Source organism: Chryseobacterium sp., assembly GCF_022869225.1.
Taxonomy (GTDB): domain Bacteria; phylum Bacteroidota; class Bacteroidia; order Flavobacteriales; family Weeksellaceae; genus Chryseobacterium.
The window spans coordinates 2,651,254-2,766,596 of record NZ_JALIHL010000001.1 but is presented as its reverse complement, the minus strand read 5'-3'; the positions used below and the strand labels follow the sequence as shown (position 1 = coordinate 2,766,596).

The window sequence follows — 115,343 nt, the reverse complement described above, 5'->3', positions numbered from 1 at the left end:
ATAATTTAAAGTTTAGAATAAATAATAGAAACCGATCATTTTTTAAGAATAAAATTTCGTTGTTTAAGCATTTAATTTTATTTTCATAATTTTAAAAACCTACTTAAAAACACAGCTGTTTTATCTTCCCAATGGTAAAACATTTCAAAAATTAGCCGGTCATAGTAAGAAATCACAGGTATACATCCCCATTTTCGATGACAGACCCCTTATAAAATTCTTATTTATATCAAAATTCCGCAGAATACCAGCTCCTATTTAACCGATGAGAAAATTGTAAATGAATCAAGTTCTTTCACCTGGTTCTGAGAAACCATTCGTTTTTAGAGAGATCGACAATCATCAAAAGCCCACGGAGTTTTTCAACCAAACCTCCGCCATAGAAACAAAGCGGAACAAAATAATCGAACTGACCCCCAGGAATCATCGACAGTGCCATGACCTATAGAACATCTGATAAAAAAAGTAAAAGAATTAAGATAAAAATGTATTCTCAGCTGTGAGACTTTACAAAAAGACAAAAACAAATAGCTGCCCGGCTGAGCAGCTATTTGCATTAAAGCTAAATAAATATTTTAAATTATTTCTTAATGAAATTATGGGTTGATGAAGTACCGTCAGCACCTTTCACTACCATCATATAAGTTCCGCTTGCTAATTGTGAAACATCGATCTTCTGATCCGGTTTATCTTGTGATTTAACCAACTTCCCTGAAGCATCATGTATTTTTACATTGGCAATTTTCCGGTCAGTTTTCAGATATAAGTAGTCACTTGTAGGGTTAGGATACAATTTCACCCCATTATCTGACAATTGATTCTCTGAAACAGCAAGAGTCACATCTTCCGTAACGGATATATTATCTATAAACAAGTAGCTAAAACCATTTGTATACTGGTTAAACCCAATATAATAAACGCCACTTACCGTCGGTGTAATGGTAAGATTGACAGATGTTGGCGTATTGTCTTTGGTCACGCCAGGATAATCCTGAATAAGATTGGTCATTGAAGTATTTACCGCAGAAGTCCCGTAAGCCACCTTAAAACTCTGAGCCCCTAACCAGGTGCTATAATCAAAGCTAAGCTTATAAGTTTTCCCAGCCTCCAGATTTAATGCTTTTGTATAAAACCATAAATCCGTTGCACTGCCACTTGCAGCCCCGCTTAATGTACGGGATGTAAACCCACCAAAGTTTGAAAAAAAGTACCAGGTACCCTGATTCACTTTTTGCCACGAAGTACACGGCGGAAAGGAAGCAGAAGCATTAAAATCTTCCAGATACGGAACATTTACAGGCGCACATAATGTTGTAAAAGAAGCAGAAGCAGAACTCCAATCTCCGGTACTTCCGCTGCAATTTGATCTTACCCATACATAGTATTGAGTGGAAGGAGTCAGCCCCGTAAGATTTGTTGTCGCACCAGTGATCCCCGTAACTGTTGGCGTGGAAGCAGCAGCAGGAGCAACATTTGAGGTACTCTGATACAGCTCATATGAAGATACGCCAGGAACCGCATCCCAGGAAACAGTAGCAGAATTAGACGCTACATTTGACGCAGACAAATTAACCGGCTCAGCACAACTGCTTGGAATCTTATAAGAAAAACCAAACACACACAATATCCCCGTACCCGAAGTTTTCTTTACAGAAACACTGGAAATATCTTTCGTCTGGCTAACATAAGGAATAACCAAGCCGATCTCATATAATCTTGGATCAACTGAATTATTCTCTATATCATCATTAGCCCTGTTCACCCTTCCTATCCCCTGTATCGCATAAGAAGACCCTCCGTACCAGTCACTTACCGAAGTTCCTGAAAAAGTCTGGGTCGTATTGTCTGCAAAAGTAACAACAACCTCAGCTACACAACTTCCCCCCCCCGATGTAGCAAGCATATAAAGCTTGGAAGCTTTAGGATTTGCGGAAAAGCTTACACTTCCCGCATCATTCGTATTCGCTAATCTCAAAGCATTATTCCCGCTATAAGACGCCAGCTGAAAAGGCAACCCGGAAGTGGCCACAGAATTGATCAACCCATTAGCAGGCAATCCTGACAGAGGAGCAACACCCGAACCATTGACAAAATCAGTAGACATAAATGCATATCCGCCTGTCGCAGCATCCACACTTTCTGTAGTACTTGTTGAAACAGCACCCGATCCATTGGCAATAAGATCCGAATTGTAACCACTGCTTACACTCAACGACTGATAAGTCTGAGCATTCATCTTAGCAAACAATAAGCTCACTAAACTCAAAAAAACTAAATGTAATTTTTTATTCATAACGTATTTTTTATGTCTAACAAATATAATTTTATTTTGATAAATAATAATAAATTAACCATATTTAACACATTAAAAATAAACTTTAAAGCTAAACATTATATTATATATAATTTAAAGTTTAGAATAAATAATAGAAACTGATCATTTTTTAAGAATAAAATTTCGTTGTTTAAGCATTTAATTTTATTTTCATAATTTTAAAAATCTACTTAAAAACAGACCTGTTTTATCGTTCCAGGGTAAAATATTTCAAAAATCAGCCGGTCATAGTAAGAAATAACAGGTCAAAAAATCCCGTTTTCGATAACTGACCCCTTATAAAATTCTTATATATGTCAAAATTCCGCAGAATATAGGATCCTGTTTTACAGACTTACTATTTTCAGATTAACATCTCCATGAACTCATTTTTCAAATCTAACCACCTCGTTCTTAGAAGCATTGATAATTATCAAAAGCCCGGAGAATTTTCAAACCAAGCCTTACAGAAATCCGACCCCTTTCTGACAGTGTATAAAGAAAGCAGCAGAACGCATTGCACCGCCATAAAACAGAGAACCCGAAAGCATTACCATCCTGAACAACTCTTTGTCAAACTTTAAAGAAAACTTCCGACGGGATATCATAAAATCATTGAAATATATTCCCTGTTGTAAAACGTTACAAAAAAAATAAAAACAAACAGCCGCCCGGTTGAGCAGCTATTTGCATTACAGCCAAATACATATTTTAAATTATTTCTTAATGAAATTATGGGCTGATGAAGTACCGTCAGCACTTTCCACCACCATCATATAAGTTCCGCTTGTTAATTGCGAAACATCTATCTTCTGATCTGCTTTCTCTAGTGATTTAACCAATTTACCTGAAGCATCAAGTATTTTTACATTGGCGATTTTCCGGTCAGACTTTACATACAAGTAGCCAGCTGTCGGATTGGGATACAATTTCAACCCATTACCTGGCAATTGATTCTCTGAAACAGCAAGTGCCGCATCTTCTGTAACAGATATATTATCCAGGTATAAATATCCCCATCGGCCGCTTGCAGCCGTATAAAGATTAAATCCAAAATAATAAACACCACTCACAGCAGGTGTAAAGGTAAAACCAGCAGGCGTTTTTGTCCCCACTGTCACATTAGGATAATCCTGAATAAGATTGGTCATTGAAGTATCTACTGCAGAAGTTCCATAAGCCACTTTAAAACTCTGGATTCCAAGATGGTTAGCATATTCAAAAGCAAGCTTATAAGTTTTGCCTGCCTGCAGATTTACTGCTTTTGTATAAAACCATAAATTCATATTTGCTGATGTACTTGAATACCCTGCTAATACACGAGTAGAAAACCCTGCCACATTTGAAGAAGACATCCAGAATCCTGAATTCACAGCCTGAGAAGAAGTACAATCCGGAAGAGCAGATGACGCTTCGAAATTTTCCAGATACGGAACATTTACAGGCGCACATTGCGCCTGAACATTTATCCCAGCAAACAATAAACCTACTAAACTCCAAAAAACCAAATGTAATTTTTTATTCATAACATATTTTTATATCTAACAAATATAATTTTATTTTGATAAATTATATTAATTTAACATTATTTAACACATTAAATACAAATAATAATACCAAAAATTATGTTATATACAATTAAAAATTTAGAATAAATAATAGAAACCATCTATTTTTTAAGAATAAAATTTCGTTGTTTACTCATTTAATCTTATTTCATCATTTTAAAGGTCTGCTTAGAAGCGTACGTATTTTATCTTTCCGTGATCAAATATTTCAAAAACCAGCCGGTCATAGTAAGAAATAACAGGTCAAAAAATCCCCGTTTTCGATAACAGACCCTTTATAAAATTCTTATTTATATCAAAATTCTGCAGAATACAGGATCCTATTTTACAGACTTACTATTTTCAGATTAACATCTCCATGGACTCATTTTTAAAATATAATTCCCTATTTTTGTGAAATGAGTCAAACATGGATTTATAAGCCCGAACCTGATGAGGAAATTGTGGATGGATTAAGTTCGTCACTTGGTTTTGGAACTTTCGAATCTAAACTCCTCGTTCTTAGAGGCATTGACAATTATCAAAAGGCCAGGGAGTTTTTCAAACCAAACCTTACAGACATCCACAATCCCTTTCTGATGGCGGATATGCAGAAAGCAGTAGAACGTATTGCGACTGCCATAGAAAACGGAGAAAAGATACTGGTGTACGGAGATTATGATGTAGACGGGACCACTGCCGTTGCCTTGATGTATCTGTACCTCAGCAAAATCGTTCAGAAAAAATATTTAGATTATTATATCCCCGACAGAAATTCTGAAGGGTACGGAATTTCCACGGAAGGAATTGATTTCGCAAAAGAAAACGGTTTTTCATTAATCATCGCCTTAGACTGCGGAATCAAAGCTTTGGACATGATTAATTATGCCCAGGATTTAGGGATTGATTTTATCATTTGCGATCACCATTTACCCGGCGAAGAAATTCCGAATGCGGTAGCTGTCTTAGACCCGAAAAGAAGCGATTGCCGCTATCCGTTCAAGGAGCTTTCCGGATGTGGAGTCGGCTTTAAGCTCTGCCAGGGGTTAAATACCATTTATAAACTTCCGGAAGCAGAATTATTTGAACTCACGGATCTTCTGGCCATTTCCATTGCCGCGGACATCGTTTCCATGACGGGAGAAAACCGGGTTCTGGCTAAAATGGGATTAAAGACGCTCCGAAAAACAAGAAATCTTGGACTAAGGCTGCTGATTCCTGAGGATAAACTTTCTCATTTTGAAATTTCAAATATTGTTTTTGAAATTGCTCCGAAAATTAATGCTGCCGGCAGAATCTCACATGGTAAAGCAGCTGTGGAACTTATGGTTTCCGATAACCTGAAGCATGCGAACCAGATCGTTAATGATATTATGAATCTTAACGATGAAAGGCGTGAGCTGGATATGAACTCTACCCTTTCCGCTCTGAACCAAATTATAGAATCCCAGCAGGAAACAAAATATACCACCATTGTTTATCATCCTGAATGGAATAAAGGGGTGATCGGCATTGTGGCCTCCAGGCTTATTGAAACGTATTACAAACCGACTTTAGTATTTACGGACGGCAACAACGGAGAAATGGTAGCTTCTGCAAGATCGGTTTCTGATTTTGACGTGCACGAAGCTCTTGATATGTGTTCTGAATATTTCCTGAAATTCGGGGGGCATCACGCCGCTGCCGGACTTTCCATGGAAAAAGATAAGTTTGATGCCTTTAAAGAAAAATTTGAAAGAATCGTTTCTGAAAAAATCCAGGAGCATCAGAAAGAACCTTCTATCACGATTGACTGCGAAATCAATATCGATGAAATCAACAGGGAATTTATCAACTTCCATAGAAAACTAGCTCCTTTTGGGCCTCACAATATGAAGCCTATTTTTACATTGACTGACCAGAAGCTTTCCGGCTATGTTAAAACGATGGGCAAGGATAACAACCATATTAAGTTTTATATCAAGCAGGAATCTACAGGACGCAATATTGAGTGTGTGGGCTTCAAGCTCGGTCCGTTTGCTGAAGATTTTAAAAATAAAAATTTTGACCTTGCATTTACTTTGGAGGAAAACCACTGGAAAGGCAATATCACGCACTACCTCAACATAAAGGATGTGAAGTTTAGGGATTAGATGACAGGTTGCAGGACTCAGGCTGAAGATAATGGAAATCAAAACGGATATGGCATATTATAATGAATGCCTTGCTGTAAAGATATTTAACAGGATGTATTCATGGATTAATCCTATTGTGCTCTCCTTATTGATCCCTGTAAAGTTCAATGATGTAAAACCTAAAAACAATTCTACTTCCTATTATTTAAAATTCATATGAAAAAAATCGGTTTATTCTTCGGATCTTTCAATCCCATCCATATCGGGCATCTTATTCTGGCCAATTATATTTTGGAGAATTCTGATATGGATGAATTGTGGTTTGTGGTGAGTCCTCAAAATCCCTTTAAGGATAAGAAGTCTTTACTGAATGATCACAACCGGCTTGATATGGTACAGCTCGCAGTAAAGAATTATCCGAATATGAGGGCTTCCAACGTTGAATTCTCTCTTCCGAAGCCCAGCTATACAATCGATACCCTGACTTATCTTCATGAAAAATACCCGGATTATTCATTCAGCCTTATTATGGGAGAAGACAACCTCAACAGTCTTCATAAATGGAAAAATTCTGATATCCTGATTAAAAACCATCATATCATTGTTTATCCAAGAGTATTTGAAGGTGAGAAAAAAGATTCAAAATATCCGGAGCATGAAAATATTTCTTTAATAAAAGCTCCAGTAATAGAGCTTTCCGCCACAGAAATCCGCAGTATGCTCAAAGAAGGCAAGAATGTAAGGCCTATGCTTCCCCCCGAAGTTTTTGAATATTTGGATGGAAGCAGTTTTTATAAGTAATTTTGCCCCCAGGAAATGAGAAGCTGAAAGCAAGAGAAGGACTCTTCACTTTTAACTCTTCACTTATCAGTAAAGACATGAACTTCATCGAAAAATTTTTCACGAAATATCCCCAGGACAAAGTCATTAAATGGTTTAAGCAGATCTGTGTAGCGGAAGCAATCACCTGTTTTCTATTGTATGGGGTTGCAATGATCTGGAAAAGATATGATGATGAAGGTCTGCTTCCCACCATTTTTATCATCATCATTGGTAACATCCATGGTTTGTTTTTTACCCTGTATCTTTTATTCTGCCTCCCGGTAAGAAAAATTTTCAAATGGGATGATGAAGATTTTGTTTTCGCCTTATTGGCTGCATTTTTCCCTTTTGCTACGATCTGGGTCGATAAATCATTAGCCAAAAAAGACCGTGAATAAAAAAAGAGGGACATTGGCTGTCCCCCTTTTCGATATTTATTACGGTTGTTTTATACCGGGTATGCTTTGGTAAGGTAATTTAGGCCCTAAATTAACACAACCAAATTTTTTCGAATATTTATAGACCGGGACACTGTTTACTGTAGATGATCCTACAGGCAGGTTCGCATTATTAACTATTGAGATCTCAACAGGCATCGTATAGCATCCTGTAAAACCATTTTGTACAAAATTTTCATAAGCAACACTTCCTCCCGCAGATTTTATTTTCAATTTAGCATTCACCACTGTTCCCGCCATTTTAAATTTAACCTGCCCTGTAAGCACTTCTTTATGGGGGTTACCTGGGGCAACAATAAATCTCGTACAGCAGACCGGTGTTGCGGTGATAGTTCCTGAAGACTGAGCCGGAGGTCCTTCCACAATAACAGTGAAACATCCTATTGAGCAAGTACTGCCTGATGATGGACATTTTACATTGATGCATATCGTATTGGTGCCCACAATCAGACTGGAAAAGGGAATTAACCGTGCTGAAGGATTTTGGCCACTGGCATGAGTATATGGATTTCCTCCTGTACTTACAATGCTTGGGCTTCCGTTTGTAAGGATCGTTATATGAGATTGCCAAGTACCGGTATTCAATGAATTGTATGGGTGGGGTGAAGCTTCAACTCTTAGAAATTTACCGGAGTTTGTGGTATTGTAAGGAATTGTCAAAGTACCACCTGGATTAATTGAAGGTCCGCTGGTATTCGGAAACTGTACAGAAGCCGTTGGTGAGCTTAAACAAACGCAGCTATTACTGGGTTTAGATTCCGGGGTTTCTAAATTTCCGGCATTTTTAATTCCTTTTTCATTTCTTCCTGAAGGGATGCTAAAGACCACTCCTATATTCAATCCAAAAGCATTAAAGTTATTTTCAGTTTCCCTGGATTCATATTTTCCGGCCTTCATCTGATCTATGCTGTAAAAGCCTTCACTATTCGGAGCCCCGGCAGGTTTGAAAGCTACCGATGTATTTTTTACACCGGGCCCGGCAATATAGCTTCCTTCAATAAAAAAGCCGACTTTCCCAGGGAAATAAGACAATCTAAGCTTAGGAACGATTCCCAATCCATCTGCTTTGGAACTTTCCTGCCGTGAAATTTCAAAACTCTGGCTCTGCCCGTTGATATTGGTGGTCTGTACTGTAGAAAACCGGGTTTCTTTTAAGCTGATATAAGCCAGATTCACAATGGGTGACAGGGTAAATTTATTAAAAGAAAAATTAGCCTGCGCTCCTGCTTCTCCGATAAAGCCATTTTGCCGGTTTCCATTTCCTGTTTCATTTCTAAGAACAGGCTGTGCAGTCTGCCCCGAAACATTATAAGCAAAGCTGCCAGGTTGATAGTCTTTTTTCATTCCGAAAAAACCAACCCCTCCGTTCACTCCCAGTGAGGCGTAATTTGTTTCCGTACTGTTCAATGTAAAAATGGGAACATACAGATTAATAGTTCCGTTGAATGCATTTCCTACATGGTTTTCATTCTTAAAATTATTCCCCGGAACTATGCCACCTCCACCCACAGAAATAAGGAGATTTCCACCGGGATTTTTTCCGCCTTTTACTATGATTCCACCGATCGGATTTCCCGGTCTTGCTTCTTGTGCACCTGCTGCTGCAAAAAATAATATTCCTAAAACAGCAGCCGCTTTTCTCATAAAAGTAAAATTCTTTTTCATATCAATTAGTTTAGAATTGTTTATCAAAATTCACTGAAAACAAAACATAAAAAAATCCCTAATTGTAGGGACGTTCAAAAAGTATAAATACAGGATATTCCAGGGTTTTACTCTTTCATATTTTTAAAATACCATGAGACGGCTTCTCCCAGTGAAGAAACATGAAGTTTGTTGTAAATATGCTTAATATGGGTATTTACGGTAGAATAACTGATCTCTAATTTATCAGCGATCATCTTATAGCTCAGTCCGCCGGATAGCAGTTTAAGAACCTCCTGTTCTTTTTGTGTCAGAAGCTTTTGTCCTGCTGTAGGCTGAAAATATTCCAACACACGTTTGGCAATTGCCGGATTCATAGATGCTCCGCCTTCATAGACTTCTTCGATCGCCTGAAGAATTCTTCTTGGATTGTCACTTTTCAGAATGTATCCGCTTGCTCCGCCTGAAATAGATCTGAAAATCTTCTCACTATCATCAAAAGCAGTCTGTACCAGCACTTTTATTTGTGGAAATCTGGATTTAATTATTTTCAAACCTTCAATACCGTCTACCCCAGGCATATTGATATCCATTAGTACAATATCGGGCTGATACTGCTGCATTTCTTCTTCCACCGACTCACAATTGGGAGCCTCACCGATGTATTCCATATTCTCGGAAAGTTCAATCAAAATCCGCAGGCTGTGTAAGCGTTCCGGGTTGTCATCATACGCAAATATTCTGATCATAATAAAGTTTGCTAAATCTGTTCAAAGTTATACTGTCAAATGATCTTCTTCAATCCCTAGATCTAGGGATAAGAATTCTGATCACTGTTCCGGCACTGGACCTCAGATCAAAAATACCATTCATTTCCGAGGTTCTTTTTTTCATGTTTCCTATTCCGTTGCCTTTTGTAACGGATTCATCAAAGCCTGTCCCGTTATCTTTTATTTCAAGAATGTGACTGCTTTCATCTTTCTTACATTCAATGGAAATCTCATCTGCCTTACTGTATTTCACGGCATTATTTAAGGCTTCTTTTACAATGAGGATAATATTTTTCTTACTGCTGAAATTTGTAATCTCATCATCAATGGTTTCATCAATGGTTATGGTATAATCAATATCTGTACTCCCTAAAATTTCGCTTGCTATATTTCTGATCCTTGTGGAAAGCGTCATCAGGGAGTCTTTATTTGGCTTTAAACTCCAGACAATATCACTCATGTTTTCGGAGAGTTTCCGGGACTGGTCTTCAATACTTTTAAGGACTTTTCGGGCATCATTTATTTTTTGTTTTCCGATCAGTTCTCCGGCAACGACAGAGTTGATCTGCAAGCTGCTTAATGTAGACCCGATATCGTCATGAAGGTCTGCTGTAATCTTATTTCTTTGGGATTCGAGGGCCATTTTTTCTTTAAATTCATTCTGCTGTCTGATAAATTTCCACCGGCTTATGGCTATGATCAGGCTTCCAAAAAATAAACCTCCGATAATGACCCAGAATAAAAATGTCTGATAAAAAACTTTGGCTACAGTTATTGTGATAGGCTTATTATAAAAAACCTCTCCGGTAAATTTATCTGCAATCCCGAATTCAATTTCATATTTTCCCGGGGCAAGGCTATTAAGATTAAGCGCAGCCTTTTTTGACAGTTTTTTCCAAACTTTATCCATATTTTTAATCCGGTACATCAGTTTTCTCTGCGAGCCATACTCCAGATCTTTTATAAGAGCCTTTATGGAAATATTATTTTCATTGTATCTGAGGTGAAGCTCTTTCAAAAAATTGATTCCTTTCCGTGAAACATACCGGTTGTTATTGATCAGAATTTCATCGAAATAAATTTCGGGATGGTAAAATGAATTCAGCTTTAAAGGCGGCTTGAAATAATTGAGCCCCTTCACTCCTCCAAAATACAGTGTTCCGTCTGAAGCTTTCAAAAACGTCCGGTTATTAAAATCCCAATATTGAATCCCGTCTTCTTTATCATAATTGGAGATCATGTGAGTTTTGGTATCAATGCTGGACAGCCCTCTTTGATGACTGCACCAGATTCTTCCAAAGTCATCCAACAGAAGCCCGTATATATACGTCCCGGCGAGATTGTTATTGCTGTCAAATATTTTTAAAATTTTAAAATTTTGATCCAAAAGATAGACTCCCTGATTGGTTCCTACCCAATACTGTTTATTTTTCACATCTTCCTGGAGATAGAAGCTCTGTATGTTCGGGAGAATTTTTCCGATGATCTTATATTTATTTTTTCCTTCAATTCTGGCTAATATCATGTCGCGGTTCAGATAGCTTACCGCTATTCTATTCTTACTCAGAATATTAATAAAAAAAGAGTTCTGACTTGGGAATACTCTTCAGTTTTTCAAATTTTTCGGCGGCTTTATTGAAAAAGTACAGCCCTGTAGAAAAAGAAAATAGAGAGGTAGAATCAGGGAAGCTCACCATACTCTGGTGTTTTCCCATCTGGATATTATCAAAATCATAGCTTTTTTTAAACTTCAGATGCTCATCAAAAACAGCAATTTTGGAGTGATTTCCACTCAGATTGTTTTCAACCATCCAGAGTTCTTTGGTATATGGATTTTTATAACTTTTGCTCCTGGAATTGGAATAATAGCTGGTTCTGTCTGAAGCAAATTTCTTTGTGGAAAAATCTTTCGGATTAAAGATCGTTACAGAGTTCACTAAAATCGTATGATCCGGCAGTTCTACTAGATCAGAAACGCCCCTCTGTTTGAAAGACATGATCAGCGAATCTCTTCCATCCAGTGTATTTTTGAGCATGGCTCCCCGAAAATCTAAAATAACTTCCCCCTGCCCGTCATCACAAAACCAAAGCCTCCCTATTTTGTCAAACTGCAGATTGTAAGCTCTCTCAAAATCTCTGGGAAAAACACTTCCGTTTTTAAATTGCATATCAAAGATGAAGAGGGAATTTCCACTCATTAAAACAATTTTATTATTCTTAACGGTAATGGATTCAATTCTTTTAAGGGAAGGCTGATGGTAATTTATTTTTTGGTAATCATCATTCAATACCAATATCCCGTTACCGACAGTTCCGAGGTAAAGAGCATCATTTTTTTGATCATAAGCACCAGACTGGATAACTACAGAAGGATTTATCTGAAGTTTTCTGAAAGGGAAAGCTGTTTTTTGAGACTCCAGATTATAGGTTATGATTTCTTTTGTTCCGATAAAGCATATATTCCGGTGCTTATCGAAAAATGGCATTCTAAAATAAAAGACATTTCCGTCGAGATCATATATATGTACTGACTTTAGGGATTCAACGGGAATCTGGGCTTCCTGCTTACTCTGTTTTGTCTTGACATCAAAGCTTGCCAATTGATAGGCTTCATTAAAGATCCATATTTTACCATCGGAAAAACCAATAGGGATTGCTGTTTTACTTTTGGAATATTTTTGATAAATATCTACTAAGGTAAATTCGTCCAACTGATAATCATAGATGTACAAACCTCTTGTACTCCCGATATACAAATGGTCTTTATCTTCTGCAAAACCGTATGCCTGCTGGAGGGTGGGACAGTTTTTAAAATAATATTTGAGATTATAAACTTTTACAGATGAACCGTCATATCTGTTGAGCGCATCATTACAGGTAAGCCACACAAACCCTCTGCGGTCTTCAAACCAAAAATAATTAGAGCCCTGCGAAAGCCCTTCATCCGGTGTTATTCTCGTAACAGAATAATTTCCAATATTTTGAGACCTCATCTTTACCCCACAACATAGAGTGATTGCAATGCAGATCTTTATCAGAAATTTCATGATCTGTGGTTTTAACTAAAGTTAGTCTTTTTTTAAAATAAATTCAGAAAGTTGTGTTTAAAATGTAACATTTAACTTCTTTTAATTGTCTTATCGTATAGAAAGCTTAAGTTGCTAAAATTTTAATTTAATTTTTATTAACTGTAAATCAATGCATTATAATTTATTACAATTATTTTTAAGTACTTTGTATTGCATGATACTAAATTTATTACATATCTTTGTAATGTTAAATAACAAACCATACAAGCTATTAATTAAAAAATAATAATCATGAAAACTCAAATTCTCATTGCAGCCCTATTTTTCAGCGGACTCATTAGTGCCCAGCAGAAAAAAGACAGTTTGAAGGTTAATACGATTGAGGCAGTCAATATCAAGAAACAAGTTTTCAAAAAACAAGGCGACCGGCTTGTTTACGATGTAGCGTCTTCTCCTATTGCCAAAGGAACCAATACGTTTAATCTTTTGAAACAAACCCCAATGGTTTCCAGTATAGATGGAAAAACGCTGAAGATCTTAGGAAAGTCTGATGCCGTCATCTATATCAATAACAAAAAAACAAATATGGATTCTGAGGCATTGATTGAAATGCTGAAGTCTACTCCATCCGAGGATATTCAAAAAATTGAGGTCATTACCGTTCCGGGAAGTGAATTCCAGGTTGAATCCAAAGAAGGTGTGATCAATATTGTAATGAAAAAAAGCAAAAACAACGGCTACAACGGTACGATGAAAATGCAGAATGAGCAGGCTTATTACAACAATCCTAATGCAGGAGCTTCTTTTAACTTCAGACAGGGCAAGTGGTCCGGAAATTCCAATTTCAGAATGGGAAGCTGGACAGAGAGACAAAAATATACGCTGTCTAACGGAGATCCTACTTTCAGAAATGATTCTTACGGATACAATGATGACCCCAACAAAAATTTCGGGGGAGGCTTCAATATCGATTATGAGATTAATAAAAAACACAGTCTTGGATTCTCATACAACATGAGATACAATAAAAGTTTTAATTCTGTACTGGATATTACCAACTGGCAAAACGGAGTATTAAATAACAGAACCGTCAATAACGAGGATGCACAGACCAGAAATCATTCTTTCAATTTGAATTATGAGATGAAAACAGATTCTCTGGGAAGTAAGCTTACGTCAAACGTTTCTTACCTATGGTTCAACAGGGATAAAGTAAGTTTTAATGAAAGTTTTCCTTTAACAAATGATACAATTAACAAATATTCTGCATTGCATCAGGCTGTACCACAAATTATTAACAATTACGCAGCCAATATCGATTATCTGAAAAAGACAGCTAAAGGAGCCACATGGTTAATGGGAATAAGCTATAACCACACCAATACGGATAACGATACCAGACAGGATAAGTTGAAAAACGGAGAATTTATCATAGATCCAAACCAGACCAATCACTTCATCTATAAAGAAAATATTCTTGGAATTTACTTGAATTATGAAAGAAAACTGACTGAGAAAATATCCGGGAAAATAGGCGCCCGCTACGAAATGACCAGGAGCAACGGAGATATCGTAGATAAAACAGGATTTGAAAGAAATTACAACAACCTCTTGCCTTATCTGAATTTAAATTATGCAATCAACTCAGATCATAATGTAAGCTATACTTTTTCCAGCAGAATCAGAAGACCAAGATTCTGGGAGCTGAATCCTTCAAGAACCTACTTCACCCCAACCAATTATACACAGAACAATCCGTTTATATTGGCTTCCAAATATTATAACCAGGAGCTCAACTATATGTACAAAAATGCATTCTATGCCAATCTTAGTTTTAATATGGTGGAAGATGCAGCAGCTTCAGATCTGATTCCTTTACAAGGAACTGTAACGGCGCCTAAAAAAGATTCTAAAGGAAACATCATCTATGACATCAAGGGAAATAAAATCATGGAAACAACAAGATTTCTCAGATATATCAGAACCAATTACGGTAAAAACAGAGAGATTGCTCTAACGCTGGGAATGAACAAATCATGGTTTAAAGATATATGGACTACCAATTATTCTGTGAACTTAGGATATGTCACTTATTCGGGCGGAGTATGGGAAGACCCTACTTCTATGCCGGCTCCGGGAGAAACGGAAGTTGTAGATCCTTATATCATTGATGTTAAAAACTACAATATGTCTGCAACCATCAATAACGTCATCAGACTATCTTCTAAAAAAGACTGGTTCCTGGGAGTTAATTACTTCTTTGCCAGCCAGACTGCAATGGAAGGAGGTATGATAGGAGCAAGACAGAGTTTTGATTTCAGTCTGAAAAAAATTATAGGGGACTGGACGGTTGTAGCGGAAGTAAGCGATCTGTTTAATCAAAGCTTTTACAGCATTAAAGGGGTACAGCCTAACGGGAAATATAATAATATAACCAATTTCAATTATCCAAGACTGATCAGCATAGGAGTTACCTATAATTTTGGAAATCAGAAACTGAAAAAAGCAAGGGAAATGAAATCAGCCAATGATGCTGTAAAATCAAGAACATAGCTTTTAAAAAAATTAATATCATTCATTCACACACCTACTAAAACATGAAACGCACTCTTTTATCAATTGCAATCCTGTTCGGAGCCTATGCTTTCGCCCAGGAAAAGAAACCCGATACGACAAAGACAAAAAATATTGAAGGCATAACCCTAACAAAACAGGTTTTCAAAAAACAGAGCGACCGTTTTGTATATGATGTTGCGGCTTCTCCTGTTGCTAAAGGAAATACGACTTTTGATCTTTTGAAACAGACCCCATTGCTGTCATCAACGGATGACAAAACGTTGAAAATTGCAGGAAAAAACAATGCTTTAATCTATATCAACGGACGAAAAACCAATATGGATGCTGAGTCTCTGGTTCAGTTCCTGAAAAACACTCCTGCTGAGAACATTCAGAAAATTGAAGTGATTACCGTTCCCGGAAGTGAATATCAGGTGGAATCTTCGGACGGGATCATCAATATCGTTTTAAAGAAAAAGATGAGTGACGGTCTCAACGGAAATATGAGATTCTCGAACACCCAAAATAAATATAATGCAAGCCAGACCAGTTTTTCTGCCAATTACAGAAAGGACAAGCTGGGAATCAGTGCCAATCTCAACGGTGGAGAGAACATCCAGGCCCAAACTTATACTTTAAGAAACGGAACTATTGATACCTCCAACGAATCTACAGGAGATATTGATGATCCCAACAAAAATATTGGCGGTTACCTGAATATTGACTATCAGCTGACTGAAAAAAGCAACCTCGCCCTTTCCTGGAACACCTGGGCCAATAAGAGCTATGACTCCAGAGTAAGCCTTTTTAATACCATCACAAGCGGAGGGAAAACAAAGTATACATGGTCAAAAAATAAAGAAGATGCAAGGTCATACAACAATTCTTTAAATTTAAACTATGAGTTAAAAACAGATTCTCTGGGCAGTAAGTTAAATGTAAACGCTGCTTATCTGAATTATAAAAGATTTCAGTTTACCGACAACCAAACCTATGCATCAAGCATCAATAGAGAATTAGGAAAGATGACCACCCAGGTATTTCAGGATCTCCCTCAACGTATTAATAATTTCTCCGGAATGGTGGATTATATCCAAAAATTCAAAAATGACCTGACTGTTTCTGTAGGAGGAAATTATAACAAAACCAAGACCGATAACGATTCTAAAAACGACACTTTTCTTTTTGATCCCGCAAGTTCAAAATCTGCTCCCAACCACTTTATCTATGATGAAAACATATATGGCTTTTATATCACCGCAGAAAAAAAGCTATCGGATAAGTTCTCAGGAAAAATAGGGGCCAGATATGAGATCACCAACAGCTTAGGAACTTCTGACAATGCCCCTACGGAAGATCTTAAAAGGATTAAAAGAAATTACAGCAACTTCCTTCCTTATGTAAGTTTTAACTATGCTATAAATGATAAAAATAATCTTTCGTATTCCTTTTCAAGCAGAATGAGAAGACCCAGCTTTTGGGAAATCAATCCGGTAAGAAATATTCTGACGGATGATAATTATACTCAAAACAATCCTTTTGTAAAGGCCTCTTCCACTTATAACCAGGAACTGACCTATATGTATAAAAATTCTTATTTCCTGATTCTGAGCCATTCCTATTTTAAGGATGCCATTACCCAGGTTCCTCTGCAGGGATACCCTGAATCTCCTGGAGGGAACCTTGGAAAAAATCCTGTATTGAGATACATCAGGACCAATTTTGGGGATAAGCAGGAAATGTCTGCCATGGTAGGAATCCAGAAATCATTCTTCAAACAATACTGGACCACTAACTTCAATATTGGGGTTCAGCATAACATCAACAACGGAAGCCTGGATACCGATCCTACAACCGGAGACCGTTTCAAAAATAAGAAGGGTGAATATATAGTATATACCAATACGACAAACTCTACCAGTTTATTGATCCAGACCAACAACACCATCCGCCTTGATAAAAAGAAAACCTGGTTCCTGGGCGTCAATTATTTCTTCGTAGACAAACAGCAGATTGAGCTGGGTACTTTGAAAAGTTTAATGAGCTTAGATCTCAGCATCAAGAAAACCTGGAATGAATGGACTTTTGCAGTCAACCTCAACGATGTCTTAAGAACTAATATCGTAAAGATTGAAGATTATCAGGACAATGGAAATTACAACTATATCCATCAGAATCAATATCCAAGAAGTTTGACGGTAAGTCTTACATATAACTTCGGAAACCAAAAAGTGAAAAAGGTAAGAGATATTGAAGGGGCTTCAGACTCTATTAAAAGCAGAACAAGATAAAAACTATCTTTCTTCATATTCAATTCAATTATTTTGTACAACAACCCGTTGGTTTATCAGCGGGTTTTTTATCTTTAACCGGTATGAGAAAAAGTTTAGTATTCATTTTTATAGCCCTTCCTTTATTCCTTCTGCCGGCGGGCTGCAAAGAGAAAAGAATCAATCTTGGCAACGGGATCAGTTTTGATAAGGAAGAAAACATTTCTTATGGAAATGATGCGGCGCAGATCATGGATCTTTATATTCCGCATGATCAACCCTCGGAAAAAAGAGATGTTTTTATGATCATACATGGCGGAGGCTGGCGCAGTGGCAACAAATCCCAGCTTACCTTCTTTACACTTTCGATGATGCAGAGATTTCCTGACCATATTTTCGCCAATATCAATTACAGATTAGCTTCTCAAACGCAGTTTGGGATCCCGAATCAGATGGATGATATTAAAAGCGCCGCCGCATTTCTGAAAAAGAAATTAAATTATACTCCCCAGCTTATTCTTTTGGGAAACAGTGCCGGCGGACATTTATCTATGCTTTATGCATACCACTTTGACTCTCTGAGAAGCGTAAAATCCGTCATTAATATTGTAGGCCCGGCAGATCTTACGGATCCGGGGTTTAAAACCTATGCGGATTACTAATTTGTAGAAAAATACCTGGCTGATCCAAAGATTCTGCCCTCCGGAACATCTGCAGATCATTTTGCAAGCCCGGTACACTGGATTAATACAAATACTCCTCCTACCCTGTCTTATTACGGGAAAACAGACCGTGTTATTCCTGTAACGCAAGGAAAAATATTAGATTCTATATTAAGTAAAAACAAGGTTATCCACGAATCTTATCCATTCAATGGCGGACATCTGAACTGGGATAAGCAGCCGCATAATGAATTTCTTATAGATAAAATTGAAGCTTTTCTTAAAAAACAGTCAAAAAACAGCACGTTCTGAGGATTCAAAACGTGCTATTTTTTGTGAAGGAAGTTTCACTGGAAAAAGAAAGCTATTAAGTTCCAAAAAACAAGCACTCCTCCCATTGTATTGGTTTTTTAAGTTATTTCATTACATTTATCATAACCGTCAGAAATTATAGGCCGATAGCAATTCCAGCCTCTTGATCTTACTTATTTATTCAGATTTTGCAACTACGGTTCTTTCTGAAACTCCATTGGCATTGAAAGCTTCAATCTGGAAATAATAGGCGTCTGCCCGGTCTGCCCCTGTAAAGAAATATTCATTCTTTCCATAGACCATAATGCTTCCGTACATTTTATCAGGGGATTTTCCCCAATAGATTACATAGCCGTCTGCTTCAGGATTCTGCTGCCACTTCATCCAGATGCTTCTTCTCTCCCCATATTTCTTAGGATCGGCCCTCAGAGGAACAAATCCTTCTACCTTTTTAGGTTTTTCTCCCGCTCCTCTTCCGAACACCCTGAAGCCGCTCAATGCAAACTTCCCCGTAGGCATTTTCAGATTTTCCATTTTAAGGAATCTTGCTGTTGCAGGTTTTTCGAGTTCAACATAATCATGGGGAACGTCTTTGGTATTTTTGCTTTTATCAACAATTACCTTCCACTTTTTCCCGTCATCGGATCCATAAATCTTATACTGATGCATTTTTCCTAAAGTCTTTCCCATGAACTCGGCATCCTGATCTGCATAATTGATCTGAATGGCATTGATGGTAGAAACCTCACCCAAATCCGTTTGAAACCACTCTCCGGAATTTCCGGTCTTGGCACTCCAGTAAGTCTTGATATCTTCATCTACAGCATTGTTGGGTTGATAACCTCCTAGAGTAGATGAGACCTGAACCGGTTTATTATAATTCAACAGCATCCATCCGGCAAAAAGACCTTTAGTAAAATCTTTCCCTTGTGCATACTGTGGAAGGTATGTCGGATAATCACCATAAGCCGTATTACAGTACATTACATCGTCTTTATCAAAACCTGCCGGCCAGATTCCAAGTCTTCTTTCAAAGTTATTTTTAGTGGAAATAAAGATGGTAGAAATGTGCCACCAGTTTTTATAATTGTCTTCAAAAGTGGCTCCATGGCCTGCTCCTCTTGCAAAACCTCCCGGTTTATAAGAAAATGGATTATGCTGCTGATATTCGAAGCCTTCCAAAGGATTTTTGCTCACGTATACTCCGTCCGAATATCCGCTGAATTCTGTAGCCGGAGCACCGTATTGCATATAATACTTTCCGTTGTGTTTTGTCATCCATGCCCCTTCAATAAAAGGCTGAAGAAAAACATTGTCATTATATTCCCCGAAGCGTTCCCATCCGTGGTCTTCCGGCTTTAATTTAACAATCGGTTTTACAAAACCTTCGGACTGAAGATTTTTAACTTTCACCTCTGTTCCCAGCAACGGCCATTCGTTACTTGAACCCCAGTACAGGTACAATTTATTTTTATCTTCGTCATAGTGGAATGCGGGATCCCATGCTCCTACTTTTAATGTATCCACCGCAATCTTCCAGTCGTCTTTGGTTGGATTTGTACTTTTCCAGATCGGAAAATCCTGTTCCCAGGTAGAGCCATAGACATACAAAGTGTCTTTCATGGCCCAGACTGCCGGAGCATTAAGGTCATGGGTGTATTTATTGTCTCTGAGAAATTTTCTCTTTACAAACTTCCAGTCCAGCATATCATCACTGTACCAATATCCTTCCTGGTTTGTAGAAAAAAGAAACAGTTTATTCTTAAAATTAACAATCACCGGATCTGCTGTAGCACGGTGTTTTCCCTGTTTTGAAAAAACTTCAAAAGGAGTATAGCCATAATCAATGTTAATAGGATTACAGAAAGTCTTCTGCTGTGCTCCTACAATAATTCCGAGAAAAATGGCTAATGACAGAAAGTATTGTCTCATTTTTAGATTTTAAAGATTACAGCAAAGTTAGCTAACTTTTTTGGGTTTTCTCCAAATAAAGCCATCCAGAAGATAATGAGTAAGCTGTGGCACAACCAATAAAGGAACCAGAAACTGAAACCATTTTTCTGAAAGAATCACATTCAGGGAAAAATGCTCATTCCAGACCAACGTTTCCCACAAAAATTCTTCCAAAAAGGCGAACCCTAAAATAACACCTATAAACAAAAATATTCCGGAAACCGATTTAAAAATTTGCATCCCATTCAACGTATTATTTTCCTTTTGCTGTATTTCCCGGATATAAATCAATGCGATATAGGGAATTCCATGAGAAACTACATTCAGAAACGTAAAAAGAAGGTCGTTATTAAAGTAGACAATCCCGAAATACCATGAAAGAAAAGTCCCGCCAATGAGCGCTGTCTTTGGAATATTGATTCCCTTTCTTTTAAAAGCATCTGAGAAGGTTTTTACGATCCAAGCAACCAATATCACAATATACACTGCCGTTATAAAACCTACATAATCAGGAAGCTTTTCAAACCAGCTAAATTCATTATTCACAAACCAGGTAAAGGCACGAGGTGTCTTAAACCAGTACAACATGGGATAGATGGTCGCAGAATAAACAGCTACCTCATCTATTTTCTTGCTCCAGTTATTCGGTTCAAACCGGGCATAAATTCTCATAAAGCCGTACTGCTGGCGTATAAAATGAAAAACAGCAACCAATGCCAATACCGACCAAAATGTCAGACTCCCGAATTGAAACAAGATAATACCCAAAATCCAGCTTACAGCAGGAATCCCAAGGTATAGCAGTTTATTTTTCTGTATTTCTCCTTTTACAAAATACGTCTTGAACAGGGTAGAATAGACGTGGGCTACATCTACAAATACAATCAGGAAAAGCCATGTGTAAAAAGAATAATGATTTTCCAGCCCCTGAATCTGTTGCTGAAAAAGAAAAATAATCAGCAGTACCAGGAAAGGCGGTGATAGAATAAACCACCAGTCTGTTTTTGCGTTATGTATCCAGGGCTGTTTCATAGATCAATTTTATATCATTTGTCCTGCAGTTCGTATTCCCTGATAAAAGCTTCTTCAAAAATAGATATCCCCGAAAGATCGGAATGGGCAAAGAAAATTTTTCCTTCTACAGATTCTTTCGCTGCTTGGGTTTCTTCCCCAAAGATTTGATTGGGAACCGGCGCTATCATCGCATGCCCTATTTTATGAAACTGCATTTCTAGGATGAAATCTTCTATCAAAGGATGCGCTTTCTTCAGATCCTCCAACACTAAAGTTTTAAGTTCAGAGTCTTTCATGGCGTACAACTTTTTCCTTGCTTTTCTACAGTCTGATGTTGAAAAACTCTTATAGTGGGTAATCACTTTTTCACCTATAATCTGGTTAAGATTCTGATGCTGATCAAAGATATAACCCAACCCTGAAGATCCATAGATCACATTATCCCAGGCCAGCTCTTCATCTCCCCCGAATTCATTCTTCAGGGTAATGGTTGTTAAAAGCCAGGGAACATAGTTAAATGATGATGCTTTTTCATCATTAAAAATCCTTTCATTCACAAACTGTGGCGATGCAAACAATACTTTATCGGCAATAATTTTTTTAGTTTTCTTTTGGGTATGATCAAAGCTCAGTACCTCAACTTTATCCTTGAGCTTTACATCAAAGACCAGATTTCCGGACATATGCTTTCCAGCAGTATATTTTGAGAAGTGTTGTGCCAGCCTGGCATTTCCTTCCGGCCATGTGAAGACCTGATCTTTATATTTTGTGCTCCAGTTATTCTTTCTTCCGGCAAAATAATGAATTCCCGCCCATGCCGAGACATAGTCTATTCCCAATCCAAAATCATCTCTGCATGAATAATCAAGAAGCCAGAGAAGCTCTTCCGAGCTGTAGTTATTTTCTTTGAGCCAGTCTTTGAAAATGAGTTTTTCAAGCTGTAAAACCTCATCTTCTCTGCTTGAATCATGTACCGGAATGGCAAACCAATATTTTCCGTGTGCATCTTTCTTCAGACGAAGCTCATCCATCACCTTAAAAAAGCGGTTGAGCTCCTGCTGTGTTTCTGCTGAAATACCTCTTTGAGGCACAATATCATTTTGCCAGGAGTTTTTATAAAATAGTCTTTCCTGCTGTGGAAAGGTCATTTGGTATTCATCCAAAATAGGTTCTCCGCTTTCTTCAGTTCCAAGGCAGATTCCACATTCTTTCAAAAAGTCTATAATTTCTACGTTCTCTTTATTCGGTAAAGGTAAATAATGAGCTCCCAATGGAAACTTTGAAAATGAATTCTGTCCGTTTGAAGAATTTCCCCCAGATGGTTTTCCATTTCCAGGAGAAGATAATCATGTTCATTATTCAAATTAAAAAACCGGCATGCAGAAAGTCCGGAAATTCCACCACCCACAATAAGATATTGGGTGTGGATAACTTCTGAAAACGGAGGAAAATCTTTTGCCCATAATCTATGCCCGAGCACATGGTTGGTCCCGGTGATCTTCAACAGCAGCGATTTTGCTTTCTTTCCGCAATACTGCAAAAAGGGAAGCATAAGGCTACCTAAAAATATAGTTTTAAGAAAATCTTTTCTACTGAACTTTTCCCCACTCTTCATCGAAATAACGGACTAATATCTGGTTATCCAGACGGTTAACTTCTACGTCTTTCACTTTCATATCTTTATTGAAATAAGACATTTGTGAAAAGTTGTAATCATAGTATTTTAAATTGGGAAGCATTCTGTAGATCCTGTTGTTGACGGGTTCAAATGAAGCCATAGAAAATCCCCATTCTCCAAAAGACGGAACATAGGTATGATATGCTACTGTAAAAGGAAAAATCTGATTGATCGTTTTTTCGATACACCAGAAAGATTTCGGAGCAAAGTATGGGGAGGTGGTCTGCACCACAATCTTGGTATCAAGAGTCGTCAGCTTCTCCAGTTCTTTATAAAACTGCAGGGAATATAGTTTTCCTAAGCTGTAGTTAGATGGATCCGGGAAATCTATGATAATGACATCAAACTTTTTTTTGTTCTCTTTTACCCAAATATAGGCGTCTTTATTGATAACCTCCACTTTTGGATTGGAAAAAGAACTTTGATTCAGCCTGCGCATCGTTTCATTGGTCTTAAAAAACTGAGTCATTTCCCCATCAAGATCCACAAGCGTAATTTTTTTAACATCATTGTATTTTAATACTTCTCTGGCTGCAAAACCGTCTCCACCTCCGAGAATCAGAACCTTATCAATATTTTTTGCCATAGACATCGCAGGATGTACCAAAGCTTCATGATAGCGGTATTCATCGGTGGATGAAAACTGTAAGTTGTTATTTAAATACAGGCGGAATTCGTGGGTATTTCTGGTCAGAACAATCCTTTGGTAAGGTGAACTTTTGGTATAGACTACATTTTCACCATATAATTTTTCTTCAGAATAAGACAAAATAGTATCAGAAAAAATAAAAAGTCCCACCAATACAATAAATGCTGAAATTGATTTTACTTTTAATGATAATGGTTTTGACAATTCCTTTTTAAGGTAATAGCATAGAAATATTGCAATAGAGATATTAATAAGCCCAAAAAACAAAGGTGTTTTTACAATTCCCAGCTGTGGAATTAAAACCAGCGGAAAAAGAATTGATGCCAGTAAAGCCCCAATATAATCGAATGCAAAGACATTGGAAACTAAATCTTTAAACTGCACTCTGTCTTTCAGAATGTTCATCAAAAGCGGAATTTCCACCCCAACGAGACACCCGGTGAAAAAGACAAAAAGGTAGAGAACGCTTTCAAAATGTGCCAGTGTATTAAACAAAGTAAAGAGTACAACAGAGCTGATTCCGCCTACGATTCCTACCAGGATCTCAATCTCAATGAATTTATCGATCAGATTTCCTTTGATGAATTTCGCAAAATAGGAACCTACTCCCATGGAAAACAGATACACCCCAATGATGAATGAAAACTGCTTTACAGAGTCTCCTAAAAGATAGCTCGCCAGGGCTCCGGCCACCAATTCATAAATCAATCCGCAGGTAGCAATGACGAATACTGAAAACAATAAAAGCAGCTCAAGAGGAATCCTCTTCTTATCCATGAATCGCGGCGCTTATAATCATTGAAATTCCGATGATAAATGCTCCGAAAACAATAGCCAGTGCTATGTTTTTGTTCTGAGCGATCTCATGCCATGTTTTTTCCGGAGTCAGCTTTTCAATAACGAAATAGCATACCAGCAGAATCGCGATTCCTAAAAATGAGTAAAGAACCGAGTTTAATATGGGTAATAGATTGATGTTGTCCATAGTTTTTATATTTTTATTTGTGATAGTATCTGTAGAATCCTACTCTGGAATGGCTTCTTGTGGTCCCGTCGCGGTATGTTTCCGTTTTGGCACAATCGCAGACCTGATTTCCCTGGTAAGTAAGGTATACAAACCACGCCAGGAAAAATCCTCCAATCAAACAGAGTATCCAGTTTTGTCTTATGTAATGTAAAGTATTGGTCATCATGAGGTGGAATAAGGGGTGTTTGAACTGTTCTTCCATTTACTGACATTAAAGAAATGTCTTCCTATCCACATAGCCACAAACAGAACAATCATTATGAATAACATAAATCCGAAATTCCAGAATGAAACGGGAAGCCAGATTGCTTTGATCTTAACATCGCTGTTTGCTGTGACAGCATCTGTTGTAAGTCTTAGTCCTTCAGCATTGATCAGGGAATCTATTTTTGATGTTCCAAAGGATGCCTTCACGAGTTTACCAAGTTCTGATGAATCTTTTTCCAGTGTTTTTCCGTCTATAAAAGTTGTAGATTGTGCTTTATAGATATCGGTAACGTCCAGAATCCCGGATTTATCCCTAGAGATCAGTACTTTTGAATCCGGTGACTGTAGACCGGAAAATGCAGGTAAAGTCCCTTCTTTTTCTGCCGAAATAAGAAAATGATATTTCCCGGAACTTACTCCGCAAAGATTAAATTCTTCGGACTGGTTTCCTTCCGACCAGCTTTCGCCGTCTTCATAACCGTGATATTGTTCGATATCTTTTGAGGTATAGACAACTTCGTTCGTATTCTCATTAACAAGACTCAGCTGAACATTGGCCCATGAATTATCAACTGCTGAAAAAGCATTGACTTTTAATGGTGCTGAACCTCCTGAGAGGGTAAAGCTTTTACTCACCAGTTCTTTATCTTTGACATCGGCAAAGTTGATCGACTGTTCAAAAACGGTTTCATTGGTTCTTGAGGTATAGACGTACAGCTGAAACAGGCATATCATCAATGCAGCCATACAAAAAATGTTTACAGCCTGTCTGATATCAAAATAATACGGCTGAACGATCCCTATTCCCGTGTAATGTGGCATATGAGCTATTTTAAAAGCTCTTTTTACATCATATCTTGAAATGTGAACGCCATAGAAATACTGGATTTTTTTACCCACTGTTTCCTGTGAGATCATATGGGTTCCGTTAACGTATTCTTTGTAGGTGGCAAGGCTAAAGTCCAAACGCTCATCAAAAAAACCGGCAGCGGCATAGATACTGCATGGAGAATTTTCGTACCAGCGGTAGTTTCGTCCGGCATAAGTCCTTACTGTTGAACTTTTACCTTTAAAATCATCGGGATGAATAGGAACCAGGAAAACCCAATGTCCGTCACTTTCACTCAGGAAAACATCATCTCCTTTGCTGTCTTTTAAATAGTACTCACGCCAGAAAATATTGGAGCCATATCTTTTGACAATAATTGCAACAACAGTATATTCCACACCTGCAATTTTTCCTTTTTGCCCGACATCTAAAACAACGTTTTCCGTCGGTACTTTCAAATGTTTGATTTGTTTGTTTCCGGCAACATCAATGAGATGAGAACAGGTTTGACAAACATATTCTTCAACAGGAAAAGTAAGGTCTAATTTATTTTCTGATTCGCATGCTGGGCAGACATAATGCATTTTTATCTGTAAATTTTGTGTTTTTGAATGGTATTAGCTTTAAAATACTGAACCACTTCATCTGCAATCTGCTCTACTTTTGTGGTATTGTCCTGGGTATAATTACAAAGAAAAACATCAAAAGTAAGCTGTTTAAATTCCGGCCACGTATGGATACAAAGGTGAGACTCCTTAAGGATCACTGCGGAAGTAAAACTTTCGTTTTCAAAAATATGATTCGTTACTCCTACAATTTCTACCTCTTTCGTTTTCAGAATTTCTTCTGTAAATGTCAGAAAACCTTTGCTGTCTAATAACAAATCTTCTGACTCTGTTTCCAAAGTCAGAAGAATATGTAAACCTTTACTTGATAATGGGTTCAATTAATTTTTTCGTAAATATATTATTTTTTTGGAAGAAAAACTTCAGCAAGCATACATCTTGCGCTTCCGCCTCCGTTTACTTCAATGGTATTGAGGTCTGAATAGATAATTTCGCAGTATTTTTCAATAGCCGCCACCTGTTCTGCCGCTAAAGACTGGTAAGCGGTTTGGCTCATGACCAAAAACTTTTCGCCGTCTTTATTCTGAACCTGAAGCATATTTCCTGCAAACTGCTGCATCTGTTCTTCGGAGATCTCAATAATTTCTTTACCTGAATTTTTAATAACCTCTATCACTTTCTCTCTTTCCAGCTCATCATCGATACAATCAAGGCAGATTACCACAAACTGATCTGCCACACACATCATCACATTGGTATGATAAATGGGAAGTCTTTCTGTACCTACCGTTTGGAATGAATGGAAAACCACCGGAGTGAAGCCATATTTTGCACAGAATTCCCTGAATAAGTTTTCATCCAGTCTTAAGGAAACTGAACCATAGGCAATCTTATGATCATGATCGAAAATCATACTTCCTGTTCCTTCCAGGAAATGCCCCTGAGTTTCAGGAAAAGACCAGTCATCAATTTCAGCAACTTCAAACCCTTGGTCTTTGATGCTTTCAATAATATCTTCTCTTCTTTCTACTCTTCTGTTGGAGGCGAACATCGGATATAAAACCACCTTCCCGTCTTTATGGAAACTCACCCAGTTATTCGGGAAAATAGAATCCGGAGTATGCGGTTCCAAGGTATCTTTTATCGCGATGACATTGATTCCTTTGCTTCTCAGTTTTCCGACAAAGGTATTGAACTCAGCCAAGGCTTTTGACTGGATATCAGAACCCGTCTGTTCTACCTGAAAGTAATTGTTTTTCGCTGTCTCAGCGTTGTAACCGAATGCAATCGGTTCTATCATTAGTACTGTATCTGTTGTTTGCATTTTTTATAAGTTTGAGGGTGTTAGTGTATAAGAGTTTGAGAGTCTGAACAGCGGTTTACAGATTATTCTCTTCTTTATTAACCGGAGAGAATGAGCACCACTTTTCAGACTGGCTCATCATATTAACTAACATCCCTATTATTTGGTTATATTGTTTGTGCAAATTTCATATTGCTCTTCATTCATATAATGGCAGGCAAAAGCAAACTGAAGCCATGTTTGGGTTTCTCTTGCTTCTCCCTCCGAATCTGTAAGCTTAGCGATGAAGGATTTTTCATATTTTCTTTTCCCCCAGGCCTCACTAATATTTGCCGTTACAGATCTTGATGATCTTCTTATTTGGTCTGTAAGAGAATAAAGTTCTTCTTTTGGAAAAAATTTTGAGAGTTCATAAATCAGCTGTGCTGTTTCAAATAATTTTTGAAAAACTTTTAAGTCCTGATGAAATTTAATCGTTGACATACACTATATATTTATTTAAAATTAAAAAAACATTCAACCGTACCAACACTGTAACTCTCAGACCCTAAAACTCCTCCACTCTCAAACCCTAAAACTCTCCCACTCCGTTATTCTCTCACAAGCGGCATTGTAGAGCATCTCAACAGTCCGCCCATTTTAGAGATTTCACGGTAAGGGATTTCTTCAACAGTCATTCCCCATTCATTTCTTAAATGGTTGTTCATTCTGGTGAATGCTTTATCTGAAACTACTACATCTGGAGAAATAGAGAAGATATTGGGGAACATTTCAAACATTTCCTCATCATTGATATGGAAACAGTTTTCTTCTCCGAAAATATCGATGATTAAACGGTAGTCGCTTTCATCTACAAAACCGTTTTTATAGATGATGCATTTGTCTTCTCCTACCGGGTTAAACGTACAGTCTAAATGGAGGATTCCCTCAAAGGGAACTTTATCATTTTTTTTCAGTTCGAGATCAATGATTCTTTTCTTCGGAAAATATTCTTTTAAAATCTCAATGGCATATTCATTGGTTCTCGCCGTTTTATAGTTTCTGTAATCTTCACTGAAGCAGGTTCCAATAAAAAGGAAATCGTTCCATACGATGACGTCTCCGCCCTCAATATGTGCTGTTTCCGGAAGATTAATAATTTTTCTCCAGGCGACTTTCTCAAAAACGCTTTTATATGCTTCCTGCTCATCTGCTCTGTCGGCGATGACATTGGAAATGATCATTTTATCATCAATTACAAAGGCTACATCTCTGGAAAATACCTGATTGTAATCTTTGATAATGCTCGGGCGCAGTACTTCAACATCGTACTTTTTTAAAACCGCTTCAAAAGCATTCATTTCATTGATGATATCCTCTTCTTTAGGATAAATATTGTGTTCGATTGAGTAATATGACTTGGCGTCATAACTTTCTTCTAATGTGGGAACTGGCCCCAGAGAATTAGGTTGGCCTAGAACTACTGACTTCAGCCTTCCCGTTTCATTTTTAATGTTTAGTCTCATAAAGATTTATGCAATACTACAAATATAAGTAAAGGACTCTATCTGTAAAACTTTTGGAATATTTTATGCATTAAATTTGGCTGTTCACCTATAGTATCTTTTATATAAATCTCATTTTACATTTTTATTTTTCCGTGTAGTGATAAGGAAAAGTTGTTTTTATTCAGAACAAACAATCTACAAACACCTATATTTCATCTACCTACGTACAAAAAAAACAACAATCATATAAAAATATTTTCATACATTAGTGATATAATTTTCGCGAAATTATAATTAAAACTTAACTATTAACATCAAAACAACGAAATCATGAACAAGAACAATCCAATGCTAAAAAATGCAAAAAAATTAGGAAGAGATCAACAGAAAACTGTATTAGGAGGAATAGGAATCTCAACCGGCAGAAGATGCTGTGAGTGGGACGAAGCAGGAGTATGCTATATCTGGACATGCGACAGATGCCAATGTCCATAATAAAAACGAAAGCCTGCTTTTTCAAGCAGGTTTTCTTATCTCGCTCTGTTTTCTTCTTCTGTTTTCTGGGTTTCTTTTACCTGATATTTTGAGCTTCCTAGCGTATAACTGAGTGAGAAAACCAACCGGCTGCTATCCCACCAATGGGTAAGACGATTATCCATAATCTGTTTGTGCCGGAATTCCAATTGTTGTTCGTATGAATCCAGGAGATTATTAAACCCGATTTTAGTGTTCAGTTTATTATCAAGCCATGACTTCTGAACTGATACATCTATGGTATATCTTGGCTTGATGATGTAAAGGCTGTTCCCCGTTTTTGACTCGTAATTGGCAAATAGATTCACCGTAAATCCTTTTGGAAGGGAAAATACCTGGTTCAGCCTCACTTCATAATTGTAGATATTCAAAGCAAAGACCTCATCCAGATAGGGTCTGAATTCATCATTATAGTATCCCGTGAACTGACTAGTGATATTCCACCATTTTGTAATTCTGATTGGAAAACTGGTTTCCAAAACAGCAAAATTCCGATACGGAAGATTCGTTCCCAGATATTCTAATACATTCGTTTCCGGGTTGTAAAGGGGATAGCGTGTCATAACGTCTTTTTCTTTTCCGACTGTAAAGCTTGTGATCCAGTTTTTATAGCGATAGGTTGCTTTGATCTGGCTCGTGAAGGAAGGAAGCAGATAAGGATTCCCAATCCAGTAATTTAACGGACTGAAATAAAACCGGAACGGATTAAGCTGTGAGAAAACAGGTCTCGTTATTTTCCTGCTGTAGGAAAGAGAAAGCTCACTGGACTTATTAAAAGTATAATTTACACTTAAAGACGGCAACCATTCCAGATCGTTTCTGGAAACAACGGAATCCATGGTAATTGCATTGGAAATACTGTTTGTATTTTCAAATCTTAATCCCGCATTGATCTGTAAGTTCCCCATTTTTTGCCTGTACGCCAGATAACCTGCCCAAATTTTTTCTTTATATGAAAATACATTACTTCTCGCAGGATCAAAGACAAACTGATTTCCGGCAGACAATGTATCATATCTGATATTATTATGGGTGTCTGAACTGCTGTATTTAATTCCTGCTTCAATATCTACCTCATTGATTTTCTGCGAAACATCTACCTGAGCAGTATAGATATTAATTGTATTCATCAAATCAGATTTCCAGTAAGACAGAAGAATAGCTGTAGCTTGATCTCTGTTGATAAAATCATCATTCTGTTTATTTTTAACTGAGAGATAGTTTCCTAAAAAACTGAGTTTAAATCCTTTGTTTTGAAAAGAATAATCGGTAGTGATTCCATAATTATCCTGCAAATAGTCTGTAGGGTTTTCATTGGCTGTGTTCAATACCGTTTGTGTTTCCCTTTTATCGGTCGTAAAAAGTGATCCGTTTCGTGTACGGTCATGGCTCCGGAAATTACCTCTCAGATTGATTACCAGTCTGTTTTTATCATTCAGTCTGAAATCAGCTCCCACCTGAATATTATACATCTTCCCGAAATCTTCCTGATCCGTATGGGTCCGCATGATATTAGTATTTGCCAACCGCTGCAGAGCCTGATAACGATAGGTTGAGATACCTTCATTATAACCTGTCTGAAGGTTGTATGTCACTTTTCCCGTATGGTAAGATATATTGAATGCATTTTCCCGGTAGTTGAATTTATTAATATACACATTACCATTATAGCTTGCCTTCCAGCCAAGACCGGTATTCTTTTTCAGCTTAATATCAATAATCCCTTTAAATTCTGCATCATATTTTGAAGACGGATTGGTATTCACTTCTAGAGACTCCACCATATCCGGGGATAAAGACCGCAAATAGGCCTGCAGTTCCTGATTACTCATGACAACAGGTTTTCCATCAATAAGAACAGCCGGAGCAATTCTTCCTCCAATAAAAATTCCGTCTTCCTGATCTACCGTAACGCCGGGTGTTTTTCTTAAAACATCAAGAAGATGCGTAGAGGTTTTAAAGTCTTTGTTTCCGGCAACAGACATTACCAGGTTTCCATCATTCAGTTTCATCTTGCGAGGTGCTGATTGAATAATGACTTCTGAAATATTCGTGGTGGAAGATTTTGCCTGAGTCAGAGAATCCGAAACTTTTCTTTTTACAATTTCCTGCCCTTTTCCTAAAAATGAGAGAAATAATAGGAATAGCAAAAGCCACAATTTGATTGTCATAGATTTTAAATTTTATGAAATCAAAAGTATCGGCTTGTCGTAAAAATACGGTTTTGAAATTGAAATTCCGCAGTACTGAATTATAAATTTGAACTCTGAAACCTAGGTTCAGTAAGGGTTTGAGACTGTTTATACAAAAGAGGGGTTGTATTTTTAATTTTCTTAAATGTTGAGAAGAAAGTTGATTTGGAATTAAATCCTACTTCATACCCAATCTCCTCAATTTTTAAATAAGACCCATTTTCTATTTTTTCACAGGCTTCATTGATCCTGTATTCATTGATGCAGGTAGCAAAACTTTTCCCCAAATTATCGTTCAGCAGCTGGGAGAGCTGGTGGGCTGACATATTCATTCTTGAAGACAGGTCACTCAATTTCAAATTCGGATTTTTATAGAGCTCTTCTGTATCCATCAATTTTTCTAATCTGGATACAAAATTGTCCGCCTGTTCTCCGGAAATTTTTTTATTGGAATATCTTCCAGTTTCTTTTACCGGAAGCTGTTGGTATTTTTTATTGAATAAAATCAAAAAGTTAGCATACAGCACGAACGAAAACACAAGGCTTCCTCCTGCGCAGTATATTTGTACCCAACCCGTCGAAATCAGCTGATAAGTCAGAAAGATAATCACATTGCTGATCAGAACCGGAAGCACAAATTTGTTTGGACTTTTATGCTCCTGTTTAATCAAAGTATAATACTGATAAACCGTAAGAAATATAAATACAGACCAAACCGTATAAATAAATGTTCCGAAATAATGATCCCAGGTGATAGGGAACACCAGATACAATAAACCAACAACCCCTAAAATAAGCGTTACTATCCCAAACCATTTCTGACAGTTCTTCCAATCAAACTGGTCCTGCTGGAAGGAAGATTTTACATAGTAATATAAAGCAGGTCCTGTGAAAAATAAGGCTGACAGCCCCAAATGCGGGATAATTCTTGGCAAGTCGGGGTAAAAGTAAATACATACCGAAATTCCTACTCTTGAGCTTAGCATCAGAAGAAGAAGCCCAAGGAAAAAATCAGGCAGGTATTTCAATTTTTTAACAAACAAAAGATAAATCCCAAGCAGAAGCCCGTTAAAAGCTCCCACTGCACTGAAGAAAAATAGTATCTGTTGTCCAAAAGTCATGATCCGTTATTTATTCCATCATCGATGATGTTCCGAAAAGTAAATTTAATGAATTATTGCATTCAATTTCAGGTACATCCCTACTTTTTCATATAAAATCACAAACCGATATTTCTTTTCCCTCAGCATATGTTTTTCCCCATTCACATAAGCTCTTTAAAATAGGAACTACCTCTTTTCCTTTATTGGTAAGAAGGTATTCTATTCCTGCGGGAACAGTACCGGGTATTTCTTTTTTAACAATAAGCCGGTGGGTTTCGAGTTCTTTCAGCTGTCTTCCCAATACCTGTTCAGAAATATTGGGCAATTCTTTTTTTAGCAGATGGAATCTGTTATTCCCTTCAGATATGGAATAAATAATCTGTGACTTCCATCGTCCGCTTATGATGCTCACTGCAGAATTCAGTTCACAGATTCCAAACAAAAACTGTTCGTTTACGGCATTGGTTGAATTTTCTTTTCTCATACTTGATGACTCACAATTTTGTTAGCTATTGTAATCTACAGACGGCTTGCAGAAATTTGCACTAAAATACAAAAATATGTACACAAAGAATATTTTACTGATGATGAGCATGATGATGGGTCTGTCGTTCTTCAATGCCCAGGAAAAATGGATCATGAAATCTGAATTTCTTGCCAAACCAGACACCGTTTTAGTATTTAAACCAAAAGTTTATAACGAAAAGGAGCAGTATCCATTGGTGTACCTATTCCATGGATATAGTGAAAATTATCGTCAATGGTCGCAGACAACAGATCTTCAGAAGCTGTCTGACCAATATAAGATGATCATTGTATGTCCGGACGGATTTGTGACCTGGTATATCAACAGCCCATATGATAAAGGTTCAAGAGCTGAGGACTTTTTTTTAAAGAACTTGTCCCCAAGGTCCATACCCGATTTAGCATTGATAAAAATAATATATTCATCAGTGGTTTAAGTATGGGAGGATACGGAGCAATAAGGTATTTCCTCCTTCATCAGGATTATTTCAATACAGCAGGCAGTACAAGCGGTGCGTTTTCTTTAGATTTTGATACCCTTAGCAAAGCTAGTGCAGCATTTTTCAAAAGCACTAGGATTATTGATGATTTATCCCAATCACTCGGCTCATCAAAAGAATGGAACCGGTATACTATTTCCTATCTTTTAAAAACGTATAATAAAGGAAGGCCTTTTCTAATAGATTGCGGTACTGAAGATATTCTCTTTCCGGCAACCCTTGCGATCAAAAATCAGGCTGACAGTTTAAAGATTCCTGTGACTTTTATTTCCCAACCGGGAAATCATAATACAGAGTATTGGAAAAGGTCTATTGAACATCACTTTATCTTTTTCAGAGACCATTTGAAATAAGTTAATTACCAGCTATTGAAAAGCTTTTTCTACATTTTGGCTAACGCTTAAACAAAGAAAAAGCAAGATCAATTCCATCTCTGTTGAATACAAAAAAATCCCAAAGCATGCTTTGGGATTTTAATATGATAAAAACAAAGATTATCTGTTTGAAATATCGATATAATTTCTTTGTTGAGCACCTTGGTAAACCTGTCTTGGTCTTCCGATCGGGTCTCCTTTCAATCTCATTTCTTTCCATTGAGAAATCCATCCCGGAAGTCTTCCCAATGCAAACATTACGGTAAACATTTCTGTAGGAATTCCTAACGCTCTGTAGATGATTCCTGAATAGAAGTCTACGTTTGGATATAGTTTTCTTTCTACGAAGTACTCGTCTTCAAGAGCTACTCTTTCTAACTGCATTGCAATGTCAAGAGCTTTATCCTGGATCCCTAATGCTTTAAGGATATCATCAGCAGCTTTCTTGATAATTTTCGCTCTTGGGTCGAAGTTTTTGTACACTCTGTGTCCGAATCCCATAAGACGGAAGTTATCAGCTTTATCTTTAGCTTTGGCAACATATTTAGATACATCACCCCCATCTTTTTCGATAAGCTCAAGCATTTCGATTACTGCCTGGTTAGCTCCACCGTGAAGCGGTCCCCAAAGTGCAGATACCCCGGCAGAGATAGAAGCGAAAAGACCTGTGTGTGCAGAACCTACCATTCTTACTGTAGAAGTAGAACAGTTTTGTTCGTGGTCAGCGTGAAGGATTAATAATTTATCTAAAGCATTTACAACTACCGGATCGATTTCGAAATCAGCATTGGGTAATCTGAATGCCATTTTGTAGAAGTTTTCTACGTAGTTTAGGTTGTTATCACCGTGGTTTAATGGTAAACCTTGGGTTTTTCTGTAAGTCCAAGCACAAAGGTGAGAGAACTTAGCGATCATCAGCTCAGCAGCGTGATCCATTTCTTCTTTAGAGTTTACGTTAACGGCTTTAGGGTTAAAAGCTGTCAATGCAGAAGTCATAGAAGAAAGAACTCCCATAGGGTGAGCAGAACGAGGAAAAACATCAATGATCTTTTTCATTTCGTCTGCGATGAAGTTATATTTTTTAATGTTGTTGTCGAATGAAGTAAACTGATCCTGAGTAGGTAATTCTCCATGTAATAAAAGATACATTACTTCAGTGAAGTTAGATTTTTCAGCAATCTGCTCGATTGGATAACCTCTGTAAAATAATTCTCCTTTATCTCCGTCTAAGTAAGTGATGTCGCTAATGGTAGCTCCTGTATTTTTGTAACCTAAATCCAGAGTGATCAAACCTGTCTGGTCTCTTAATTTTGAAATATCAATCCCTCTGTCTCCGATAGTACTATCCACGATTGGATATTCATATGAATTACCTGCGTAATTCAATATTACTTTGTTGTCTGACATTATTTATTTTTTTTTAAATATACTACTTTCCATAAAATACGGCAAACAAAAATTATCGCTTGCCGTTATTTATAAATTCAATTATCTTTTTATTTTAAATGCTTCTAATCCAGGGAAAATTGCGGTTTCACCAAGAGCTTCTTCTATTCTTAACAGCTGGTTGTATTTTGCCATTCTGTCTGATCTTGAAGCTGAACCTGTTTTGATCTGTCCGCAGTTCATCGCTACTGCTAGATCTGCGATGGTAGCATCTTCAGTTTCTCCTGATCTGTGAGACATTACTGAAGTGAATTTGTTATTCTGAGCCATTTGTACTGCTGCCATTGTTTCAGAAAGGGAACCGATCTGGTTTACTTTTACAAGGATGGAGTTGGCAATTCCTTCTTTTACTCCTCTTGATAATCTTTCTACGTTGGTTACAAATAAATCGTCACCTACCAGCTGTACTCTGTCACCGATTTTATCTGTTAACATTTTCCAACCTTCCCAGTCATTTTCCTGCATACCGTCTTCGATAGAGATGATTGGGTATTTAGCGGCCAATTCTGCCAGGTAAGAAACCTGCTCACTGCTTGAGAATTGAGCGGCATCCGGAGTTTGGAATTTTCTGTAATCATATACTCCATCCTTATAGAATTCTGAAGCAGCACAGTCTAATGCCAACATTACATCATCACCAGGCTTGTACCCTGCTTTTTCGATAGCCTGAAGTAAAGTATCCAACGCATCTTCAGTTCCTTTGAAAGTTGGAGCAAAACCTCCTTCATCACCTACTGCAGTAGATAAACCTCTTGAATGAAGAATAGATTTAAGGTTATGGAAAATTTCAGTTCCTTTTCTCAATGCGTGGGAGAAAGAATCTGCCTTTACCGGCATTACCATAAATTCCTGGAACGCAATAGGAGCATCAGAGTGAGATCCACCGTTGATTACATTCATCATAGGAACAGGAAGTGTATTGGCATTCACCCCACCTACATATTTATACAAAGGCATACCCAATTCAGCTGCAGCTGCTTTTGCTACGGCTAAAGAAACCCCAAGAATTGCATTAGCCCCAAGATTTCCTTTGTTGGCCGTTCCATCAAGATCAATCATGATCTGATCGATATAGTTTTGTTCGAAAACCGGCTGTCCAACTAAATTCTCTGCAATTACTTCTTTTACATTTTCAACAGCTTTCAGAACTCCTTTACCTAAATATTCTGAACCTCCGTCACGCAGTTCCACCGCTTCATGTTCTCCTGTAGATGCTCCTGAAGGAACAGCTGCACGGCCCATTGCACCGCTTTCTGTAAATACATCTACTTCAATGGTAGGATTACCTCTGGAATCTAAAATCTGTCTTGCTTCTATGTAAGAAATTGCACTCATTTTTTATTTTTTTAGTTTAGACAAATTTAATCAAAATTTAACTTTTAAGGGTATTTCAGGGTGATCTTTTTGAAATAATTCCACGTTAAATTTTAGTTAATTCAAAGAATGATAATATGGAAAATAAAAAAGAAGAAGGAGATCTTTCGTTTTATTTCGGATGGCATGAAATCTTATTAAAAATCTTCTTTGAATGATTTCAAAAAATGCTTTCTTCACTAAGATTAATTTCATAAAATAGTACAGTCAAAACCTATTGAAGGGTTTGTCTTCTACAAAATACTTTTCTTTCAAAATGCAGCTGAATTATTAAGCTTTTTAAATTTTAAATTTTGTTATCAATACTATCAAAATAAAAAATAACGAAAAAGGGTAATTGATTTGAAATTCCAAATGTTTCAATTTTGTTGTGTTATGATTTTTGTGTAATCATAATCAGGGAAGCCGAAAACTGCAGTTTGAAAGAGTAGGTAAAAAAAAACTAAAATTATGTCAAACATTTCTAGGAAGTACATTGATGACCATAAAAAGTCTGTACACACAGCTGATTCATTTGGAAGGGCCTTAATTGAACAAATCCTCAGTGAGTCTATTCAAAAAATCGGTACTGAAGAGGCCCAATCTGTTAACGTTGATGTAAAGTTTAAAATTGAAGCATTTGAACCTGCAACCTGCCTTAGAGTATGTGCTAACATTAACGGTGTTGAAGTTTGTTATCACGTAAATATGTAATAACAAACTAATAGAGCTGAATTGCCTTTAATTCAGCTCTATCTTATATTTTGATTGTTGAGACAAACAATTTCAGATAACCAAAGTTAAGTTGTAAACAAAAAACAGCATTATGATAAGTACATGCTGTTTTTTAAAGTGTTATTTTAAAGACCAGGTAAGTTCCTGAATTTTCAGATAAGATACTGCACTCACCTGCAAACTCGTTCATTCGTCTTTTCATATTTCGGAGCCCATTTCCTTCCGGTTTTCCTTCGGGAATCCCGGTCCCATTATCTGAAATCTTCATAATGAAAACATTTTTATGTTGAGAGAATGAAAGTTTTAGGAGATCTGCGTTGCTGTGTTTGTAAGCATTATTGACTGCTTCTTTTAAGCATAGAAACAGGTTTCTTCTCTGTTCTGTAGAAATAGAGGTGTCTGCTATGCTATCAATATTTTCAGACCATAAGCTTATTCTGGTTTTCTTCAAAAAATTATCGGTATACCGTATGGCATACTCTATAAAACTTCCCAATGTATCATTGCCTGAGTTCAGGCTCCAAAGCATTTCCCGCATGGAAATATTCATTTCTTCTGACGTTTTCAGCAGTTCATCGATATCGCTCTGCAGGTCATCATTTCCGGCTTTCTGTTTTAGGAATTCTGCCTGAAGTTTCAACGCGGAAATTCCCGCTCCAAGATCATCATGCATATCGTGAGAAATACGTTCCCTTTCCTGCTCTAGTGATTTTTGTTTTTCGAGTTCTTTCTGGAGAAGCTGGTTTTGATATTCTGCATCTTTGAGCTGCTGTTGCTGAATAAAGAAAAGCTGTTTTTTATTATACAAAATGACAATTAAAACAATAAATACAACAAATGTTATTAACAGAATTACAGCAATAATATAGGTTAATCTAATTGTATCCGGTAATTGTTTCATAACGTTTTTTTAAGTTGCACTTTTTCAAATTTCATTAAGGCGATATAAAACATTCCATACATGACAATATTTACACCATACTGCATCATCTTTAAAATGTATAGAAAAGCAGGATCATTATCTTGAAGAAAAAACATGGGAATAGATCTGAAAAGAAAAAAAATACTCCAAAAAAGCAGCCCACAGGACACCCAGAAATGGGGATCATCAATAATTTTTAAATCATCAAAATTTTTAAGTCTCATGTAGAACCAGACAAGGGCATTGATAATAAAATAGAAACAAACTAAGATCCCAAGCTCATTTTCATAGTTTTCTCCGTAAAATTTTATAAACAATACAATATATGCAAGTATAGCAATAACTACATATAAAGAAACTGTTTTTAATTTCCCTGGTAAGATTTTAGCGTAATACCTGTAGAAAAATAGAATTATGAAAATACTGTAATAATTAAACAGGGAAGCAAAATTATATTCTCCTATATAAATCTTATAATGTCCATAAAGCTCCAGGCAGAGAGAAACCAATAAGAACACTGCAAAAAAGTTTTGGCTGGAAAGACCTTTCTTTCCAGCTAAAACTATAGACTTTACCGTATCGATAAAGAGTACTGCAATATATAATATCTGAATAAACATTTTTATGGATATAGTGACCCCATATCAAAATATTTATCTGAACTCATTGCTTGTTTAATTCCATTGACATTTTTTGTCAGATAAAACTCTCCCACTATGGTTAACTGTTTTTCTCTGCTACTATAGGCAAGCTTATATTTATCCTCATCTAATTCAAGTTCGGGATGCTTATCTATATAATACTTAATAGAGTTTATTCCTATAATTTCCGCTAACTTAAATTTAATACTATCATATTTATTGTTATGACAAAACTTGTTGATATTGTCCCGTACATCACCCCAGGAATAAAAGATAGAACTTGTATTTCCTTTACCTTTCCGTGAATAGTAACTTTTTAAAGAACTATAAATTTCACTGTTGTTACCACTAAAATACTTTATTAACCTTTCATATTCATCATCTTTTATTGTGGAGGTATTGATATCAAAATCCTTAGATAGATTAAAGACTACATATTTATTGTTGCTCCCTACGGGATCTCCATCCGTATCTACAGGAACGGCTATCATATAGAGAAAATTCCTATAATGAGGCGGAACGTTTATTAATCCATAGTTTTTATCAAGTTCTACAAAATATAACTTTAATCCAACACTTTCATCAGGCTTATGATCATACAGAATTTGAAAAGTCGACACAGGTATATCATATGTATCCAAATATTTCTTTTCGCCTGTAGATTTCCCTAATTTCATTAAAGTTCCTCTTTCTGCGTGATAGATAAATTCTCCTGCTAGATAATTATCCAATTGATCTGCAGTAAAAATTTTTGGCCCAGCTTTCTTGTGGAGCTTTATAATACCTGTCAGTTTATTTCCTTTAGCTTCCGCAGAATACTTTATTGTATCTGCTACTTTTGCTGAAAAAGTAGTATTCCCGTCATCTGTTGTTTTATCTTTTTCCTTTTTACATCCTGTTATAAAAATGATAATTGATAAAAAAATTAAAAAATTAAATCCTTTCATATCTTAGTTTTTAAATTGGTTAAGTTTATTGATGGCTTCAACTTTGTTGTTGACATGTAATTTTCGGTAGATATTACCCACGTGTTTTTTGACTGTATCAATACTTATAAATTTTTGATCGGCAATTTCTTTGTATAAAAGTCCTTGTGAAAGAAGTTCGAGAATTTCTTTTTCACGCTCTGTAAGTTCATCAAACCCTTTAATTTCAGGAAGTTTTTTCTCAAAGTGCTGTAAGACCCTTCGTGCGATGGAAAAACTCATGGGAGCGCCACCGTTGTATACATCCCGGATGGAAGAAAGAATTTTATCCATACTTTCTCCTTTCACAAGATATCCCATGGCTCCGGCTTTTAAAGAGTTGAAGATCTTTTCATCATCCTCAAAACTGGTGCACATGATAAACTGTGTATCGGGCATATTTTTCCGTAATTTTTCTATGATTTCAATGCCAAGCATATCCGGAAGCTGGATATCCATCATCACAACGTCCGGAGAAATATCAACAAGGTTATTCATAGCCTCATTTCCGTCAAAGAACTGTGCCACTACCTTCATATCATTCTGGTAATTGATCACTTTCTTCAACGCATTGTTGTAGTTCTTCTCATCTTCTACTATGGCTATGGAAATGCTCATGTTCTTTTTTGTTTGAAACAAATTTCAGCAGAAAATAAACCAGAATCAATTACACTTTTGTGTAAATTTTAAAATCTGAGTTCACAAATGGTTTAGTCTTTATCTGTATTAAATTTAATCAATTTTTCATTCCAAAACCTTAAAAAACAAAAACAATTCACAATAAAATCTAATTAATATTCAATTAACATCAATTCTATTATCAGAAAGGATAGGATCACTTGATAAGCTCATCCAGAATCGGGTGATCAATACTGTTTACAGAGGTAGTCTTCTCAAAAAGCTGTTCGAAAATCTGAATCCTGTTTTTTCCTTTCTTCAGCCAGACACCCGGTACATATAAGGTTTGTTGGGGACCAACTTTACTCCAATACCTTCCCAGATTTTTTCCATTAATAAAAACGATTCCTTTTCCAAATTTTCGCATATCCAGAAAAGTATCTCCCGTTTCACTAAGACTAAACTCAGCTTCCAGAATCACCGGAGAATGATCGGTTATATTTTTCGATTGATAGACAGATTTTGGAAAGACATCAAAAGGCAGTGGAAGCATCTCCCAGTTCCCGGAAATATCAGCTCCGTTGATGGTTACGGGACTGATAATGCCTTTTAAATTATGAACAATATTGGCTCCGTAATTGATCCTCCCCATATTTTCCACCAAAACCTCCAATCGGTCTCCTCTTTTGAGGCTAAGATTAAGATCATATTTCTTGTTCATTCTATTCAGCTCTCCCTTCCATATGCCATTGATATAAACATTGGCATAATCTCTCAGTCCTTTTATTTCGAGTTTCCCTTTCAGATCTTGATCAAATTTTCTTCGGTATACTACATATCCGTGTCCGATATTCAGATCTTCAAAGGAAAGAGGCTGATCATTAATTATCGGTTTCTGATGATCCGTTATATCAAACAGACTCCTTATTTTTGAAAATTTAATTTCAGGAATTATGATCACTTTAGCAGGTTTTGGAACTTCAGCAAGAGGCTCTTTGCTGATCTTTTGAAAGACTTCTCTTAAAGCATTATATTTTGGAGTCGCCCATCCAGCTTCATTAATCGGAGCATCATAATCATAACTCGTGAGATCAGGTTGAATGTCATGGTCTTTATCATAGTTGGCCCCGCTGGTAAATCCAAAGTTGGTTCCCCCATGAATCATATAATAATTAAAGGAGATGCCATTCTTTATATATACTTCGGTCTGCTTTACAACGTCTTCTGTAGAAACTCTCACAAATGGTTCTGCCCAATGATCCAGCCATCCCGGATAATATTCCGCCACCATATAGGGGCCTAGCCCGTTATGATATTCATTGACACTTTTCTTTAATACATCAATATCTCCTTCACCATTAGCCGTCGGTAAAGCTCCATCAATAGCTCCTCCTTTAAAAAGAGAACTTCCGTCTGAAGTAAACAGCGGAACAGAAATTCCGGCTTTCAAAAGCATATCCTTTATTTTATGGCTGTATTTTCGGTGTTCTTCCAGGGGAATTTCATTTCTTTGAGCAACATAAGAGCCAAATTCGTTTTCTGCCTGAACCAAAATGACAGGGCCTCCATTGGTGATCTGTAAGGGAACAATTTGTTTAGCCAGTTGGTTGATATATTTTTCACATGCATCCAAAAAAGCTTTATTATTTCTCCTTATTTCTAAATTTTTATTCTTCTGCAGCCACCATGGATATCCTCCAAATTCCCATTCAGCACAAACATAAGGCCCGGGGCGAATAATGACATATAATCCTACTTCCTGTGCTGTTTTTATAAACTTCCGTAAATCTTTCTCTCCTGAAAAGTTCCATTGACTTGGGGATTCTTCATGGTAATTCCAAAAAACATAGGTAGTGACCGTATTCAGTCCCATTGCTTTCATCATTTGCAGCCGGTGTTTCCAATAGGCAGGTGGAACTCTTGGATAATGCATCTCTCCGGAATGGATCGTAAAAGGTTTTCCATCCAATAAAAAGTGACCCTCTTTAATTTCAAAATTTGCTTTTTGCGAAAATGCCCAATTAGCTGAAAACATAAAAAGGATTAACAATAAATATCTACTCATTTTTTTCATATTGCAAGGCATGATTTTTGTAAATGTAAGGATAAAAATCATGTTTAATACTAAACTTAAACAATCATGAAAAAAAGTCTCATAGTACTAAATACTGTACTCCTATTAACAGCAATGAGTTGTAAAAAATCAACTGAAAGTGGAAATAAAAGTATTATCAAAACAGATAGTTCAGAAACTTTAGTTACAGATACCAACGGAAAAATTGATTCTGTAACCCAAAATTCGTCAACAGTAGATGTCAACGGCAAGAAAATTGAAAAGACGGATTTTGTTTATAAAGCGACAGACGGAACATTGGTAAAAGTAATTTTTAAGAATGATCCTAAGGAAAGTACTGTAGCGATTACCAGCAATAAAAAAACCTTTACTCTTCCAAAATCTGAGACTAAAGGTGATGAAACGATCTATAAGAAAGATGATATGACAGCAAGGGTAAAAGGAGACAGCCTTCATCTTGAACAGGGAAACAATATTATTGAACTGAAAAGAACAAAGATCTAAATACACAGTAATGTCCTTCAATATTGAGGGACATTTTATTTGAGGGACATTAAGTCTTTTTCAGCAGATCATTTTTGTCTGCTTTAATTATTTTCAAACCTGTAAGCACAATAAAAAAACCATCCGGAATCCGGATGGTTTTTTATCTGTATCTGAATGAATATTATTCTTCAGTTTTTTCTTCAGTAGTATCAGCTTTAGCTTCTTCTACTTTCTCTTCTACTGCAGGCGCTTCAGCAACTACCGCTTCAGCTTTTTTTGCAGTTGTAGATCTTCTGCTTCTTCTTGTAGCTTTTTTCTCTTCAGCATTAGGGTTGTAAAGCTCGTTGAAATCTACTAATTCGATAAGAGCAGTATCAGCAGCATCACCTGGTCTGAATCCTGTCTTGATGATTCTTGTATAACCACCGTTTCTTTCAGCGATTTTAGGAGCTACAGTTCTGAATAATTCAGCAACCGCAAATTTATTTTGAAGGTAAGAGAATACTACTCTTCTGTTGTGTGTAGTATCTTCTTTTGCTTTTGTTAATAGAGGCTCAACATATACTCTTAAAGCTTTAGCTTTAGCTACAGTAGTGTTGATTCTTTTATGCTCAATTAGAGAACAAGCCATATTAGAAAGTAAAGCACTTCTGTGAGAAGCTGTTCTTCCTAAGTGATTGAATTTTTTACCGTGTCTCATTATTAATTATTTATCAGCGTCTAACTTATATTTTGCAACGTCGAAACCGAAGTTAAGACCTTTTGAATGCACTAATTCTTCTAGTTCTGTCAAAGATTTTTTACCAAAATTTCTGAATTTCATCAAATCAGACTTACTGTAAGAAACCAGCTCTCCAAGAGTTTCTACTTCAGCTGCTTTTAGACAGTTTAGGGCTCTTACAGAAAGATCCATATCTGCTAATTTAGACTTAAGAAGTTGTCTTGTATGAAGAGTTTCTTCATCGTATTGGATAGATGCTTTTACAGCTTCAGTCTCCAAAGTGATTCTCTCATCAGAGAATAGCATGAAGTGATAAATTAATATCTTCGAAGCTTCAGTTAAAGCATTCTGAGGGCTGATAGACCCGTCAGTTTCTATATCTAATACAAGTTTTTCGTAGTCTGTTTTTTGCTCTACACGATAATTTTCAATGCTGTATTGTACTTTCTTGATTGGCGTAAAAATAGAATCAATAGCAATAGTACCTACCGGTGCATTGTTTGACTTATTTTGTTCTGAAGGAACATAGCCTCTACCTTTTTCAATATTGAAAGTAATTTCGAAAGTTACATCACTGTTTAGGTTGCAGATCACTAAATCTGGGTTTAGAACCTCAAATCCATTGATAGACTTTCCTAAATCACCAGCAGTAATAACCGTTTGACCTGAAACTTTAGCAACTACCTGCTCGTTAGACTGGTTTTCTGCTACAGCTTTTAATCTCACCTGCTTAAGGTTAAGAATAATTTCGGTAACGTCTTCGATTACTCCTGGAATAGTTGAAAATTCGTGCTCTACACCTTCTATTTTGATAGATGAAATAGCGTATCCTTCCAGAGAAGAAAGCAACACTCTTCTCAAAGCATTACCGATTGTAAGCCCGAAACCTGGTTCTAAAGGTCTGAATTCAAATTGACCTTTAAATTCATCAGAGTTAAGTAAAATTACTTTATCGGGTTTTATGAATTGTAAAATTGCCATATTATTGGGTTGAGCAAAAATTTGATTAAAAAATTATTTAGAGTAAAGTTCGACGATAAGCTGTTCCTTAATGTCCTCCGGAATCTGGATTCTTTCAGGAGCAGAAACGAAAGTACCTTCTTTCTTCTCATCGTTGAATTGTAACCACTCATAGTTTGACTTAGAAGCCAATGCATTGGTAACAACTTCAAGAGACTTAGACTTTTCTCTTACAGCGATTACATCACCAGCTTTAACCAAGTAAGAAGGGATATTAAGAATTTCTCCGTTCACAGTGATGTGTCTGTGAGAAACCAATTGTCTAGCACCAGATCTGGTTTTAGCAAAACCTAGTCTGTATACTACGTTATCCAATCTTGATTCACAAAGTTGTAATAGAACTTCACCTGTTACACCTTTACTTCTGTGTGCTTTATCAAATAAGTTAGCAAACTGTCTTTCTAAGATACCGTAAGTATATTTAGCTTTTTGTTTTTCTGCCAACTGAACTGCGTATTCTGATTTTTTAGCACCTCTTCTTTTGTTAGGACCGTGTTGTCCTGGCGGTTGGTTCTTTCTTTTTTCGAAGTTTTTATCATCTCCGTAGATTGCAGCACCAAACTTTCTAGCAATCTTAGTTTTAGGTCCAATATATCTTGCCATAATGGGTAAATTCTAAAAATTAAACTCTTCTTCTTTTTGGTGGTCTACATCCATTGTGTGGCATTGGAGTCACATCAATGATTTCGCTAACTTCAATTCCTGAATTGTGGATTGATCTGATGGCAGATTCTCTACCTGCACCAGGACCTTTCACAAACACCTTCACTCTTCTTAATCCAGCTTCGTGAGCTACAGCAGAGCAATTTTCAGCTGCCATTTGAGCAGCGAAAGGAGTGTTCTTTTTAGAACCTCTGAATCCCATTTTACCGGCAGATGCCCAAGAAATTACTTCTCCGTTTTTATTTGTTAAAGAAATAATAATATTATTGAAAGACGCTTGGATGTGAGCTTCACCAATTGCCTCTACTTTTACTTTTCTTTTTTTAACTACTTTAGTTTGTTTTGCCATAATTCCTAACGATTATTTACTAGCTTTTTTCTTGTTAGCAACAGTTTTTCTCTTTCCTTTACGTGTTCTAGAGTTGTTTTTCGTTCTCTGGCCTCTTAAAGGTAATCCTAGTCTGTGACGTATTCCTCGTTGGCATCCTATGTCCATCAATCTCTTGATGTTCAATTGCACTTCAGATCTCAATTCTCCTTCTACTTTTACGTTTTCAGAGATATATGTTCTGATTGCAGCCAATTCATCGTCATTCCATTCGTTGACTTTCTTGTCTTCGCTGATACCGGCAGCTTTAAGGATTTCAGAAGAAGTACTTCTTCCTACTCCATAGATGTAAGTTAAACCGATAACACCTCTTTTGTTTTTTGGTAAATCAATACCTGCAATTCTCGCCATAATTTAATGTTAACCTTGTCTTTGTTTAAATTTTGGGTTCTTCTTGTTGATTACGAAAAGCACGCCCTTTCTGCGTACAATCTTGCAATCAGCACTTCTTTTTTTAATTGATGCTCTTACTTTCATTTTGATAGTATTTATTTTTTAACAAATGCCAAATGGAATGCGTGTTCCATTTGGCTATTGTTTAATATCTAAATGTGATTCTCCCTTTTGTCAAATCATAGGGAGACATTTCTAGTTTTACCTTATCACCAGGTAAAAGTTTAATATAATGCATTCTCATTTTGCCGGAGATATGAGCAATAAGGATATGCCCATTTTCCAGCTCTACACGGAACATGGCGTTCGAAAGTGCTTCCACGATCACGCCATCTTGTTCAATATGTTTTTGTTTTGCCATAAATTAATATCCAGTCGTTCTTGATAATTTAGACTGCATTAAGCCATCATAGTGATGGTTCAGCAGATACGTATTAATCTGTTGAACAGTATCTAAAATTACTCCCACCATAATTAATAGTGATGTTCCCCCGAAAAACAGGGCAAATGCATCTGTCTGAACAAAGCTTCCATGCACAATTGCTGGAAGGACTGCAAAGATAGATAAAAAAATTGCACCTGGCAAGGTAATTTTTGATAAAATATCATCTAAATAATCAGCGGTCTCTTTCCCGGGTCTTACTTTTGGTACTAAACCTCCATTTCTCTTCAAATCATCAGCCATCTGGTTCACCGGAATTGTAATCGCAGTATAGAAAAATGAGAAGATAATAATCAATAGCGCGAACAATACATTGTACTGCCAGCTAAAAACATTCTTGAAACCTGCAAGAAAAGTGTTAGACTCATCGAATTTTGTTAATAATCCTGGTACGAACATCAATGCCTGAGCAAAGATAATCGGCATTACACCAGCAGCATTCACTTTCAATGGAATCCATTGTCTTGCTCCCTGCATAAGATTTCTGTTTACACCTCCTCTTGCTTGAGCTCTGCTTACATACTGAATTGGAATTTTTCTAACAGCTACAGATAGTATCACTGCTAAAAGAACAACCAACATCCAGAACAATACTTCAATAAGGATCATGATAGATCCCATTCCTCCTTTTCCATTCTGCACGGCCATTTCCTGTACGAATGCTTCAGGTAATCTTGAAAGAATCCCCACCATAATAAGGATGGAAATACCATTTCCGATTCCTTTGTCGGTAATTTTTTCACCTAACCACATTGCGAATACTGAACCGGCAACCAGGATAACAATACTTGGTAACCAGAACATGATAGAATTGGGCTCTACATAGTATGCAGACTGGAACTGAGCATACGGTAAGAATAATTGAGTAATAGAAGTTAAGTAAGAAGGTGCCTGTACCAGACAAACTCCGATCGTTAACCATCTTGTAATTTGGTTCAATGTATTTCTACCTGACTCTCCATCTTTCTGAAGCTTCTGAAGATAAGGAATAGCCATTCCCATCAACTGAACAATAATAGAAGCAGAAATATAAGGCATAATTCCCAACGCCATTACGGAAGCGTGGCTGAAAGCTCCCCCCGTAAACGACGAAAGCAAGCCAAGGAGACCTGCTCCTTGCTTGTTACCGCCTTGATTTTTATAATGCTCTAAGAGATCTCCCACTTCTGCAAGGTTAATTGCGGGAAGTGAAATATAAGATGCGAATCTATACACAAGGATAATACCTAACGTAAAGAGAATTTTATCTCTTAATTCCTTTAGGCTCCATATATTTTTAAGTGTTTGTATAAATTCTTTCATTAGTAAGTATTATAAGGTAATTGCTTTTCCACCTGCCTTAGCAATAAGCTCTTCAGCAGATTTAGTGAATTTGTCAGCAGAGATTGAAACCGCAGATTTCAATTCTCCTCTACCCATAATTTTCACTAATTCGTTTTTAGAAACTATCCCGTTTGCTACTAAAACTTCTTTCGTGATCTCTCCAGTGATGGATTTGTTCTCGATTAAAGTTTGGATCGTATCAAGGTTAACTCCTCTAAACTCTTTTCTGTTTACGTTTTTGAATCCGAATTTAGGTAATCTTCTTTGTAAAGGCATCTGTCCACCTTCGAAACCGATTTTCTGAGAATAACCAGCTCTCGCTTTCTGACCTTTGTGTCCTTTTGTTGAAGTACCTCCTTTTCCACTACCCTGACCTCTACCAATTCTTTTTGAATTGAAAGTAGATCCTGCAGCAGGCTTTATGTTATTTAAATTCATTTTAATTTCTCTTTTTAAAAATTATTTTTGAACTTCAAGTAAATGACTAACTGCCGCTATCATTCCTAAGATAGAAGGAGTAGCTTCATGTTCTACAACTTGGTGAAGTTTTTTTAATCCTAATGCTTCAAGCGTTCTCTTTTGGGTTTTTGTTCTACCAATAGCGCTTCTTACTTGCTTTACTTTAATTGTTGCCATTGTTTTAATATTAACCGTTAAACACTTTACTTAGAGAAACTCCTCTCATTCTAGCGATCTCTTCAGGTCTTCTGATATCCAATAACGCTTTGAAAGTAGCTTTCACCACGTTGTGAGGGTTAGAAGATCCTTTAGATTTTGAAAGGATATCGTGAATACCAGCAGATTCCAATACCGCTCTTACCGCACCACCGGCGATCAGTCCTGTACCGTGAGAAGCAGGTCTTAAGAAGATATCTGCACCACCGTATCTAGCAGTCGTTTGGTGAGGAATAGTATGGTTCATTACTGGAACTTTAACAAGGTTTTTCTTAGCGTCTTCAACTGCCTTAGCAATTGCAGAAGCAACCTCTTTAGATTTTCCTAAACCAAAACCGATAACACCTTCTTCATTACCTACTACAACAATAGCAGAAAATCCGAAAGCTCTACCTCCTTTAGTTACTTTTGTTACTCTGTTAACAGCTACGAGACGATCTTTTAATTCTAATCCTCCCGGTTTTACTCTTTCTATATTATCTAGTCCTAACATATTTTCCGAAATTTAATGATTAGAATTTAAGTCCACCTTCTCTCGCTCCATCAGCTAGAGCTTTTACTCTACCGTGGTATACGAAACCGTTTCTGTCAAATACAATACTTTCGATTCCTGCAGCAACCGCTTTAGCAGCGATAGCTTTACCAACAGCAGCAGAAATTTCAGTCTTAGTACCTTTAGCGTCTACCCCTTTCTCTCTAGAAGAAGCTGATGCTAAAGTTTTACCATTTTTATCGTCGATTAACTGAGCGTAAATTTCCTTATTACTTTTATATACAGATAATCTTGGCAATTCAGAAGAACCAGAGATTTTCCCTCTTACTCTTCTTTTGATTCTTATTCTTTTTTCTAATTTACTTAATGCCATAATACTTATAATTTATTAAGCAGATTTACCAGCTTTACGTCTAACAATTTCTCCTACGAATCTTACACCTTTTCCTTTGTATGGCTCAGGCTTTCTGAAAGAACGGATCTTTGCAGTAACCATTCCTAGAAGTTGCTTGTCATGAGACGCTAAAGTAATAATTGGGTTTTTACCTTTTTCAGTCAATGTATCAACTTTTACTTCACTTGGAAGTTCTAATACGATACCGTGAGAGAATCCTAAAGCCAACTCAAGTTTTTGACCTGTGTGAGAAGCTCTGTATCCTACCCCTACTAGTTCTAGTTTCTTTTCGAAACCTTCTGATACACCAACGATCATGTTAGCGATCAACGCTCTGTATAAACCGTGAAGCGCTTTGTGTTGCTTAGAATCAGATGGTCTGTTTACATTAAGCTCACCATCTTTTTGTTCTAAAGTAATTCCTGCCGTAAGCTCCTGAGAAAGTTCTCCTTTTGCTCCTTTTACAGTTACGACACCGTTGTTTTCAGTGACTGTAACTCCAGCTGGAATTGTTATAATTGCTTTACCAATTCTTGACATTTTCCTCTGATTAAAAATTAATAAACATAGCAGATTACTTCACCGCCTACTTTCTCTTCTCTAGCTTTCTTGTCAGTCATTACTCCTTTAGAAGTAGAGATGATAGAAATACCCAAACCGTTTAGTACTCTTGGAAGTTCAGTTGAACCTTTGTACTGTCTCAAACCTGGTCTAGAAGCTCTTTGAATAGACTTGATAGCAGGTTTGTTGGTTTGCTTATCGTACTTTAAAGCGATTTTGATCACTCCTTGAACAGCGTTATCTTCAAACTTGAAGTTTAAGATATACCCTTGATCAAATAGGATCTTAGTAATCTCCTTTTTGATTTTCGATGCAGGAATTTCCACCACTTTGTGGCCTGCGCTTTGTGCGTTCCTTACTCTTGTTAGGAAATCTGAAATTGGATCTGTTACCATTTTTCTTTTATAAATTATTGGTTAAAGACAATCAGTATTGAAAAGACTTGAAGAGGAAAATATCAGACTTCAGAAAACTTCGGTCTGATATTGTTGTTCTTTAGTATCCTGACAACTTAATTGTCCCGATTTTAATTAGTAATTATTACCAACTAGCTTTTCTTACTCCTGGGATAAGACCGTTGTTTGCCATTTCTCTGAAAGTTACTCTGGAAATTCCGAACGTTCTCATATATCCTCTTGGTCTACCTGTTAATTTACATCTGTTGTGTAATCTTACAGGCGAAGCATTTTTAGGTAATTTCTGAAGTCCTTCATAATCACCAGCTTCTTTTAAAGCTTTTCTTTTGTCAGCGTATTTAGCAACTAGTGCTTCTCTTTTGCGCTCACGCGCTTTCATTGATTCTTTAGCCATTTCTTAGTTCTTTTTAAATGGTAAACCGAAGTGAGTTAGTAATGCTTTAGCTTCTTTATCTGTCTTCGCAGTAGTAACGAAAGTGATGTCCATCCCTTGGATTTTTTTCACTTTGTCGATTACGATTTCAGGGAAGATAATCTGCTCAGTAATACCTAAGTTGTAGTTACCTCTACCATCGAAACCATCTGCTTTGATACCAGAGAAATCTCTGATACGTGGTAAAGCAGAAGAAGTAAGTCTGTCTAAGAACTCATACATTCTGTGAGCTCTCAAAGTTACTTTGGCACCTACAGGCATTCCTTTTCTTAGTTTGAAGGCAGCTTCATCTTTCTTAGAGATTGTTCCTACTGCTTTCTGTCCTGTGATGTTTGTTAACTCTTCTACAGCATAATCAATGATTTTCTTATCTGCAGTAGCGTCACCTAAACCTTGTGATACAACGATTTTTTCCAATCTAGGTACTTGCATGATTGACTTGTACCCAAATTCTTCCATCATTGCAGGAACAATTTGCTCTTTGTATGCTTTTTTGGGTCTTGCTATAAATTCCATGTGTTAATTCAAATTATAAAGTTTCACCCGTTTTTTTATTGATTCTTACTTTCTTATCTCCTTCGATTTTGTAACCGATTTTGATAGCTTTTCCGTCTTTTCCAACTAAAGCTACGTTTGAGATATGAATAGAAGCTTCCTTTTCAGTAATTCCTCCTTGAGGATTTGCAGCTGAAGGCTTAACGTGTTTTTTAACGATGTTAAGTCCTGCAACGATTACTCTAGGGTCTTTTCCTTCTTTCTTGATCACTTCAATAACTTCACCAGTCTTCCCTTTAATTTCTTTCTTTCCGGTAGTAATGATTACGTTATCTCCTCTTTTTATTTTTAACTTTGACATTTCTTTAAAAATTTTAAAAATTAAAGTACTTCAGGAGCTAATGAAATGATTTTCATATATTCTTTGTCTCTCAACTCACGAGCAACTGGTCCGAAAACACGAGTTCCTCTCATTTCTCCCGCTGCGTTTAGTAATACACAAGCATTGTCGTCGAATTTGATGTATGAACCATCTTTTCTTCTTACTGCTTTTTTAGTTCTTACTACTACAGCTTTAGATACCTGACCTTTTTTAGCGTTTCCTGATGGTGTAGAATCTTTGATAGTAACAACGATTTTATCACCAACTGAAGCATATCTTCTTCTGGTTCCTCCCAGAACTCTGATAACCAATACTTCTTTAGCACCTGTGTTATCAGCAACTTTTAATCTTGATTCTGTTTGTAACATTATTACTTAGCTTTTTCAATGATTCTTACTAATCTCCATCTTTTGTTCTTGCTCAAAGGTCTCGTTTCTTGGATCAAAACTGTGTCCCCTTCTGTGCATTCGTTGTTCTCGTCGTGTGCAGTATATTTTTTCGTTTTCAAAACGAATTTACCGTACATCGGGTGCTTTACTCTTGTAGTTTCACTAACAACAATAGTTTTTTCCATTTTATTGCTGGAAACCACTCCGATTCTTTCTTTTCTTAAATTTCTATCCATTGTAAAATGAAATTATTGTTTGTTAGTTAACTCAGTGTTTAGTCTTGCGATTGTTCTTCTCAAATCTTTGATTTGAATCGGGTTTTCAATTGGGCTGATTGCATGAGCCAATTTCAATTTAGAATATTGAGCTTTTGCTTCAGTTAATTGAGCTTGAATATCACCCGCGCTTAAATTTTTAATATCAGCATTTTTCATTGTATTCAAAGATTATAGAGGTTTAACAAAATCGTTAGCAACGATGAATTTAGTAACTACTGGTAATTTTTGTGCAGCAAGTCTTAAAGCTTCCTTAGCGATTTCGTAAGGTACTCCTCCGATTTCGAACATAATTTTACCTGGTTTTACTACAGCTACCCAATATTCAACAGCACCTTTACCTTTACCCATCCTTACTTCGGCTGGTTTCTTAGTAATTGGCTTATCTGGGAAGATTTTGATCCATAGCTGACCTTCTCTCTTCATATATCTTGTTGCAGCGATACGTGCCGCTTCAATTTGTCTAGCAGTGATCCAAGCTCCTTCCGTAGCTTTAATCCCGAAAGTTCCGTAAGCAAGTTGACTCCCTCTTTGGGCATTCCCCTTCATCTTCATCTTATGAACTCTACGGAATTTGGTTCTTTTTGGTTGTAACATAATTTCTAAATTTTAGATTTTAGATTTTAGATTTTAGATTTTTTTTATTTTAAAAAAGTAACGGTAATTTAAAATTCAAAATGTCTAATCTAAAATTTTTAATTATTATTGTTATTATTGTTGTTTTTTCTAGGTCTTCTGTTGTCTCTGTCTCCTCCTCTGTTTCCTCTGTCTGACTGACCTCCTTTTTTCTGTTGTCCTACTAGTGGAGAAAGTTCTCTTTTACCGTAAACTTCACCCTTCATAATCCAAACCTTTACTCCTAGTCTACCGTAAGTAGTATGAGCTTCAGCCCAGTGATAATCGATATCAGCTCTGAAAGTAGACAAAGGAATTCTTCCGTCTTTGAAAGATTCGCTTCTTGCCATTTCAGCACCGTTCAATCTTCCTGAGATCTGAACCTTAATACCTTCAGCACCCATTCTCATAGTACTTGCCATTGCCATTTTAACAGCTCTTCTGTAAGAAATTCTGTTTTCAATTTGCTTAGAAATACTATCAGCTACCAATACTGCATCTAATTCAGGTCTTTTGATTTCGAAGATGTTGATCTGAATATCCTTACCCGTCAATTTTTTCAACTCTTCTTTTAATTTATCAACTTCCTGACCTCCTTTACCGATGATAAGTCCCGGTCTAGCAGTAGTAATTGTAACTGTTACTAATTTTAGTGTTCTTTCAATATAAATTTTTGAAATACCACCTTTAGATAATCTAGCCTCAAGGTATCTTCTGATTTTGTAGTCTTCAGCGATTCTGTCTCCATAATCGTTTCCACCAAACCAGTTAGAATCCCATCCTCTGATGATACCTAATCTATTACCAATTGGATTTGTCTTCTGTCCCATACCTTGATTAATTTTCTTTATTACCTAAGATTAATGTAACGTGGTTAGATCTTTTTCTGATTCTGTACCCTCTACCTTGTGGAGCTGGTCTTAGTCTCTTCAATTGTCTTGCACTATCCACGAATATTTCTTTAACGATAAGGTTAGCTTCTTCAATATCCGCACCTTCGTTTTTCACTTGCCAGTTGGCAATAGCAGAAAGAAGTAATTTTTCTAATTTGTTAGAAGCTTCTTTCTTAGAATATTTAAGGATATAAAGAGCTTTATCTACCTGCTCTCCTCTAATGATATCAGCAACTAATCTCATTTTTCTTGGAGAAGACGGGCAATTATTTAATGAAGCTTTTACAACGTCTTTGTTAGCTTCTTTTCTTGCGATTGAACTATCTTGTTTTCTTGATCCCATGATTATCTGCTTCCTTTGTTTTTGTTACCACCATGACCTCTGAAAGATCTTGTTGGAGAAAATTCGCCTAACTTGTGACCAACCATGTTTTCTGTAACATATACAGGGATAAAAGATTTCCCGTTGTGTACAGCAATAGTTTGTCCTACGAAGTCCGGAGAGATCATCGATGCTCTAGACCAAGTTTTGATAACTGTCTTCTTACCAGACTCTATATTTGCCTGAACCTTCTTATCTAAAGTATGATGAATGAACGGTCCTTTCTTAAGTGATCTTGCCATAATTATTTTCTTTTAGATACGATGTAACGGTTAGACACTTTGTTTTTCTTTCTAGTTTTGTAACCTTTAGCCGGTTTACCGTTTCTAGATCTTGGGTGACCTCCTGAAGAACGTCCTTCACCACCACCCATTGGGTGATCTACCGGGTTCATTACAACCGCTCTTGTTCTTGGTCTTCTACCTAACCATCTGCTTCTACCAGCTTTACCTGATACAGTTAATTGGTGATCTGAGTTGGAAACAGAACCAATCATTGCCATACATTCAGTAAGGATCATTCTTGATTCTCCTGAAGGCAACTTGATGATTGCATATTTACCATCTCTAGAAGTTAATTGAGCTGAAGAACCAGCACTTCTTGCTAAAATAGCACCTTGTCCAGGCTTCATTTCAACACAAGAGATTACAGTACCCAATGGAATATTTTTCAATTTCATTGCGTTCCCTACGTTTGGTTCAACGCTTTCTCCTGAAACTACTTTCTGATCAACTTTGATACCGTTTGGAGCGATGATGTATCTCTTCTCTCCGTCAGCATACTCTAATAAAGCGATAAATGCAGTTCTGTTTGGATCGTATTCTACAGATTTTACAGTGGCTTCAACGTTTGCTTTGTTTCTTTTGAAGTCAATAATTCTGTATTTCTTTTTGTGTCCACCTCCGGTGTAACGCATGGTCATTTTACCTGTTTGGTTACGTCCACCTGACTTTTTAATACCAACGGTTAGAGATTTCTCTGGTTTGTTGGTAGTAATTTCCTCAAAATTGTTTACAATTCTGAATCTCTGTCCCGGGGTGATAGGTTTTAATTTTCTAACAGACATTACTATTATTTATAATTAATAATTAATTTACAGCAAAAATATCGATAACCTCGCCTTCAGCAAGTTTGATTACCGCCTTTTTCAATTTATTTGTCTTTCCTACTTGAAGACCTTTTTTAGTGTACTTTGAAGAAACCTTCGGAGCATAAATCATTGTGTTAACGTCTGCTACTTTTACACCGTAAGCTGCTTCAACAGCTTTTTTAATCTGGATTTTATTCGCCTTAGGATCAACTAAGAAAGAATAAGAACCTCTTAAATCTGTAAGGTAATTAGCCTTTTCTGAGATAACTGGTTTAATAATAATAGACATGACTTATTTCTTTAAATTTTCCTGGAATTTTTCAACTGCACCTTCGAAGAAAATGATCTCACCTGCGTTTACTAAATCGTAAGAACTGATTTCGTTGAAGTTCATTACTTTAGTTTTAGGTAAGTTTCTTGAAGATAAATACACATTCTTGTTAGCTTCAGGAAGAACGAATAAAGACTTCTTACCGTTAAGTTCCAATGCATTCAATACACTGATAAAATCTTTAGTCTTAGGAGCGTTTAAGCTCATATCTTCTAAAACTTTGATGCTGTTGTCTCTCATTTTCTGAGATAAAACAGATTTTTTTGCTAATCTCTTAAGAGCTTTGTTCAATTTGAATCTGTAGTCTCTTGGTTTTGGTCCGAATACTCTACCTCCACCTCTGAATACTGGAGATTTGATATCCCCGTATCTCGCAGATCCTGATCCTTTTTGCTTCTTAAGCTTTTTAGTAGAAGCTGTAATTTCGCTTCTTTCTTTTGCTTTATGAGTACCTTGTCTCTGAGCAGCAAGATACTGTTTAACTTCTAAGTAAACCGCGTGCTGATTTGGCTCAATTCCGAATACTGTTTCGTCTAGAGTTACTTTTCTTCCGGTCTCTTTTCCTGATGTATTTAATACTACTAGTTCCATTTTCTGATAATTACATAAGAATTTTTAGCTCCCGGAACAGCACCTTTTACTACTAAAAGATTTTGTTCTTGATCAACTTTTAACACTTGAAGGTTTTGAACAGTTACCTGCTTACCTCCCATTCTTCCAGCCATTCTCATCCCTTTGAATACTCTTGAAGGGTCTGAACCAGCACCGATAGAACCTGGAGCTCTAAGTCTGTTGTGCTGACCATGAGTTGCCTGCATTACACCTCCAAATCCGTGTCTTTTAACAACACCCTGGAAGCCTTTACCTTTTGAAGTTCCTGTTACGTCAACAAATTCACCTTCAGCGAATAAATCAACTTTTACTTCTTCTCCTACTTTTACTTCATCAACGAACTCTCTGTAGAATTCAACTAATTTAGCTTTAGGAGCAGAACCAGCCTTTTTAAAATGACCAGCTAACGCTTTACCAACGTTCTTCTCACTCTTGTCATCGAAACCTAATTGAACAGCTTTATAACCGTCTTTTTCTAAGGTTCTGACCTGTAAAACCGAGCATGGACCAGCTTGGATAACTGTACAAGGAATGTTTTTTCCTTCTTCGTTAAACAAAGATGTCATACCGATTTTTTTACCAATAATACCTGACATTGTTTATATTATAATAAAATTTATCCTTTATTTATCACCATTTTTCGGAGGTCTACAGTAATTTCTACTTTTGATATAGGCATACTACGCCCCTAAAATGAGTGTGCAAATTTATGAATAATTTTATAACTGACAAATATTTTAAGTAAAATATTTTGATTTTTAGAAAGTTAAAAGCCCTCGAAGGTTTTCGAAGGCTAAAAATCGATTTCATAAAAGTCATTTTATTTCCACCGGTTCATACCGGATATGCTGTGACTTTATACTAGACTACTTTATTTTTATAAATCAACAGACTATTTTAAATTTCTTACCCTTAAAATTATGTCACAATAACATTCACCCCCATTTCCTCAAGCCATACTTTTCCCTCATTAGAAATACCGGCATCTGTAATCAGATAATCAATCTTATCCAATGAAGCAATTTTACCGAAACCTTTCTTATTTAATTTTGAAGAATCAGCAAGAATCACGGTCTGATCTGCACATTCAATCATAATCTGGTTAAGATGAGCCTCCGCCGCATTGGAGGTACTGATTCCGAATTCCGGATCAATCCCGTCTACGCCCAGAAAAAGCTTATTGCAGGAAAACTGCTTTAAAATTCCCTCTGAAATAGACCCTACGATAGAAGTAGAGCTTTTACGCACCTCTCCTCCCAACTGAATGATATTAATATTAGGATTATTACAAAGCTCTATAGCCACCCTTAGCGAAGAAGTCAGAACGGTAAGCGGACCAAAGCTCATCAACATCCTGGCAAGGTAATGCATGGTTGTCCCGGAAGCCAGGATAATGCTGTCGTTCTCCTGAATCAAAGCGAGTGCTGCTTTTGCAATCGCCTGTTTCGCTTCCACATTGATGTTTTCTTTCTCTCCTACATTCTTCTCATAAGCATATCGCATCTGCTTACTTGCTCCCCATGATTTCTGTAAAGAAGCCCTAAACTTTCGAGATAGTTCAGATCCTTTCGGATCGTAACCGAAGACACATTCAGTCTTTCGCACAGATCCTGTACAAGAACATGACCTTCTTCATCCAGCTCTTTTAATATCTCATCATGTCTTGGTATCAACTTTTCCATACTATTCGTTTCATCAAAAATACCATTTTTTTCTACATCCTAAAATTTCATTTATTTTCTTTTTGCTTTCATATTAAATTTATATATTTGAAAACGAAACATAAACGAAACATTTATGAAACGAAACGAAGAACTCAATAAGATAACCAGTGTAAAGGAATGGGACTTTATCGTCATAGGAGGAGGAGCCAGTGGATTAGGTTCAGCATTAGATGCAGTAAGCAGAGGATTCAAAACTTTATTGCTTGAATCTCATGATTTTGCAAAAGCAACGTCCAGCAGAAGTACAAAACTCGTACATGGTGGCGTAAGATATCTTGCACAGGGAGATATCGGCCTGGTAAAAGAAGCCTTAAAGGAAAGAGGTTTATTAGCAAAAAATGCAGCGCATATCGTAAAAAATCAATCTTTCATTATTCCCAATTACACATGGTGGGGCGGGATTTATTATAAAATAGGATTATCCATTTACGACTTCCTTGCCGGAAAACTAAGTTTGGGAAAAACGAGATATATCGGCAAATCAAAAACCATAGAAAAACTGCCAACGATTGAGCAAAACCACCTGATGAGCGGAGTTGTTTATCAGGATGGCCAATTTGATGATGCCAGACTTGCGGTGAACCTTACCCAGACTATCATTGAAAAAGGGGGAACGGCTGTCAATTACGTAAAAGTCATTAATCTTTTAAAAGACAGTTCCGATAAAATAACCGGTGTAGTAGCGGAAGATCAGTTTTCTAAACAGCAATATCAGATTCATGGTAAAGTTGTGATCAATGCTACAGGGGTCTTTACGAATGATATTCTTACTATGAACAACCCTAAGCATGGCAAGCTGGTGGTTCCCAGCCAGGGTATTCATTTGGTGTTAGATAAATCTTTCCTGAGAAGTGATGACGCCATTATGATTCCTAAGACTTCGGACGGAAGGGTTCTGTTTGTTGTCCCTTGGCATGACAGGGCTCTGGTAGGAACTACAGATACTCTTTTAAAGGAAGAAAGTTTTGAACCCCGTGCTTTAGAGGAAGAGATCAGCTTTGTTTTAAATACGGCAAGGCAATATTTATCTAAAAAACCAACCCGTGAGAATGTAAAATCGGTTTTCGCAGGACTTCGCCCTCTTGCCGCTCCTAAGGACGGAAGCAAAAGCACAAAAGAAGTTTCACGAAGCCATAAAGTCATAGCTTCTGAAACCGGGCTAATTTCCATTATCGGAGGGAAATGGACTACCTACCGTAAAATGGCAGAAGACACCATAGACAAAGCAATGCAGGTTCACAGATTAGGAAATAGCCTGTCCAAAACAGAGCATATGTCTATTCACGGCAATGTGAACCCTGAACAGGTAGACAGAAGCAACCACCTTTATGTTTACGGATCGGATATTCCAACCATAAAAGCATTACAGGAAAGCAATCCGAGATATTTACAAAAAATTCACCCGGATCATGCTTTTACCGTTGCAGAAATTGTATGGGCCGTAAGAAATGAAATGGCAGAAACGATTGAAGATATTTTAGCCCGAAGAGTCCGCTTACTGTTTCTGGATGCCAGAGCAGCCATAGACAGCGCTCATGCCGTAGCAAGAATCATTGCTGAGGAAAAAGGATATTCTGAAGAATGGGCACAGCAGCAGGAAAATGAATTTATAGATTTAGCAAAAGGATATTTATTAACGCCTTATTCACCTAAAGTAATCAACCTTAATTAGTACTTTTTATGAATGAAAAATTAATTCTCGCTTTAGATCAGGGGACAACGTCCTCCAGAGCGATTCTATTCAACCATAGTGGAGAAATAAAATATGTATCTCAGAAAGATTTCGAACAAATATTCCCAACTCCGGGTTGGGTAGAACATGACCCGAACGAAATCTGGTCCTCACAAATCTCTGTAGCTGCAGAAATCATTGCCAAAGCAGGGATCTCCGGGCTTGAAGTGGCCGCCATCGGAATCACCAACCAGCGTGAAACAACCGTGGTCTGGGATAAAGAGACCGGCGAGCCTATCTATAACGCTATCGTCTGGCAGGACCGCAGAACATCCAAATATTGTGATGAGCTTAAAGAACAAGGTCATGCCGAAATCATTAAAGAAAAAACAGGACTTGTACTCGATGCCTACTTTTCCGCCACCAAGCTGAAATGGATTCTTGACCATGTAGAGGGAGCAAGAGAAAAGGCGGAAGCCGGAAAGCTTTGCTTCGGAACGGTTGACACATGGCTTGTATGGAAGCTTACCCGCGGTAAAATGTTTATCACCGATGTTTCCAATGCCAGCAGAACAATGCTTCTGAATATCCATACGCTGGAATGGGATCAGGATCTTTTGGAATTGTTCAATATTCCTAAATCGGTTCTTCCTGAAGTAAAACAGAGCAGTGAAGTATACGGAGAAACAGCAACGACGCTGTTTTCCACCAAAATTCCTATCGCAGGAATTGCAGGAGATCAGCAGGCAGCGTTATTCGGCCAGATGTGTATCAAGCCGGGAATGGTAAAAAATACGTATGGAACAGGATGCTTCTTATTAATGAATACAGGAAAAGAAGCCGTTTCATCTAAAAACAATCTCCTTACCACCGTAGCATGGAAGATCAATGGTGAGGTCAACTATGCGCTGGAAGGAAGTGTTTTCGTAGGAGGAGCAGCCATCCAATGGCTGAGGGACGGGCTTAAACTCATTCATTCCTCTGATGAAGTAAACAACCTGGCAGCCTCTGTTCAGGATAATGGCGGAGTTTATTTTGTTCCTGCCCTTACCGGCCTGGGAGCTCCTTATTGGGATCAGTACGCAAGAGGAACGGTAGTAGGCATCACCCGGGGAACAACTGACGGCCATATTGCCAGAGCTACCCTAGAAGGAATTGCATTTCAGGTATATGATATTGTAAAATCTATGGAGGCAGATTCAGGAAGAGCAAGTCTTGAACTCAGAGTAGACGGAGGAGCCTCAGCCAGCAATCTGCTAATGCAGATCCAGTCTGACTTATTCGGATTTAAAATTACAAGACCCCAAACGCTGGAAACAACCGCACTTGGAGCGGCTTACCTTGCAGGCCTTGCGGTCGGATACTGGAAAGATCTTAATGAAATACAGGCACAATGGATTGTGGATAAAGATTTCCACCCTCAATTGGAACAAGAGCATGCAGATAAAATGATCCATTCCTGGAGAAGAGCTGTATCACGCGCACAAAACTGGATCGAAGACTAACTCCCCGACCTTAAAAAAACTCATATGACCCCATTTATCGCAGAATTAATAGGAACAATGCTTCTTATACTATTGGGCAACGGTGTTGTAGCCAATGTTGTCCTGAAGGGAACTAAAGGAAATAACTCCGGCTGGATCGTGATTACGACAGCCTGGGCATTAGCTGTTTTTGTGGGTGTCACTGTCGCAGGCCCTGTCAGTGGCGCTCATTTGAATCCGGCTGTTACCATCGGCCTCGCTGCTGCCGGAAAGTTTTCCTGGGATCTTGTCCCGGCTTACATTACCGCTCAAATGATCGGAGGAATGCTGGGCGCCTTCCTGGTGTGGCTGTTTCATAAAGATCATTTTGCAGTAACGGAAGATGAAGCAGGAATGCTTGCCTGTTTCAGTACGGGACCTGCCATCAGAAAAACCTCGTCCAACCTGATCAGTGAGATTATCGGAACTTTTGTACTTGTTTTTGTCATTTTTCATTTTTCAGATCCAAGTATTTCGATCACTGCAGATCCAACAGCCAAAGTAGGGTTAGGATCCGTAGGTGCGCTTCCTGTGACATTCCTTGTTTGGGCAATAGGATTATCCCTGGGGGGAACAACTGGATATGCCATCAACCCCGCAAGAGACCTCGCGCCAAGAATCATGCATGCCATTCTGCCGGTAAAAGGCAGCAGCGACTGGGGCTATGCCTGGATTCCTGTAGCAGGGCCTGTTCTCGGAGGGATAATTGCCGCTGTTGTATATGGACTTTTAAACTGAAAGAGTAAATGATGAAAATGGTAAAAGCTCTTCTACTGCTGCTTCTGGGAGCAGGAAGATTATTTTCTCAGGAAAATACGGAGTCCAGGGAAAGCAGATTAGATTTCACAGCCAATATTCAAAATAACCACTTGTGGAGAGGTTTGATCATTACCGATAAACCTGTTGTGATGGGAAACCTTTCTTATGCTCTGGATGCGGAAAAGAAATGGAAAGTAGGAATTTGGGGAGCATCAGCTTTAGCAGATGATAAAGACAACACGCATTATAAGGAAATCAACTACTATGTTCAATACTCGGACGGGCGTCTTTATATCGGATTGTGGGATCTCTATAATTCCAGAAACATTAATACGGCGGTGGCTGCTGATGATATCTTCAGTTATTCCCAAAGAAGGACGGCTCATATTATAGATTTACGAACCCATTATACTTTCGGCTTCTCCTTCCCTGTTACTATAGAAGCGGATATTCTGCTGTACGGCGGTGCTAACGCCGGTGAAGTCGTTCTGGAACCGGATGGAAGTTATAAAAAGAATAAATATTCTACATACATCCAGGCAAGCTATCCCGTGATCAGCGGACAAAAAATAAGTCTGGATGCTTTTGTAGGTGCAGGATTTGCTCTTCATGACAAAACCTTCCTGTATGGAAACGGCAAGAACAGTTTTGACCTAGTCAATGTAGGAGCGAGAGCAGGAAAGGTGGTTAAAATCACGGAACACTATAGCCTTCCTGTTTCCATGATGGCCATGTGGAATCCTTCTAATAAGTATGCAAGGATTCAGCTTGCTGCAACTGTTTTTTAAACCGGATATCTACCACAATACTATAAAATCACTCATTTGGGGTCATTTTTTTGTTATGGATGACAATGACCAGCCCGTCAAATTAAACCACCCCGTCAAATCAAAGATTTGACACCCCTCCAGTGGAGGGGAATGGCTATACGAATGTTATGTATGGGATTAATAACAGTCTTGTATCCAATCACCGGGATTTCACGGTTTATCTTTTAAGTAAATATTTTTACTTTTGAAGAAAAAAAACTATGAAAAAGATTTTCAGTTTAGTGATCTTGTGCATCAGTATTTTTAGTCTGGCACAGGTAAAGACTCCTTTTATTGGACATAGAAGTTTCGATATTATGAAAGGATATAGTGGTACCGGTACTCCTCATTATTATGTGGAGGTGAAAAAAAACGGAGATATTCTTTTTGGATATGTCCAGGTGAATCAGGCCAGCGGAAAGGAGACCACGGAAGAAATAAACGCAGGGAAATACGCCTCCAATAAGGTCATGAAAGTACACTTCAAAAAATTCAATGAAACTTTCTTTGTGAAATTTGACAAAAATAAAATCTTCCTAACCGACGAAAAGGGAAATATTCAGAACCTTGAGGGCTGCTGTTCTTCCAGTGAAAGTATTGATAAAGAGACCTGCACTTGCGAAAGTGAATTTTTTAAGTAGTACAATAATATATTGGAAAAGCCACTCCATTTGGGGTGGTTTTCTTGTTGTCAGACACCACCCCGTCAAATTATAAATTTGCCACCCCTCCGGAGGAGGGGAATCGTTATACAATCTACTGCAGATGAACAAATCATAGTACATAAATACAATATTCTTTTGCTTCTTACCTTTAATTGCCAATCACCGGGATTTTACGGTTTATATTCTGCCAAAATATCTTTAATTTTGAAGGGTGATTTACATCAATGAAACATTTAAAAATTTTATTTCTATTTCTGCTCTTTCTTATTGTATCATGCAACGGGAAAGAGAATCATCCTTATACTTTCTATTACTGGAAAACCAAACTGAAGCTTGACAATGAAGAAAAGAAGGCATTGGACAAAGCAACGGTTCCTTATTTGTACACCAGATTCTTTGATGTAGATAAAGTAAACGGAAAATTTCAGCCGGTAGCAGTGATTACCAAAGACCAGAGTTTTCAGACAGGCAAACAGATTGTTCCTATAGTTTTCATTACTAACCAGACATTGTTGGGCATTTCTGCAGAAGAGATTAAATTTCTGGCGGAAAGCATTCATCATTTAATTCAAAAGAAATCCGGGGAATATCAATTAAAAATCACGGATGAAATTCAGATCGACTGTGACTGGACAGCGGGCACAAGGGATGATTATTTTAAATTTTTAAAAGAACTCAAAAAGGTTTCTGCTAAAAAGATTAGCTGTACCCTGCGTCTTCATCAGGTGAAGGATAAAAAACAGACCGGAGTTCCTCCTGTTGAAAAAGTATACCTGATGTGTTACTCCACTTCTTCACCTTTGGAAAAATCTGACAAGAACTCCATTCTGGATACAGAGGTGTTGAAAAGCTACCTTTCAAAGATAGAGGACTATCCTATTCAAAAGATTGAAGTCGCACTGCCCATCTATTCATGGGGAATTGTTACCAATCACCTGAAGAAACATAAACTGATCAATGCATTGTCCAAAAAGGACTTGGAAAACCCCAGCTTTAAAAAGATTTCAGACAATGAAGCTGAGATCTTGAAAGATGGCTTCTACTTTGGAAGCTACTTAAATAAAGGCTTCAAAATAAAAGTTGAGGAGATCTCCAATGAACAGCTGCAAGACGTCATTGGCTTTCTTGAGAAAAAAATACCTCATTTTAATATTATCTATTATCAATTAGATAGTAAATTTGTGTTAAACCGAAAACTATAATCACTTCACTTATTAAGGCAAACTATTCGTTGCCGGTAAGATCTTAACTATTAATATTATAAAAAACACCATCCGACATATGAAAAAGTATATTCTTTCGCTCGCAGTCGTATCCCTTTTCTATACGAAATCTGATGCCTGCGCCTGGTCTGACCCCGACTATGAGTACTTCAACCTTTTCACTCAAAGTATCATAAAGGATAAATCTTATCTTCCTTTTCTGCATAGCTACTCTACCAGGTTCTATTCTGATTATAAACAGACCATGCTCCCGGATGACAACCTGGAGACCTGGAAAAAGTATTTTAATAACCAGCTTAACCATGCAGAAGCTTATGACCTTGTATATAAGGTAAGCATGAATGACCTCAATACACTCAAAAACGGTACGCCTGCCCACCCTCTTTTACAGAAACTTGGAACCGCATTCTATCAAAAGTACCGTGAGGGAATCGATTATTTAATTGAGGCAAAGTATCTGGAGCCCTATATGAGCATCAATTATATAGAAAGCGAAAATTCATTCTATTATGACCGGAATTCAAACCGGAAAAATGCTACCGCTCTGGATTATAATAAGACCATTGCTGCTCTGCATTCATTATACAACGCTGCCAGAAACCCTGAAATCAAACAGCGTTACGGATATCAGCTGGTACGTCTCAATCATTATACAAGAAATTACGATGCCGCATTACAGGCATTTAAGACCTATATAGAGCCTATCAGATTAAAAGGGACCGTTTATTTCATGGCCCTTGATCAAATGGCAGGGGCCCAAAGAGGATTGGATATGAAAAGTGATGCCAACTGGAACTTCTTCCAGGTATTCATGAACAGTAAAGACCGCAAGGAATCTGCTTTTGTTTCCATGAAACTTTCAGATACAGCCTCTTTCAGCAACATTATGAAAAGAGCCAATACGAATGAAGAAAAGAATATGGCTTATTTCCTTTTAGGCTATGAGGATTTTAATAATCCGATTCCGGTCATGGAAAAAATGTATGACATCAATCCTGACTCAGAGATTTTGAAAGTCATGGCAGTGAGAAGTATCAACGAACTGGAAAGAAGTTACCTTCCCATCTATTATTATACTGATGCCGCAGCAGGAAAAGGATCCGTTCAAAGAGGAAATACAGAGACAAAGGATCCTAAAGCAGTCCAAACGGATAAAGCCAATGCTGAAGTAAAGGAAGAAAAACTTTCTTTCTGGCAAAAGATTGTAAGATTTTTCAAAAACCTTTTCGGAGGATCTAAAGCTGAAAAAACCGGTAATGCTGCCAAAGCTGACCAAAGCGATGATGAACTTTTCAGCAATCCTGACAGAATTCCTTTTTACACGAGAACCGGCTACTGGTATGATGAAAAAACACAGGACTATTTAGATGACCTGGAAAAGTTCACAGAGAAAACAAAAGAAAAATCCAAGGATGAATACTGGCAGATTGCAGATGCTTATTTAAAGTTTTTGAAAAAAGACTACAAGGCAAGTTCTGAAATCCTGAATGATATCAAAACCACCAACCCCGAGTATCTGGAAGAGATCAAAAGAATGAAAGTCCTGAACGATATTGTATCCCAGCCTAAAATTGATGCGGCATACGAAGATCATTTAATGAAAGACTATCCTGAATATTTCGTAGAGAAAAAGGTTGAAAAAGACACGGCTAATACCAATGATTATGATTATTACGGTGATACCCCTTCTACTTCTGACTTCCTTAGGGATGTTCTTGCCAACCGTTATTTCCTTCAGGGAGAAGACGGAAAATCATTCCTGATGAACAACAAGCTGTCTGACCTTCAGTACAATCCTAACTCAAGCCTTGTAAAAAGCGTAGAAGATTTTTACAGAAAGCCTAACAAAACTCAGTTTGAGCAGCAGATCATTGCCAAGAATCTTGATAGTGTAGGAAACATTGATGCTTTTTTCAATACAATTTACGGAGACAGAGCCATGAGACAGGCCGATTTTGAAAAAGCCAAATCTTATTATAAAAAAGCACAGAGCTTTGCCGGTATTCCAAGGCTGAATTATGACTGGTCTGAAAAAGAGGGTCAGAAAATCACTACGAAACAGTATGCTTCTTCCGAATACAATGGTTTTAACAATATTTCCAGTCTTGTTTTCGGCCATAATGTTTGGGAAAGCTTCGAAAGCCCGGATACTGAAAGTATGAAGGCTGAAAATTATTCGGATTTCCCATTCATCAAAAACAATATGAATAAACTGGAGCTGACTGACATTTTGATCCAGCTTAAAAAGATCGGAAGCGGAACCGGTGAGAAAGCAGCCCAAGCCAATCAGCTTATTGGAAACCTGCTCTACAATACTTCTATTTTAGGATATTACCGCCAGCTGTTTGTAATGGATGTGGATAACAGCAACGGAGGAAAGTATAACTTCTGGAATACGGACCGCAAAAATCCTTATACGTATTATTATAAAAACTTCCTGGATACTTCCTATATTGAGCCGGACAATTTTGACCTGGCGATCAACTATTATCAACAAGCCCTTAAGCTTTCAAACAACAAGGAAGAAAAGGCCAGAATCCTTTTCCAAATGGCCAGTGCCGAACAAGGTAAATATTACCAATATGAAGCGAAAAGCCAGGTTGACTATGACTATTCCGATGCTAAATGGTCTGAAAAACAAGATGCTCATCAGAAAGAGCTGGACCATACGAAAAATCAAAAGTACAGAACTTATTTCGCACTATTGAAAACCCAGTATTCGGATACTGAAACAGCAAAGAATCTTATGGGAAGCTGTACCTATTTCAATTATTTTATGAGATAACAATCTCTTCAATGCATAAAAAAACCTCTGAGTCTTCAGAGGTTTTTTATTTTGTACCGTGCTTGGAATTATTTTTTCACAAACTTGGTTTTAATGTTTTCTCCATTATTACTGATTGTGATGAAGTACACTCCTTTCATCAGGCCTCTCACATCAATTTTACCATCACCGATTATTCCTTTTGAGATCAACTGTCCCGGAGCATTAAAGATTTCATAGGCTGATTTTGCAGCAATATGCGTCACATTCAATACATCGTCCACAGGATTTGGATAGATCTGAACAGATTTCAGATTTTCGGCTTCAGATACGGCTAATACGCCTGCCACTACGATATTTTTCACTGCATAGAATACATTTCCAATTGCGGAGACTCTCAGGTGAATATTTTTACCGGCCAACGAGGCAGGAATGTAAACACTTGCTGTTCCGCTGTTAGGAACTGATGCCGCCAGGACATGCCAGGCTGCTCCGTTATCATATGTATAATCGATCTTCACGTCCGATACGTTGTATGGGGGCGCTGTGGTTCCTGAGACCGTCCATGTAATTTCTGAAGTTGTATTTGGGGTAAGAGACGCTGTATCTACGGTAAATGCGGCAGCAGATCCCACAATAATAGTCTGATCAGCATAAGCAGTCTGGGCTTGCCCGGGCCTGTTATCCCTTACGGTTACCCGGAAATTGGTAGTTCTTGCGACAGTACTTGCCGCTTCAAAATCTTCAGCATTCTTTACAGCTCCTCCTAAGACCGTAGAAAGTTTAGGGAAGTATCTTGTAGGACTTGTTGCTGGAGCCCAGGATCTGAAATTGGCTCCCGAAGTTGTATTCCCGATATTGGATTTTGTTATCCCGCTGTAGATACTGCTTGGATTGACCTGTTCCCATGAATATGTCAGCACATCTCCATCCGGATCGGTGGCATTGGCAGTAAGCACAAATGCTGTACTTTTCGGAATGGTATATGTCGTAGGCATCGCCGTTACCACAGGAGGATTATTGGTAATGGCAGTAATGGTTCCGCAATTGGCTCTTGCACCTGTCAGAAGGTTAGCCTGTACCTGATCAATACTCACTGAATGGAAAAACAGATCGGAATGTTTCTGTACATCCGTCGATGCTCCGGTAATCCCGGCATACCCCATTATCGTGGATCCTGAGCCCGGTTCTACTTTTGTACCGGATCCTGCATCATCGTTATAGCTGTAGGTATGGGTATTTCCCAGCTGATGCCCCATCTCATGAGCTACAAAATCAATATCAAAACTATCTCCGCTTGGAGGCAGCTGGGCAGTACTGCTGCTGTTCCAGGTACCCCCGGCATAGTAATCTACTCCCGGCGAGGTAATTCCTGAGCCTTTATAGCTGAAGTTGGCACCGCCGCCTACACTCAGGCTATTATTACAAACACAGCCTATACAGCCTGCATTTCCTCCGCCTCCACTTGCTCCGAACAAGTGGCCGATATCAAAATCCGCATCAGTAACGCCATACATTCCTCCGTGCAGGGTATTCATTAATTGAGTGTTCCAGGCTGATGGCGGAAAATAAAGATTCATCACTTTACTATAAGGGTCATTATCCGGATCTGCAAATATGATCTGTGTATTATTAATCATATTGACATGAACATTGAACTCCTGTTCAAACACCCCGTTCACTCTGGTTAAGGTGGCGTTGATTTGGGCCATGGCTCCCGGAAGTCCTCCAAAAAACCGGGTGTATTCTCCCGTGGTTGATAGTGCTAATCTTAATGTCTGAAATTTCTGATGGCTGCTTTTTCTGGTAAATGCTGTTTGATCAGAATAATTTTGAAGTTCTTTCATCTGGCCTACCGCCTCCTTTCCTTCGTTGGTGCTGCACACGAAGGCGTGTCCGCTTCTGTTCGTTTTTCCATGTACCGAATAAAAGGGTTTATCGCCGGCTGCAGATTCAATAAATTCGTATTTCCCTTCACTTCCAATGACCATGGACTGGAAATCATCAGGAGCCACACTGAATCTGATATATTTGGAAGGATCATCAATACCTACTCCTACATAAGATCCCAGCTGATATTGCTCTGCCAGCGCTTCATCCATTACAGGAAAACTATGTATGGCAAATCTTTCAACCCTTCCTTCCAGGGTAGGAATCCTGATCGTAATTGCAGAACCTTCGCCCAGTTTTGAAGTTCTCATGAGCTGGGCTCTTATCTGATCAATATCGAGCTTATAATAAACCGAATGTTCTCTTTTCCCGGCGATGTCTTTTTTAGGGACGCTCTTACTCCATTGTGCGCTTAGTAGTACCGGTAAAAAAGCCAATGGTAAACATAATAATTTCATTTTCATATCGTATATTTTGTACAACAAGGTCACTCCTATTGAAGAGATCCATAAAAATGTAACCCCGTTATTCTTTTTTCTGTTCCTGTTTTTGCAGCCATTCTTCATGCTTTCTTTTGAAGAACTCATGTTTGTAATCCTGATTCCTCTGAGCGGCATCAATAGAATGGGAAGTATGGATATCCGCATCTTTTTTAGCAAACTGAGCCAGATTTTCATAATAGCAGTGAATCTGATCGAGTTCTTTTTCCGTAAGCTCTTCAATATCAACAATCCTGTTACTCGCTTTCTCATGAGCGGCAATAAGCTCATTCAGTTTTATCTGAATGGCTTTTGAATCCTTATTCTGAGCTTTCTGAATAAGAAATACCATTAAGAAAGTAATGATTGTTGTTCCTGTATTGATCACAAGCTGCCATGTTTCTGAATAATGAAAAAAAGGTCCTGTTACAGCCCAAATCACTACAAGCAACATCGCTCCGACAAAAGCAACCGGACTTCCGGTAAATTTTACGGCCTCATTTGAAAATTTTTCAAAAAAATTATTATTATGTCCCATATTAAAGTTCTTTTATATTAATTAAATGTATAAAATTAACCTGAATCGGGGGTAAGAAAATCAACATTACGAGAAGCAAAGACTGAAAAGAAATAGGGCTTCCAGCTTTTACTTGGTAAAAAAAACATTAAGACAGGTATGCTGTCTTAATGTTCCTTAATTCAATTCAATTGGATATGAATGACTCTCTGTATGTTATAATTCTTTAAATTCCTCTGAAAAACGTTTTTCTAACTCTTGCTTTTCTTCAAAAATCATACTCTTTCCGAACTTCACCGGTTTAGCCGTATGCCAGTAATACATACTATTCCAAGGAGAGGTATTCCCCCACAGGTACATATTCTTAGGATTAGTATAGTTTCTTTCCAATGTTTCTCTGGCTGCTTTCAGCTCTTCTTCTGATAGATTGTCTTCAGAACATGAAGCAATACCCGCTCCTGCAACAAGTGATAAGAATATTATTTTTATATTTTTCATAATATCGTTTTTCAGATTAGAACTTGTAGTTTAACTGTACCGCAAAGTTTCGGGGCTGGATCTGATCAATATATCCTCCTCTGAAATAAGAGTTGTACCCTACTGCATTAAAGATATTATTGAAGAAAACCCTTAGTCCGATACCATTTTGGAAAGAATATCCTGCCTGAGCATCTACGGTAGTATAGTCCGGCATATTGAATGGTTTTTCACCAGGCTGTGTCCCGTTAACATGTCCATTGTCCAATACCACTTCCTGTTTGTAATCATCTACAGGTCTTTGCCCTACATAATAGATTCCTGCCCCGATATCAAACCCATTAAGAGCCCCGCTGTTAAATTTATAGTTAAGCCATGCATTCGCTGAATGTTTAGGAGTATTGATAGGCGCTGAACCGTCAACAAACGAAGGGCTGTCTTTATATTGAGCGTCTACGTAGGCCCAGCCCGTCATCACCTGAAGGTTGGGAAGAATCTTTCCTATTAATTCAACTTCCATCCCTTTTCTTTTCAATTCCCCGGCTAAAGCGTATACTCCAAGCCCCTGTCCGTTATTTTCGAGAACTTCATAGGATAAGTTATCAGTATTGATCGTAAAGAAAGTTACATTAAACCTGAGTCGTTCATTCAGCCAGTCAGATTTGATTCCGGCTTCCCATTGTTTAGTGGTAGAAGCTCCTACAGTACCTCCTCCAGCTAAAGGATTGTTTGCACTTCTTAAAGAAGTCGTACTTGTATAGGAACCAAAAATATTCATATTTTCAATAGGGGATACCATAACTCCTAATGAAGGATTCCATGCATAGTCCGTATTTTTATCTGAACCGTTCAATCTGCTGTAACGAATTCCTAAGTGAGCTTTAAGGTATTTATTGAATGTAATGACATCCTGTGCCATCAATCCGATAGTTGGATTTACCGCATTCACAGGCTGATTTTTACTCATGGTAAAATTATGTCTGTCAACAGTAGACGGAAGCATATTATTGATTTCTTCCAGCACATTGATGCGGTCTACTTTTTTGGCATCATAAGAGGTAGTCGTAACATTGGATTCTTTCCAGTCAAATCCTACCTGGAACGTATGCTTCATAAAGCCTGTCATCACATCTGTTCCTATAAAATCGAACTGAAATACTTTATTTAAATCTTCTCTGTCTGATCTTGTAAGGGTTCTGTCGCGGTATTCATTCGGATTTTTACGGTCAACCGGAGCCAGGGCAGCACCTATGGTTTCAGACTGGAAAGATGAGCTCATAAAAGCAGCTCTTACTTTCAAATTCTTGGTAAGCTTTCTTGTTGCCGTAGTTGAAAAATTGAAGGTTTCAGTCTTGGCATTGTCTGTTGAGAATCCAAGAAACTTTCTACCCGGCATTCTATAGATGGCTTCAGTATCTCCTTTTGCAAGATTGACTGTTCCCCGGTCCGGCGTAGTATTATTATTCATATAATCCATTTCAACTACGATTTCCGTTTTATCATCCGGACGAATTGCGATGGATGGATTTACATAAATACGGTCTGTATTGATAAATCTTCTAAAACTGTTGCTGTTTTGGTAGGCGGCATTGAATCTCACGGCAATCTTACCCTGTGAATCCAGTACTCTCTGGAAATCTACCGTGGGTCTGTAAAAATCCCAGCTTCCGTATCTGAAACCTACATGAGTCTGATTAATGAACTTAGGCACCTTAGTCACCACATTGATCACTCCCCCTGCAGATCCTAATCCATCACCGATCCCCTGTGTAACAGCAGCAGATCCTTTAATCACCTGAATACTTTCTATACCCTGCATATCAGTTAGCATAGCTGCTGTACGGAAATCTGAGTCCATCTGAACTCCATTCTTCAAAACAGGAACACCTCTGTATCCTCTGATAGACATACTTTCTCTGGTACCTCCATAACTTCCAAATTGAGTAACTCCAGGAACATTTTTAGCGACATCCGTTACCGTTAAACCTCCCAAATCTTCAATTACTTTATAAGAAATTACTGAAATACTCTGGATCTGGTCTCTGGTTTTCAAAGGCAGTCTTGTAATTGCTTCAAGACCTTCCTGCGGTTTCTTTCTTTCACCGAATAATTCTACTTCATCAATCTCTTTTGACTTTTTAATAGAATCGTTTACTTTTTGTGCGTTGACAAAAACCCCGCCTAGAACAAGCAGAGAACAGGATAGTACTTTATTCATCTGATAATTTTTTGCAAATTTATTGTTTTTATTAATTCTAAATAAACAAAATAAGCTGACATATGTCACCCTGGAAAGACTAACCAATATCAAATCATCAACAACTGCAGACCTGGCAGTAAAATACTCCATCAGATCTATCCTATGATTAATGGGAATAGCCCCGGGATGTTTTATGGCTATCAAAAGTCAAATTAAAAAAAAGCCATTCCGCTGATCTTCAACTTACTTTCTAAGGTGCCTGTTTAGGCTGCACCGCTCAACTATTTCCATAAAAAAATCCGTCCCTAAAAAGGAACGGATTCTATAATCATTGCAAAGTATGCAGTTATCACACTTTAATTTCAACGTCTACACCGCTTGGTAACTCTAACTTCATTAGAGCATCAACCGTTTTAGAAGAAGAAGAGTAGATATCCATCAGTCTCTTGTGAGCTGAAAGTTGGAATTGCTCTCTTGCTTTCTTGTTTACGTGCGGAGATCTCAACACTGTGAAGATTCTCTTATTCGTTGGCAATGGAATGGGTCCGTTTACAACAGCACCAGTAGCCTTTACCGTTTTTACGATTTTCTCAGCAGACTTGTCTACCAAGTTGTAATCGTAAGATTTTAGTTTTATTCTGATTCTTTGTGACATTTCTTTAATTTAAAAATTAACCTTTTGCTTTAGCTATGATTTCTTCAGCAACGTTTTGTGGAGTAGCTTGGTACTTCTCTAATTCCATAGAAGAAGTAGCTCTTCCTGATGAAAGTGTTCTTAGAGTAGTTACATATCCAAACATTTCAGAAAGTGGAACAGAACCTTTGATTACAACAGCTCCGTTTTTCTCTTCCTGACCACTGATTGTACCTCTTCTCTTGTTAAGGTCACCAATGATGTTACCCATATATTCTTCCGGAGTTACAACTTCCAGTTTCATAATAGGCTCCATAATTACCGGCTTAGCAGCACGTCCCGCTTCTTTAAATCCTAATTTAGCAGCCATTTCAAAGGAAAGAGCATCAGAATCCACCGCGTGGAAAGATCCGTCTTTAAGAACAACTTTAATACCTTCAACTTCGAAACCAGCCAAAGGACCGTTCTTCATTGCAGCTTTAAAGCCTTTTTCAATAGCAGGAACAAATTCTCTTGGAACGTTACCACCTTTGATCTCATTGATGAATTCTAAACCAATTTTACCTTCGTCTGCAGGTCCTAATTCAAATACAATATCAGCAAATTTACCTTTACCTCCAGATTGCTTTTTGTAAACTTCTCTGTGGCTGGCAACTTTTGTTAAGTTTTCTTTGTACTCTACCTGAGGTTGTCCTTGGTTTACTTCAACTTTGAATTCTCTCTTCATACGGTCTACAATGATATCCAAGTGAAGCTCACCCATACCAGAGATAATCGTTTGTCCAGAAGCTTCGTCAGTTCTAACCGTAAACGTTGGATCTTCTTCAGCCAATTTAGCTAATGCATTACCCATTTTATCCTGGTCAGCTTTAGTTTTAGGCTCAACAGCGATACCAATTACCGGATCAGGGAAAACCATCGATTCTAGAACGATTGGGTTTTTCTCGTCACACATTGTATCACCAGTTTTGATAGATTTGAATCCTACCGCTGCACCAATATCACCTGCTTCAATATATTCTACAGGATTTTGCTTGTTAGCGTGCATCTGATAGATTCTAGAGATTCTTTCCTTATCTCCTGAACGGGTGTTCAAGATGTAAGAACCCGCATCTAATCTTCCAGAGTATGCTCTGAAGAATGCTAATCTTCCAACGAACGGGTCAGTAGCAATCTTGAATGCTAAAGCCGAGAAAGGCTCGTTTACGTCTGGTTTTCTTGTAATTTCAGCGTCTGTTCTTGGGTCAGTACCTTTGATATCATCTTTATCCAATGGAGAAGGCAGGTATTTACATACTGCATCCAACATAAACTGTACTCCTTTATTCTTGAATGAAGAACCACAAGTCATTGGGATAATAGATAAATCGATAGTAGCTTTTCTAAGAGCTTCGTTGATTTCGTCTTCAGAGATTGAATCCGGATCTTCGAAGAACTTCTCCATCAAAGTATCATCGTAGTCAGCAACTGCTTCTACTAATTTCTCTCTATATTCAAGAACCTCATCTTTCATGTCATCAGGAATTGGCACTACTTCGAAAGTAGCTCCCTGTCCTGCTTCATCCCAGATAATCGCTCTGTTTTTAATTAAGTCAACAACACCTTTGAAATCTTCTTCAGCACCGATTGGTAAAACGATTGGAACCGCGTTAGATCCTAACATCTCTTTAACCTGGTTTACCACGTTAAGGAAGTCAGCACCTTGTCTGTCCATTTTGTTTACGAATCCCATTCTCGCAACTTTGTAGTTGTCAGCAAGTCTCCAGTTTGTTTCAGACTGAGGCTCTACTCCATCTACTGCAGAGAATAAGAATACCAATCCATCCAATACTCTTAAAGATCTGTTTACTTCTACAGTGAAGTCAACGTGTCCCGGTGTATCGATGATGTTGAAGTGATAAGGTTTAGTTTCAGGTAAAGCTTTTCCTTGATCCGTTGGAAAGTTCCAAGAACAAGTAGTTGCAGCAGAAGTAATAGTAATACCTCTTTCTGCTTCCTGCTCCATCCAGTCCATTGTAGAAGCTCCATCGTGAACTTCTCCAATTTTGTGGTTTACCCCTGTATAGAATAAAATCCTTTCTGTAGTAGTAGTTTTACCAGCATCAATGTGAGCGGCAATACCAATATTTCTTGTGAATTTAAGATCTCTTCCCATTTCAGATTAGAATTTGAAGTGTGAGAAAGCCTTGTTAGCTTCCGCCATTTTGTGAGTATCCGTTTTCTTTTTGAAAGCAGCACCTTCTTCTCTTGAAGCCGCTACAACTTCATTAGCTAATTTCAAAGCCATAGACTTATCATTTCTAGCTTTAGAATATTTGATTAACCATTTCATTGCCATAGAAATTTTTCTATCAGCTCTGATTGGCATAGGGATTTGGAAGTTAGCTCCACCTACTCTTCTAGAACGTACTTCTACGTGAGGCATTACATTAGTAAGTGCATCTTTCCAGATTTCAAGTGCAGTTTTTTCGTTATCTCCTTTTTTAGTTTCTACGATATCTAATGCATCATAGAAAATTTTGAATGCGATAGACTTTTTACCGTCTAGCATTAGGTTATTAACAAATCTAGTTACCAATTGATCATTAAATTTCGGATCTGGTAACAACGGTCTTTTTTTCGCTTTTGTCTTTCTCATTGTTTCTGTACCTTATTTAATGATTATTTTTTCTTTCCTTTTGCTGGTGCAGCAGCTGCCTGACCTGGTTTTGGTCTCTTAGCTCCATACTTAGATCTTCTCTGTGTTCTTCCATTTACACCTGCAGTGTCTAATGCACCTCTTACGATGTGGTAACGTACTCCCGGTAGGTCTTTCACCCTTCCGCCTCTTACCAATACTATCGAGTGCTCTTGAAGATTATGTCCTTCGCCCGGGATGTAGGCGTTAACTTCTTTACCGTTAGAAAGTCTTACCCTTGCCACTTTTCTAAGTGCAGAGTTAGGTTTCTTAGGTGTAGTAGTATATACTCTCGTACATACACCACGTCTTTGTGGACAAGAATCAAGGGCAGCCGATTTGCTCTTCTTGGCAAGCGTGGCTCTTCCTTTTCTTACTAATTGTTGAATAGTAGGCATTTAATTGCTTTTTATTTTAGGGTGCAAAAATAATAATATTTTTTTAATTGACAAGCAGTTATGTATTTTATTTGTATCAAAAAAAATAAAATATGGTTTCAAAGGGCCCTTATTCTTTTTCCTCTCCTCTATTACAACATGGACTCTTAAAAGAGCTGTACTTATGCTCACAGGATCAATTTCCTTGTCATTTTCCTGGCTTTGGATGCAAAGCTAAAAAACAAGCCCGCAGGATTTATTAACAAATTGTTATTTATTCTTTAAAAATATAAAACAGGGCGCTCCATCTACTCTATTATTTTGACTTTAATATTTTGGGTCCATTTAAAAGCTTTTATATTTTGCTTTAGGGATTGATGAATTTCAGGATTGATTGAATAAATGAACAAATGTTTTTCACCTAACACCACATTTTTCCCTCCTATTTCCAGATAAGCCACTTTTTTCCAGTTTTTCGGAGTATGCCCATCCAGCCATTCTTCATAAGCTATAGCCAGCTGATAGTTGTTTTTAGCGGTATACTGTGTCAGAAATTCTTCAAATTCTTGATCAGGCTTTTTATCCTTTAATCTAAAATACACCATCTCTTTAGATCCCAATCCCATAAAATCCAGCAAATGGATATCTGTAAAATAACAGATCGCTCCAATATCATTAGCCACTACGTTAGATGTATTATAGTATTTCTTTAAAAATCTGGCAGACTGTATCTGCTGTTCATATATATTGGCACTGCCGTTTGTAATCACCATATGTGCATATCCGCATTTATAGATCAGCAGTAATAGATTTGCGATGACCAGTAAGCCTGTTATTTTTTCTGTTTTGAAAGCCTGTAATGGTTGGGTGACAAAAAGTTTTAACCTTGGAATAAGAATCATTGCAAAAGCGACTAAAAGATAAGCTTCGTATCTGAATACCCCTTTTATTTCACCGAAAAGACAATGCAGGACAAGGGTAAAGCACCAGGTTATTATCAGAAAGTTATTCCTCATAACCTTTTGAAAGTTTAATTTCTTTCTGTAATCCTTGTAGATTAAAATGATACTGATCAGCAGAGGAAACAAGCCTATTTTATAGAAGCTGATATTGATGATCAGTTTTTTTAATACAATGTTAATTACCTGTGCAGGCACATTTCCCGAGAAATCCAGAAGAGTTCCTTTTATAACCACTGAGTTTGGAAAAAAGTATCCACTTTTAGGATAATTGAAAATCCCGAAAAGAAGGATCGGAACAAAACCAAACAAAAGGACAAGAATAGAACGTTTAAACTGTCCTGTCAAAGTAAAAACAAAAGCAAGAGATACAAAATAAAACATGCTTTCAAACCTGATCAGCCCTAATAACATCAGACTACTGTAAAATGCATAAGAAAAAAGTCTGTCCTTGAAATTACTGCTCCGCCATTTTTGAAAACAATATATAGTAACGGCAACCATCAGCACCTGTAAGACATGCTCCATCCCGGTTACAATCTGTACATGGATTACAGCAAAGAAAAGGGTAAACAGGCTGGCGAGAACTATATGTTTATTCTGATTAAAAAACAGCAGATAGTATTTATTGAGGAATACCATAAGCACTCCTGCAGAAACGATATTAAAAATCAAGGGTAACAGAGTATGATTTCCAAAAACAGAGATCAGAACACTTAAAATAAAGGTAAACACCGGAGATGAAGAGGAAGATGAAAAAGCATAAGGAGTCATTCCCCATACTCCATGAACCGCAAAATTTTTAGCCATTGCCAAATGAATATAAGCATCATCCAATAGATAGGTAAAATAATTCCCGGTGGTGGACAGCATGATCAGGATATAGATAAAACATATCCCGAAAAATACCGATGCTGTGATCAAAAAATTTTTCATCTTATGCAATATTAATACTTCCAAACTATTTTAAAAAATTTTCTTATAGTTATCATCTATTAACAATCAGGGTAATTCGGCACAATATTTTCTAACTTTGCAACACATCCAAAATGATAACTGCCATTAACAAAATCTTCTGGCCAACAAGCACAGTAAAGATGGCAAATAACACACGACCTTAGAAAAATAAATATAAACATATGAAAAACGCTAGTATTATAGGCCTTAAAGAGGCCGACTGCAAAAAAATAGCAGACAAACTGAATGTACTTTTAGCCAACTATTCTGTATTTTATCAGAACACCAGAGGCTCTCACTGGAACATCAAAGGAGATCAGTTTTTCACCCTTCACCCGAAGTTTGAAGAATTGTACAACAGCCTTGTTTTAAAAATTGATGAGATTGCAGAAAGAATCCTGACGCTGGGAGCTACTCCTGCGCACAATTACTCTGATTATTTAAAGGTAGCAACGATTAAAGAAAGCAAAGAAGTAACTGACGGCACTAAAAGTGTTGAACAAATCCTAAGTTCGTTAAAAGTGGTCATTGATCTTCAGAGAGAACTTTTAGAGATTACCGATGCTGCAGGTGACGAAGGTACAAACTCCCAAATGAGCGATTATATCACAGAACAGGAAAAAGAAGTTTGGATGTATAACTCTTATCTTGGAAAATAACTCAATAAAAGCATTGAAATATTTCAAAAAAATCGCCTTACATTTAGGCGATTTTTATTTTTATTTCCTATATTTGCGTTAAAATTACACATATTATGAGTGACGTAAGATTGAACTCTATTCTGGATAATGATTTTTATAAAATAACCATGCAGAATGCAGTGGTGAAACTATTCCCCAGTTCTATTGTAAAATATGAATTTATCAACAGGGGAAAACACCACTTTCCGGAAGGCTTTGACGTTGCATTGAGAGAAGCGGTCAATAAGATGGCAGAGCTCAAACTTACCAAAGACGAAAAAAAGTTCATGGCAAGAACCTGCCCCTATATCGACCTTCCGTATCTGGATTTTTTAGAAGGCTATCATTATGATCCGTCTGAAGTAAAGATTCATCAGGAGGGAGGAGATCTTTCTGTCATTGTTGAAGGTCTTTGGTACAGAACAATTCTTTGGGAAGTTCCTTTATTGTCATTGATCAGTGAGCTTCATTACGAGATGAACCATATGGAACGGGATTCCAACGAAGTCGTCATGAGAAAAACCATTGAGAAGGCAGATTCATTGGGCAGGCTTGGGGTCACCTTTGCAGAGTTCGGAACAAGAAGAAGGCATTCTTATAAAGTACAGAATCTGGTGATGGAAGCTTTAACCCAGAAAAAGGATTCCACCTTTATAGGAAGTTCAAATGTTCATTTTGCCATGAAATATGGGGTAAAACCAATCGGGACACATGCTCACGAATGGTTTATGTTCCACGCTGCAGAGTATGGCTTCAAAATGGCCAATGAATTGGCGCTGGAACATTGGGTGGATGTATACAGAGGTGACCTGGGAGTGGCTCTTTCCGATACGTATACCACGGATGTCTTCTTCCAGCAGTTTGATAAGAAATTCGCCAAGCTTTTTGACGGTGTCCGTCATGACAGCGGTGACGCTCTAGAATTTGCGGATAAAACAATTGCCCATTATCAAAAGAATGGCATCAATCCTATGTTCAAATACATTATTTTCTCTGATGCCCTGAATCTTGAAAAAGTAGAAGAAATCACCAATTACTGCAGAGGAAAAATAGGAATTTCTTTTGGGATAGGAACCAATCTTACGAACGATGTAGGATTGAAGCCAATGAATATCGTTATGAAACTGATCGGTGTACAGGCACCTAATAAAGAATGGATTCCTACAGTAAAACTTTCTGATGAACATGGCAAATATACCGGTGATCCTAAAATGATCGAGCTTGCGAAAGAATTTTTAAGAATTAAAGATTAGTAACCTCATCAGAACAATTAGATATAACCTCGTATCCATCGAGGTTTTTTTTGTATCATATCATCATTTGAAATTCAGTTTTCAGAAATCTATAAGGTTTTATTATATTTATCAAAATAAAACAAGATGAAATCAAGAATATTATTAACCGCATGTCTCCTCATATCAGCACTGTCCTTTGCTCAGGAAAAGAAAGCAGAAAAACCTAAATATAATCAGGAGTTGGCAACTTCTTTAGGAGCAGATCAATATGGCATGAAACCTTATACGATTGTCATGCTGACAACCGGTTTTGTTAAGATTGAAGACAAAGCCAAAATGGGCGAACTTATGAAAGGGCATATGGGAAATATTCAAAAGCTGGCTGATGAGGGTAAAATTATTGTAGCAGGTCCTTTTCTGGAGAAAAATAAAGAAAACTACCGCGGTATGTTTATTTTCAATACAAAATCCAAAGAAGAAGCTGAGCAATGGGTAAAGACTGATCCTGCGGTTCAGGCCGGTATTTTCAGTTATGAAATTTTTCCATGGTACGGATCGGCGGCTTTACCTTTGTATTTAAAACATCATAAGGAGATTTCTAAAGAAAATCCCTGATAAGAATATTTTCGGAATTTTTTTAAAATAATATTCAGACAAATCACTATATAACGATATAGTGATTTGTTTTTTTAGTATATTAGACATTCATTTTCAACACCATACAATTAAAACTTATAAAAATTTAATTCCATGAAAAAAATGAACGTATCAAAACTTTCGAGAACAGAACTGAAAGATGTATTCGGCGGGTATTTATATCCGGCAGAATGTCCCGGAGGATGCCATGGTGAAGCTATGATCAGATGTCCTGACGGCACCACCACAATGACTAATTTTATATGCATGGGGGGAAGCTGCCAACCGGCAGCAATGTGCAAACCATTGGTTCTTGAACCTTTTCCAGATCCGATTATAATCACCCCATAACCTGATCAACAACAAATAAAGTGAGCTTCCGGCTCACTTTTTCATTGTTAAAAAAGATCATTCTATTCGTTTTCAAAGCAATACACTGGTGATCACAGCTTTTTATTATCTTTAAATAAACAAAAACGGCTATGAAAACCATTGAAGAAGTGCTGACGAAGCTGGATAAGATCATTATCTGGTGTAAAGAAAATCAAAGTCCTGCCGGATATTTTGCCTGTACCTACCGCATTATGACCGCACAGGTTCTGAAAGGAATCCAGCAGAAGACATTTGAAGACAATCCAAGAATGATACAGCTTGATATTGCTTTTGCACAAAGATATCTTGAAGCATGGGAAAATTATCATCAGGGAATAAAATGCTCCAATTCATGGTATATTGCTTTTGAAGCCTCTAAAATTAAGGATCTTCTCATTCTGCAACATATTTTTCTGGGGATGAACGCACATATCAATTTAGATCTGGGCATCTCAGCCGCTTCGGTAATGCCGTACCGGAAAATAAATCCACTCAAAAAAGATTTTGAAAATATTAATCAGGTAATTGCCTCCATCAATCAGAAGGTTCAGGATTCTTTAAGTAAAATATGCTATCCGGTCGATATCCTTGACCGGCTTTCCAACGGAAAAGACAATGCCATATTGGATTTTGCCATTTCCAAAGCAAGGGATACTTCCTGGGCTACTGCCGTGATCGCATCCAGCACCCCTAATTTCTTAAGGGATTCCGTAATTACTATTGTAGATTATGCCGCCGCAAAAGTTGCTTCACAAATTCTAAATCCAAAGATCAACAGCTCTGATCTTATGAAGAATCTTAAGAAATGCGAAAGTAATGATGTGGTAAAAAATATTGAAATACTGGAAGCGACAAAGAATACCTGATCTACGATCAGCATATAAAAAGGCCGGGATCTTCCTCACGGATCCCGGCCCACTTAATGAACAAAAATGAAGAAACTATAAGGTTTCTTTATGCTTTTTACGATAGGCATAATAAAATACAATCGGCAGTATGGTAAAGGAAAGCAGCATACAGATGATCAATCCTCCTACAATCATAATCGCCAGCGGCTTTTGAATTTCAGATCCCATTCCGTTGGACATCGCTGCAGGGAACAGTCCCATAGATCCCATTAAGGCAATCATCACCACCGGGCGGATCCTGCTCTGTACTCCATTGGCGATCGCTTCTTTAAGAGACATTCTGTTCTGCAGGTTTTCTTTCATCACTCCAATCAGAACGATACCATCAATCGTGGCAACGCCAAAAAGAATAATAAATCCTATTCCTGCTGAGATCCCAAAAATGGTTCCTGTAAACCAAAGGGATAAAAATCCTCCAATAAATGCAAATGCCAGTGTAATGGAAGAGATCAGAGTATCTTTTATATTTCCGAAATTAAAATACAACAGCATCAGAATAAGAACTAATGAAATCGGAACGACCATTGCCAGCTGCTTTGCTGCCCTTTCTTTACTTTCAAACTCTCCTGCCCAGGTCATTTTATGGTTTTTGGGAAGCTGTACTTCTTTTTCCACCTTTGCCTTCGCTTCTTTAATTGTACTTCCCAGATCACGACCTTCAATATTAAATCCTACTCCAATATATCTGCTGTTTCCTTCACGGTAGATAAAGGAAGGGCCTGTATGATAATCAATCGTAGCAATTTCTTTCAACGGCACCTTTTTATTATCCTGGGTCGGAATCAGAATATTTCCCATTTTTTCCGGGGTATCACGGTATTGCTTTTCAAATCTCAGCATTACATCAAACATTCTTTCTTCTTCATAGAACTTGGTGGCAGCCTGCCCTCCAATCGTCATCTCGATAACAGCCTGTGCATCTGCCGTGGAAACACCATATTTAGCCATTTTAGAGTCATGAAGCTGTATTCTGAGTTCCGGAAGTCCAATATTCTTAAAGACATTCACATCGGAAATTCCCGGAACGGTCCGGATGGAATTGGCCACTGTATTGGCATAATTTTCAAGCTCAAATAACTCATTCCCAAAAATCTTGATCACCAGAGGCGCCTTCACTCCGGCCACATATTCTTCTACATTATCCTGTATCGGCTGGCTGAATCCAAAATTGATACCCGGATATTTTTCAAGGGAAACCCTCATCTCTTCGAGAAGTTCTTCTTTGGAGATCTTTTTCTTCCATTCATTTTCCGGCTTCAGCTGGATATTAAATTCAATATTAAAAAAACCGGTGGGATCAGTACCGTCATTCGGCCGGCCGGTCTGGGTCATCACGAATTTTACCTCATCATACTTCATTAAAATCTCCTTCATCTCTTCGGTCAGCCGTACCGACTCGTCCAGATTGACACTATTGGGAAGCGTTGCCCGTACATAGATTGCTCCTTCATTCAGTTTAGGCAGAAATTCGGAACCGTGATTGGAGAATCTCCAGCCGCACACCGCCAGCAAAGCAATAAACCCTATGATAAATCCTTTTTTATGACGGTCACTGAATTCGTAAATCCTGTACATATTTACCCTAAAGAATCTTGAAATAAAATTTTCTTTCTCTTGTATATTTTTTGTCAGTAAAAGTTTACACATCGCGGGAACATACGTTAAGCTCAGAAGCAATGACCCTAACAATGCATATCCTAATGTAAATGCCAAAGGTGAGAACATTTTCCCTTCCACCTTCTGGAAAGAGAAGATTGGCATTAAAGCCACGATAAGAATCAGCAGGGCAAAGAAAATATAGCCTGCAACGCTCCCTGCGCTTCTCTTAATGATTCCCAATTTGGAAATCCTGTTGAACCTTCGGAGTCCTATTTTCTTAGCCTTATGTTCGAGGGCGACAAATACGTGTTCTACAATGACGAGCGTTCCTTCCAGCAGCAATCCGAAATCCAGTGCTCCCATAGAAATCAGGTTGGCCGGAAGCCCCTGAATCTTCAACATGATAATGGCAAAAAGGAAAGCTAAAGGAATCACCGAAGCTACAATAAACGTTGTCCTCCAGTTGTACAGGAATATAAATACAATAATGGAAACCAGAATTACTCCTTCAATCAGGTTTTTAGATACGGTATAAACGGTTGTATTCACCAGTTCAGTACGGTCAATGATCGGTACAATCTGAATGTCTCCGGGAAGCTCTCCTCCATTCAGCTGTTCTATCCTGTCTTTCAGCCTGGCGATCACCTCACTTGGATTTTCACCGCGGAGCATGATAACAATCCCTTCTACGACATCATTTTCCTTGTTGTACCCTACCTGCCCCAGTCTTGGTTTTGCAGAAACCTTAACTTCGGCCACATGTTTTACCAAAATAGGTGTGGAACCTTTTACCTCAATCTGAATATTTTCAATATCCTCTTTTTTTTCCAAAAGACCGATCCCCCGCACGACATAAGCCTGATCTCCTTTTGCAACGACATCTCCTCCTACATTAATATTACTCTTCGAAACAGCTTCATACACATCCAGGGGGGAAAGGTCGTAATTGTGTAATTCCGTAGGATTAATTTTGATCTCATATGTTTTTTCCTCGCCTCCAAAACTAACGACATCTGCCACTCCGGGCACGGCAAGTAATTCCCGTTCAATCACCCAGTCCTGAACTGATGTAACTTCTTTGATCGGCAGTTTACTTTTGATAATGTACCGGTAAATTTCACCTGTAGCTCCGGAAGGAGGTTCAATACTGTATTCTGCACCATTGGGAAGATTTACATTACCTAATTTGTTGGAAGCATACTGCTGGGCATAAAAATCATTGACATGATCATCAAAAATCACCGTAACTACAGAAAGCCCGAATAAAGAAATAGATCGTACCGATGTTTTATTCGGAATTGCATTCATTTCTTTGGAAATCGGAAGCGTTACAAATTTCTCTATTTCCTCCGCACTTCGTCCGGGCCATTGGGTAATTACTCTTACTCTGGTATTGGTTACATCAGGAAATGCTTCAATTGGTGTATGGATATACGAATAGATCCCTCCCGCCAGCAAAAGAAAAGTTCCCAAGAGAACGATCAGCGAGTTTTTTAAAGAAAAGGAAACTATATTCTGTACAAATTTTCGCATTAGTTCGTAGACTTATTTAGTTGGTTTTTCAGGTTCTCATAGATCAGCAGCCCGTTGGAAGCAATAATGTTTTCTCCGGGCTTCAGGTTTCCTTCTACATAAATATATTGACTGTTGGACGCAATTTCCGTCACCGGTCTGATCTCCAGCTCACAATCTTTTTTATATACCACCACATAGCTTTGATTGTTGTCAAAGATCATAGCCTTTGCCGGGATGGCCAATGCGCTTTTATTTTGTGAATTAACAGGCAAAACAACATCTGCAGACATTCCGGGTCTTAGCTTCATTCCATGATTATCCATGATAATCTTAGCTTTCAGGACTCTCTCATTCTCATTGAAAACCTGTGAAATCGTATTGATCTTTCCCGCAAAGCTATCATCCGGATAAGCCAATGTCTTTACCACCACCGGCTGATCTGCATACACATGTCTCATATTGGTAGCATATACGTTGGCCATTACCCAAACCTTATCCAGATTGGAAATGGTAAAAAGCTGGTCTCCTCCTGCTGTAACCGGCATTCCTTTGGAAATATTCTTTGAGATAACATATCCGTCTGCAGGCGCTTTTATCTGAATCGTATTTCCTCCTGCCGAATACAGCTGCATATTTTTTTGGGTCTTAGCAATATTAGACTGCAGAATCGCTACTTCGGACCTGGCCTCCTGTAAATCTTTCTGGGAAGCAATATCATCTTTATACATCGCTTCTACGGAGGCCAGTTTTCTTTTGGCTACCGCCAGCTGTGCCTGCAGGGTCCGGGTATCATCCTGCATTTCGTTTACAGCCGTACTCTTGATGCTTGCCAGGACCTGTCCCTTTTTCACATAATCTCCCAGTGAGAAATAGGTGTCCGTCACCACCCCATCCACAAGACTTACAAAAGGAACGGTTTTATCAGAGTTGCTTTCCACTTCTCCGGTAAGGGTAATGCTCTCTTCTATAGGCCGCATTTCTGCTTTTACAAGCTTAATATCTTTTTTAAGTTCTTTACTGATGCAATAGTTTTTCTCACCTTCACGGTCCTGCTTTTGATCTTTACAGCCTGTAAAAGCGACCAGCGCAGACAGATAAACCACTGCAATGTATCGGGTAGTATTCATTTTCATAGGTAAAATATTATAAATCCTGTCCTACAACATACTGCAGGTTTTCGTAGTATTGATTAAGTTCTTTTTTAGTATCCAGGATGATCATTTTATTGCCGATATAAGTATCCAAAAAGTCCATATATTCCAGCATGCTGATGTTTCTCAGCCGGAAGTTTTTTTCATGGCTTACCAATAAATTATCCAAAGTAGACTCATAGGTATCATCAATTTCTTCAGAAACCTGCCGGGTCCGTATATAATTTCTAAAAACAGAAGCCACTTCATTTTCAGACTTCAGCCTATTCTTGCGGGTTTCATTTTTCATCTTTTGAATTTCGAGCTGGGCTTCCTGAATATTGCCTTTATTACGGTCGAAAATCGGGAGGTCGAAAGAGACTCCTACTCCTATGAAGTTCTTCATAATATTTCCGCCACGGTCATATCCTATGGAAACAGCAAGATCCGGAGTTTTCATAGCATTTTGTATCTCCAGATTTTTCTCAGCATGCTTCTCCTTATTTTTGGACCTCAGAATATCCGGGCGGTTTTCTTTTGCCTTTTCCATCCACTGTGTTAGTTCCAGCTCTGAAACCTGCTTTTCCGGAAGGGTAAACGAATCGGTGATAACGAGATAAGACTGGGACGGGATCATCAGCAAACCTTTCAGCTCCAATTGCTGGTCTTCAATTTCCTGTTGCAATGAAATCAGTTTTTTCTTGAATTCTATTTCCTGCGCTTTTAAACGGATATACTCCGCTTTACTGATATTTCCCAGGCTTAATTGGTTGTGATAAGATTTTGTCAGTTTCTCGATGGAAGAAATCTGATTTTCATATATTTTCTGCTGCTCCTGATTGTACAGGATTTCTGTCATGGTATTTCTTACCGTTTTCTTGAGCTCCCGCAAGACTTCCTGCAGTTCATACTTTTCACCTTCCACTTCTATTTTCTGAAGCTCAATATTCTTTCTTCTTTTACCTGCCGTCTGAATTACCTGTTCTATTTCAGCAGAGATCTGGGTATTTTTCCCCCAATTTCCAATAAGAGCAGGCTGTTCTTCAATATCATAAGTCCGCCACAGATTGACTTCACTGATACTCAATTTGGGATTAGGCCAGTATTTTGCCTGAACAGCACGCGCTTCTGCCTGGGAGATTTCCAGTTTCTGAGCTATTAAATCCAGGTTTTTAGCTAAAAAAACTGCTTCAGCTTCCTTTCTGGTCATTTTCAAAGTATCCGAAATCTGCGCTGAAAAGAAACTAAAGCAATGAATATAAAATAGTGTAAAAATAATCTTCTTCAAAGGTCTCATATTTAAGACCACAAAGCTATTTCTCTAATATTAGACGCAATTTCGAATGAAATTAAAATTCGGTTAGTCCAACATTAGAGTTTGATTAGAATGATTTTATTCTGGGGAATTCCCTTTGAATAGGTATGTTTTGGCTAAAGCCAAAAGATTTTAAATGTATTTTGTAAGCGGGTTAAAACCCGTTTCTATTGAATTCTTTAAGTTCTCACATATTTTGCGGATGACGCAGATTTTTTTAATATGAATATGTTTTTATAAGATTTAAAATTAATCTAAGATCATAAATCTGCTCAATCAGCAAATCTGCGAGGGAAAAAATCAGGAATGAACCGGAAATTCAAGAAGAACACTTGTCCCGACATTCATCACAGAATCAATCTTCATTACAATATGATGATGATCAAAAATACTTTTCGATAATGATAAGCCGATGCCGCTTCCTTTAATATGATCCACATTTTTACCCCGGTAGAAGGTCTCGGTAATTTTGATAAGATCATCCGCCGGAATTCCTTTACCTTGATCTTTCACCTCGATATTCAGATGACCATCATTCTCAGATAGTGTAATGGCAATGGGATAGGCATCAGAGTATTTTATGGCATTTTCCACAATATTATACAAAGCCAGGTACAGCAGCGTCTCATTCCCGGGCATTTCTAATAACACAGGATTTACCACCTGAAGCTGTATGGTAATGGATGACTGTTTTTCTCTGGCCTGAGGTTCCAGCTTCTCATAAATTTTCCATATCAGCTCATCTACCCTCACCTGCTTATGGGAAGCTTCAAGCTTAGTCATTCCTGACATCAGTAAAAGGTTATTGAGAATATTTTCTATCTCAAACACATTATCTAAAGACTCCTTAGCTACTTTTTTATATTCTTCAGGAGTCCTATCCTTTTGCGCAAATACCTCCAGGTTTCCAGAAATAGCAGCCAGCGGGGTTTTAAACTCATGAGAGACATAATTGATAAAATTCTGCTGAAGCAGCATGCTTTCTGAGATTCTCCCTAACAGCTTATTATAAGATTTAATCAGCTCTTCAATCTCATCATGGGTATTGGTCGTCGTAATTGCCGTAGAAATATTGTTATAATCAACGGTATTAATACGTTCTACCACATTCGAGATAGGCTTATAAACAATTTTTGAAAGGTATCTGCTCAGAAAATAAATAGCCAGCAGTCCAAGTACAAGCACAGACAGCATAATCACAGATAATCTGATCATCTGGGAGCGAAATGAATCATTGGATGATTTTACAAAAACCACAAAATCTCCCTGGTTATCGGGATAAAAAATACCGTAATAAAAACTGTTGTCCGACATAAACTGAACGCCCTTATTGGTTCTGGCAGCCTGCAGGTGGCGCAGTTTGATATTCGTATCATTCAGATTATGTCCAAAAGTAACTTCATTATTTTGATTGTAAACAGCGACCCTGTTATTCTGGATAAGGTGATTATACTCTTTCTTGATCTGGGCATGTCTGTCTTTTGGAAGTTCATCTTTTTCGAGGTAATAAATAGCTGAAATAAGCGCTGTATTTCTCAGCTTCTCAAAATAAAAGATCCTGGTACTGTCATAATAGGCAAAAAATATCACCACAAATGTGACAATAGAAACAATGCCGAAGGAAAGGCTTGAAATAAGAGTAAACCTGTTTCTGAGCGTCATTTTCAGTCTTTAATTAAATATCCTGTTCCTTTTACGGTATGAATAATTTTCTGATCCGTTTCATCAATCTTATTACGTACATAAGAGATGTAAACATCCACAACATTCGTAGCATTATCAAAATCAATTCCCCACACATGGTGCAGAATCTGGGTTCTGCTCAGGACTTTATTCTTATGTTCCATCAGGAAGGTAAAAAGTTTATATTCTGTAGGAGAGAATCCAATTTCGTGATCATTCTGCGTCACCTTGTGAAGGTCTGTATCAATTATGATATTACCGCAGGACAGCCGTTGATTTTCTTTTTGGTAGCTCAGTCTGGTACGCCTTGTAAGGGCTTTGATTCTTGAGATAAGCTCATCAAAATGGAACGGTTTAGATAAATAATCATCTGCCCCCAGGTCCAGCATTTTAATTTTGTCATCAGGACTGTTGAGTGCACTCAGCACCAGAATCGGCGTATAATTCCCTTTAAATCTTATGAGTTGGGTAAGCTGCATCCCATCCAGCCCGGGAAGCATAATATCCATTAATATGATATCAAAATCATAGGTATTGAGAAACTCTCGTGCTTTTTCCCCCGAATCGGCAAGGGTTATATTGTAACCGGCTTCAGAAAGTCCTTTTAGCAGGAAGTTACTAATTCTCTGATCATCTTCTACCAACAAAATATTCATGTGCGTCTGAAATTTCCCATAAATATAGGTATTATAATTCAGAAAGGAAGCTGGAAGAAGGATGAGAAGAGTAATGGAATTCTACAGAACAAGTGTAAACCGTTTTATTTATCTTTTAAAAACATTGAAACAAATTTTAAGAAAGCAACCGGTTGTTATCCGTTCAAGAGTAACTTCCAACTTCGTTCTTCCAGCTTCCAGCCTTTTTTCATAATTTTGAAAAATGGAGATGATATATTTACTTATTGGATTTATTACCGGCGGGCTATTGGGTGCTGCCATTCTATATTTTGCACTGAAATCATCAATGGTCTCAAGAAGCGCTTATGATGAATTAAATAATTTACATATTAAAAGCAACTCAGACTTTACTAATGCAAACCTGAAAATACAGGAGCTGAACCTGGAAAACAGTAAAGAAAAAGAACAGAATCTTCTCCATCAGGATCTCTTGAATGATCTGAAAAATGAATTCGCAAAAATCTCTGCTGAATATTCCTCGCTGAACAGCCAGTTCCAGGAATTGAAACAGCTTAATTTTAAACAGACCTGTTCTATAGAAAACCTGGTGGCTGAGAAACAGGAAGTTTTTTCTAAAAATGCCGAGCTTGCCGCAAAAAATGAAAGCCTTCAGAAATTATTGGATACCCAAAAAGATGAGATCACAAAAATTCAGGAAGAATCGAAATTGCAGTTTGAGAACCTGGCGAATAAGATCCTGGAGGAAAAAACTGAGAAGTTTACGGAACAGAATCAGCTTAACCTAAGAAATATTTTAAACCCTCTCCAGGAAAAGATAAACAATTTCGAGAAAAAGGTAGAAAATACCCATAAAGAAAGTATAGACTATCATGCTGCGCTTAGAGAACAGATCATTGGACTGAAAGATCTGAACCTCCAAATGAGTAAGGAGACCTTAAACTTAACGAAAGCTTTAAAAGGGGACAGTAAAATGCAGGGAAACTGGGGAGAGCTGATTCTGGAAAGGGTTTTAGAAAAATCAGGTCTTGAAAAAGGCAGAGAGTATGAAGTTCAGAAAAGTCATATGACGTCGGAGGGGAACCGTGTACAGCCGGATGTCATTATCAATCTTCCTGACGGCAAGAAAATGATCATCGACTCAAAAGTTTCCCTGGTAGCCTACGAGAGATTTGTCAATGAAGAAAATGAAGAGCAAAAATCTTTATATCTAAGAGAGCATATCACTTCCTTAAAAAGGCATGTTGAGCAATTGAGCAGTAAAAGCTATCATGATCTTTATCAAATGGAAAGCCCGGATTTTGTTTTATTGTTTATCCCTATTGAACCGGCTTTCGCCATTGCATTGAATGATGACAGCTCGTTATATAATAAGGCTTTTGAAAAAAATATAGTCATTGTCACCCCATCCACATTATTGGCGACCTTAAGAACGATCGACAGTATGTGGACCAATCAGAAACAACAGGAAAATGCAATAGAAATAGCAAGGCAGGCAGGTGCGTTATATGATAAATTTGAGGGATTTGTAAACAATCTTCAGAGAATAGGCAGAAAGCTCGATGAAGCCCGGTCCGAATATGACGGAGCCATGAACAAACTTACTGAAGGAAGAGGAAATCTGGTAACAGCTGCTCAAAAATTAAAAATTATGGGAGCCAAAGCCACAAAATCATTACCTGAAAATTTGATTACAAAAGCGAAATTTAATGACGAAAATCAGGGTTTGGAAATAGAACATCTCCAACAATTTTTTGACAGTCCTGAATCTGAAGATTCATCATTATGAAAAAATCATACATCATCATCCTTATCGTAAGTTTAATTCTTTTTATTGCTTCACTCCTTGTTCCAGCAGTGTATGCAGGGACCAAGGCTCTATATGGATCGGCATGTTTTCTTTTTGGAGGGATAGAAACGGAAGGTGGTGGTAAAGCCCGGCTTGCCAATTTTCTGCTTTTTATTGCTATAGGCCTCACTGTATGTTTTTTATTCATCACAGAAGTCACAGCGAATGAAGCCGGCTACAACTACCCGGCAGAACCGTACGGACCCGCCGATATACTTTGGATCGTGAGTTGCTTTTCACTTTTTACAGGGAATGTAATTCTTTTACGATCTGAGAATGTAAAAAAGGAAAATTACAGTCATTAACCACATCCTTTACAAACAGTAATATGATTTCTTTTGCATCATATCCTTACCCAAAATCCGAATCTGTAAAAGAGATTTTGATATCTTCAGTGGGTGCAGGGATTTTGGTCTATTTGTTTCTTATTATTTTTCAGCCTTTCGGTACCGGCAACTTTCATCATCCGTACAAATATGCTCTTTTATTTCCTTACACTATTATTTTTGGAGTTGCTTTTTTTGTTTCAAACCTTACTGCCAACCAGTTCAACAACTGGAATATAGGGGCTGAATTGCTGAAAATAGCAGGCATCCTATTTCTGAGCTCTGTTTTTTCATATTTCTATAATTCATTGTGCATTAGCCATGTCACCCTTAGTTTTGGTAATTATTTTTATATGCTCCTTTATTCTTTTGCTATAGGCATTCCCATTTCTGCTATTTATGTTCTATCCCGCTATATTTATTTAAAAAGAGTACATGAGCAAACGGCAAAAGACCTCTCACAACAATTATCCCAAAAGCCAACAGATACTTCTCATAAGTCCCTTCGGATTTCAACCGGCAATGCTGAGTTGGTTATAGATGAATCCGACTTTATCTGTGCCCAATCTATGGAAAACTATTGTACCATTTATTTCTCAGAAAATAAAAGCACAAAAAAAAATAATGATCAGAATCAGTTTATCCAATCTTTTAAATCAGATAGAAACTACAATGATCAAAAAATGCCATCGTTCTTATATTGCTCATTTGGGAAAAGTTAAAAATATCAAAGGAAATGCTCAGGGATATAAACTTATTCTCCCTGAAATCGAGTTTGAAATCCCCGTTTCCAGAAGCTTTATTTCTTCAATTATCCCACAATTAAAAATGGCTAAAAAATAAAGCTTGCTATTCGTCACATTTCTTTGCTGATCATCATTTTTATTTGGGATGAAAAATTTAATACAACATTTTTGCTCAAAATAATCAGCATGAACAAAAATATCCGTTTTTTTTCAATTTTTATCCTGGGATTCTCTGTCTATTACCTCTTTGATTTATACTGCTTTAAGAGTATACAGAATTTCTCAAAAAATATATTTCAAAGTAAAGCAATAGCACATGTTACAGCCTATTCCTTAACACTGCTTCCATTGCTCATCACTTTAAAGGTTTTATTGCCTGAGAAGAATATTACAGATTTACTCTCCCTGGACAAACCTATTATAAAGGGGTTTACCTTATCCTTTACAGGCACACTGCCTATGATATTGGGATATTCGTTGCATTTTAACCTGCTTTCCAAAGTAGACTTTGAATCCTTATTCATCAATACCATTTCGTCCGCATTTTTTGAAGAAATCATATTCAGAGCTTTTCTGATCGGGATTTTATTCAGATTCAGCAGACTGGGATTTCTTTCATCAGTACTTTTCGGCTCTTTATTATTTGCGCAGGTTCACTTGTATCAAAGTCAGAACACAACAGAGCTATTTGAGATTTTTGCCATCACATTGGCAGGTTCTATTTTTTTTGCATGGGTTTATTTTGAAAATGAATTTAATCTTTGGACTGCCATATTCCTTCATTTCTTCATGAATTTATATTGGGAGCTTTTTACGGTATCTGGCAATGTCTCCGGAAACTTATATGGTAATTTATATAAAATCATTTCCATCATCCAAATTATGCTCATTACGGTCTATTGCAAAAGAAGAAAAAACATACCCTATCAGATCTCCCGGAAGAGCCTTTTTATAAAAACCAAACAAGTTCAATCATAAATTTTGCATAATTTTGCAGCATGTTGATAGAAAGTTTTCAAAACGATAAAATAAAAAATGTCACTAAGCTCCTTACTGACAACAGATTTCGTAAAAAATCTAAAGTATTTGTAGTAGAAGGACAGCAGGAAAATGAGAGAGCTGTACAATATCATTTTGAGCCTTTGGAATATTTTATTTGTGAAAATATCTTTAAAGGAAAAATCCCTGGTGGCAAAGTCCATTATGTAAGTGAAAAAGTATATGAAAAAATAGCTTACAGAGGGAGCTCGGAAGGTATTATCGGCATTTATCAGGCGAAGGAAACTCCTTTATCATCATTCATTCCAAAAGAAAACTCAACTGTTATCATTGTGGAAGGGGTAGAAAAACCTGGAAATCTGGGCGCTATTTTAAGAAGCTGTGAAGCATTTGGAATTGATGCTCTTATTGTAGCAGACGGAAAAACAGACTTTTACAATCCGAATGTAATCAGATCCAGCGTAGGCTGCCTTTTTGGAATGGAAGTGTACCAGGCTGAAAATGAAGAAACCCTGGAATTTCTTCAGAAAAATCATTTCAATATGTACACAACCCTTATGGATGAAAGTGCTGATGATCTTTATAAAAGGGATTTTACCCAACGGTCTGCGGTGTTATTCGGGACTGAGCATTCCGGGTTAAGTGATTTCTGGATTGGAAAAGGTCAAAATACATTGATTCCTATGGCCGGAAGTATCGACTCTTTAAACCTGAGCAACGCTGTAGCAATTACCTGCTATGAATCTTTGAGACAGAAGAAAGGGTAAATAACAGAGTTTTATTTCTGCGACTCTGGGTGTAATTTTGTTATTGATGGGATTGCTTCGCCTTCGGCTCGCAATGACTAAGCATAAAAAAACCGTCTCACTGGGTGAAACGGTTCTTTTATTTTTAAGCTTATGCTAAAATTATTTTTTAGTAGCGTCTTTTGCAGCATCTTTAGCAGCATCAGCAGCACCTTTAGCAGCATCAGCAGCACCTTTAGCAGCGTCAGCAGCACCTTTAGCAGCATCTTTAGCAACTTCAGCACCAGCAGCAGTAGTAGCAGCAGCAGCATCTTTAGTAGCATCTACAGCAGTAGTAGCAGCAGAATCAACAACTTTAGCAGCAGAATCAACTACAACAGCAGCAGAATCAGCTACAACAGCAGCAGAATCAGTAGTACCTTCAGTAGAAGTAGCTTCAGTTTTTTTACAAGCAACTAGAGAGATTGCAGCGATAGCAGCTACGAATAATGACTTTTTCATAATAAATTAAATTTAATTTTGTTAATATTGTTTTATAAAATTTTCTTCTGTTCTGTTATTTGAACAAGACAAAGGTAGAGCAGTTAGAAAATTTGTCTATGAAAAATAATTGTAATACCTTTGTAAAATAGTTTTACAAAAAAAGATAACTGATAATCAATAATTTAATTATTATCTAATAAATTGACAGATTTAGATTTATTACACTTTGAACAGCTAAAAAGGGATGTTCAGGGTCAATATTTAAAAGAATATACCCCATCTCATGATGATATTTCAAAATGGAAGGGTATAGATATTATATATTTCCAGGAAGACCTTCGCAAAAAGGCCAAAGGCAACATCAGCGAAAAGTCATTTTACACCTATTTCAAAACTTCGCCGGTCACCAAATTACCCAGGATAGATATGCTCAATTTATTGAGTATTTATGCGGGCTACGACTCTTGGTATGAATTCAAAAAGCAGCATCTTTTTGCTGGAGAACTGCTTCAGGAAAATGAAGACTTAGAGGAAGAAGACAGTAAAGAACTTGAAAAAACAGTGTCTCTCGCTCCTGAACTTCCAAAAACTGAAATCCAGGCCAAAAAAACGGAATACCAGCCCCGCGGAAACACTGATTTACAAAAATCAAATACTGAAAATCAACCGATTGCAAAAAATACGGGCTATTCAGATGACAGCAAAAATTCTTCTGATCTTCCCAAGAAAAATTTCTTCAAAAAGAACGCCTGGGCACTCGTTACTTCAGTATTGATTGCCATAACAGGGGTACTCGGGTTTAAAGATGTTCTTTTTTCAAAAACTTATAAATACTGTTTTATCGACAAAGACCGAAGCGTTAATGTGATCAACACGTTGGATATTATGGTGATTAAAGAAAATGAGTCCCCTATTATGTATAAGATAAAGCCGGGTGACTGTTTTCTATATTCCACCAAGGACAAAAATCTAAAGATGCGGATCAGTGCTCCTTTCTATGAGCCTCTGGAAGTCAATAGAAATCTGGAAAATGCTCCCGAAGAAGAAAAAATAGAGCTCAAACCGGATGATTACAAAATGGCCGCCTATTACTTCTCAATCAAAGATATCAAAGGAGGCAATCCTGAAGAACAGGTAGCGCTGATCAAACAAAAAAGAAATCAGCTGGAAAATTTAATCAGCAACAATGCCATCATCTACCAGGTTTATGATAATGATACCTATGGCATAGAAAGACTGGACAAACAAAAATATATTACACTGGTCACCACTCCTACCACTTCATTGAAAAACCTGAACGTTATCGAAATGAAAAAGGACTCCAACGGTAAAATCATATCTATCAAATTTAAAATCGCATCCACAGATGAAAAGAATAAATAATTTTTTAATTTTTACAGTACTTTTTTTAGCATTCATTGCCTGTAATAATAAAAAGACAGAGATAAGCGATCTGGAAAAACTAAGAAACAGTACCAATACCAAAAGCTATCCTGCTGTACAGATGGACAGTATGCAGGCGATCAATTCTATTACCAAACAAAAAGTTCAGGAATTACTGGATCTGTCTACCCTCTACTTATCCGGCAATCGAAATACTGAAATAGACACCGTTATCTATTCACAGATGCAAAGCTATTTCCACAAGCCGGATTCATTAACTTTTAAAAGATTATTCAAGGAACTGGACAGTATGAAGGTCAGATCAGTGAAGGTCAACAACCTGAATGTTTATAAGGAATTTTATAAGAAAGACACGTTAGATTATGCCAAGTTCAATGTGGAATACTTTGACGGTAAAAATAAGTCTTTAGGAAATTTTGAAAAGAATGCCCAGTATATCCTGCTTTCTACTCCTAAGCTGAAAAAGGAATTTAAATTCTATTTCCTGGATTTTTATTCCAAACCGCTTAAGAAAGACAGTACTGCTGTAGAAGTAACCAAATAATCCAGGGGAATATCATTTTCCCAGAGATCATCAACATATTCTTCGGGGTCAAAGTAATTGACTCCGATTTTTTTTGCCTTTGGTGATATGCTTTGAAAAAGTCCGTCATAAAACCCTTTCCCGTACCCTACCCTGTTTCCGTTTTTATCACAATACAGCAAAGGAGTAATTACATAATGAAAATCATATTCCCCGGAATCCTCATTAGAAACCGGCTCCGGAATCCCCCAGCGGCTTGTTTCAAATACGGTATCTTTAAAGATCTCAATACTGATCAGTTTATCATTGACCACTTTAGGCACAAAGACCCTGATATTCCGTTCTAAAAAATATTGAATGAAGACTGGGGTATTGATTTCTTTTTTTTCTAAAATCGGAATAAAAATGTGCACCTTCTCCCCTTCTTTAGGCTTAAAATAAATAATAAAATTCTCGAAAATCTTTTCAGATAAGAAGAAAGCCCCATCAGTTGACAAGGCCTTTCTTTTTTGCATATATTTTATTCTAAGCTCAGCTTTTAACATCGTTATTATGCGTTTTCAGCCTGCGTGATTTTATATAATTTATCAGATAAACGAACCCTGAACGGAAGCTCAAAAGTGATCTGATCTCCTTTTTTTGCCGTTTCGCTAGGTTTTCCGTTTACATAAATTTCTGTCATGGTAAGCTCCTGCTCACCGGTTGTAGGACCTGAAATCAATACTTTATCGCCTACTGAAAGTGTTCTGTTTTCAATTAAAAACTGGGCAATTTTTGATTTTGAATAATAGTGCTCCGCTTTTCCAACGAGTACCTTTTTGAAAGCTATTTTTTGGCGGATATTTTTTGTTTCGGCTTTTGCTTTTGCTAAAGGCTGAGTAGGCAGATCGCCTGAATTTTTAAATTTCAAAGCATCAGATTTACCTTTTCTAAAGACTTTATTTCCAACCTGCAGCCCCTTTCTTAATTTTATTTGTTCCTCCAAAGGCAGATGTATGATATCCAGGCATTCTGTAGAACAACAGTTTTCCATCGCTGCTTTACATTCGTCGCATTGAATAAATAATAAATGACAAGCGTCATTAGAGCAATTGGTATGGTTGTCGCAAGGCTTGCCACATTGATGGCACTGCGAAATAATATCATCTGTAATCCGTTCTCCTAAACGGTGATCAAATACAAAGTTCTTCCCAATAAACTTACTTTTTATCCCTTCTTCCTTTATTTGACGGGTATATTCAATAATCCCGCCTTCTAATTGGTACACGTTTTTAAAACCCTGATGTTTAAAGTAAGCACTGGCCTTTTCACAACGTATTCCACCGGTACAATACATTAAAAGGTTTTTATCTTCTTTAAAATCCTGTAATTGTTCATTGATAATCGGCAAACTTTCTCTAAAGTTTTCAACATCAGGCGTAATAGCGCCTTCAAAATGACCGACTTCACTTTCATAGTGATTCCTAAAATCAACGACAATCGTATTGGGATCTTCAAGCAAATTATTAAATTCCTGCGCTTTTAGGTGAATTCCTTTATTGGTCACATCGAAAGTATCGTCATTCAAACCGTCAGCAACAATTTTATGTCTTACTTTAATGGTCAGTTTTAAAAAGGAATGATTGTCCTGCTCAACCGCTACATTTAAACGAATTCCTTTCATAAAATCGTACACTTCCAGTGTATTGCGAAAAGCTTCAAATTGATCCGCAGGAACACTCATCTGAGCATTAATTCCCTCATGGGCAACATAAATACGGCCAAGAGCATCAAGTGCGTTCCAGGCTATAAATAATTCGTCGCGAAATTTTTTAGGATCTTGAATGTTGGCATACGCATAGAAAGACAATGTAAGGCGTTCCTTACCAGCTTCATCAATAAGTTGAGCTCTTTCTTCTGCGCTTAAGGTGTTATACAGTTGCATGCTATAAACGTTTTAAGTGAGAAAAATATTTTTGCAAAGATAATCATTTTCCAATTAAGTCTGTTTACCCGGAAAATTATATGTTGTATCAACGTATACACAGTAATTTTAAATGCACATTGAGGACATGAAGGATTTTTGGATTAATTATTGTAACTTAAACATGATATTTATTTGTTCTATGCTTACAAAATGTCACATTTTTTCTTTAATAATTTTTAAGTTTTGTTAATACCTGATTTAAGATTATGACATAATGTATAAAATGATATAATAGCCGTTAAATTTTAGTTAAAATTGAAATATAGCATACTAATTGCTTACGTATTTAACATTAAATTTGTTTACTCAAAAACATAAAAAAAAGAAATTAATTAATAAACAAGAAAGATATACAATGAAGAGTACTTTAAAAAAACTATTACCATTTGCAGTAGTCGGAGTCATCTCAGGAGCTACTACCGTTGGAGCAATACAATATTTTGGACAACATTCCAACAACGGAGATCAATCTTATTTCACAACATCAGCACCTACAGCCTCATTTGTGGGAATGAATACGGGAGCTACAGGCGATGATTTTGTAAAAGCAGCGAAAACAACCGTACCCGCTGTAGTTACCATTAAAAATTATCAAAGCAGAACTTCAAGCAGAGCTTCAGAGCAGGATCTGTTTGATTTCTTCTTCGGAGATCCGTTCGGAGGAGGAAGAGGCCAGCAAAGGCAGAAGCAACAACAGGCTCCTGATAATATGCCTTCAGGAATGGGTTCCGGGGTAATCATCTCTCCTGACGGGTATATTATTTCCAATAACCACGTAGTGGCAGGCGCCAATAAACTGGAGGTGGTATTAAGCAATAAGAAATCATACATTGCCACTTTGGTGGGGACCGATCCTAATACAGACATTTCGTTACTGAAGATTGAAGAAAAGGGACTTCCCTATTTAAATTTTGCCAATTCAGACAATATCGACGTGGGACAGTGGGTCCTTGCAGTAGGAAATCCATTGGGATTAAACTCAACAGTAACGGCGGGTATTGTTTCTGCGAAAGGAAGAGGGATTGGTATTCTGGGAAGCCAGGGAAAAGCAACTAATCCTATTGAAAGCTTTATCCAGACTGATGCTGCCATCAACCCGGGTAACTCCGGAGGGGCGTTGGTAAATACCAACGGAGATCTTATCGGAATCAACTCGGCAATTCAGTCTACTACAGGATATTACCAGGGCTATGGATTTGCAGTTCCTGCAAACCTGGCAAGAAAAATTGTTGAGGACATCAAGAAGTTTGGAATTGTACAGAGAGGATTCTTAGGGGTTCAATCACTGGATCTTTCCAACGATCAGCTGATAGCAGCATATAACAAGCAGAATAAAACCAATATAAAAGTAGGTTCCGGAATATATGTTACAGGATTTGGAGATAATAGCGGAGCAGAAGATGCAGGTCTGAAAAAAGGAGATATCATTACCAAGGTAGACAATTATGATATTACGGATTTTGCTGACCTTTCCATGTCTGTCGGAAGCAAGCGTCCTGGAGATAAAGTTCAGGTAACCTATTTAAGAAATGGTAAGGAATCAACGGCCACTGTAACCCTTAGAGACCAGAAAGGCGGTACCTCCACAAGAACTAAGGCAGATCTTAGCGTCACTGAGAAAATCGGGGCCGAATTTGATCCCCTTAATGACAGATTCAAAACAGAATATGGGCTGAACAGTGGTGTCGTTGCTAAAAATGTTTCTGAAGGAAGCGAAATGGCTAAAATCGGGATCGTAGATAACTACATCATCATTGAAATCAATGGTAAGCCGGTCAACTCACAGAAAGACGTAGAAAAAGTATTGGATAAATACCAGGGTAATGTACAGGTTAAATTTGTAGATGACTACGGAAGAATCTATACAAAAGGATTCAAAATGCCATAACATAACAGGAAAACAGACAATATTTCATATCAAAGAAAAACGCTGCAGAAATCTGCAGCGTTTTTTATTTATTTGGGTTTATTTATTTTTTCAGCAATCCTTTTTTTCTTATTCCGTTCATAAATAACTTCTACGATCTTACCTCCAACCCATGAGAAGGGGAAAAAAGTAAGGAAAATAGAGATCTTATAAAAGGTAGGATGATAAGGAAATATAATGACATCCAGCATCGCAATAAACAGCATAATAAAGCCGATAAGGATAGCATAGGCCACCTTAGCGTATTTCACAATAATTGCGGTGGCAACCCCTCCGATTGTCGTTCCTAATCCTGAAATAAACAGCAGAAAACCAAAGAAAGCCTTATCATCTTTCATGCTGTAAAGAAATCTTTGCCAATGCTCAAAAGGAGCAAAAGCTTCAAAAGTAACCCATTGCGGAAAAGCCCTTATACCAAGAGTAATAATAAGCCCTGCAATACCAAGGCCTAATAACACCGCAATTGTATTTCTTATAAAATTCATTAATCCTGATGTGCGATCATAGAAATTTCAATATCTACATTTTTAGGCAGGCAAGAAACCTGTACTGTTTCACGTGCCGGGTAGCTGTCCGCATCTAAGTAAGAAGCATAAATATCATTCATTACAGCAAAATCATCCATACTTTTAAGGAAGATTGTAGCTTTTACAACATTTTTAAAGGTCATTCCGGCTTCTGTAAGAATAGCCTCAAGGTTTTTCATTACCTGATGCGTTTCTTTTTCAATGCCTTCTACCAATTTACCAGTTGCAGGATCTACAGGAATCTGTCCGGAGATATACAAAACTCCGTTTGCCATATTAGCTTGTGAATAAGGTCCGATAGCTGCAGGTGCATTAACTGTGTTGATTATTTGTTTCATATGTGGATATTTATTTTTTTTCTAAAGCCATATACAATCACCATTTGCCGTATTTATCTGTTAGAAAATTTCGTCAATGGCGATTCAATAGAATTTATTTTGGATGCAAATATAAAATTTATATTCTCAAATGACAATCTGATATTAGAAAGGTGCATTAGGCTGGGTAAAACTTCTGTCCTTATACTTCAGGGCATCACTTAAGATATTGGCCTTTATACCGATAAAGAAGTCATACACTTTATACTGCCCGAAAGGCACCCAGTTGAAATTGATTGTAAAACTTCGCTGATCTCTTGAGAAGCCAATTCTGGTATACGCCAGCTGCTTGGTCACCATATCATAGTGTGTGCTTCCATTGATGTTCCAGTAAGGAGTCAGCTTGATACTTCCATCCAAACCTATCGATGCAATTTTACTTCCAAATCTGTTAAGCCCTTTAGAATAAGCATAATTGGCATTAACATTCAACGTCCATGCCTGATCAAAATGGGCATAATGGTCATCGTCAAAATAATAATTTTCATTTCGCACCTCCCCTTTTGAAGAATATTTCTTGGCATAGTCGGTTTTCTCTCCAAAAAGCTCACTGCTTAAAGGATAAGACAGCTGGATATTGAATCCCTGTACACTGAAGTGTCCGAATTCCTCCGTTCTGATTCCTGTATCCTGCCCCGGAAGAAATGAGATCCTGTACGGATCAAGGGTTAAACTTGTATTGACAGTAAGCTTGCTGTTAAAGAAAGAAGACTGCCCATTGATCGATAAAATAGACCAAGGATGATCTTTTGCTGCAAAGTTATAGCTTCCTGAAAGGTTTAAAGATTCAAAAATCTTGATTTTTTTACTCCGGTAGAGTCTTTTTTAGACTTTACTTTCATCTCAATATTGTTCCCTATATTAAACCCTAAAGCTCCTACCATCCCGCTTGACGGGCTTCCTATAATACCCTTTTCAAAAATGGAATAAGGAGTAAGGGCTCCATTGGCATTGTAATAGTTTTTATAGTACCCAAAGTTCGGGCTTGAGAAATCCGGTGAATAGGTAAACCCGATACTTGGGGTCATCATATGTCTTACCGCTTCTACTGTTGATCCTTTTTTAAATTTCAACATTCCGTAAAGCGTTGTCTGAAGACTTGCAGTGGTAGAGAATGTAGAATAGCCCGCAAATTTTTTATTGATTTCATCTACGGTAACGTTCTTGACAGGATCGTAGAATCTGTTTAATGATTTTGTAGTTAAAGCATTGTCAATATTAGCACTCAAACTGAATGTAAAATACTTGGCCAAAGTGGTATTGGTAGCAAGGGCAATGTTGTTTTTAAGCCCTGTCTGCATTTTGTCCCACATTGCTTTTGTAAACAGTTCATTCTCCTGGGTGTTGACATAGTTCGTAAGGTTAAAACCTGTATTGACCGTAATATTTTCCAGAAGTCCCTGTCTTACGCCTGTTTTAGATTTGAATAAATAAAACTGGTTGACAGCAACGTTCATCTGCGGAAGACGAAGATCAGCAAATCCTGTGGCAAAGTTCTGGGAATAGGATGCCGTTCCTGTAATGGTTACCGGAAGTGTCAGGAATCTCTTGGTAACGGTTACCGTTGAGTTCTGCTGTGTATTCAGTACGTTCTGGTTGAAGATATAGTTATTGTTCAGCGGGTTATTGTAAAATTTGGTGCTTACAATATCCACCGATGCACTGAATGTAAGAAAAGGATTGGACTTGGAGTCCTGCGAATGCGTCCAGTTAATTCTATAGGTACTGTTCCTGCTGTAATCGTCCAGTCCTTTAATTCCTCTTACCATTGTTCCGATATCTGCATTAAAGCTTCCTGAGTAGCGGTATTTCTTCTGGTAGTTCATTTGTGGACGCAGGTTCCAGCTTCCTTTTGTATAAATGTCGGCCAGTACCTTAAGGTCAAAGTGTTCCCCAATCGGCTGATAGTACCCTATTCCGTTCAGGAAGAACCCCACATCTTCTCTTTCCCCGAAACTCGGGATCAGGATACCAGCCGCTCTCTTATCTGAAAACGGAAGGATGGCAAAAGGCATAATAAGCGGTGTAGGAACACGCTCTATATACATTTGGATGGGACCTGTAACAATCTGGGATTTATTTTTGGATTTTATAAGTTTGATATTGGATGCCCGCATAAAGTAATCGGCAGCCGTATCTTTTTTCTTAATAAAATAATCATCGGTAGTATAATCGGCTCTTCTCATTGCAAATACAGAGTCATTATACTTTTTCGTTTTCTGGGCGATGATCACCCCTTCGCTTTCTTCCGTTCTCGCATTGAAAGCAATAGCCTGTCTGGTTTTGGTATTATAGCTGAACTCGTTGGTCTCGTATTTCTTTCCGCCCTGCATTGTAATTACAGGTTCAATGATTTTTCCCAAAGAGTCCTGTTTTCCGCGGGCGTAGATCTGATTTTTATTATCATCAATAGAAATATAATCGGCATCAATCTGCATATCCTGATACTTCACCTGTGCATTTTTATTGAGAAATGTCATTTTCTTAGGGATGTCTCTTCTCTGATCATCAGCTTTCGTGCGAAGAACATCATCTAAGGATTCTTTTTTTACAACTATGGTATCCTTTTTGGAAATAGTATCATTAACCGCATTTTTAGGCAATTTTTCGGGCGTTTTCTGTGCTAAAAAATTGTTAAAAATTAGGATAATTAAAAATTGTAATATATTTTTGAGGACGGTTTTGGCCAATTTTATTCTATATAATTAAGGCCCAAAATTAATATAATTTTTATAACTGTAAGATGCACAAACAAAATTTTAAAATAATTTTATCATTTCTCCTTATTCTTTTTACCAACATGATTTTCTCCCAAAAGAAATTCACAATCGTTTTGGATGCGGGACACGGAGGAAGTGATCATGGGGCAAACAGGACTTATTCTGATATCGGAAGAGTTGCAGAAAAAGACATTACACTTGCCATCACGCTGAAGCTGGGATCAATGCTTGAAAAGAACAGAGATTTCAAAGTAATATACACCCGTAAGATTGATGAATACCCGTCATTGTCTGACAGAACCAACCTGGCGAACAGAAGTAAGGCGGACCTATTTGTTTCTATTCACTGTAATTCTTCACAGCGACCTACAGCCTATGGTACGGAAACTTATGTACAGGGGCCGAACCAGAATAATGAAAACCTGGAGGTAGCTAAAAGAGAGAATGACGTGATCTTTCTGGATGAAAAAGATAAACAGATCTTCGGATCTTACAATGCCGACTCTCCGGAATCGCTGATTGCTTTAAAACTGCAGCAAAGCAAATATCTGGAATCCAGTCTTCTGTTAGGCGGATTGGTAGAGGATAACTTTGTCAATAAAGATAAAAGATCATCGAGAGGGGTATTTCAGAAGAACCTCCACGTTCTCCGTATGAACGCCATGCCGTCGGTACTGATCGAAACAGGATTTATCAATCATCCTGAAGAAAGTCATTATATTGCTTCTGAAAAAGGGCAGAATGAAATTGCTGAAAGTATCTATGATGCCATCATTGATTATAAAAAGGCAATCGACAGAAAAACCGGAGGATTTGTTGCCAGCAGAAGACAAGAACCGGAGAAACCGGCTGAAACGCCTTTGAAAAACGATTTCAGAATATTACTGATGAGTTCTCCTACCAAATACAATGATGGAGATCCGGCATTGAAAGGGCTAAACTATATCCTTACCCTTAAAGAAAACGGACAGTACAAATATTACTATGCAGTTACCAATATGGCCTCTGTAAAAGATATTAACCTGAAAACAGCTAAAGATGCAGGATTCAGAAATGCTTTTGCCGTAGGATTTATGCCTAATCAAAAAATCAGCATGGGATACTATACGATAGAATTATATGTTGGAGATAAGCTGAACGGGAATTCATATATTCTTCAGAACCTTAAAGATGTCGAAAGACAGAAAGACAACGGAGTGTTCTATTATACCTATGGAAAAGTATATACGTTGGAAGATGCAGCGAAACTTCAAAAAGAACTTGAAGCTAAAGGCATCAAAAACACCGTGATACAAAAAGTTTACAAATAATTTTAAAAAAATAATTTTGAAGTTTAAAAGTTAATTATTACTTTTGCAACCTCAAAATTTGGCCTATTCGTCTAGTGGTTAGGACTCAAGATTTTCATTCTTGCAACAGGGGTTCGATTCCCCTATAGGCTACCAAATTTGATATCATGCCGGATTTAAAAATACAAGAAGCAAAATTGCTTTTTAAGAAAATCCACTCTAACCCAAAAAGTTATGATTTAAAAATCAATGAAGACGGGATTACAGGCAGGGATGATAAAATAAGTTTTAGGCTTTACAGGACCGGAGAAAGGGTTGCTTTTGAAGTAACAATAGATGAATTCACTTTCACCAATACGACTGGAGAATGGAACAATGCGATGATTATGTTGGGAAACACGATCAAGAAAATAGAAAAAGAACAGGAAAATTTAAAAATAGAACAGGCAATAAATAAACTTAGAAAATACCTTTCAGAAGAAATTTAAAAATTTTTAAAATTAAATTTGGTAGTTTAGAAAAAAGTTTATAGTTTTGCACTCACATTTGAACGATATGGCAAATCATAAATCAGCATTAAAGAGAATTAGACAAAACGAAACCAGAAGACTTCGTAACAGATACTATCACAAGACTGCTAGAACTGCAATTAAAGTTCTAAGAAGTGAGGAAGATAAAGCTGCTGCAACAGAGCAACTGCCAAAAGTTATCGCTTTATTGGATAAATTAGCTAAGAAAAATATTATCCACAAAAACAAAGCTGCTAACTTAAAAGCAAATTAACAAAGCACGTTAATAAATTAGCGTAATAAGTATAGTAGGCCCGTTCGTCTATCGGTTAGGACCTCAGATTTTCATTCTGGTAAGAGGGGTTCGATTCCCCTACGGGCTACACAAAATAAGAGTTGTAAACTTATAAAAACAAAACTAACACATTAATTTCGGTTAATGGAAGATAGAGGGCCCGTTCGTCTATCGGTTAGGACCTCAGATTTTCATTCTGGTAAGAGGGGTTCGATTCCCCTACGGGCTACCAAAGGACTTTTTTGAAAGTCCTTTTTTTGTTTATATACATTAAAAGATTCCACTTATTCTTAGTACTTTTATCTTCTGAACTGTTGTGAAAAGACCTTTGGTGCAGCTGCCATTTTGTTTCCTTACCTCAAAAAAACAGGAGATATTTAAAAAACTCAGCATATCATTTTCTCCAGGGCTTTGATTCCCCATCCGTACTCTCTTTCCCCTTTCCTAGTCTTACTTACAGCATGGAATGAATATCGAAAAGAGAGTCATTCTTTTAGAACTTTCACTTCAATATTAATTTCCATTAAAAATATCACCATTAATGGAAATATTATTTCCTGCTCTTGTCATTAATGCTTAAATTTGATTGAAACTATTCATATAAACATTAATAACATGAAATTTAATTTACTCTTGGGAGACCGATTCTCATTTCCAGTTGTTTTAATTGCACTATTTTTATTCTCAGCGAATACTTTATCCTTTGGACAGAGCAGAATTTATGCTCATGCACAAAGCTCGGGGGTCTTTGGGGTAGCCTGTCTGGGATGCCGTGTAGACAATGCCCAAAATGCCGTGGGCGACAATGAAGATGACTATTCAACCATGGTATTGGGAACAGCCTTATTAGGAGGGGTACAACAGACCTTAATCTTTCCTGATCTCAGATCCGACACAAGACTGGTAGTCGGTATCGGAACAGACAATATCCCTTTATCGGTACAGTTATTAAGCGGCGTAACCCTGGAAACAATGAACGGAGGAACGTCAAATGATGACCGCAGAACAATCGATGTAAGCCTGCTTAAATTGGGAGCGACTCCCAACAGAGGTACTGTAGAATTCAAACCGGCAAAACCTTATGACGGTATCAGAATAGGATTAACCGGCGGGGTACTCAGCCTTGGCGGCGGATTCAGAGTATATTATGCGTACCAGGACCCGCTCATCACTTTAAAAGCACATAGCCAGGATGGACAAATCACTCTTGATGCCAACATTCCTCTGGAAGGTGCCGAAGTTGCTCTGGCCAATACTTCAGGAAAAGAAGTATTCCGTACCCAACTGAGATCAAAAACATTTCAATCCAGGCAGCCGGAAGGAATATACTTTATGACTATTCAGACCAAAGAAGGAAAAACATATTCACGTAAAATTATTGTTAAATAAATGATACCGGGAGCCAGCAGGCCTATAGAAGCCTGCTGGTTTTTATTCATCGGAGCTACAAATGGAGTTTGCCTGAAAAGAAATACAGCATTCAGCACCTATGAACCTGCCAGTTTACTATATGCCCTTTACAACGAAAACCCATTCCTGAAAAATAGTGATTAAATAAGCCTTCCTTTCTGTTTCAATCCAGCCGGATTGAATCAACCAATTTTTTTATAAAGGCCTCCGATCATTAAATAAAAAAACAAAAATTTTCACTTATATAAACAAATTGTTATAAAATCACCATATTATGAAATAAAATCACCAACATAATCATTTTATTTATACATTTATACAAAGCTAAAGATCAAAATTTTTTATATATGAAAACCAATTTATTATTGAGACAGCGTGCTATCAAAGCAGCCTTGTCTGCATCATTTTTGTTCCTGATGAATTCTATGTCTACTGCACAGATCGTGAAAACGTATGCAAGCAGCCAAACCAACCAGGTGTACGGAATTTGCATTGGCTGCGGAGTACTGAACCCAGAAAATGCCGTAGGAAGCAACGAAAACGACTATTCTACCTTACAGGTATCAGTAGGTCTGCTGGCCAGAACGGAACAGACACTGATTTTCCCGACTACCAATATTGCAGCCAATACCAACAAACTTGTCATTGGAATTGGTTCAAACGGAACTCCTTTATCTGCACAGGTGCTGGGAGGTGTATCCATTGAAACTTTTAACGGCGATGTTTCCAACAATGATTATCAGAATCTCAACAATGACATTCTTCAACTTGGCAGCGCAGACCCAAGCAAAGGTGAAATTGAACTTACTATGAACATTCCTTTTGACCGCATTAAAATAAATGTAAACTCAGGATTACTTAATCTGGGCGGTGAACTGCGGGTGTATTATGCATATCAGTACAAAGATCCTTTTATCAATCTCATGGCTCATTCGGATGGAGGGCAGGTTACTCTGGACAGGAAAGTTCCTGTAGAAGGATCGGAGGTTACGCTAACCAATACCTCCGGCAAAGAAGTATACCGTTCCAGGCTAACAGATCATACATTTAATTCCAGACAATCTCCAGGAATTTATATCATGACCCTGAAAACAAAAGAAGGGAAATCTTATTCCAGAAAAATCATGATCAAATAAGAAAATACATAACAAATCGAACCCGGCAAGCTTTTTAAAAGCTTGCCGGGTTTTTTATGGGCACTTTTTCTTTTATAATATACCGGCCGATGATAAAACCTTTACTGCCCTCATAAAAATGCCCCGGCCAAGCGGCTGGGGCATAATGAAACAAGATGAGTGATCTAAAAATTAGTTCTTAATAAGTTTTTGCTGATATACAGCCTTATCTGTCACAGCTTTCAAAATATACATCCCTTTCGGAAGCATACTTACATTGATCTGCCCATTGTTAAGCGGTGCACTGATCATTTTACCAGAAGCATCATAAATAGAAACATTCAATATTTTCTCCTGCGTTTTGATGGTAAGGATATCCGTAATCGGGTTTGGATAAATTCCGAATTCAAGTTTTTTCACTTCAGCAGTGGCTAAAGTTGACCCTACACTGTTTACGGTAATTAATTTTTCAACCACCTTACCATTTGAGTTGAAGCTGATCACGATATCAGATATTCCCTGGCTGAGAGGGGTTAATATCAGTTCATCGTTGGTATTAATAGATGCAGAAACGGCTGTAGGATTGCTGTTTGACTGAATAGATTTCACAATCGATGCCACAATATTATCATCATCAGAAACCACTGTTTTCAGGTCAATTGTCGTAATATTTCCGGCTGTAACCTGTGAAGGCAACGTTGTACTTACTACAGGCACCGTATTATTGGTAAATACCGTTATTGCCGGGAACCAGTAATAATCATTCAATGTTTTGGTATTGGTAAGGTTTCCATTCATATCGTATGTATGGATCCAGTTTTTCTGATAGTGGGCACCATATCCGCTTTCAGTTGTATTCAGGACAAGCTCACCGGTAGCAGGATTGACACGGAGGGCAGATCCGTAAGGAATCTGTTTAAACTGTCCTGTCTGTCCAGGAATGGCCGCAAAAGATTCATTAAATGTTTTAGTGGTCACATTAAATTTCACAATCTGCGTTCCTGAGCTCCAGCTGCTGATTGAATTGATCCAATATAAAGAATTCTCCTTATTACTTGCTGTAAATTTACCTGCATTCCAGGCTCCCCAGTCGCCAATATACTTCGTGGTTGGAATAGCGTAAGCCTGCGTTGCAAAAGTGGTAGGATGAATACTCACCAGTTTCTGATCCTGGATTCCCCATACACTTCCGTCTTTCGCCTGAACAACAGAATAGAAACCTCCGGCAATGGTGTTGATCACGGTATCTGTAGCAGGATCAATAACTAAAATTCCGGCTCCCTGTTTTACGGCAAATACATATTGTGAAGTACGGATCATGTTTCCAATCTGCCCGCTGCCGCCTGTCCCGGCTATTAAGCTGCCGACCTGTAAATTATCAATATTAAAAAGAATAATTCCGTTGGAAGCTCCGATATATCCTTTATGTTCATTTACTCCTACAAATGATCTTCCGTCCCCGCCTCCAATATTATTAAAGCCGGCTATTTTCTGCATGGTATGTGCGTTGGCTACCACCAGTCTTCCTCCGGGCGTATATTGGGTATCTCCTCCGTCGGCAGCCTGTTTTGAAACAAAATAGAATTTATCTCCGTAGATGGTTCCATATTGGGTAGTGGCTCCAAATGCCTGGTTGCTGTTCACATTGCTGTACACTCGGTAATTGATCTGACCGTTATTATCGATAAAATTTACAGAACCATTGGTGTGTCCAAACCATTCTTCATTGACCATAAAGTATCCGTTGGTAAAATTAGTGGAAGTTACGTAAGGAGAAACCGGTGTAATCGTAGAAGAAATCGGAGCCTCTGTAAATCCGACATTAAAATTCCAAACATCCCATGACCCATTCTGCAGGGTACGTGACGAAGCCCCTACATTAGAATATCCAAAATCGGTATCTGCAGGATTTTTTACCCAATAAGCCCAGTAGCCGTTAACGGTCCACCCGGATTGCCAGTGATCATTAGCCGCATCTGCAATAGTATAGCTGTCAAAGTCATAGGCATTTGTATTTACGTAACCATTCACCGGATAAAGCGGATAAGTGCTGTTTCCGTTTTTGATCAGTGCGTTGGTATTTTGGCCGTTCAGGTCAAAACCTATTCCACCAACTGCAGATCCAAACTGTGTTCCCTGGTAAAGTAATGTGAATAACCTGTGATCTGCTTTGGCAATCGCTTTTAGCATATCTTCTCCTGTTGCGTTTCCATCCCATCTGAATCCCCAAACCAGAGCATCAGGGTTTTTACTGTCATTCCATTGTACTACAAAAGCGGCCTGGTTCGCTCCTGTGCCTACCCAATACTGGATATCAGAGAAACTGATCGTCGTCGTGTTAAGTTTACTGATCCCTGAAATATCATTTCTAGGTACTCCCTGAACTTTTATCTGTGCATTCGTTACGCATGCAAACAGAAAAAGCATCATAAAAAGATAAAACTTTTTCATTTTTTATTAATTTAAATATATTGTATTACTGAATATTATTTGAAATGTAAGTCATAAGCTCCGGCTACTTCAGTAGAAACTTCACCCAGCCAGCCAGCTTCCTGATTGACTCCCGTATACACTTTCACGAAATCAATCCCCGGAAGTTTCACATACCTGCCGTTTCTGTCAACAGCCCAGGAAATATCAATATTGGAGGCCTCGTCATTATTCGGAGCATTATCTGCATATCCGAAATCATACGATTTTCCTACCCAGTAGGATCCGGTACCGCTCTGATCATAAAAATTGTTGGCAAGCCTGGTTCCGGAAAAGCCGTAAGATGCCTCTGAAAGCCATAAAGGATAATAACTCTGTGCATGAAAGGTATTCTTAGTTTTAAAACCCTGGTTTCCCAGATTGTCCTGCCACTTGATGTATTCTACATCCGTCTGCCAAAATTCACTGCCCGGCACCTGAGCCTTATTCTCATCAGGTTTATAATAGGTAATGCTGTAATTTTTTACCGTTGTATTTTTAAAATACTCACTGCCTGCAATTTCATACCACTCATTGTCATCAGGCTTTCCGTTTTTATTCCTGTCGTAGGCCACCATAACAATTCCCGGCTCACAGGAACCTGAACGCTGATCATTAGCCCCATTTCCAAAAAATGCATTCCCAAGAACCTTAAAGTCCCTGCCATCCAGATTGGGAATGGTATGATCAAAGCCAAAAACAACATAGCCTCCGTATCCCCCTAAGCTGATCATGGTAGAATTGGAACCTACCAGCGATTCTTTAGCCTTCTGAAGCATATCCATTGCCGTGTTTCCAGGCTCATATTCCGGAATTTCATTCATGAACTGCCCTACAGCAGGACGGAAATCAAATACCTTGGCTATATATTTACTATACGTTCCGGTTTCTTTGGTGACAATTATTTTGGAATGATACACCTTTTCGTTTCCTTTATTGATAATTTTTAAGGTCAGGGGAAAGCTATCTGCCTTAGGACTGATAAACTCAAGTTCTGAGCTTTGGGAAATGATAGAGTCATTAATACTCCACGTAAAAGTCCCTGAAACATTGGTGGGGATACTCAATACTTTAAAACGTTCAATGGAATAAGAATCCTTAAGACCATTAAAGTTAAAATCATCTTCATCATCATGTTTACAGGCTATCATTCCTATCAGGGAAAATGATAAAAACCCGATTTTTAAGTAATTAAAAATATTTCTATTCATGTCTCAAAGTTTTATTATTTATATAAAAAAGCGAAGTGTGCCGGGATATTTCCGCCTTCGGTTTTCCACTTAAAATGTCCGTTTTTATCAAAACAATACACAAAACCCATGGCTACATAATTCCTGGCATCTGTAATATAGAGGTCTTCCGTAACAGGATTTACCGCAATTCCGTAAGGTGTTTTGATGGCGGTTTCATATTGCGGGTCAAAAATTCTGTTGGCTATGATCTGTTCTGTTTTAACATCAATGATCCCAAAGGTTTTTTTATAGCTGTGTGTGTTGTAATTGAATTCGTTTCCGTAGAAATAAAGTTTATCATTCACAATCGTCATTTCACTGACTGCGAGGTGAAAATCCTTTTTGACGGCTCCTGTAGATGCGTCAATCAGGTATAAGCTGGAAGGAACGTTGTAATAATCTCCTCTTGAGCTTACATACAGGTCGCCGTAATTATCTTTCTTCAGACGGTGAAGATTGATGGCAACATCCAGTTTCTTGGTTTCTGTAAAACTGTTTAAATCTATCACGGAAACTGTTCTGTCATAGTCGGGAACCATATAGCCTCCGGAATTGGCAACAAAAAGCTGATTTCCTACAATTTCCATTTCTTCAGGCTGGTAGCCTACCGTTACTTCACGTTTAATAGAAAGGGAAACGGTATCAATCTCCACTACTTTTCCTTTGGGAGCTTTAGGGTTAATATCTACCGGGCCGGCATAGCTGCTCGCATAGGCATTTCCATCTTTAAAAGTTAAATATCTGCAGTTCTGCAATGGAATTGAAGTGATACGTTTAGCCGTTTTCGCATCCAGAACTTCAATCTTATTGGAAACATTGACCACAATGTAGAGTTTGCTGCCGTAGACTTTAATATCATTTCCTACATCTCCCAACTCTTTAACCACGTTTGGATTTATTTCCGCATAGATATTCCGGTAGTAGGTTCCTTTGGTATAATCAAAAAAATCAAGAGTACATTTATTGCTTCCCATATTCCCTTCATTCAGCATATAAAAGCCTTTTATCGCGGTATTTTCTACAGGAGCAAGCCCTTCCACCACTTCCTGGCGGATAATAATATCATCTGTACGGCAGGAAGTAAGAAAAGCTAATACAAAAAATAAAAGGTAAAGGTTTAGTTTTCTCATAAGGTGAAGTTTAGAATGAGTTTAAAATTTCTTCCCGGCATCGGATAATTGATCACTACATCATAATACTGGTTGAAAATATTATTCATCTCAAGGCTTACTTTAAACTGGTGATTGGACCAATTAAATTTTTTCTGAACAGACAGATCATAGGTATACCAAGGCTGTACATAGTTATATTGAATATTATCCTGGTTCACATCATATCGTTCTCCAACATAT

At 37.6% G+C, this 115,343-nt stretch carries 116 protein-coding genes, 3 tRNA genes and 3 pseudogenes (1 of these 122 running past the window's edge); 41 read left to right on the top strand and 81 right to left on the bottom strand.

Annotated features, from left to right (window positions below):
* Positions 1–580 precede the first annotated feature (580 nt).
* Positions 581–2,293: a T9SS type A sorting domain-containing protein gene (locus tag MUW56_RS12910; RefSeq protein WP_292013568.1), complete on the bottom strand. Its 1,713-nt coding sequence runs from the start codon at positions 2,291–2,293 to the stop codon at positions 581–583.
* 737 nt (positions 2,294–3,030) lie between these two features.
* On the bottom strand, positions 3,031–3,840 hold the full coding sequence (locus MUW56_RS12905) for a T9SS type A sorting domain-containing protein (protein WP_292013567.1): 810 nt from the start codon (positions 3,838–3,840) through the stop codon (positions 3,031–3,033).
* 440 nt (positions 3,841–4,280) lie between these two features.
* Between MUW56_RS12905 and recJ the strand changes: the two genes are divergently transcribed.
* From recJ to MUW56_RS12890, 3 genes are all read left to right on the top strand, one after another.
* Positions 4,281–5,993: a single-stranded-DNA-specific exonuclease RecJ gene (recJ, locus tag MUW56_RS12900; protein WP_292013566.1), complete on the top strand. Its 1,713-nt coding sequence runs from the start codon at positions 4,281–4,283 to the stop codon at positions 5,991–5,993.
* A gap of 198 nt (positions 5,994–6,191) precedes the next feature.
* A complete protein-coding gene (gene nadD / locus MUW56_RS12895) occupies positions 6,192–6,776 on the top strand; it encodes a nicotinate (nicotinamide) nucleotide adenylyltransferase (RefSeq protein ID WP_292013565.1) in 585 nt (194 codons plus the stop codon).
* A 77-nt stretch (positions 6,777–6,853) separates the two neighbouring features.
* Positions 6,854–7,195, top strand: coding sequence for a DUF3817 domain-containing protein (locus tag MUW56_RS12890; RefSeq protein ID WP_292015411.1), 342 nt, complete (start codon positions 6,854–6,856; stop codon positions 7,193–7,195).
* A 39-nt stretch (positions 7,196–7,234) separates the two neighbouring features.
* Here the strand turns inward: MUW56_RS12890 and MUW56_RS12885 are convergent, their stop codons facing one another.
* The 4 genes from MUW56_RS12885 to MUW56_RS12870 all read right to left on the bottom strand — a co-directional run bounded on the left by MUW56_RS12885 (position 7,235) and on the right by MUW56_RS12870 (position 12,716).
* Positions 7,235–8,920, bottom strand: a complete 1,686-nt coding sequence (locus MUW56_RS12885; protein WP_292013564.1) for a hypothetical protein — start codon at positions 8,918–8,920, stop codon at positions 7,235–7,237.
* Positions 8,921–9,027: 107 nt separating this feature from the next.
* On the bottom strand, positions 9,028–9,648 hold the full coding sequence (locus MUW56_RS12880; RefSeq protein WP_292013563.1) for a response regulator transcription factor: 621 nt from the start codon (positions 9,646–9,648) through the stop codon (positions 9,028–9,030).
* 49 nt (positions 9,649–9,697) lie between these two features.
* Positions 9,698–11,194 carry an ATP-binding protein gene (locus MUW56_RS12875; RefSeq protein WP_292013562.1) on the bottom strand — a complete coding sequence of 499 codons (1,497 nt, stop codon included), beginning with the start codon at positions 11,192–11,194 and terminating at the stop codon, positions 9,698–9,700.
* A 46-nt stretch (positions 11,195–11,240) separates the two neighbouring features.
* Complete coding sequence (locus tag MUW56_RS12870; protein ID WP_292013561.1) at positions 11,241–12,716, bottom strand: hypothetical protein; 1,476 nt, start codon at positions 12,714–12,716, stop codon at positions 11,241–11,243.
* Between the two features lie 273 nt (positions 12,717–12,989).
* Between MUW56_RS12870 and MUW56_RS12865 the strand changes: the two genes are divergently transcribed.
* The 3 genes from MUW56_RS12865 (at position 12,990) to MUW56_RS12855 (ending at position 18,186) form a co-directional block, all read left to right on the top strand.
* Complete coding sequence (locus MUW56_RS12865) at positions 12,990–15,251, top strand: outer membrane beta-barrel family protein (RefSeq protein ID WP_292013560.1); 2,262 nt, start codon at positions 12,990–12,992, stop codon at positions 15,249–15,251.
* A gap of 44 nt (positions 15,252–15,295) precedes the next feature.
* Positions 15,296–17,545, top strand: coding sequence for a TonB-dependent receptor (locus MUW56_RS12860; RefSeq protein WP_292013559.1), 2,250 nt, complete (start codon positions 15,296–15,298; stop codon positions 17,543–17,545).
* Between the two features lie 83 nt (positions 17,546–17,628).
* Entirely contained in the window at positions 17,629–18,186 is a 558-nt protein-coding gene (locus tag MUW56_RS12855) for an alpha/beta hydrolase (protein WP_292013558.1), read from the top strand.
* 489 nt (positions 18,187–18,675) lie between these two features.
* On the opposite strand, the gene MUW56_RS12850 is transcribed toward MUW56_RS12855, so the two are convergent.
* The 12 genes from MUW56_RS12850 to MUW56_RS12795 form a co-directional block, all read right to left on the bottom strand.
* Positions 18,676–20,430, bottom strand: coding sequence for a discoidin domain-containing protein (locus tag MUW56_RS12850; RefSeq protein WP_292013557.1), 1,755 nt, complete (start codon positions 20,428–20,430; stop codon positions 18,676–18,678).
* Positions 20,431–20,457: 27 nt separating this feature from the next.
* Positions 20,458–21,483 carry a hypothetical protein gene (locus tag MUW56_RS12845; protein ID WP_292013556.1) on the bottom strand — a complete coding sequence of 342 codons (1,026 nt, stop codon included), beginning with the start codon at positions 21,481–21,483 and terminating at the stop codon, positions 20,458–20,460.
* Positions 21,484–21,497: 14 nt separating this feature from the next.
* Complete coding sequence (locus tag MUW56_RS12840; protein WP_292013555.1) at positions 21,498–22,679, bottom strand: twin-arginine translocation pathway signal protein; 1,182 nt, start codon at positions 22,677–22,679, stop codon at positions 21,498–21,500.
* A gap of 14 nt (positions 22,680–22,693) precedes the next feature.
* The gene (locus tag MUW56_RS12835) at positions 22,694–23,017 is read right to left on the bottom strand and encodes an NAD(P)-binding protein (RefSeq protein ID WP_292013554.1); all 324 of its coding nucleotides are present in this window, start codon (positions 23,015–23,017) and stop codon (positions 22,694–22,696) included.
* 37 nt (positions 23,018–23,054) lie between these two features.
* The gene (locus MUW56_RS12830) at positions 23,055–24,569 is read right to left on the bottom strand and encodes a polyamine aminopropyltransferase (RefSeq protein WP_292013553.1); all 1,515 of its coding nucleotides are present in this window, start codon (positions 24,567–24,569) and stop codon (positions 23,055–23,057) included.
* Positions 24,562–24,777 (bottom strand): DUF350 domain-containing protein, encoded by a 216-nt coding sequence (locus tag MUW56_RS12825; RefSeq protein ID WP_129038294.1) that lies wholly within the window; start codon positions 24,775–24,777, stop codon positions 24,562–24,564. Before MUW56_RS12825 ends, MUW56_RS12830 begins: the two co-directional genes overlap by 8 nt.
* 13 nt (positions 24,778–24,790) lie before the next feature.
* Positions 24,791–25,021, bottom strand: coding sequence for a hypothetical protein (locus MUW56_RS12820; RefSeq protein WP_292013552.1), 231 nt, complete (start codon positions 25,019–25,021; stop codon positions 24,791–24,793).
* Positions 24,982–26,439 carry a DUF4178 domain-containing protein gene (locus tag MUW56_RS12815; RefSeq protein WP_292013551.1) on the bottom strand — a complete coding sequence of 486 codons (1,458 nt, stop codon included), beginning with the start codon at positions 26,437–26,439 and terminating at the stop codon, positions 24,982–24,984. Before MUW56_RS12815 ends, MUW56_RS12820 begins: the two co-directional genes overlap by 40 nt.
* 2 nt (positions 26,440–26,441) lie before the next feature.
* Entirely contained in the window at positions 26,442–26,801 is a 360-nt protein-coding gene (locus tag MUW56_RS12810; RefSeq protein WP_292013550.1) for an S-adenosylmethionine decarboxylase family protein, read from the bottom strand.
* Between the two features lie 20 nt (positions 26,802–26,821).
* A complete protein-coding gene (gene ctlX / locus MUW56_RS12805) occupies positions 26,822–27,745 on the bottom strand; it encodes a citrulline utilization hydrolase CtlX (RefSeq protein WP_292013549.1) in 924 nt (307 codons plus the stop codon).
* A gap of 138 nt (positions 27,746–27,883) precedes the next feature.
* The gene (locus MUW56_RS12800) at positions 27,884–28,207 is read right to left on the bottom strand and encodes a four helix bundle protein (RefSeq protein ID WP_292013548.1); all 324 of its coding nucleotides are present in this window, start codon (positions 28,205–28,207) and stop codon (positions 27,884–27,886) included.
* A gap of 107 nt (positions 28,208–28,314) precedes the next feature.
* The gene (locus tag MUW56_RS12795; RefSeq protein ID WP_292013547.1) at positions 28,315–29,229 is read right to left on the bottom strand and encodes a dimethylarginine dimethylaminohydrolase family protein; all 915 of its coding nucleotides are present in this window, start codon (positions 29,227–29,229) and stop codon (positions 28,315–28,317) included.
* Positions 29,230–29,541: 312 nt separating this feature from the next.
* Between MUW56_RS12795 and MUW56_RS12790 the strand changes: the two genes are divergently transcribed.
* Entirely contained in the window at positions 29,542–29,706 is a 165-nt protein-coding gene (locus MUW56_RS12790; RefSeq protein WP_292013546.1) for a hypothetical protein, read from the top strand.
* Between the two features lie 35 nt (positions 29,707–29,741).
* On the opposite strand, the gene MUW56_RS12785 is transcribed toward MUW56_RS12790, so the two are convergent.
* From MUW56_RS12785 to MUW56_RS12775, 3 genes are all read right to left on the bottom strand, one after another.
* Complete coding sequence (locus tag MUW56_RS12785; protein ID WP_292013545.1) at positions 29,742–31,916, bottom strand: TonB-dependent receptor; 2,175 nt, start codon at positions 31,914–31,916, stop codon at positions 29,742–29,744.
* A gap of 80 nt (positions 31,917–31,996) precedes the next feature.
* A complete protein-coding gene (locus tag MUW56_RS12780; RefSeq protein ID WP_292013544.1) occupies positions 31,997–33,058 on the bottom strand; it encodes an AraC family transcriptional regulator in 1,062 nt (353 codons plus the stop codon).
* 88 nt (positions 33,059–33,146) lie between these two features.
* Positions 33,147–33,524: a helix-turn-helix domain-containing protein gene (locus MUW56_RS12775; RefSeq protein WP_292013543.1), complete on the bottom strand. Its 378-nt coding sequence runs from the start codon at positions 33,522–33,524 to the stop codon at positions 33,147–33,149.
* A gap of 76 nt (positions 33,525–33,600) precedes the next feature.
* Here MUW56_RS12775 and MUW56_RS12770 point away from each other — a divergent pair, with 76 nt between their 5' ends.
* Together MUW56_RS12770 and MUW56_RS12765 are read left to right on the top strand one after the other, a co-directional pair.
* Positions 33,601–34,002, top strand: coding sequence for an alpha/beta hydrolase-fold protein (locus MUW56_RS12770; RefSeq protein WP_292013542.1), 402 nt, complete (start codon positions 33,601–33,603; stop codon positions 34,000–34,002).
* Positions 33,969–34,418, top strand: a complete 450-nt coding sequence (locus tag MUW56_RS12765; protein ID WP_367118565.1) for an alpha/beta hydrolase — start codon at positions 33,969–33,971, stop codon at positions 34,416–34,418. Before MUW56_RS12770 ends, MUW56_RS12765 begins: the two co-directional genes overlap by 34 nt.
* Before the next feature lie 141 nt (positions 34,419–34,559).
* Here MUW56_RS12765 and MUW56_RS12760 read toward each other — a convergent pair whose 3' ends face one another.
* Both MUW56_RS12760 and eno read right to left on the bottom strand, forming a co-directional pair.
* Entirely contained in the window at positions 34,560–35,846 is a 1,287-nt protein-coding gene (locus MUW56_RS12760; protein ID WP_292013541.1) for a citrate synthase, read from the bottom strand.
* Between the two features lie 81 nt (positions 35,847–35,927).
* Positions 35,928–37,220 (bottom strand): phosphopyruvate hydratase, encoded by a 1,293-nt coding sequence (gene eno, locus MUW56_RS12755; RefSeq protein ID WP_292013540.1) that lies wholly within the window; start codon positions 37,218–37,220, stop codon positions 35,928–35,930.
* A 489-nt stretch (positions 37,221–37,709) separates the two neighbouring features.
* Between eno and MUW56_RS12750 the strand changes: the two genes are divergently transcribed.
* A complete protein-coding gene (locus MUW56_RS12750) occupies positions 37,710–37,952 on the top strand; it encodes a hypothetical protein (RefSeq protein WP_292013539.1) in 243 nt (80 codons plus the stop codon).
* Positions 37,953–38,085: 133 nt separating this feature from the next.
* Here the strand turns inward: MUW56_RS12750 and MUW56_RS12745 are convergent, their stop codons facing one another.
* The 5 genes from MUW56_RS12745 to MUW56_RS12725 form a co-directional block, all read right to left on the bottom strand.
* A complete protein-coding gene (locus MUW56_RS12745) occupies positions 38,086–38,874 on the bottom strand; it encodes a histidine kinase (protein ID WP_292013538.1) in 789 nt (262 codons plus the stop codon).
* Positions 38,871–39,515 carry a hypothetical protein gene (locus MUW56_RS12740; RefSeq protein WP_292013537.1) on the bottom strand — a complete coding sequence of 215 codons (645 nt, stop codon included), beginning with the start codon at positions 39,513–39,515 and terminating at the stop codon, positions 38,871–38,873. The genes MUW56_RS12745 and MUW56_RS12740 overlap by 4 nt, the downstream gene beginning before the upstream one ends.
* A 2-nt stretch (positions 39,516–39,517) precedes the next feature.
* The gene (locus tag MUW56_RS12735) at positions 39,518–40,483 is read right to left on the bottom strand and encodes a hypothetical protein (RefSeq protein WP_292013536.1); all 966 of its coding nucleotides are present in this window, start codon (positions 40,481–40,483) and stop codon (positions 39,518–39,520) included.
* A gap of 3 nt (positions 40,484–40,486) precedes the next feature.
* A complete protein-coding gene (locus tag MUW56_RS12730) occupies positions 40,487–41,119 on the bottom strand; it encodes a response regulator transcription factor (RefSeq protein WP_292013535.1) in 633 nt (210 codons plus the stop codon).
* A gap of 217 nt (positions 41,120–41,336) precedes the next feature.
* Entirely contained in the window at positions 41,337–43,193 is a 1,857-nt protein-coding gene (locus MUW56_RS12725) for a glycoside hydrolase family 35 protein (protein WP_292013534.1), read from the bottom strand.
* A gap of 66 nt (positions 43,194–43,259) precedes the next feature.
* Between MUW56_RS12725 and MUW56_RS12720 the strand changes: the two genes are divergently transcribed.
* Complete coding sequence (locus tag MUW56_RS12720) at positions 43,260–43,697, top strand: hypothetical protein (protein WP_292013533.1); 438 nt, start codon at positions 43,260–43,262, stop codon at positions 43,695–43,697.
* Positions 43,698–43,860: 163 nt separating this feature from the next.
* On the opposite strand, the gene rplQ is transcribed toward MUW56_RS12720, so the two are convergent.
* The 29 genes and pseudogenes from rplQ to MUW56_RS12575 form a co-directional block, all read right to left on the bottom strand.
* A complete protein-coding gene (gene rplQ, locus MUW56_RS12715; protein WP_292013532.1) occupies positions 43,861–44,379 on the bottom strand; it encodes a 50S ribosomal protein L17 in 519 nt (172 codons plus the stop codon).
* A gap of 6 nt (positions 44,380–44,385) precedes the next feature.
* Entirely contained in the window at positions 44,386–45,381 is a 996-nt protein-coding gene (locus MUW56_RS12710; protein WP_292013531.1) for a DNA-directed RNA polymerase subunit alpha, read from the bottom strand.
* Between the two features lie 33 nt (positions 45,382–45,414).
* On the bottom strand, positions 45,415–46,023 hold the full coding sequence (gene rpsD / locus MUW56_RS12705) for a 30S ribosomal protein S4 (protein WP_292013530.1): 609 nt from the start codon (positions 46,021–46,023) through the stop codon (positions 45,415–45,417).
* A gap of 19 nt (positions 46,024–46,042) precedes the next feature.
* Positions 46,043–46,432 (bottom strand): 30S ribosomal protein S11, encoded by a 390-nt coding sequence (gene rpsK / locus MUW56_RS12700; protein ID WP_002983263.1) that lies wholly within the window; start codon positions 46,430–46,432, stop codon positions 46,043–46,045.
* 12 nt (positions 46,433–46,444) lie between these two features.
* A complete protein-coding gene (gene rpsM, locus MUW56_RS12695) occupies positions 46,445–46,822 on the bottom strand; it encodes a 30S ribosomal protein S13 (RefSeq protein ID WP_002983260.1) in 378 nt (125 codons plus the stop codon).
* A gap of 9 nt (positions 46,823–46,831) precedes the next feature.
* A complete protein-coding gene (gene rpmJ, locus MUW56_RS12690; RefSeq protein ID WP_007839480.1) occupies positions 46,832–46,948 on the bottom strand; it encodes a 50S ribosomal protein L36 in 117 nt (38 codons plus the stop codon).
* 61 nt (positions 46,949–47,009) lie between these two features.
* Positions 47,010–47,225, bottom strand: coding sequence for a translation initiation factor IF-1 (infA, locus tag MUW56_RS12685; protein ID WP_002983257.1), 216 nt, complete (start codon positions 47,223–47,225; stop codon positions 47,010–47,012).
* A 3-nt stretch (positions 47,226–47,228) separates the two neighbouring features.
* On the bottom strand, positions 47,229–48,608 hold the full coding sequence (gene secY, locus MUW56_RS12680; protein ID WP_002983253.1) for a preprotein translocase subunit SecY: 1,380 nt from the start codon (positions 48,606–48,608) through the stop codon (positions 47,229–47,231).
* Positions 48,609–48,617: 9 nt separating this feature from the next.
* On the bottom strand, positions 48,618–49,067 hold the full coding sequence (gene rplO / locus MUW56_RS12675; RefSeq protein WP_292013529.1) for a 50S ribosomal protein L15: 450 nt from the start codon (positions 49,065–49,067) through the stop codon (positions 48,618–48,620).
* 21 nt (positions 49,068–49,088) lie between these two features.
* Complete coding sequence (rpmD, locus tag MUW56_RS12670) at positions 49,089–49,265, bottom strand: 50S ribosomal protein L30 (protein ID WP_029297759.1); 177 nt, start codon at positions 49,263–49,265, stop codon at positions 49,089–49,091.
* 10 nt (positions 49,266–49,275) lie between these two features.
* Positions 49,276–49,797: a 30S ribosomal protein S5 gene (rpsE, locus tag MUW56_RS12665; protein WP_042721505.1), complete on the bottom strand. Its 522-nt coding sequence runs from the start codon at positions 49,795–49,797 to the stop codon at positions 49,276–49,278.
* Positions 49,798–49,816: 19 nt separating this feature from the next.
* Entirely contained in the window at positions 49,817–50,170 is a 354-nt protein-coding gene (gene rplR, locus MUW56_RS12660; protein ID WP_047491441.1) for a 50S ribosomal protein L18, read from the bottom strand.
* Between the two features lie 15 nt (positions 50,171–50,185).
* Positions 50,186–50,731 carry a 50S ribosomal protein L6 gene (rplF, locus tag MUW56_RS12655; RefSeq protein WP_292013528.1) on the bottom strand — a complete coding sequence of 182 codons (546 nt, stop codon included), beginning with the start codon at positions 50,729–50,731 and terminating at the stop codon, positions 50,186–50,188.
* A 17-nt stretch (positions 50,732–50,748) separates the two neighbouring features.
* Positions 50,749–51,147 carry a 30S ribosomal protein S8 gene (gene rpsH / locus MUW56_RS12650; RefSeq protein ID WP_047376575.1) on the bottom strand — a complete coding sequence of 133 codons (399 nt, stop codon included), beginning with the start codon at positions 51,145–51,147 and terminating at the stop codon, positions 50,749–50,751.
* A gap of 145 nt (positions 51,148–51,292) precedes the next feature.
* Positions 51,293–51,562: a 30S ribosomal protein S14 gene (gene rpsN / locus MUW56_RS12645; protein WP_047376574.1), complete on the bottom strand. Its 270-nt coding sequence runs from the start codon at positions 51,560–51,562 to the stop codon at positions 51,293–51,295.
* Between the two features lie 3 nt (positions 51,563–51,565).
* Positions 51,566–52,117: a 50S ribosomal protein L5 gene (rplE, locus tag MUW56_RS12640; protein ID WP_292013527.1), complete on the bottom strand. Its 552-nt coding sequence runs from the start codon at positions 52,115–52,117 to the stop codon at positions 51,566–51,568.
* A 13-nt stretch (positions 52,118–52,130) separates the two neighbouring features.
* On the bottom strand, positions 52,131–52,457 hold the full coding sequence (rplX, locus tag MUW56_RS12635; RefSeq protein ID WP_292013526.1) for a 50S ribosomal protein L24: 327 nt from the start codon (positions 52,455–52,457) through the stop codon (positions 52,131–52,133).
* Between the two features lie 20 nt (positions 52,458–52,477).
* Positions 52,478–52,846 (bottom strand): 50S ribosomal protein L14, encoded by a 369-nt coding sequence (gene rplN / locus MUW56_RS12630; RefSeq protein WP_002983226.1) that lies wholly within the window; start codon positions 52,844–52,846, stop codon positions 52,478–52,480.
* 2 nt (positions 52,847–52,848) lie between these two features.
* Positions 52,849–53,103 carry a 30S ribosomal protein S17 gene (gene rpsQ / locus MUW56_RS12625; RefSeq protein WP_042720938.1) on the bottom strand — a complete coding sequence of 85 codons (255 nt, stop codon included), beginning with the start codon at positions 53,101–53,103 and terminating at the stop codon, positions 52,849–52,851.
* A 12-nt stretch (positions 53,104–53,115) separates the two neighbouring features.
* On the bottom strand, positions 53,116–53,301 hold the full coding sequence (gene rpmC, locus MUW56_RS12620; RefSeq protein ID WP_027371716.1) for a 50S ribosomal protein L29: 186 nt from the start codon (positions 53,299–53,301) through the stop codon (positions 53,116–53,118).
* 12 nt (positions 53,302–53,313) lie between these two features.
* The gene (gene rplP / locus MUW56_RS12615; RefSeq protein ID WP_042720939.1) at positions 53,314–53,739 is read right to left on the bottom strand and encodes a 50S ribosomal protein L16; all 426 of its coding nucleotides are present in this window, start codon (positions 53,737–53,739) and stop codon (positions 53,314–53,316) included.
* 98 nt (positions 53,740–53,837) lie between these two features.
* Positions 53,838–54,587: a 30S ribosomal protein S3 gene (gene rpsC, locus MUW56_RS12610; protein ID WP_076353263.1), complete on the bottom strand. Its 750-nt coding sequence runs from the start codon at positions 54,585–54,587 to the stop codon at positions 53,838–53,840.
* A gap of 7 nt (positions 54,588–54,594) precedes the next feature.
* A complete protein-coding gene (gene rplV / locus MUW56_RS12605) occupies positions 54,595–54,993 on the bottom strand; it encodes a 50S ribosomal protein L22 (protein WP_029297778.1) in 399 nt (132 codons plus the stop codon).
* Positions 54,994–54,995: 2 nt separating this feature from the next.
* Positions 54,996–55,274 (bottom strand): 30S ribosomal protein S19, encoded by a 279-nt coding sequence (gene rpsS / locus MUW56_RS12600; protein ID WP_002983209.1) that lies wholly within the window; start codon positions 55,272–55,274, stop codon positions 54,996–54,998.
* A 2-nt stretch (positions 55,275–55,276) separates the two neighbouring features.
* Entirely contained in the window at positions 55,277–56,098 is an 822-nt protein-coding gene (gene rplB, locus MUW56_RS12595) for a 50S ribosomal protein L2 (protein WP_027381305.1), read from the bottom strand.
* Between the two features lie 22 nt (positions 56,099–56,120).
* Positions 56,121–56,411: a 50S ribosomal protein L23 gene (gene rplW, locus MUW56_RS12590; protein ID WP_047376571.1), complete on the bottom strand. Its 291-nt coding sequence runs from the start codon at positions 56,409–56,411 to the stop codon at positions 56,121–56,123.
* 3 nt (positions 56,412–56,414) lie between these two features.
* Positions 56,415–57,044: a 50S ribosomal protein L4 gene (gene rplD / locus MUW56_RS12585; RefSeq protein WP_292013525.1), complete on the bottom strand. Its 630-nt coding sequence runs from the start codon at positions 57,042–57,044 to the stop codon at positions 56,415–56,417.
* On the bottom strand, positions 57,035–57,661 hold the full coding sequence (gene rplC, locus MUW56_RS12580) for a 50S ribosomal protein L3 (RefSeq protein ID WP_115927399.1): 627 nt from the start codon (positions 57,659–57,661) through the stop codon (positions 57,035–57,037). Before rplC ends, rplD begins: the two co-directional genes overlap by 10 nt.
* A 322-nt stretch (positions 57,662–57,983) precedes the next feature.
* Positions 57,984–58,747 (bottom strand): annotated as a pseudogene (locus tag MUW56_RS12575) (DeoR/GlpR family DNA-binding transcription regulator).
* 115 nt (positions 58,748–58,862) lie between these two features.
* On the opposite strand from MUW56_RS12575, the gene MUW56_RS12570 reads away from it, so the two are divergent.
* The 7 genes from MUW56_RS12570 (at position 58,863) to MUW56_RS12540 (ending at position 68,225) form a co-directional block, all read left to right on the top strand.
* Positions 58,863–60,461: a glycerol-3-phosphate dehydrogenase/oxidase gene (locus MUW56_RS12570; RefSeq protein WP_292013524.1), complete on the top strand. Its 1,599-nt coding sequence runs from the start codon at positions 58,863–58,865 to the stop codon at positions 60,459–60,461.
* 8 nt (positions 60,462–60,469) lie between these two features.
* The gene (gene glpK / locus MUW56_RS12565; RefSeq protein ID WP_292013523.1) at positions 60,470–61,966 is read left to right on the top strand and encodes a glycerol kinase GlpK; all 1,497 of its coding nucleotides are present in this window, start codon (positions 60,470–60,472) and stop codon (positions 61,964–61,966) included.
* 24 nt (positions 61,967–61,990) lie between these two features.
* Positions 61,991–62,722: an MIP/aquaporin family protein gene (locus MUW56_RS12560; protein ID WP_292013522.1), complete on the top strand. Its 732-nt coding sequence runs from the start codon at positions 61,991–61,993 to the stop codon at positions 62,720–62,722.
* An 8-nt stretch (positions 62,723–62,730) separates the two neighbouring features.
* Positions 62,731–63,531, top strand: coding sequence for a hypothetical protein (locus MUW56_RS12555; RefSeq protein WP_292013521.1), 801 nt, complete (start codon positions 62,731–62,733; stop codon positions 63,529–63,531).
* Positions 63,532–63,773: 242 nt separating this feature from the next.
* Positions 63,774–64,193, top strand: a complete 420-nt coding sequence (locus MUW56_RS12550) for a hypothetical protein (RefSeq protein WP_292013520.1) — start codon at positions 63,774–63,776, stop codon at positions 64,191–64,193.
* 248 nt (positions 64,194–64,441) lie between these two features.
* The gene (locus tag MUW56_RS12545; protein ID WP_292013519.1) at positions 64,442–65,419 is read left to right on the top strand and encodes a hypothetical protein; all 978 of its coding nucleotides are present in this window, start codon (positions 64,442–64,444) and stop codon (positions 65,417–65,419) included.
* A gap of 79 nt (positions 65,420–65,498) precedes the next feature.
* Positions 65,499–68,225, top strand: a complete 2,727-nt coding sequence (locus MUW56_RS12540) for a hypothetical protein (RefSeq protein WP_292013518.1) — start codon at positions 65,499–65,501, stop codon at positions 68,223–68,225.
* A gap of 68 nt (positions 68,226–68,293) precedes the next feature.
* Here MUW56_RS12540 and MUW56_RS12535 read toward each other — a convergent pair whose 3' ends face one another.
* From MUW56_RS12535 to MUW56_RS12495, 9 genes are all read right to left on the bottom strand, one after another.
* The gene (locus MUW56_RS12535; protein WP_292013517.1) at positions 68,294–70,681 is read right to left on the bottom strand and encodes a reprolysin-like metallopeptidase; all 2,388 of its coding nucleotides are present in this window, start codon (positions 70,679–70,681) and stop codon (positions 68,294–68,296) included.
* Complete coding sequence (locus tag MUW56_RS12530; protein ID WP_292013516.1) at positions 70,620–71,111, bottom strand: low affinity iron permease family protein; 492 nt, start codon at positions 71,109–71,111, stop codon at positions 70,620–70,622. Before MUW56_RS12530 ends, MUW56_RS12535 begins: the two co-directional genes overlap by 62 nt.
* Before the next feature lie 195 nt (positions 71,112–71,306).
* Positions 71,307–71,588 (bottom strand): hypothetical protein, encoded by a 282-nt coding sequence (locus MUW56_RS12525; protein WP_292013515.1) that lies wholly within the window; start codon positions 71,586–71,588, stop codon positions 71,307–71,309.
* Between the two features lie 16 nt (positions 71,589–71,604).
* Positions 71,605–73,785 (bottom strand): TonB-dependent siderophore receptor, encoded by a 2,181-nt coding sequence (locus MUW56_RS12520; RefSeq protein WP_292013514.1) that lies wholly within the window; start codon positions 73,783–73,785, stop codon positions 71,605–71,607.
* A gap of 331 nt (positions 73,786–74,116) precedes the next feature.
* A complete protein-coding gene (rpsJ, locus tag MUW56_RS12515) occupies positions 74,117–74,422 on the bottom strand; it encodes a 30S ribosomal protein S10 (RefSeq protein ID WP_002661363.1) in 306 nt (101 codons plus the stop codon).
* A gap of 16 nt (positions 74,423–74,438) precedes the next feature.
* A complete protein-coding gene (fusA, locus tag MUW56_RS12510; protein ID WP_292013513.1) occupies positions 74,439–76,556 on the bottom strand; it encodes an elongation factor G in 2,118 nt (705 codons plus the stop codon).
* A gap of 6 nt (positions 76,557–76,562) precedes the next feature.
* Positions 76,563–77,039 carry a 30S ribosomal protein S7 gene (gene rpsG, locus MUW56_RS12505; RefSeq protein WP_002983149.1) on the bottom strand — a complete coding sequence of 159 codons (477 nt, stop codon included), beginning with the start codon at positions 77,037–77,039 and terminating at the stop codon, positions 76,563–76,565.
* A 23-nt stretch (positions 77,040–77,062) separates the two neighbouring features.
* Positions 77,063–77,476 carry a 30S ribosomal protein S12 gene (gene rpsL, locus MUW56_RS12500; RefSeq protein ID WP_002983146.1) on the bottom strand — a complete coding sequence of 138 codons (414 nt, stop codon included), beginning with the start codon at positions 77,474–77,476 and terminating at the stop codon, positions 77,063–77,065.
* Positions 77,477–77,763: 287 nt separating this feature from the next.
* Positions 77,764–79,350 carry a hypothetical protein gene (locus MUW56_RS12495; RefSeq protein WP_292013512.1) on the bottom strand — a complete coding sequence of 529 codons (1,587 nt, stop codon included), beginning with the start codon at positions 79,348–79,350 and terminating at the stop codon, positions 77,764–77,766.
* A gap of 203 nt (positions 79,351–79,553) precedes the next feature.
* On the opposite strand from MUW56_RS12495, the gene MUW56_RS12490 reads away from it, so the two are divergent.
* The 5 genes from MUW56_RS12490 (at position 79,554) to MUW56_RS12470 (ending at position 83,160) form a co-directional block, all read left to right on the top strand.
* Entirely contained in the window at positions 79,554–80,030 is a 477-nt protein-coding gene (locus tag MUW56_RS12490; RefSeq protein WP_292013511.1) for a Dps family protein, read from the top strand.
* Positions 80,031–80,125: 95 nt separating this feature from the next.
* Positions 80,126–81,304, top strand: a complete 1,179-nt coding sequence (gene pncB / locus MUW56_RS12485) for a nicotinate phosphoribosyltransferase (protein WP_292013510.1) — start codon at positions 80,126–80,128, stop codon at positions 81,302–81,304.
* 126 nt (positions 81,305–81,430) lie between these two features.
* The gene (locus MUW56_RS12480; RefSeq protein ID WP_292013509.1) at positions 81,431–81,901 is read left to right on the top strand and encodes a YciI family protein; all 471 of its coding nucleotides are present in this window, start codon (positions 81,431–81,433) and stop codon (positions 81,899–81,901) included.
* A gap of 135 nt (positions 81,902–82,036) precedes the next feature.
* Positions 82,037–82,273 carry a hypothetical protein gene (locus MUW56_RS12475; protein ID WP_292013508.1) on the top strand — a complete coding sequence of 79 codons (237 nt, stop codon included), beginning with the start codon at positions 82,037–82,039 and terminating at the stop codon, positions 82,271–82,273.
* A 131-nt stretch (positions 82,274–82,404) separates the two neighbouring features.
* Positions 82,405–83,160 (top strand): DUF5995 family protein, encoded by a 756-nt coding sequence (locus MUW56_RS12470; RefSeq protein WP_292013507.1) that lies wholly within the window; start codon positions 82,405–82,407, stop codon positions 83,158–83,160.
* A 75-nt stretch (positions 83,161–83,235) separates the two neighbouring features.
* On the opposite strand, the gene MUW56_RS12465 is transcribed toward MUW56_RS12470, so the two are convergent.
* The 5 genes from MUW56_RS12465 to MUW56_RS12445 all read right to left on the bottom strand — a co-directional run bounded on the left by MUW56_RS12465 (position 83,236) and on the right by MUW56_RS12445 (position 91,100).
* Positions 83,236–86,334 carry a CusA/CzcA family heavy metal efflux RND transporter gene (locus MUW56_RS12465; RefSeq protein ID WP_292013506.1) on the bottom strand — a complete coding sequence of 1,033 codons (3,099 nt, stop codon included), beginning with the start codon at positions 86,332–86,334 and terminating at the stop codon, positions 83,236–83,238.
* A complete protein-coding gene (locus MUW56_RS12460) occupies positions 86,334–87,449 on the bottom strand; it encodes an efflux RND transporter periplasmic adaptor subunit (protein ID WP_292013505.1) in 1,116 nt (371 codons plus the stop codon). Before MUW56_RS12460 ends, MUW56_RS12465 begins: the two co-directional genes overlap by 1 nt.
* 10 nt (positions 87,450–87,459) lie before the next feature.
* The gene (locus MUW56_RS12455; protein ID WP_292013504.1) at positions 87,460–88,743 is read right to left on the bottom strand and encodes a TolC family protein; all 1,284 of its coding nucleotides are present in this window, start codon (positions 88,741–88,743) and stop codon (positions 87,460–87,462) included.
* A gap of 318 nt (positions 88,744–89,061) precedes the next feature.
* Positions 89,062–90,423 carry a HAMP domain-containing sensor histidine kinase gene (locus tag MUW56_RS12450; RefSeq protein WP_292013503.1) on the bottom strand — a complete coding sequence of 454 codons (1,362 nt, stop codon included), beginning with the start codon at positions 90,421–90,423 and terminating at the stop codon, positions 89,062–89,064.
* A 2-nt stretch (positions 90,424–90,425) separates the two neighbouring features.
* Positions 90,426–91,100 (bottom strand): response regulator transcription factor, encoded by a 675-nt coding sequence (locus tag MUW56_RS12445; RefSeq protein ID WP_292013502.1) that lies wholly within the window; start codon positions 91,098–91,100, stop codon positions 90,426–90,428.
* A gap of 223 nt (positions 91,101–91,323) precedes the next feature.
* On the opposite strand from MUW56_RS12445, the gene rmuC reads away from it, so the two are divergent.
* From rmuC to MUW56_RS12420, 6 genes are all read left to right on the top strand, one after another.
* Positions 91,324–92,868 carry a DNA recombination protein RmuC gene (gene rmuC, locus MUW56_RS12440; RefSeq protein WP_292013501.1) on the top strand — a complete coding sequence of 515 codons (1,545 nt, stop codon included), beginning with the start codon at positions 91,324–91,326 and terminating at the stop codon, positions 92,866–92,868.
* Positions 92,865–93,233, top strand: a complete 369-nt coding sequence (locus MUW56_RS12435) for a hypothetical protein (RefSeq protein ID WP_292013500.1) — start codon at positions 92,865–92,867, stop codon at positions 93,231–93,233. The genes rmuC and MUW56_RS12435 overlap by 4 nt, the downstream gene beginning before the upstream one ends.
* 23 nt (positions 93,234–93,256) lie before the next feature.
* Positions 93,257–93,976 (top strand): hypothetical protein, encoded by a 720-nt coding sequence (locus tag MUW56_RS12430; protein WP_292013499.1) that lies wholly within the window; start codon positions 93,257–93,259, stop codon positions 93,974–93,976.
* Positions 93,879–94,097, top strand: coding sequence for a LytTR family transcriptional regulator DNA-binding domain-containing protein (locus MUW56_RS22835; RefSeq protein WP_367118518.1), 219 nt, complete (start codon positions 93,879–93,881; stop codon positions 94,095–94,097). Before MUW56_RS12430 ends, MUW56_RS22835 begins: the two co-directional genes overlap by 98 nt.
* 89 nt (positions 94,098–94,186) lie before the next feature.
* A complete protein-coding gene (locus MUW56_RS12425; RefSeq protein ID WP_292013498.1) occupies positions 94,187–94,978 on the top strand; it encodes a CPBP family intramembrane glutamic endopeptidase in 792 nt (263 codons plus the stop codon).
* 20 nt (positions 94,979–94,998) lie between these two features.
* A complete protein-coding gene (locus MUW56_RS12420; RefSeq protein ID WP_292013497.1) occupies positions 94,999–95,766 on the top strand; it encodes an RNA methyltransferase in 768 nt (255 codons plus the stop codon).
* A 141-nt stretch (positions 95,767–95,907) separates the two neighbouring features.
* Here the strand turns inward: MUW56_RS12420 and MUW56_RS12415 are convergent, their stop codons facing one another.
* Positions 95,908–96,246 (bottom strand): hypothetical protein, encoded by a 339-nt coding sequence (locus MUW56_RS12415; RefSeq protein ID WP_292013496.1) that lies wholly within the window; start codon positions 96,244–96,246, stop codon positions 95,908–95,910.
* Positions 96,247–96,429: 183 nt separating this feature from the next.
* Between MUW56_RS12415 and MUW56_RS12410 the strand changes: the two genes are divergently transcribed.
* Both MUW56_RS12410 and MUW56_RS12405 read left to right on the top strand, forming a co-directional pair.
* Positions 96,430–97,611 carry a hypothetical protein gene (locus MUW56_RS12410; protein ID WP_292013495.1) on the top strand — a complete coding sequence of 394 codons (1,182 nt, stop codon included), beginning with the start codon at positions 96,430–96,432 and terminating at the stop codon, positions 97,609–97,611.
* Positions 97,595–98,176 carry a hypothetical protein gene (locus MUW56_RS12405; RefSeq protein ID WP_292013494.1) on the top strand — a complete coding sequence of 194 codons (582 nt, stop codon included), beginning with the start codon at positions 97,595–97,597 and terminating at the stop codon, positions 98,174–98,176. The genes MUW56_RS12410 and MUW56_RS12405 overlap by 17 nt, the downstream gene beginning before the upstream one ends.
* Here the strand turns inward: MUW56_RS12405 and MUW56_RS12400 are convergent.
* Both MUW56_RS12400 and MUW56_RS12395 read right to left on the bottom strand, forming a co-directional pair.
* Positions 98,125–98,700 (bottom strand): 5-formyltetrahydrofolate cyclo-ligase, encoded by a 576-nt coding sequence (locus MUW56_RS12400; RefSeq protein WP_292013493.1) that lies wholly within the window; start codon positions 98,698–98,700, stop codon positions 98,125–98,127. The genes MUW56_RS12405 and MUW56_RS12400 overlap by 52 nt on opposite strands.
* Positions 98,701–98,705: 5 nt before the next feature.
* Positions 98,706–100,079 carry a rhodanese-related sulfurtransferase gene (locus MUW56_RS12395; RefSeq protein WP_292013492.1) on the bottom strand — a complete coding sequence of 458 codons (1,374 nt, stop codon included), beginning with the start codon at positions 100,077–100,079 and terminating at the stop codon, positions 98,706–98,708.
* Between the two features lie 397 nt (positions 100,080–100,476).
* Between MUW56_RS12395 and MUW56_RS12390 the strand changes: the two genes are divergently transcribed.
* Positions 100,477–102,009, top strand: coding sequence for a trypsin-like peptidase domain-containing protein (locus MUW56_RS12390; protein ID WP_292013491.1), 1,533 nt, complete (start codon positions 100,477–100,479; stop codon positions 102,007–102,009).
* 68 nt (positions 102,010–102,077) lie between these two features.
* Here the strand turns inward: MUW56_RS12390 and MUW56_RS12385 are convergent, their stop codons facing one another.
* From MUW56_RS12385 to MUW56_RS12375, 3 genes and pseudogenes are all read right to left on the bottom strand, one after another.
* Positions 102,078–102,533 (bottom strand): hypothetical protein, encoded by a 456-nt coding sequence (locus MUW56_RS12385; RefSeq protein ID WP_292013490.1) that lies wholly within the window; start codon positions 102,531–102,533, stop codon positions 102,078–102,080.
* Positions 102,533–102,913, bottom strand: coding sequence for a RidA family protein (locus tag MUW56_RS12380; protein WP_062700765.1), 381 nt, complete (start codon positions 102,911–102,913; stop codon positions 102,533–102,535). Before MUW56_RS12380 ends, MUW56_RS12385 begins: the two co-directional genes overlap by 1 nt.
* A gap of 144 nt (positions 102,914–103,057) precedes the next feature.
* Positions 103,058–105,642 (bottom strand): annotated as a pseudogene (locus tag MUW56_RS12375) (putative LPS assembly protein LptD).
* A gap of 53 nt (positions 105,643–105,695) precedes the next feature.
* Between MUW56_RS12375 and MUW56_RS12370 the strand changes: the two are divergent.
* From MUW56_RS12370 to MUW56_RS12330, 9 genes and pseudogenes are all read left to right on the top strand, one after another.
* Positions 105,696–106,982 carry an N-acetylmuramoyl-L-alanine amidase gene (locus tag MUW56_RS12370; RefSeq protein ID WP_292013489.1) on the top strand — a complete coding sequence of 429 codons (1,287 nt, stop codon included), beginning with the start codon at positions 105,696–105,698 and terminating at the stop codon, positions 106,980–106,982.
* 60 nt (positions 106,983–107,042) lie between these two features.
* A tRNA-Glu gene (locus MUW56_RS12365) sits at positions 107,043–107,117 on the top strand.
* A gap of 11 nt (positions 107,118–107,128) precedes the next feature.
* Entirely contained in the window at positions 107,129–107,449 is a 321-nt protein-coding gene (locus tag MUW56_RS12360) for a hypothetical protein (RefSeq protein WP_292013488.1), read from the top strand.
* A gap of 67 nt (positions 107,450–107,516) precedes the next feature.
* Positions 107,517–107,770 (top strand): annotated as a pseudogene (rpsT, locus tag MUW56_RS12355) (30S ribosomal protein S20).
* Positions 107,771–107,781: 11 nt separating this feature from the next.
* A tRNA-Glu gene (locus MUW56_RS12350) sits at positions 107,782–107,853 on the top strand.
* A 69-nt stretch (positions 107,854–107,922) separates the two neighbouring features.
* Positions 107,923–107,997 (top strand) — tRNA-Glu (locus tag MUW56_RS12345).
* A gap of 383 nt (positions 107,998–108,380) precedes the next feature.
* A complete protein-coding gene (locus MUW56_RS12340; RefSeq protein WP_292013487.1) occupies positions 108,381–109,154 on the top strand; it encodes a T9SS type A sorting domain-containing protein in 774 nt (257 codons plus the stop codon).
* A complete protein-coding gene (locus tag MUW56_RS12335; protein ID WP_292013486.1) occupies positions 109,155–109,319 on the top strand; it encodes a hypothetical protein in 165 nt (54 codons plus the stop codon).
* Between the two features lie 203 nt (positions 109,320–109,522).
* On the top strand, positions 109,523–110,311 hold the full coding sequence (locus tag MUW56_RS12330; protein WP_292013485.1) for a T9SS type A sorting domain-containing protein: 789 nt from the start codon (positions 109,523–109,525) through the stop codon (positions 110,309–110,311).
* Positions 110,312–110,482: 171 nt separating this feature from the next.
* On the opposite strand, the gene MUW56_RS12325 is transcribed toward MUW56_RS12330, so the two are convergent.
* The 4 genes in view from MUW56_RS12325 to MUW56_RS12310 are tightly spaced (at most 35 nt apart) and all read right to left on the bottom strand, a layout consistent with a single transcriptional unit that may run on beyond the window.
* On the bottom strand, positions 110,483–112,741 hold the full coding sequence (locus MUW56_RS12325) for a DUF5074 domain-containing protein (RefSeq protein WP_292013484.1): 2,259 nt from the start codon (positions 112,739–112,741) through the stop codon (positions 110,483–110,485).
* Between the two features lie 35 nt (positions 112,742–112,776).
* On the bottom strand, positions 112,777–113,970 hold the full coding sequence (locus MUW56_RS12320; protein WP_292013483.1) for a cell surface protein: 1,194 nt from the start codon (positions 113,968–113,970) through the stop codon (positions 112,777–112,779).
* Between the two features lie 14 nt (positions 113,971–113,984).
* Entirely contained in the window at positions 113,985–115,121 is a 1,137-nt protein-coding gene (locus tag MUW56_RS12315) for a YncE family protein (protein WP_292013482.1), read from the bottom strand.
* Positions 115,118–115,343 carry the end of a TonB-dependent receptor gene (locus MUW56_RS12310; protein WP_292013481.1) on the bottom strand. It continues 884 nt past the right edge of the window, so only the last 226 of its 1,110 coding nucleotides appear in the window; its start codon lies off the right edge, out of view — the gene reads right to left on this strand; it ends in the stop codon at positions 115,118–115,120. The genes MUW56_RS12315 and MUW56_RS12310 overlap by 4 nt, the downstream gene beginning before the upstream one ends.

Excerpts from the sequence above, each read along its gene's own strand:
- MUW56_RS12910 (WP_292013568.1), bottom strand. The coding sequence starts at position 2,293 with ATGAATAAAAAATTACATTTAGTTTTTTTGAGTTTAGTGAGCTTATTG.
- MUW56_RS12905 (WP_292013567.1), bottom strand. The coding sequence starts at position 3,840 with ATGAATAAAAAATTACATTTGGTTTTTTGGAGTTTAGTAGGTTTATTG.
- recJ (WP_292013566.1), top strand. The coding sequence starts at position 4,281 with ATGAGTCAAACATGGATTTATAAGCCCGAACCTGATGAGGAAATTGTG.
- nadD (WP_292013565.1), top strand. The coding sequence starts at position 6,192 with ATGAAAAAAATCGGTTTATTCTTCGGATCTTTCAATCCCATCCATATC.
- MUW56_RS12890 (WP_292015411.1), top strand. The coding sequence starts at position 6,854 with ATGAACTTCATCGAAAAATTTTTCACGAAATATCCCCAGGACAAAGTC.
- MUW56_RS12885 (WP_292013564.1), bottom strand. The coding sequence starts at position 8,920 with ATGAAAAAGAATTTTACTTTTATGAGAAAAGCGGCTGCTGTTTTAGGA.
- MUW56_RS12880 (WP_292013563.1), bottom strand. The coding sequence starts at position 9,648 with ATGATCAGAATATTTGCGTATGATGACAACCCGGAACGCTTACACAGC.
- MUW56_RS12875 (WP_292013562.1), bottom strand. The coding sequence starts at position 11,194 with ATGATATTAGCCAGAATTGAAGGAAAAAATAAATATAAGATCATCGGA.
- MUW56_RS12870 (WP_292013561.1), bottom strand. The coding sequence starts at position 12,716 with ATGAAATTTCTGATAAAGATCTGCATTGCAATCACTCTATGTTGTGGG.
- MUW56_RS12865 (WP_292013560.1), top strand. The coding sequence starts at position 12,990 with ATGAAAACTCAAATTCTCATTGCAGCCCTATTTTTCAGCGGACTCATT.
- MUW56_RS12860 (WP_292013559.1), top strand. The coding sequence starts at position 15,296 with ATGAAACGCACTCTTTTATCAATTGCAATCCTGTTCGGAGCCTATGCT.
- MUW56_RS12855 (WP_292013558.1), top strand. The coding sequence starts at position 17,629 with ATGAGAAAAAGTTTAGTATTCATTTTTATAGCCCTTCCTTTATTCCTT.
- MUW56_RS12850 (WP_292013557.1), bottom strand. The coding sequence starts at position 20,430 with ATGAGACAATACTTTCTGTCATTAGCCATTTTTCTCGGAATTATTGTA.
- MUW56_RS12845 (WP_292013556.1), bottom strand. The coding sequence starts at position 21,483 with ATGAAACAGCCCTGGATACATAACGCAAAAACAGACTGGTGGTTTATT.
- MUW56_RS12835 (WP_292013554.1), bottom strand. The coding sequence starts at position 23,017 with ATGCTTCCCTTTTTGCAGTATTGCGGAAAGAAAGCAAAATCGCTGCTG.
- MUW56_RS12830 (WP_292013553.1), bottom strand. The coding sequence starts at position 24,569 with ATGGATAAGAAGAGGATTCCTCTTGAGCTGCTTTTATTGTTTTCAGTA.
- MUW56_RS12825 (WP_129038294.1), bottom strand. The coding sequence starts at position 24,777 with ATGGACAACATCAATCTATTACCCATATTAAACTCGGTTCTTTACTCA.
- MUW56_RS12820 (WP_292013552.1), bottom strand. The coding sequence starts at position 25,021 with ATGGAAGAACAGTTCAAACACCCCTTATTCCACCTCATGATGACCAAT.
- MUW56_RS12815 (WP_292013551.1), bottom strand. The coding sequence starts at position 26,439 with ATGCATTATGTCTGCCCAGCATGCGAATCAGAAAATAAATTAGACCTT.
- ctlX (WP_292013549.1), bottom strand. The coding sequence starts at position 27,745 with ATGCAAACAACAGATACAGTACTAATGATAGAACCGATTGCATTCGGT.
- MUW56_RS12800 (WP_292013548.1), bottom strand. The coding sequence starts at position 28,207 with ATGTCAACGATTAAATTTCATCAGGACTTAAAAGTTTTTCAAAAATTA.
- MUW56_RS12795 (WP_292013547.1), bottom strand. The coding sequence starts at position 29,229 with ATGAGACTAAACATTAAAAATGAAACGGGAAGGCTGAAGTCAGTAGTT.
- MUW56_RS12790 (WP_292013546.1), top strand. The coding sequence starts at position 29,542 with ATGAACAAGAACAATCCAATGCTAAAAAATGCAAAAAAATTAGGAAGA.
- MUW56_RS12785 (WP_292013545.1), bottom strand. The coding sequence starts at position 31,916 with ATGACAATCAAATTGTGGCTTTTGCTATTCCTATTATTTCTCTCATTT.
- MUW56_RS12780 (WP_292013544.1), bottom strand. The coding sequence starts at position 33,058 with ATGACTTTTGGACAACAGATACTATTTTTCTTCAGTGCAGTGGGAGCT.
- MUW56_RS12775 (WP_292013543.1), bottom strand. The coding sequence starts at position 33,524 with ATGAGAAAAGAAAATTCAACCAATGCCGTAAACGAACAGTTTTTGTTT.
- MUW56_RS12770 (WP_292013542.1), top strand. The coding sequence starts at position 33,601 with ATGTACACAAAGAATATTTTACTGATGATGAGCATGATGATGGGTCTG.
- MUW56_RS12760 (WP_292013541.1), bottom strand. The coding sequence starts at position 35,846 with ATGTCAGACAACAAAGTAATATTGAATTACGCAGGTAATTCATATGAA.
- eno (WP_292013540.1), bottom strand. The coding sequence starts at position 37,220 with ATGAGTGCAATTTCTTACATAGAAGCAAGACAGATTTTAGATTCCAGA.
- MUW56_RS12750 (WP_292013539.1), top strand. The coding sequence starts at position 37,710 with ATGTCAAACATTTCTAGGAAGTACATTGATGACCATAAAAAGTCTGTA.
- MUW56_RS12745 (WP_292013538.1), bottom strand. The coding sequence starts at position 38,874 with ATGAAACAATTACCGGATACAATTAGATTAACCTATATTATTGCTGTA.
- MUW56_RS12740 (WP_292013537.1), bottom strand. The coding sequence starts at position 39,515 with ATGTTTATTCAGATATTATATATTGCAGTACTCTTTATCGATACGGTA.
- MUW56_RS12735 (WP_292013536.1), bottom strand. The coding sequence starts at position 40,483 with ATGAAAGGATTTAATTTTTTAATTTTTTTATCAATTATCATTTTTATA.
- MUW56_RS12730 (WP_292013535.1), bottom strand. The coding sequence starts at position 41,119 with ATGAGCATTTCCATAGCCATAGTAGAAGATGAGAAGAACTACAACAAT.
- MUW56_RS12725 (WP_292013534.1), bottom strand. The coding sequence starts at position 43,193 with ATGAAAAAAATGAGTAGATATTTATTGTTAATCCTTTTTATGTTTTCA.
- MUW56_RS12720 (WP_292013533.1), top strand. The coding sequence starts at position 43,260 with ATGAAAAAAAGTCTCATAGTACTAAATACTGTACTCCTATTAACAGCA.
- rplQ (WP_292013532.1), bottom strand. The coding sequence starts at position 44,379 with ATGAGACACGGTAAAAAATTCAATCACTTAGGAAGAACAGCTTCTCAC.
- MUW56_RS12710 (WP_292013531.1), bottom strand. The coding sequence starts at position 45,381 with ATGGCAATTTTACAATTCATAAAACCCGATAAAGTAATTTTACTTAAC.
- rpsD (WP_292013530.1), bottom strand. The coding sequence starts at position 46,023 with ATGGCAAGATATATTGGACCTAAAACTAAGATTGCTAGAAAGTTTGGT.
- rpsK (WP_002983263.1), bottom strand. The coding sequence starts at position 46,432 with ATGGCAAAACAAACTAAAGTAGTTAAAAAAAGAAAAGTAAAAGTAGAG.
- rpsM (WP_002983260.1), bottom strand. The coding sequence starts at position 46,822 with ATGGCGAGAATTGCAGGTATTGATTTACCAAAAAACAAAAGAGGTGTT.
- rpmJ (WP_007839480.1), bottom strand. The coding sequence starts at position 46,948 with ATGAAAGTAAGAGCATCAATTAAAAAAAGAAGTGCTGATTGCAAGATT.
- infA (WP_002983257.1), bottom strand. The coding sequence starts at position 47,225 with ATGGCAAAACAAAAACATATTGAACAAGATGGCGTGATCGTGGAAGCA.
- secY (WP_002983253.1), bottom strand. The coding sequence starts at position 48,608 with ATGAAAGAATTTATACAAACACTTAAAAATATATGGAGCCTAAAGGAA.
- rplO (WP_292013529.1), bottom strand. The coding sequence starts at position 49,067 with ATGAATTTAAATAACATAAAGCCTGCTGCAGGATCTACTTTCAATTCA.
- rpmD (WP_029297759.1), bottom strand. The coding sequence starts at position 49,265 with ATGGCAACAATTAAAGTAAAGCAAGTAAGAAGCGCTATTGGTAGAACA.
- rpsE (WP_042721505.1), bottom strand. The coding sequence starts at position 49,797 with ATGTTAGGACTAGATAATATAGAAAGAGTAAAACCGGGAGGATTAGAA.
- rplR (WP_047491441.1), bottom strand. The coding sequence starts at position 50,170 with ATGGCATTAAGTAAATTAGAAAAAAGAATAAGAATCAAAAGAAGAGTA.
- rplF (WP_292013528.1), bottom strand. The coding sequence starts at position 50,731 with ATGTCAAGAATTGGTAAAGCAATTATAACAATTCCAGCTGGAGTTACA.
- rpsH (WP_047376575.1), bottom strand. The coding sequence starts at position 51,147 with ATGGTAACAGATCCAATTTCAGATTTCCTAACAAGAGTAAGGAACGCA.
- rpsN (WP_047376574.1), bottom strand. The coding sequence starts at position 51,562 with ATGGCTAAAGAATCAATGAAAGCGCGTGAGCGCAAAAGAGAAGCACTA.
- rplE (WP_292013527.1), bottom strand. The coding sequence starts at position 52,117 with ATGGAATTTATAGCAAGACCCAAAAAAGCATACAAAGAGCAAATTGTT.
- rplX (WP_292013526.1), bottom strand. The coding sequence starts at position 52,457 with ATGTCAAAGTTAAAAATAAAAAGAGGAGATAACGTAATCATTACTACC.
- rplN (WP_002983226.1), bottom strand. The coding sequence starts at position 52,846 with ATGTTACAAACAGAATCAAGATTAAAAGTTGCTGATAACACAGGTGCT.
- rpsQ (WP_042720938.1), bottom strand. The coding sequence starts at position 53,103 with ATGGATAGAAATTTAAGAAAAGAAAGAATCGGAGTGGTTTCCAGCAAT.
- rpmC (WP_027371716.1), bottom strand. The coding sequence starts at position 53,301 with ATGAAAAATGCTGATATTAAAAATTTAAGCGCGGGTGATATTCAAGCT.
- rplP (WP_042720939.1), bottom strand. The coding sequence starts at position 53,739 with ATGTTACAACCAAAAAGAACCAAATTCCGTAGAGTTCATAAGATGAAG.
- rpsC (WP_076353263.1), bottom strand. The coding sequence starts at position 54,587 with ATGGGACAGAAGACAAATCCAATTGGTAATAGATTAGGTATCATCAGA.
- rplV (WP_029297778.1), bottom strand. The coding sequence starts at position 54,993 with ATGGGATCAAGAAAACAAGATAGTTCAATCGCAAGAAAAGAAGCTAAC.
- rpsS (WP_002983209.1), bottom strand. The coding sequence starts at position 55,274 with ATGGCAAGATCACTTAAGAAAGGACCGTTCATTCATCATACTTTAGAT.
- rplB (WP_027381305.1), bottom strand. The coding sequence starts at position 56,098 with ATGTCTGTTAGAAAATTAAAACCTATCACCCCGGGACAGAGATTCAGA.
- rplW (WP_047376571.1), bottom strand. The coding sequence starts at position 56,411 with ATGTCTATTATTATTAAACCAGTTATCTCAGAAAAGGCTAATTACCTT.
- rplD (WP_292013525.1), bottom strand. The coding sequence starts at position 57,044 with ATGGAACTAGTAGTATTAAATACATCAGGAAAAGAGACCGGAAGAAAA.
- rplC (WP_115927399.1), bottom strand. The coding sequence starts at position 57,661 with ATGTCAGGTATTATTGGTAAAAAAATCGGTATGACATCTTTGTTTAAC.
- MUW56_RS12570 (WP_292013524.1), top strand. The coding sequence starts at position 58,863 with ATGAAACGAAACGAAGAACTCAATAAGATAACCAGTGTAAAGGAATGG.
- glpK (WP_292013523.1), top strand. The coding sequence starts at position 60,470 with ATGAATGAAAAATTAATTCTCGCTTTAGATCAGGGGACAACGTCCTCC.
- MUW56_RS12560 (WP_292013522.1), top strand. The coding sequence starts at position 61,991 with ATGACCCCATTTATCGCAGAATTAATAGGAACAATGCTTCTTATACTA.
- MUW56_RS12555 (WP_292013521.1), top strand. The coding sequence starts at position 62,731 with ATGATGAAAATGGTAAAAGCTCTTCTACTGCTGCTTCTGGGAGCAGGA.
- MUW56_RS12550 (WP_292013520.1), top strand. The coding sequence starts at position 63,774 with ATGAAAAAGATTTTCAGTTTAGTGATCTTGTGCATCAGTATTTTTAGT.
- MUW56_RS12545 (WP_292013519.1), top strand. The coding sequence starts at position 64,442 with ATGAAACATTTAAAAATTTTATTTCTATTTCTGCTCTTTCTTATTGTA.
- MUW56_RS12540 (WP_292013518.1), top strand. The coding sequence starts at position 65,499 with ATGAAAAAGTATATTCTTTCGCTCGCAGTCGTATCCCTTTTCTATACG.
- MUW56_RS12535 (WP_292013517.1), bottom strand. The coding sequence starts at position 70,681 with ATGAGTTCTTCAAAAGAAAGCATGAAGAATGGCTGCAAAAACAGGAAC.
- MUW56_RS12530 (WP_292013516.1), bottom strand. The coding sequence starts at position 71,111 with ATGGGACATAATAATAATTTTTTTGAAAAATTTTCAAATGAGGCCGTA.
- MUW56_RS12525 (WP_292013515.1), bottom strand. The coding sequence starts at position 71,588 with ATGAAAAATATAAAAATAATATTCTTATCACTTGTTGCAGGAGCGGGT.
- MUW56_RS12520 (WP_292013514.1), bottom strand. The coding sequence starts at position 73,785 with ATGAATAAAGTACTATCCTGTTCTCTGCTTGTTCTAGGCGGGGTTTTT.
- rpsJ (WP_002661363.1), bottom strand. The coding sequence starts at position 74,422 with ATGTCACAAAGAATCAGAATAAAACTAAAATCTTACGATTACAACTTG.
- fusA (WP_292013513.1), bottom strand. The coding sequence starts at position 76,556 with ATGGGAAGAGATCTTAAATTCACAAGAAATATTGGTATTGCCGCTCAC.
- rpsG (WP_002983149.1), bottom strand. The coding sequence starts at position 77,039 with ATGAGAAAGACAAAAGCGAAAAAAAGACCGTTGTTACCAGATCCGAAA.
- rpsL (WP_002983146.1), bottom strand. The coding sequence starts at position 77,476 with ATGCCTACTATTCAACAATTAGTAAGAAAAGGAAGAGCCACGCTTGCC.
- MUW56_RS12495 (WP_292013512.1), bottom strand. The coding sequence starts at position 79,350 with ATGAAAAATTTTTTGATCACAGCATCGGTATTTTTCGGGATATGTTTT.
- MUW56_RS12490 (WP_292013511.1), top strand. The coding sequence starts at position 79,554 with ATGAAAAACGCTAGTATTATAGGCCTTAAAGAGGCCGACTGCAAAAAA.
- pncB (WP_292013510.1), top strand. The coding sequence starts at position 80,126 with ATGAGTGACGTAAGATTGAACTCTATTCTGGATAATGATTTTTATAAA.
- MUW56_RS12480 (WP_292013509.1), top strand. The coding sequence starts at position 81,431 with ATGAAATCAAGAATATTATTAACCGCATGTCTCCTCATATCAGCACTG.
- MUW56_RS12475 (WP_292013508.1), top strand. The coding sequence starts at position 82,037 with ATGAAAAAAATGAACGTATCAAAACTTTCGAGAACAGAACTGAAAGAT.
- MUW56_RS12470 (WP_292013507.1), top strand. The coding sequence starts at position 82,405 with ATGAAAACCATTGAAGAAGTGCTGACGAAGCTGGATAAGATCATTATC.
- MUW56_RS12465 (WP_292013506.1), bottom strand. The coding sequence starts at position 86,334 with ATGCGAAAATTTGTACAGAATATAGTTTCCTTTTCTTTAAAAAACTCG.
- MUW56_RS12460 (WP_292013505.1), bottom strand. The coding sequence starts at position 87,449 with ATGAAAATGAATACTACCCGATACATTGCAGTGGTTTATCTGTCTGCG.
- MUW56_RS12455 (WP_292013504.1), bottom strand. The coding sequence starts at position 88,743 with ATGAGACCTTTGAAGAAGATTATTTTTACACTATTTTATATTCATTGC.
- MUW56_RS12450 (WP_292013503.1), bottom strand. The coding sequence starts at position 90,423 with ATGACGCTCAGAAACAGGTTTACTCTTATTTCAAGCCTTTCCTTCGGC.
- MUW56_RS12445 (WP_292013502.1), bottom strand. The coding sequence starts at position 91,100 with ATGAATATTTTGTTGGTAGAAGATGATCAGAGAATTAGTAACTTCCTG.
- rmuC (WP_292013501.1), top strand. The coding sequence starts at position 91,324 with ATGGAGATGATATATTTACTTATTGGATTTATTACCGGCGGGCTATTG.
- MUW56_RS12435 (WP_292013500.1), top strand. The coding sequence starts at position 92,865 with ATGAAAAAATCATACATCATCATCCTTATCGTAAGTTTAATTCTTTTT.
- MUW56_RS12430 (WP_292013499.1), top strand. The coding sequence starts at position 93,257 with ATGATTTCTTTTGCATCATATCCTTACCCAAAATCCGAATCTGTAAAA.
- MUW56_RS22835 (WP_367118518.1), top strand. The coding sequence starts at position 93,879 with ATGATCAGAATCAGTTTATCCAATCTTTTAAATCAGATAGAAACTACA.
- MUW56_RS12425 (WP_292013498.1), top strand. The coding sequence starts at position 94,187 with ATGAACAAAAATATCCGTTTTTTTTCAATTTTTATCCTGGGATTCTCT.
- MUW56_RS12420 (WP_292013497.1), top strand. The coding sequence starts at position 94,999 with ATGTTGATAGAAAGTTTTCAAAACGATAAAATAAAAAATGTCACTAAG.
- MUW56_RS12415 (WP_292013496.1), bottom strand. The coding sequence starts at position 96,246 with ATGAAAAAGTCATTATTCGTAGCTGCTATCGCTGCAATCTCTCTAGTT.
- MUW56_RS12405 (WP_292013494.1), top strand. The coding sequence starts at position 97,595 with ATGAAAAGAATAAATAATTTTTTAATTTTTACAGTACTTTTTTTAGCA.
- MUW56_RS12400 (WP_292013493.1), bottom strand. The coding sequence starts at position 98,700 with ATGTTAAAAGCTGAGCTTAGAATAAAATATATGCAAAAAAGAAAGGCC.
- MUW56_RS12395 (WP_292013492.1), bottom strand. The coding sequence starts at position 100,079 with ATGCAACTGTATAACACCTTAAGCGCAGAAGAAAGAGCTCAACTTATT.
- MUW56_RS12390 (WP_292013491.1), top strand. The coding sequence starts at position 100,477 with ATGAAGAGTACTTTAAAAAAACTATTACCATTTGCAGTAGTCGGAGTC.
- MUW56_RS12385 (WP_292013490.1), bottom strand. The coding sequence starts at position 102,533 with ATGAATTTTATAAGAAATACAATTGCGGTGTTATTAGGCCTTGGTATT.
- MUW56_RS12380 (WP_062700765.1), bottom strand. The coding sequence starts at position 102,913 with ATGAAACAAATAATCAACACAGTTAATGCACCTGCAGCTATCGGACCT.
- MUW56_RS12370 (WP_292013489.1), top strand. The coding sequence starts at position 105,696 with ATGCACAAACAAAATTTTAAAATAATTTTATCATTTCTCCTTATTCTT.
- MUW56_RS12360 (WP_292013488.1), top strand. The coding sequence starts at position 107,129 with ATGCCGGATTTAAAAATACAAGAAGCAAAATTGCTTTTTAAGAAAATC.
- MUW56_RS12340 (WP_292013487.1), top strand. The coding sequence starts at position 108,381 with ATGAAATTTAATTTACTCTTGGGAGACCGATTCTCATTTCCAGTTGTT.
- MUW56_RS12335 (WP_292013486.1), top strand. The coding sequence starts at position 109,155 with ATGATACCGGGAGCCAGCAGGCCTATAGAAGCCTGCTGGTTTTTATTC.
- MUW56_RS12330 (WP_292013485.1), top strand. The coding sequence starts at position 109,523 with ATGAAAACCAATTTATTATTGAGACAGCGTGCTATCAAAGCAGCCTTG.
- MUW56_RS12325 (WP_292013484.1), bottom strand. The coding sequence starts at position 112,741 with ATGAAAAAGTTTTATCTTTTTATGATGCTTTTTCTGTTTGCATGCGTA.
- MUW56_RS12320 (WP_292013483.1), bottom strand. The coding sequence starts at position 113,970 with ATGAATAGAAATATTTTTAATTACTTAAAAATCGGGTTTTTATCATTT.
- MUW56_RS12315 (WP_292013482.1), bottom strand. The coding sequence starts at position 115,121 with ATGAGAAAACTAAACCTTTACCTTTTATTTTTTGTATTAGCTTTTCTT.